The following is a 113,482-nucleotide window of genomic DNA, read 5'->3' on the forward strand; positions in this document are numbered from 1 at the left end:
GTGTCAGTGGAACTTTGGCAGCAGTGCGTGGAGCTTTTGCGCGATGAGCTGCCTGCCCAACAATTCAACACTTGGATCCGTCCACTACAGGTCGAAGCCGAAGGCGACGAGCTGCGTGTCTACGCACCGAATCGTTTTGTTCTCGACTGGGTCAATGAAAAGTACCTGGGCCGCGTCCTTGAACTGCTGGATGAGCATGGCAATGGCATGGCGCCGGCGCTTTCCTTATTAATAGGCAGCAAACGCAGTTCGGCACCGCGGGCGGCACCCAATGCTCCGTTGGCCGCTGCGGCGTCCCAGGCTCAGGCTGCTACCACACCGGTCAGCGCTCCAGCCCCTGCTCCGGCGGCGGCACCGACCAAGCGTTCGACACAAAAAGTCGCCGAGGTCAGTGAAGAGCCGTCCCGCGACAGCTTCGACCCAATGGCCGGCGCCAGTTCGCAACAGGCCCCGGTTCGTTCCGAACAACGCACGGTGCAGGTCGAAGGCGCGCTCAAGCACACCAGCTACCTGAACCGCACTTTCACCTTCGAGAACTTCGTCGAAGGCAAGTCCAACCAACTGGCCCGAGCTGCGGCCTGGCAGGTGGCGGACAACCCGAAGCACGGTTACAACCCGCTCTTCCTTTATGGTGGCGTCGGCTTGGGTAAAACCCACTTGATGCACGCTGTGGGTAACCACCTGTTAAAGAAGAATCCGAATGCCAAGGTCGTGTACCTGCATTCCGAGCGTTTCGTCGCGGACATGGTCAAGGCCTTGCAGCTGAATGCGATCAACGAGTTCAAGCGCTTCTACCGTTCGGTGGATGCGTTGCTGATCGATGACATTCAGTTCTTCGCCCGCAAGGAACGTTCCCAGGAAGAGTTTTTCCACACCTTCAACGCCCTGCTCGAAGGTGGCCAGCAGGTCATTCTCACCAGTGACCGCTATCCGAAAGAAATCGAAGGCCTTGAAGAACGCCTAAAATCCCGCTTTGGCTGGGGCCTGACGGTTGCCGTCGAGCCGCCGGAGTTGGAAACCCGCGTAGCGATCCTGATGAAAAAGGCCGACCAGGCCAAAGTCGATCTGCCACACGACGCGGCATTCTTCATCGCCCAGCGTATTCGCTCCAACGTCCGCGAGCTGGAAGGCGCGCTCAAACGCGTGATCGCCCACTCGCACTTCATGGGCCGCGACATCACCATCGAGCTGATCCGCGAATCCTTGAAAGACTTGTTGGCGCTGCAAGACAAACTGGTCTCTGTGGATAACATTCAGCGCACCGTCGCCGAGTATTACAAGATCAAAATCTCCGACCTGCTGTCCAAGCGTCGTTCACGCTCGGTAGCACGTCCGCGTCAGGTCGCCATGGCGTTGTCCAAGGAATTGACCAACCACAGCCTGCCGGAAATCGGCGATGTGTTTGGCGGCCGCGACCACACGACTGTTTTGCACGCCTGCCGCAAGATCAACGAGCTTAAGGAATCCGACGCGGACATCCGCGAGGACTATAAGAACCTGCTGCGTACACTGACCACTTGATGAACACCAGCGCAGCTTATTAAGGCAAGGGACTAGACCATGCATTTCACCATTCAACGCGAAGCCCTGTTGAAACCCCTGCAACTGGTCGCAGGCGTCGTCGAGCGCCGACAGACCTTGCCGGTACTCTCCAACGTGCTGCTGGTTGTCGAAGGCCAGCAACTGTCGCTGACCGGTACCGACCTGGAAGTCGAGCTGGTCGGTCGTGTGCAACTCGAAGAGCCTGCGGACCCGGGCTCCATCACTGTGCCTGCGCGCAAGCTGATGGACATCTGCAAGAGCTTGCCGAACGATGCGCTGATCGACATCAAGGTCGACGAGCAGAAACTCGTGGTGAAGGCTGGCCGTAGCCGCTTCACCCTGTCGACCCTGCCGGCCAACGACTTCCCGACGGTAGAAGAAGGCCCGGGTTCGCTGACCTGCAGCCTTGAGCAAAGCAAACTGCGTCGTCTGATCGAACGCACCAGCTTCGCCATGGCCCAGCAGGACGTGCGTTATTACCTCAACGGCATGCTGCTGGAAGTCTCGGCAGGTATCATTCGCGCCGTGGCGACCGACGGTCACCGCCTGGCCATGTGCTCGATGCAGGCCGATATCGGTCAGCCTGATCGTCATCAAGTGATCGTGCCACGCAAAGGTATTCTGGAACTGGCGCGTCTGCTGACCGAACCGGACGGCAACGTCAGCATTGTGCTGGGCCAGCACCACATCCGTGCCACCACCGGCGAGTTCACCTTCACCTCGAAACTGGTCGACGGTAAATTCCCTGACTACGAACGTGTTCTGCCTAAAGGCGGCGACAAGCTGGTGCTCGGCGATCGCCAGGCCCTGCGTGAAGCGTTCAGCCGTACCGCGATTCTGTCCAACGAGAAGTACCGTGGCATCCGTCTGCAACTGGCTAATGGTCAGCTGAAGATCCAGGCGAACAACCCGGAACAGGAAGAAGCGGAAGAAGAAGTGGGCGTTGAGTACAACGGCGGCTCCCTGGAAATCGGCTTCAACGTGAGCTATTTGCTCGACGTATTGGGCGTGATGACCACCGAGCAGGTTCGTCTGATCCTGTCTGACTCCAACAGCAGTGCGCTGGTGCAGGAGTCCGACAACGACGACTCGGCCTACGTTGTCATGCCGATGCGTCTGTAATCATGCTCAGCAGAAGCTAGATGTCCTTAAGTCGCGTCTCGGTCACCGCGGTGCGCAATCTGCACCCGGTGACCTTCTCCCCCTCCCCCCGAATCAATATTCTTTACGGCGCCAACGGCAGCGGCAAAACCAGTGTTCTGGAAGCCATTCATCTGCTGGGGCTTGCCCGTTCGTTTCGTAGTAGCCGTCTGTTGCCCGTTATTCAGTACGAGCAATTGGCGTGTACGGTGTTTGGCCAGGTCGAACTGGCCGAGGGCGGGCACAGTGCATTGGGGATATCTCGCGACCGCCAGGGTGAGTTCCAGATTCGCATTGACGGGCAGAACGCCCGTAGCGCGGCGCAACTGGCGGAGATCCTGCCGTTACAGCTGATCAACCCGGACAGCTTCCGCTTGCTGGAAGGCGCACCGAAGATTCGCCGGCAGTTTCTCGATTGGGGTGTGTTCCACGTGGAACCGCGATTCATGTCCACGTGGCAGCGCTTGCAGAAGGCCTTGCGCCAGAGAAACTCTTGGCTGCGGCATGGTACACTTGACGCCGTTTCGCAAGCGGTTTGGGACAGGGAACTGTGCCAGGCCAGCGCTGAAATAGATGAATACCGCCGCGCTTACATCAAAGCCTTGAAACCAGTCTTTGAACAGACCTTGAGCGAACTGGTTGAGCTTGAGGGCTTAACCCTCAGCTATTACCGAGGTTGGGACAAAGACCGGGAGTTGAGTGCAGTGCTCGCCGGGTCCCTTCAGCGGGATCAGCAAATGGGTCATACCCAGGCCGGACCACAACGTGCTGATTTGCGTCTCAGATTGGGCGCACATAACGCCGCGGACATCTTGTCCCGTGGTCAGCAGAAGTTGGTGGTCTGCGCATTGCGGATTGCCCAGGGGCACTTGGTTAGTCAGGCCCGACGCGGCCAGTGTATTTATCTGGTGGATGACCTGCCGTCCGAACTGGACGAGCACCACCGTCGCGCGCTTTGCCGCTTGCTGGAAGACTTACGCTGCCAGGTCTTTATCACCTGTGTAGATCACGAATTATTGAGGGAAGGCTGGCAGACGGAAACGCCAGTCGCTCTGTTCCACGTGGAACAGGGCCGTATCACCCAGACCCACGACCATCGGGAGTGAAGGCATTGAGCGAAGAAAATACGTACGACTCAACGAGCATTAAAGTGCTGAAAGGCCTGGATGCCGTACGCAAACGTCCCGGTATGTACATTGGTGACACCGACGATGGCAGCGGTCTGCACCACATGGTGTTCGAGGTGGTCGATAACTCGATCGACGAAGCTTTGGCCGGCCACTGCGACGACATCAGCATCATCATCCACCCGGATGAATCCATCACCGTTCGCGACAACGGTCGTGGTATTCCGGTAGACGTGCACAAAGAAGAAGGCGTCTCGGCGGCCGAGGTCATCATGACCGTGCTGCACGCCGGTGGTAAGTTCGACGACAACTCCTACAAGGTCTCCGGCGGTCTGCACGGTGTAGGTGTCTCGGTTGTGAACGCCCTGTCCGAAGAACTGATTCTGACCGTTCGCCGTAGCGGCAAGATCTGGGAACAGACTTACGTCCACGGTGTTCCGCAAGAGCCGATGAAAATCGTTGGCGACAGCGAATCCACCGGTACCCAGATTCACTTCAAGCCTTCGGCTGACACCTTCAAGAACATCCACTTCAGCTGGGACATCCTGGCCAAGCGGATTCGCGAACTGTCCTTCCTCAACTCTGGTGTCGGCATCGTCCTCAAGGACGAGCGCAGCGGCAAGGAAGAGTTGTTCAAGTACGAAGGTGGTCTGCGTGCGTTCGTTGAATACCTGAATACCAACAAGACTGCGGTCAACCAGGTGTTCCATTTCAACATCCAGCGTGAAGACGGCATCGGCGTGGAAATCGCCTTGCAGTGGAACGACAGCTTCAACGAGAACCTGTTGTGCTTCACCAACAACATTCCACAGCGCGACGGCGGCACTCACCTGGTGGGTTTCCGTTCGGCACTGACGCGTAACCTGAACACCTACATCGAAGCTGAAGGTCTGGCGAAGAAGCACAAAGTTGCCACCACCGGTGACGATGCTCGCGAAGGTCTGACGGCGATTATTTCGGTGAAGGTGCCGGATCCGAAGTTCAGCTCCCAGACCAAAGACAAGCTGGTGTCTTCCGAAGTGAAGACCGCGGTCGAACAGGAAATGGGCAAGTACTTCTCCGACTTCCTGCTGGAAAACCCAAACGAAGCCAAATTGGTCGTCGGCAAGATGATCGATGCCGCGCGTGCCCGTGAAGCAGCACGTAAGGCTCGTGAGATGACCCGCCGCAAAGGCGCGCTGGACATAGCCGGCCTGCCGGGCAAACTGGCTGACTGCCAGGAAAAAGACCCTGCACTCTCCGAACTGTACCTCGTGGAAGGTGACTCTGCTGGCGGCTCCGCCAAGCAGGGACGTAACCGCAAGACCCAGGCCATCCTGCCGCTGAAGGGCAAGATCCTGAACGTCGAGAAGGCGCGCTTCGACAAGATGATCTCTTCGCAAGAAGTGGGCACCTTGATCACCGCGCTAGGCTGCGGCATCGGTCGCGACGAGTACAACATCGAGAAACTGCGTTACCACAACATCATCATCATGACCGATGCTGACGTCGACGGTTCGCACATCCGCACCCTGCTGCTGACCTTCTTCTTCCGTCAGTTGCCGGAGCTGATCGAGCGTGGCTACATCTACATCGCTCAGCCACCGCTGTACAAGGTCAAGAAAGGCAAGCAAGAGCAATACATCAAAGACGACGACGCCATGGAAGAGTACATGACGCAGTCGGCCCTGGAAGATGCGAGCTTGCACTTGAACGAGGAAGCCCCGGGTATCTCCGGTGAGGCCCTCGAGCGTCTGGTGAATGACTTCCGTCTGGTGATGAAGACTCTCAAGCGCCTGTCGCGCCTGTACCCACAGGAACTGACCGAGCACTTCATCTACCTGCCGGCCGTCAGCATGGAGCAACTGTCCGATCACGCAGCGATGCAGAATTGGCTGGCTCAGTACGAAGTTCGCCTGCGTACCGTCGAGAAGTCCGGTCTGGTTTACAAAGCCAGCCTGCGTGAAGACCGTGAGCGTAACGTCTGGCTGCCAGAGGTCGAACTGATCTCCCACGGCCTGTCGAACTACGTCACCTTCAACCGCGACTTCTTCGGCAGCAACGATTACAAGACAGTCGTCTCCCTGGGCGCTCAACTGAGCACCTTGCTGGACGATGGTGCTTATATTCAACGCGGCGAGCGCAAGAAAGCCGTCACCGAGTTCAAGGAAGCCCTTGAATGGTTGATGGCCGAAAGCACCAAGCGTCATACCATCCAGCGATACAAAGGTCTGGGTGAGATGAACCCGGATCAGCTGTGGGAAACCACCATGGACCCAGGTTCGCGCCGCATGCTCAAAGTGACCATCGAAGACGCCATTGGCGCAGACCAGATCTTCAACACCCTGATGGGTGATGCGGTCGAACCTCGCCGTGACTTCATCGAAAGCAACGCTCTGGCGGTGTCCAACCTGGACTTCTGATCCGGCTGTAGGTTCACATTTTAGTTGATCATTTTCACAAATAGATGATCGACGGACTCAGATACAAAAAGGCCAATTCACTGAATTGGCCTTTTTTATTGTCGCGAAAATTCGATTTCTGCCCTGCTGCTTGTTGGCGCTGATTGAAAACTGACCCACCCTGCCGATTGACAATTGACCCAGGGCGGATTGCTGTTTTTTGTCCCAGCAATTGTGAATAAGCTTAGCAGCAGTGTCCCGGTTGAACGGTCATCAAGCCCCACCGCATAAAGGCATGCGGCAGGGTGTTTATGGTGCAGATCAAAACGGTTCATCGTCCTCGATACCATCTTCGTCCTTGCGCTTTCGTTCACGTGATTTGATCTTTGTTTGCGCGGCCAGCGTGCTGTGTTGCAGGCGGTAGGACTCGTTGCCCGTTTCGACGATGTGGCAATGGTGTGTCAACCGATCCAGCAACGCTGTGGTCATCTTGGCGTCGCCGAACACACTCGACCATTCCGAGAAGCTGAGGTTGGTCGTGATCACAATGCTGGTGTGCTCGTACAGCTTGGGCAGCAGGTGAAATAACAGCGCGCCGCCGCTCTGTCTGAAGGACAAATACCCCAGTTCATCGAGTATCACCAGGCCTGTCCGAAGCAGCCCTTGAGAGATTCGGCCACTTTTGCGGTCGTGCTTTTCACGCTCCAGCAGATTGACCAGATCCACTGTGGAAAAGAAGCGCACGAGTTTGTTATGGGTCGTGATTCCGGACACGGCCAGGGCGCTGGCCAAATGTGTTTTGCCGGTTCCGGGCCCGCCGATGAACACCACATTCTGCCACCGTCAGCCCGTTGTACTGCGGATGCACCAGCTCGCTCCAAAGTGCACGACAGCGTTGGCCGAGCCAGGCATTCAATTCTTCGAAGGTGTGAAACATGCAGTCTTGAGCGTCGAGCCAGATGCGTCGTCTGCTTTCTTGCACGTTCTTTTCAACGATACCTTTTTCCCAGCCCGAGGCGACATTGCAGAAGTCCGGATCGAACAGGTAGTGCGCGCGCATCACGGAAAGCCGGGCATTGACCGTGCGGCCTTTGCCCTTGTTAACCTTGTCGACAGCCGTTTTCATGTTGTCGTAGATGCCGCGACGTGGCACCCCACCTAACGCACCGAACGAGCGCGTATGGGCATCGAACAGCATCTCGTGGCCATGGCTGGGATACGCAACCAACCAGAACGCGCGACTGGCGCACAGCTTCATGTGGGAGACCTGAATGCGTCGGAACAGGCCGCCGATCAGCAGACCTTCTTCGCTCCAGTCAAATTGAGAAACCTCACCAAGTGCAAACGTCAGCAGTACAAAGGCACGTAACGATTTGCCGGGTCAGTTTTCGGTCAGCGGCAACATGATTCCTTGCGAGTCGAAAAAGTGGCGTTTTGCTACTGTGCGCAAGAAGTTGCGCAGTACCCCCGTAAATAATGACTCCTAAAACCTCCAGATGCCTTACAGAGCGCGGCCTGTAGCCAAGTGCGCAACTTCTTGCGCAGTACTGCGCAAGAAGTTGCGCACTTTTCAAAGGAATTCATCGAGTTCGGTGCTCTCAAACACTCAAGATCAATATAAACCACTGATTTACATGTGTTTTATTTTCTATGGCACGTTCCTTGATAACAGGCAGGCACCCACCGGGCGATTTCGCCTCCGGGGCACCCTAAATTTATCCGCAAGGAGAGCATCCCATGGCAACACCAGCGTACATGTCGGTTACCGGCGAAAAACAAGGCCTGATCACTGCCGGCGCCTTCACCGCCGACTCCGTGGGCAACACCTACCAGGAAGGCCACGAAGACCAGGTTATGGTTCAGGCGTTCAGCCACGACGTGATCATCCCGCGTGACCCGCAATCCGGTCAGCCAACCGGTCAGCGCGTTCACAAGCCAGTTGTGATCACCAAGGTCTACGACAAGGCTTCGCCTCTGCTGCAAGCTGCTCTGACCTCCGGCGAGCGCATGAGCGAAATCGTTATCCAGTGGTACCGTACTTCTGCTCAAGGTACTCAAGAGCACTACTACACCACCAAGCTGGAAGACGCGATCATCGTCGCCATCAACAACAAGATGCACAACTGCCAGGATCCAGGCAACTCGCACTTCACCCACCTGGAAGAAGTGCAGTTCACCTACCGCAAAATCACCTGGACCCACGAAGTATCCGGTACTTCGGGTTCCGATGACTGGCGTGCTCCAGTCGTTTAATCTCGGCTGACCGTTACAAACATCGGCCAGCTCTGCTGGCCGATGCGATTTATGCCTTGCAGAGTTGATGTGCGGACTCTCTTTCTCACCTGACCAAGGAACAGTTAAATGCGTCAAAGGGATTTGAAGTTCACGTTTTCCGTGTTGTCAGGGCAGATGGAGTTCGAGGTCGTAGAGTTCACGCTGGAGGAGGCCATCTGTGAGCCTTTTCGACTCACGATCGAGTTGGCCAGCCACAACCCGAACATTGATTTCGGCAAGGTGCTCGATCAGCCCTCATTACTCACGATCTGGCAAGGCGGCAAGGCTGTGCGTCATGTCCACGGGCTGGTGTCCAGTTTCACTCAATGTAAAACCGGCTTCCGCCGGACACGTTATCGCGCGGTGGTTGAACCGCAACTCGCCCGACTGGCCTTGAGTTCCAACTGGCGTATTTTTCAGCAGAAAAACGTGCCGGACATCATCAAGTCAGTGTTGAGCGAGCACGGCATACTCGACTATCAGCAACACATCAACAGCGAACATTTGCCGCGCGAATACTGTACGCAGGTCGGCGACACGGACCTCTACCTGTTCGATCGGCTGTCCAGTGAAGAAGGCTTGTTCTATTTCTTCAAATGCAACGAAAGCACTCACACGCTGATCCAGGGTGACAAACTCTATGTACAGGAGCGTATTCAAGGTGCTCCGGTGCTGTACACCACTGAACCAGCAGCGGATGCCACGCAGCCCGTGCTCTATGCGTTCAGTTACACCGAAAACGTCCGCACGGCCAAGCAGACGCAACGCGATTACACCTTCAAACGCCCTACTTTCGACCAGCAGCAGAACTTCGCCGGCGATGACTTGCAACATCAGACTCCGAACTATGAACGCTACGATTATCCGGGTCGCTACAAGGCCGCTGCTGCCGGTAAACCCTTCACCCAGAATCGCTTGCTGGGGCGCCGTGGCGACGCGCGAATTGCCGTTGTCGAAGGCGACGATCCGCGTCTGATCCCGGGTTTCTCTTTCCAGCTCACCGGCCATCCCCGGGAAGATTTCAATCGTTGGTGGCGATCGCTGAGGATTACTCATAAGGGCATCCAGCACGCCAGTCAGGAGGAAGAATCCGCCGGTGCCGATGTCGGCGTGAGCTATGACTTTGTCGCCGAGATCGTTTCCGAAGAAACCGAATGGCGTACCCCGCCGCAGCCCAAACCGATTGTTGACGGGCCGCAGATTGCGACGGTGACCGGGCCAGACGGGGAAGAGATTTACACGGATGAATTTGGCCGGGTAAAAGTCCAGTTCCCATGGGACAGAGAAGGAAAAAACAACGAATTCAGTTCCTGCTGGGTGCGCGTGGCGCAGAACTGGGCGGGCGCGAACTGGGGCCATATGGCGATTCCGCGGATTGGCCAGGAGGTCATCGTCGATTACCTCGACGGCGATTGCGATCAGCCGATCATCACAGGCCGCACGTACCGGGCGACGAACATGCCGCCTTACCAACTGCCCAATCACAAAATTCTCAGCACCATCAAAAGCAAGGAATACAAGGGCACTCGGGCCAACGAACTGCGCATTGATGACACCACCAAGCAGATCAGTGCCGCGTTGATGAGTGATCACGGCAGCACCGCATTGCATCTGGGTTACCTGACGCATCCACGGCCGAGCGGCGGTGAACCGCGTGGCGAAGGTTTTGAGTTGCGCACCGATGAACACGGCGCGTTGCGAGCAGCCAAAGGCCTGCTGCTGAGTACCGAGGAGCAAATGAACGCCAGCGGCGGTCACCTCAATCGCGCCTCTGTCGTACAGGTACTGGAAGCGGCGTTGAAGCTAGCCAAGGACTTGGGCGATTACGCCCAGGACAACCAGGGTGTAGGCCATGACAAGGCGCCGCAGAAGACGCTCAGCGATGCGGTTCGCGACCTGGGCAACGGCGCGAACGACGAATCGGGCAAGGGCAATGGTGGCAATCCGGCGATTGCCGTGAGCGGTGAAGCCGGTATTGCCGCGGCGTCGCCCAAGAGCATCACGGTGGCGGCGGGTGAGCACATCGACACCATTGCCCAGCAGAATCAGCAACAGACCTCGGGGCAAAAGTTTGTGCTCAATGCCGGGACCGACCTGGGGATGTTTGCCCACAGCGGCGAAATGCGCCAGATCACCCATCAGGGCCCGATGCTGTTGCAGGCGCAGAAGAACAACATTCGCCTGGAAGCGGATCAGAGTGTGGAAGTCAGCGCGAGCAACCAGCATGTGCTGGTGTCGGCCAAAGAGCACATCACTCTGATGTGTGGCGGGGCCTACATCACCATCAAGGGCGGCAATATCGAACTGGGCATGCCCGGCAACCTGATCGTCAAAGCGGCCAAACACAGCCTGCTCGGCGCCACTAGCCTGGAAGCGGAACTGCCCAAATTCAAAGTCGGCGCTACCCAGCGACGCTTTATGCTCAAGCAGATTGACGGGACGTCGGCGATGCCCAACATGCCGTACAAAATCACCCTGTCCAATGGCGAAGTGGTCGAAGGAGTGACCGATGCTCAGGGCGCCACGCAGTTGTTGCAGAAAGATGTGATGAGCATTGCCAACGTGGCCATGCTAAAGCCGCCCTCCCCCGCAGCCGCGGGTGCAGCGGCAGGCGGTGCGGGGGCTGCTGCCAGTGTTGCCAGTGCCGATGATGAGGCGGAGGAAATTGTGCAGTTCTTTGAATTCAAGGATGACAAAGGTGGACCCGCGCCGCACCACTTCAAGGTGATGTCCGCCGGGGAAGTCGTGGCCGAGGGTTCCGGTGAGCGCACGCCGGAATTCCCTTCCGACATGGAGCTGGAACTGGAATCGTGGCCGGTGAAGGAGAAACAAAATGCCTGAAGTCCTGACAGCGCAGGTGCGCAAGCTCGCGGCCATCGGATACGGTGAAGCCTCGACGGACAACAACCCGCAGGAAGTCCGCGCTATTTGCTTTACGGTGACCAACCGCATGCGCGCGTGGGAGCTTGCCGACGTCGACAGCCTGCTCAAGGAGACCGGGGACAGTTATATCGTTGCAGCGCAGGGGAAGAATGCCCGTTACAACCAACTCATGGCGGCTTCGGAAGCGGCCATCAATGCCGATCCGAACATGCGCTCGGCAGTGGAGAGTGCGCGGGATGCTCTCGCCCAGCGCGGCAATGACCCCTCCAATGGTGCTTACTGGTGGGATGGCATCGATATCAAGGATTCGACCAACCCCCGACACTCATCCGGGTTCCACTACGGTTCTCCTTCGCACAACATCTTCGGTGTTGCGCAAGTCTCGAAGCCGGAGAAAATCACCTATTGGACGCAGTTCAACAAAAAGACCAACACAATGGTAAATACCCGCGAGCGGGGTCGTTATACCCACATATACCGGTCCACCGCCGCCATCGGCAAAACGATCTTCTGGACCTCCAATCCGGAGTACATCAAGGCAACCGGCGCCAAGGAATATCGATGAGCAAACTCACCCGTTGTCTGAGCCTGTTACTCGGCGCGAGCCTGTCCTTTCTGGCGCAGGCAGCTCCGGTACAGTTCACCGATTACCGTGCGTTCTATCGGTCGCTGGGAGACAACTTGTTCGCCGGAGACGGCAGCGAGCTGGCCAGGCCCTGCTCGGAATCGCCAAGGCATTGCCTGTGGGTCAACGCCATGCGCCCGGCGTTTGAACGTTTTGAGGATGCGCAGTGGAGCGCGCCCGACGACCTGAAGCTCAACCCGCCCAAAGGCACACCCATCATTGTCTTTGACGGAGAGGCTCTGACGGTCGGCAAACAACGTTGGCCGCTGCGCGAGGCGGTCAACTTCGCCTCGCCGCAATGGCCCGTCGGTGATCCCATCGATCCGGAAAACGTGGCGACCGCCACGGCCTGGCGCCAAGGCGCCTCAACGTGCCTGGAATTGCATTACGTCAGCAGTGGCTATGGTAGTCGCTACCCCCTGGTGTTGCTGGTACACGACCAGCATCTATATGCGTTACCGCGACTTTTCTCCTCTTGCCTGGCCATTCGCAAGGCGCCCGGCAATCAGTTCAGCTATCCGGAAAACGCCTACCTGGGGGCGGAGCTGGAAAACAATCCGACCGGGCTGAAAGTGGATTACCGGGTACCCAATGCCAAAAAACCAGTGGCGCAGTACCTGTTGCACTTCCCGAATCAGGGAGACCCCTTCGTATTTGAGGCGCAGCGCCAATAGGCATCAGCGGACAAATCCGTCATGACCTTGCCGCGTGCAAGGGTCATCATCTGAGGGGAACAAAATGAAGGTCAGAGACTCACTACGTCTGCTCGTCACGACACCGGCCCACCTGCGTCGGGGAGCAGCCGCCAACCCGGCCAGGCGCTCGACCCCACGCGTCGAGACCAATGGGGTATTTTTCAAGGAGGAAATGGGCGATGACTGATGCTACCCAGCCGAAAAAAATCTGTTCCAGCCAATCGATCACCATGCCCAGCGGTGGCGACATCCACCTGATTCCGCCGCCACCGAAGCCCTGTGTGACGATCCTCGTGCACGGCGTCAACGACCTGGCGGGTTGCTACGCACGTATTGAGCAGGGTCTGTGCGAGGGGCTGAACGAACGCCTCGATATGCCACGTACCTTCCCCAACGGCGCGAACAACCCGGGATACCTGTTGCCGGCCAGCTACACCGCTCCCGCCGATGATGACAGCGAAGCCAAGAATCCTGATGCCGTGTACTTCCGCCGCAAGGCCGGAGCATCCAGCAACGGCTGCCAACCACGCAGCGTGGTGGTGCCGTTCTATTGGGGGTTTCGCGAGGAAGAGGCGTTCATTCAGAAAACCGAAGCGCACGGTCAGTGGCTGGACCGAGACGGCAACCGCCTGGACAAGGCCGGCACCAAGGAAGGCGGCCAGTTCGCCAACGCCACCACCAACCTGCCGGATATGTGGGGCAACGGTTTCAACGGCATGCTGCTCGGCTTCATCTCGCTGAACAAAATCGGCGGCACCATGACCCACCCGTTGTTTTCAGCCGCCGGTCGGCGCTACATGGTGCTGGCTGCCATGCGCCTGGCCATGTTGATCAAGATCATTCACAAACGTCATCCGAACGATACGATCAATGTGGTTGGCCACAGTCAGGGCACGCTGCTCACGCTGCTGGCCCATGCATTCCTCAAAGAAGACGGTGCCAAACCCGCCGATGGCGTGGTCATGCTCAACTCACCCTACAGCCTGTTTCAGCCCAATATGGATAAAGTCCAGAAATTGGGCGGTCAGCAAACGACCGGCGCGCGCATCGCCACGCTCAACGGGATCTTGCAATTCATCGCGGGCAGCCCTAATCCGGTGCCGGCCCTGTCGGGCGTCGCCCTGAAAAACAAGCAGGGTTACGGAGCGATTGGCGGGCCTGGCTGGACGGGCACGGCCGCGTGTCAAACCACGATCCGCGGAGAAAAGATCACCTTCAACGAGCGCGACAACCGCGGCTGCACCTTTCTCTACTTCACCCCTCAGGATCAGACGGTTGGCCTCAAGAACGTCCAGGGTATCGGCTGGCAGGGGATCGGCGAAGAGGTCGATGGCCAGCCTGCGCGCAAGATCCTTCCACAACGTTTCCACCAACGCGTATTTACCGTGCGCAAGCGCAACGGCGAGAAAGAACCCGTCGGCAAACACGTTCCTCCCTACGTCTACCTGTTGCGCCAGGACAGCGAGCAACCCTGGGAAGACACCGGCCTGGGCTTCATGGACCGAATACCCGTCGGCAGCCTGGACAAGGGCGCCAGCGTGGTCTTGACCGCGCCTCAATTGCCAGTGCCGGGCGACGTGAACTTTGCCAACGACGGCGTTATCACAGCCCCGGGAGAAGGCTCCAAAAGCGGGGTGTACCAGATGAAGGACAAACTGGACCCTGTCGATGCCTCGATCGGCGTGGCCAATGGCGGCTGGGAGCCGAAAAACCCACGCTACGCCCAGCAGGAGACCCTGGACGAAGCCCTGGCTTTCAAATATGGACAAGACATCCAAAGCGTCGAAAAGGCCCGCAACGAGGGCAAGGAAGCCTCGGAATGCGCCCATGTGTTTGTCGCTCGGGCTCAAGGTAACGGCAAGGTCCTCATCACTCGCGGGGAAACACCTTACGACGCGCGCATACGTCTGCAAGGCGAGAAATACTCGGAAGCTCTGTCTTTCCACTCATCCATTCCCAACAACCCTGAACACAGCCGACAAGTGCTGGCCTATGACGTGGCGATTGGTGCGGGTGAGAGCGTTGATGATGCGACCTTTTATGCGTATCTGTGTCGTGTTGCGGATTGGCGGCTGGATTGTGGGAGCACCCGCGCCAAAGGCAGGGCCCAGGCTGACGCGGAATTACAGAGTGACGGACCGGATGATGATGTGGAGGCGCTTTATCTTCAGGATGAAAACAAACCGATGATCGACGCCACGGCGATCTATCGAAAGAGTGGCAAGCTGCCTGACGCTGTGAAGGATCAAATGCCCGCATTGGTGGCCACGCAGACCCGGACTGAACTAAAGAATGGCGAGCCCATTCGTTTTGGTGGTGTCCCTTGATGCGCGAGCTATTTACGTACCTGTCTTTCACCAGCCTTCTGCTGACCAGTCATCTGGCTCAATCGGCTGAACATTTATTGACGGCTAGCCGTTGCTTTGCCAGCCCGGCTTCGCCCGTGGCTTCCTATACTTCGGCCAAGGAGGCCGCCGCCATGCCTGCTGATACTCGTTACCGCGCCCCTGCCACTTCGCCTCGCCTGGAAACACTCGATGTGCTCAGCATCGGAATGAGCCTTGACGTTTACCGCCAAGGCCAGGCCTGGCAAGCCCTGCAAGAACAAAATGCCAAACAATCCGAAGCCCTGCACGTCGGCAGCATCCTGCCCATGGACCCGAAGAAGTACCCGGTAACCGCCGATGACAAGGATGCCGCCTCTGAGAAGAGGGAGGCAGATGCCTTGGAGTTGGGCTTGCGCGATTTCCTGGAGAAATGGCCCATTCCGACCGTGACCGTGGTTCGTGGCTGGAAACCCGATACACCGAATCTGCGCTTTACGCCTGAAAGAACCCAGAAAAGCCTGTCGGTGATGGTCAATGACCTGCGCGGCCCCGCCGGGTTGCACTGGCATCGCATTCGTAATGTGCAGGACGGGATTGTCTGCAGTGATACCCCCGAAGATTTACTGGAGACGTTGTTCCAGACCTTCGAGCACAATCCCGATCTGCCGGCACTGCTGGTCTACGCCAATGAAGGCTTCAACATGGCCTTGGCGTTGAGCACGAAAGGTAATAAACCCATCGGTCTCGGCACCGGGCCACGACAACCCGGCGAACTCACCGACTCAATGGTCGCCTTGGTCGTCGGCCGTCCCGAGCGCGTCGAATGGCTGCGTTATTACGCCCAGTTCGCGAAGGTGAACGATAACAAGATCGACCCGGAATTCTCCGGTTGGGGCGCACGTAAACCAACGGTGGAGTTCCAACCGTCGGAGTTCATTCCTCAACCATGGACTCAACGCGCTTTCGAGCAATGGGACGCGCTGCCAGTGTTGGCCAAACTGCATCGACCAGTCACCGTGTCGCTGCTACGGCCAGACAACGGAGAACGCCTCAAGCGCGAAGCCTTGACCGTCAAACTGGCCGCAGGCTGGAAAAGCGCTACTGACGGGCTCCCTCAAAAACCGTCTCGAGTGTTCTTTGATGGTGGCTTGAACACCACACCTCTGGCTGAACTGCTGCCGGCGCTCACCGCCGCGCACAGTCCGCTAGACCTGCTCGATTCGCGCGAGAGCTACGATTTGACCCAGCGCTTGGGCGACACTGGCTCGGCGTCTCCGTTCGTCGGTCTCACCCTGGCAACGATGGCCAGTTACCTGAACGCGGACACCAGCGTGGTCATTCCGATGCGCCGCCCGGAGCAGGCAACGATCATTGCCGTGACCTCGCCAACGCCCGGCAAGAAGCCTTCAGGCAATGATCATTTCGGCGTCAACCTGATGCCTCAAACCGCCAGTACCGAGGAACCGCCAGCCGTGCCTTCAGCGCATTCGGCGCCAAAAATGCCGGTCATCGAGCAGGATCACACGCTGGAAGAATTCCTCGCTGACCAGAAACCGAAAACCAACTGGATGGACGATCTCTAAGAGGCCTGCTGACATGGACATCATTCGGCTCGGCGACTCCACCAGTCACGGTGGCACCGTTCTTGAAGCTTTCAACCAGACTGACCTGAACGGCAAACCCATGTCCGGTGTTGGCCATAAGGTGGTTTGCCCGCTGTGCAAAGGGGTTTTCCCTATTACGCAGGGCAGCGCCCTGCTGGATGTCGGCGGCATCGCGGTGGCGCTTCACGGGATGAAAACCGCATGCGGCGCCAGCCTGATTGCCAGCAATCCCAAGGGTGAAGCTGCAAGTTAAAAACGTGGGGCGTTCTTTGCTCCAGCGGTGCTGCCCGGGAAGCAGGCTGGATCAACGGTTCTTGTTCATCCCCGACCAGAGCAGCGAGGGCAGCGTCCGTGAGTCCAGCAACGCGTCATCCGCCGTCACCAGACGCGGGAGAACATGCCAGGGATGGTTGGCACTGCGGTGATGATGCAGGTGCAGATTGATGTGATAAGGCCAAATGAAAAACCGCCCTGCGCACCCGACTTTCCAGGCATATGTCCATTCCCGCCAACCGGGGGTGACGTCAGGTCCGCCACTGTGCTCGGCAATGCTGCGGATTTTCTGCAGAAGGGTGCCCAGCGTGGCCAGTGGCACAAACCAGAAAAACACCATCAGCAAGAGCGTCTGGACGGATGTTTTCCAAGCAATGAAAGATAAAAGGACCAGCCAGATCACACCGGCAGCCAATGCCGGCCGGGTCATCTTCGGTGATGCTCCGCCCGCCGCCTTATAGGCGCGCAAGTTGCGCAGCGTGTTGATCAAGAAAAGATCCCCGAGCAATTGCCGCAGCAACAACTTCCCGCTCAGCGGGCGGAAATCCCAAGGCTGCCGGTGATACAGAAAACGCCGCTCCGGGTCGTTCGCGGTTCCGGTCTGTTGATGATGTTCGAGGTGCAGGGGCCGATAGAATTCCACGGGAACCATTCCTGGCACCCCGATCGCCAGGTTGATCAGAAAGTCGTTGAGCGTGCGATGACGAGTCAAGTGATAGTGCGTCGCGTCGTGGTACAGAATGAACAGCGCATGTTGGCGCGCGGCAATCACCACGAAGGCCACGCCATACAGTCGCCAGTCCCCCACGTACAGCGCGATGCGCAACGTCACGACGATGCACAGCCATTCCAGCAGGATCGCTGCCATGGTGCGCAGATCCACCTTCAGCCGCTTCAACATGACGGTGATCAGGCCCGCTACCCCGCCAATCGCAGCGCCATACACCACGTCGAGCAACACGTGCTGACCAGTCGTCAACACGGTAATCCCCAGCACCACGCTCCACAGACTGAAGAGCCATGCCGCACGGACGCGCAGATAACCGAGGACAACGCTGATGGCCACCGGCAATGCGATATGCCCGCTGGGCGAGGCGGCCAACGGTGAGTCGATCCGGTAAAACCAGTTGAGCCACTGCGACGTGCTGTCCGCACGCTCGATTATAGTCGGCCAGAACAAGTGGCTCAGCAGGCAGGTTCCGGAAGCCACGGCCGCCGCAAAAAAGGCCGGCAACAGCCATTCGCGGCGCCGCCCCAGCAGCACCAGCGCCGGCATGATCAATACATAGCTCAGGTACAGCGGCAAGGTGTAAGGCAGTCGAGCAATGTGCGCATCAAACCCCGTCGGTTGAATCACCCGGACCGCGCCCATCGGGAAGTGTGTGACGAGAAAGTACAGTGCGCCCGTCACGACGGTGTAGATCACCAGCCAACTGAAGGGCCGCGTCACGATCGAGGTATCAAGGTGGTGACTGACAAACGTGGATGACATGAATAAGGCGCCTGATGGGTCAGAACAAACTCAATTTTCCATACCGCCATGAACGGCGATTTCTGCTCGGTTATTCAAGGTTTGCACCGTCAGAAAATGGCAGCGACGAAAGGAAGTCTACGTTGCATTGACCCTTTCAACTCGCCAAACTCCAAACGTCTTGCTTGCGATGCCGAGGATCTCCATGCGTTTGAGCGCTACGTCCGTTGAATGCCGCGATCTGCATCCACATGAAATCGATCGGATGTTCGAGATTTATTCCGCATCCTACTGCGATACCTCCCGTCCGCGATTCGATCAGGATTTCCAGGACAAGACGCACTGCATCGTATTGCGTTGCGCAGATGAGACCATCGTCGGTTTCACCACCCTCAAACGGTATGAGCGCACCTGGTCAGGCCAACCGATCAGGGTGATTTTTTCCGGCGACACCATCATTGACCGCGAACACTGGGGCAGCCAGCAACTGGCATTCGCGTGGATGCGCTTGGCCGGTGAGATCTGGCAGGAGCAGCCGGACGTGCCTCTGTACTGGTTTCTGATCTGCAAGGGTCACCGCACCTACCGTTATCTGGGCGCCATGGCGTTGAATTACGCCCCCCGCGCCGGCGTGGTGACGGATCCTGCGGTGCAGGCGTTGGCGGATTATCTTGCAGTGGAACGTTTCGGCGAGGCCTATGATCCGGCAACGGGCGTGCTGTCTTTCAACGTGCCTCAAGGTCGGTTGACGACGGAACTGGCACAAGTCCCTGCCCCTCACCTGCGCCTGGAAAACGTCGCCTATTTTCTGCAGATGAATCCTCATTACGCGTCGGGCGATGAGCTGGTCTGTCTGTGTGAATTGCACCCTGACAACCTGCGGCCGATGGCGCTGCGTCTGTTTGCCGCGGCGCAACCATGCTGATCCGCCGAGCCAGCGCTGCAGACAATCGGCAACTGCTCGACTTTCAGGCACTGCGGGCCATGCAGGGCGGCTTGCCAATGCGTTTTGATCGAGGACCTGACTATTTTGCGCTGCACCATTGTCATGCCTTGGACCATCGCACCTGGCTCGCCGAGAACGAGGTCGGTGATCTGAAGGGCATTGCCAGCCTGGTGGTGCGCGAGGGTTATCTTCAGGGTGACATTCAGCCCGTGGCCTATCTGGGGGATCTGCGGCTGGTGCCTGATAGGCGTCTGTCGGTGTCGTGGATGGCCGAGGTCAAAGTCCGGCTCGAAGCACTGGCCGATGAAACGGGTGTCCAGCACGCCTATTGCTGTGTCATCCGCGACAACCGTCTCGCCACGCAGTCGCTGCTGGGCGGACGGCGCGCCAATCTGCTCAAGCTTGCGCACTGGCGGGGCTACAGCAACGTAGCCGTGTATGCCCAGCGTGGGTGGCGAAGCACTCCGCGAACGCTGGACAACGTGCGTATCGTACAAGCGCAGCCGTGCCACGCTGATGCGCTGCGCGCATTTCTCGACCGCGAATCGGCAGGTCAGCCCTTCGGCAGCGTTTTCAGTGAAGCGCAGTTTGCACGGCGCCTGGACACCTGGCCGGACTTCGGCCTCTCGTCATTTCTGCTGGCACTGGACGCCCAAGACAATCTGCTGGGCTGTGTCGCGCCTTGGGATGCCGGGCGGATCAAACGGGTGGTGCTTGAAACAATGCCCTTGGCGCACCAGGCCCTTCGCCTCGCGTTCAATACCTGTGCGCCGCTGTTGGGGCGCCCTGCCATTGCCGCGCCCGGCGAGGCATTGCGCGACGTTTACTTGACCCACTTGCACGTACGACAGCGCGACCCGCAGGTCTTTGCAGCACTGCTGGATGCGGCGTGGATGCGCGTTCGCGGTCAGTACGCGTTGATGCAATTGTGTCTGTATGACCATGACCCGCTCTGGATGGCCATGACGCGCTATCGCGTCGTGTCCATTCCAATGGACCTGTACACGGCACCCTGTGTGGGGAGTGCCGCAGCGTTGACGGCGCAAGACGCCGAGTGCATCCCGGGCTTTGAAATCTATCTCGTCTGAGCGCGTCCGTGCACGACAGCCAATAGCGTCAGCCAGAAGCGTGTGGCGTCAAAGCCACCGCCGCCCAGCACCGGTTGACCATGATCGAGCCGGGGCAGACAGATCTGCGGCATACCCTCGATGCGTTGATGATCGAGGTAAAACTGCCCGTCATGAGCCCAACCGGGTCGCCGGGCATTGAGGCGGGCATGATGGGTATCGAGGCGCGAACTGGGGGCAGCGCTCCAACTGACGACGTGCACGCACTGCACGGCGGCGGGCAGGTGTTTGAGCAGGTGGGTAATGCGCGGGTCGCGCAGACTGCTGATATCCCGCGCGCCATCGGCCACCCAAGGGGTTTTCGCCAGCACGCGGCGAACGCGATCGAACGGGTAGTTGATGCTCGACTGCCCTGCGCTACCAGCCAACACGTCATCCATGACCGTCGACGGACCTGTCGGCGGTTGCACCAGCGCCACGCCATCACATGCCTCGCTCAATGCCTTGTTCTGTGCCAATGCCGCGAGCGCGTCGAGACCACCCTTGCTGTGCGCCAATACGACAAATCGTTGCCCTTGCCTGAGTTCGGCCATCAGCACCTTACTGATATGCCGCCCCTGCGTCATGACGCCCCGAGATGAACGCACAGGCATGCGCAGAACCGGATAGCCCAGGCGCCGCAACGTCCGCGCACAATCCTGAAAACAGCCGGGCAACCATTCGGAAAACAGTCCCGCAACCAGTACCACCAACGTGCCTGGGGGAAGGCTGGGCATGGGCTTGTGCCAGGACGCGATAAATTGTTCCGTCCAGTTCAGCCGTGCCTCGGGCGCTGCGAATTCGGTTGCCGGAAAATGCAGTGGCCAGTCGTCAAACCCCTTCGGCGTCCAGGCTTGTGTTGTCGCCGAAAGTCGCTTCATAGTGTGCGCCCAGCATTTTCGTCCAGCGTTTGCCGCGCCGCTTCCAGCGCTTCACGGGTGTCGAGGTGGTTGGGATGAAACCCCGGAATGAACCAGGCCAGCCATCTCGGAAACACACGGGTCAGCGGACCGGGACTTACGAATAACCAGCCGAGCAAACGCAGCCACTCGCGCCCGTTGCGGCGTTGCCCGTCATTACCGGAAAGTCGATAAATGAAGTACATGACATCGACTGCAAAGTAGCCGGTCATGATCAGCATGACCCCGCATCGCATCAGGTATCGCCAGAGCGGATTGCTAACCACCACGCCCAGCACATCGTAGGCGACGGCCTTGTGTTCGGTTTCTTCGATCGCATGCCAGCGCCATAGCATGGCCATCTTTCCATCGGCACCTTTGAGGACCGCGGGATTGCGCAGGAGTTGATCGGAGAGAATCGCGGTGAAATGCTCCAGGCTGGCCGTCATGGCCAGACGCATCGCCGGTGAAAATTTGTTGCCCACCTCCTGACGGCGCAAGAGCAGTTGTTCGAGGGCATCGATAGGTGCGCCTTGTGCCGCGAGTAGCTGGTTATACGAACGATGCTCGCGAATATGCGACGCTTCCTGATAAACGAACGCGTCAACGGCTTCGGCCAGCGCCGGGTCATTTTCGATCGCTTTTCGAAAGTGCACGACACTGTCGATGAAGAGTTTTTCGCCGAGTGGAAACATGATCGACAGGCCATCGAAAAAGCGCGTCACGTGCGGCCAGCCACGATACCAATAGCGAGGAATCTGCTCATCGAGTGCGAAACGCAGGTTGCGCCGGGGGATGTGGGCGCCACCGGATATTGCCGCCGAGCGTCTGGTTAAAAGGCGTTTTAGATACGACATAACGTTTTCTGCGGTTCCTCGTTGCCCCGACGCCTCAGCATTTGATCGTTGGCGAAGTGGTCAGGGCGGTATACTTTTTTGACTCGACCTTTCTCAAGGAGCCCATATGCGCAGTTCCAGTGACATTTCGCAAACGCGTCGTTTCGACGTGGGCAATCTGTGTGTTCTGGCGCTGCAGACGCTGTTTTGGGGCACGACCCTGACGTGGCTTTCCCACACAGAAGCAGGTTGGCTCAAATGGCTGGTGCTCGTTCCGTTCTGCCTGGTCATGCAAGGTGTCTTCTCGATGATGCACGAGTCCTTTCATGGCTTGGCGCACAGTCGCAAATCACTCAACTACTTCGTCATGTGGTGGGCTTCTACCCTTTTTGGCGCCTCGGCCACGCTGATCCATATCAACCATCTGGGGCATCATGTGCGCAATCGCACACGCGCAGAGCTAGCCGACTTCGCGGTCGCGGATGAGTCGCTGTGGCGCAAGCGTATCGAGTACTATTTTGCGGTGCTCGGCGGTATCTGGCTGGCGGCGTTTGTCGGCAGCCTTTTATTGCCGGTGCTGCCGGCCCGCATCACGGACAAGTGGTCGCAAACCGCAGAGGTCAACACTTATGCCGCGGCCTTCAAGGATTTCTCCAGCGCCGACTTCAAACGCATCCGCCTGGAAGTCATTGCCGGCGTCGCCGCGTGGTTATCGATCGGACTCTTGCTGGGATGGACGTGGCATGTTGTGCTCATCGCCTACCTCGCTTTTGCATTTTCCTGGTCGTCGCTGCAGTGGGTGTACCACATGCGCACGCCGCTGGATGTCGTCGAGGGCGCCTATAACATGCGGACCCCGCGTCTGGTGCGCTGGGCGTTTTTGAACTTCAACTACAACCTGACCCATCATCGCCACTCGGCCATGCATTGGCAGCAGATGCATGAAGCCTCCAACCTGAAAGAAACGCGGCCGCTCTGGTATGGCTGGCTGCAGGTTTTTCTGCCGCCCCAGCGGTTACCCGATGACTTGACGCAACTGGACAAGACTTACTTCTGATGAGCGCCCACATGGATGTCAAGCGCGCGCTATGGCAGACCTTTCTGGAACGCGCCAAGCCCACGCTCGATCAATGGCACGCGCAACTTGAGCAACCGCAATCGACGCAAGAGCGGGCATTGCAGCGACTGCTCGAAGCCAATCGTGATTGCGCATTCGGCCGCGCCCACCACTTTGCTCGGCTGCGTGACTCGACGCAGTTTCGCGACAACGTCCCGATCCACACTTACATGCAACTGCAGCCCTGGATCGAGCGCGCGCAAAATGAATCCGAAGCGATTCTGACCTCCTCCCCGCCGCTGTTCTTCGAGCGTACGAGCGGAAACAGCGCGCTGCATAAAGCGATTCCCTATACGCGCGCCTTCCTCGCAGAAATGCACAGCGCGCTGACCGTGTGGCTCGCCGACATGCATCGTCAGGTGCCCGGAATCAGCCACGGATCAAGCTACTGGTCGATGTCGCCGCCCTTGCAAATGCCAGTGGCGGGACCCAATGGCATTTGCATCGGGTCGGCCAGTGATCTGGAGTATTTGCACGGCAGTCATCTGGCCGGTCTGGCAGGGACTTTGTTGATTCCCGAGTTCAGCGGTGCGTTGTCGCAATGGCGCCGACAGACCCTCCTCGCTTTGCTGGCCGATGCCGATCTGAGCTTTATCAGTGTGTGGAGCCCGACCTTCCTGACCAGCCTGTTGCAGCCACTGTTCGACGGCGAAACGCCCGAACATGCGCAGACGTTTGCATGGCTGGAGGCCGCGCTTCCCGCGTCGCGCCAGTCAGCATTGCGCCGAGCGAGATCCCAAGGAGTATGCACCGAATTATGGCCACGACTGGCCGCCGTCAGTTGCTGGATGGAGGGCCCCAGCCGCCACTACTTCACGCAACTGGCCGTGCGTTTTCCGCAAACGCAGTGGCTCCCGAAAAGTCTTTTTGCCACCGAAGGCGTCGTGAGCATTCCATTCGGCGACGGGCCTGGATGCCCGTTGGCGATCGGCAGCCATTATCTGGAATTTCTCTGCGAAGACGGCGCCCTGCGCCATGCTCATTCGTTACGCCTGGGGGAAACGGCGCAGGTCCTGCTGACCACCGGTGGCGGCTTGTACCGCTATGCATTGGGCGATCGGGTCCGCGTCGTCGGCATGTCGGGGGCCACGCCACGGGTCGAGTTCGTGGGACGTGCCACGGGAACCAGTGATCTGGTCGGAGAAAAACTCGATGAGCAAATCGTGCAGAACCTGTTCGACCGATGCCTGGCCACAAAAGGCGCCGCCTGCCTGATCCCCAATGCCTACGCGTCGCCACCGCATTACACGGCGCTGGTTGCGACATCCCGCCACCTTGATGCCAGTGCCTTGGTGCTGACGATCGAGGCGGCACTGTCCGACGCCTTTCATTACTGCCAGGCACGCCGACTCGGGCAACTGGGACCTGTGCAGGTGCGCCTGCTCGACGGCGGTGCTGATCAGCTCGCGCATGTATTGCAGCAGGCGGCGGAGTTGAGCGGCATCCGTGCGGGCGACTTCAAGCCGCGTTCACTTATCAATCGGCTGGAGACAGCCGAAGCCCTTCTCGCTCTTACGGAAAGCTCATGTCGGCACCTTTGAACAATCTTCTTGAGACGCCGGACGATGGCACCCTCGAACAATGGTATGTGGCGTGTGCACAGAAAGAACTGCGCAAAAACAAACCTTACCGGGCGAAGATTCTGGGCCTGAACCTGGTGCTTTTTCGCCAGCGTGACGGCCGGGCAGCGGCGTTGCTCGACCAGTGCGTGCACCGCGGAACGCGCTTATCGGCGGGCAAGATTGCCGACGATTGCCTGGTGTGCCCTTACCACGGCTGGCGCTACGACGCTCAGGGGCAAGTGATGCATATCCCCAGCGTCGGCGATCTGCCGTGTTCCTCGACTTCGCCCGCGTATCGATACCGCCAGCGTCACTTTGCGGTGCAAGAACAGGACGGACTGGTCTGGGTCTACACCGGCACGGGCAACCCGCAGAAAAAACCTGTGTTCAAGCTACCGGTCTACGGCGAAAAACCCTGGCAGTCCTATTTCATGATCAACACGTTCGAGGCCGATGTCGGCAGCCTCGTGCAGAACTTCATGGACGTACCGCACACTGTGTTTGTGCACGAAGGCATCTTCAGATCCAGCACTGGGCGAACAATGGAGGCCACGCTCGCGTGTAAAGCGCAGAGCATTGAAGTGACCTATCACGATGACGGCGACAAGATCGGTTTCCTGAACTGGCTCAGTAATCCCGACGGCGAGCCATTGGTGCACACGGATCGTTTTTTCGCGCCCAACGTCACGCGCTGCGACTACCGCTGGGGCGACTGTTCGGCGTTCTTCATCATCAGCCAGATCACACCCATGGATTCACGACAGTCGCGCGTCTATACCTACATCGCCTACCGCTTCCGGTTACCCCGCTGGGTACTACGCCTGTTGCGTCCGTTCATTCATCTGTACACCCGTATCGTTATTCGTCAGGACGTGAAGATCATTCAGGCGCACCGGCAAGGTCTCGATAATGTAGCGAATTTCAAGCCGTCCAACGTGCAAGCCGATGCCGTGCATATCGGGGTCGATCAGCTACTGGCCGCCGTGAGACGGGGAGAAGCGTTACCTCCGGCACAACGCCGTGAATCCCGGATACGATTTGCGCTCTGAGGGAACCTGATCTATTGGCGCTGATGAGGAGTTGACCCAGTTGCCGAGAAATCGTTGACCTAGGTAGCCTTCAAGGCTATGGCCCTCTGTGCTGGGTATTTACTTATTTAAGTTGGGGCAGTCTTGCCCCAGCAGGTGGGGAAATTCCACATCAGCGCCTACAGGTGGCGAAGTTCGCTGACCACTTGCCGCTGTACCGGCAGGAGAAAATCTTTGGCCGCGCCGGGCTGGCGAGCATGCGCGTGACTTCCTCGGCTCCTGGAACGGCAAGTTGGTGTGCGACGACTTTGCTGGCTACAAAGCCGGGTTCGAGCAAGGCATGACCGAAATCGGCTGCATGGCTCACGCCCGCCGCAAGTTTTTCGATCTGCACGTGGCGAATACGCCAGGAAAAGGCAGCGCCGATAATCAAAACGCTACATGACTGGATGTTGGCCCAGCGCGATCTGGTGCCCAATGGATCTGCAACGGCAAAAGCCTTGGATTGTTGGCGCCGATGCCGAGTTGACCCAGTTGCCGAGATTTCACTGACCCAGTCTGACTCCTCGTGAATCATTGTCTGTGCTCGATTGTTGCAGTTTTGGAGAGGGGGCAGTCTTGCGTCGGCAATTGGGTCAATCCGGGGTCAGCATCAACACGACAATCCTGTCGGACCGAGAGAGCATCTATCTTGTGAGTCCAGTAGGCTTTTCTCATCTTTTCTGTGATTTTCGCGCTTCACACTCACAGAAAAAATGATTTTCTCCCAGCGTTTGCTGGGCCTCCAGAATCATCTATTTTGTGAACCTACACCGGCAGAACCGCTAAAACAAAAAAGGCCAACGCTCAGCGTTGGCCTTTTTTATTGATCGTCGAAACGTCGTCATTCGCTAGCAGTCACTACGTTCTCCAGCCGATACCCATACCCGTAAATCGTCAGCAGTTGCCAACCGCGATCAGCCGTCAGGCCCAGCTTGTTGCGCAGGCGATAAATATGAGTATCTAACGGGCGAGAGGACACTATTTCTTCATGGGTCCAAAAGCGTTCATACAAATACTCACGGGACAATGGTCGGCCCAGATTGGCGAACAGGCAGCGGGCAAGACGGTATTCCCGTTCGGTCAGGCTGATAGGGGTGGAGGCGCGGGTGACGGTTAATTCGGCATCGTCGAATTCTAGGTCATTGAATGTCAGTATTTCGGTGGCTGCCGTGCGTTGCAGTCCATGCCGACGAAGCACCGCGCTGACCCGAGCCATCAGCTCGTTGGGGCGAAACGGTTTGCTCACGTAATCGTCGGCCCCGGCGTTCAAGGCCTGGACGATATCGCTTTCGGTATCGCGACTGGTGAGCATGATCGCGGCCGGTGGTGCGTCCATGTGTTCACGGGTCCAGCGCAACAACGACAGGCCGCTGATATCGGGCAGTTGCCAGTCGAGGATCAGCAGGTCGAAGGTTTCCCGCCGAAGTTGCCGTAGCAAGTCCTCTCCCCGCTCGAAGCTGTGCAACGTCCACGCCTGCTCTCCCGTTGCGGGGATCTGTCGCAGTGTCTGTTCTACCCGGCGGAGTTCAGCGGGTTCGTCATCCAGTATTGCGACACGCATGCCGAGTGTTTCCTTCATCTCGTAAGTGCAAAGTTTAAGAAAATTCCCACGGGAGTTTAGGCTGATTGATTGAATCTGAACAATTGTGGTGAATTGCTGCGAATTTCCCAAGGACGGCTACGCTGATTTCGCTTCGCCGCGCTGACATTTACTCAGCACAACAACGTTGGTTTTAGCCCTCGGCCAATTCTGAACAAATATTGAGAATTACCTCGCAAGGCTCCCTAGCCGGTAGATTCGATCTCGCTGAGCGGCACAGGGGCATTGGGATGTGCCCCGACGCAGGGAGCGTCAACGCCAACCTGGCAGGACCGTCGATCGCCGGTTTTCGACGGTCTGCAGTTCAGGGGGAAATACACGGAGTGCCTGCTCGGCGCCGACACAGGGATGTGTCATCTCATGTCCGTTGCGCCTATGGCTATCTGCCAGAGCGTCCGGTCAGGTATCGTGCGTCAAGCGCGCGCGTTTACCCGGCATGATTTCCAAAAGAGCATAAAAAGCCAATCCATGAATCCCATGACCTTATTGCTCCCACGCCGTTCTGGTGTCTGTTTTTTACTGGTTGCCGGCCTGATGGGATTGCTCACCCAGATTGCATCGGCGCCTGCCGCTTCGGCAAAACCTCTGCCTTGTATCGATGAAAACCAGCAATGCCGTGGTCAACCGCTGCCCGCGACTGTCGAGCATCTGACCGGCGAAGCCTGGAAGCTGGACGTCAAAGGCAAGCAGACGCCACTGCAGGAAGGTATGTCGATCGACGAGCAGGAAGGCGTCAAGACCTCACCCTCGGCGTTTGTCAGCCTGTCCCTGGGTGATGGCTCGCGAGTGGTGCTACCTTCCAGCTCCCACATCACGCTGCACCTCAACGCCAAACGCCCTGAGGGCGCTGAAGCTGACGAGGTCCAGGTCATGGCCCGTCAGGGGGTGCGTATTCAGAAACAAGGCACGTTGACGTCAATCGACTTGTTACCCGCCCCGCGTTTGTTGGGGCAGTCCGGCCAAACGGATAATGTGCCTGTCTGGCAGTTGATCATGAAGCCCATTGAAGGGGCCACGGGTTATCGGGCGCAAGTTGCCACCGATGCAGCCTTTCTGGACATCAAGCAAGAGCAGTTTTCCAGCACGCCAGAGGTAAAGTTCAGCGGGTTGAAAGCGTTTTTCTACCATGTTCGCCTGTCGGCGTATGACGCTCAGGGGTTAGAGGGAGAGGCCGGGGTGTATGACATTTTCTATTACCCCAGGACCACGCATGTCCAATAGCACCCCGGACGGCGAGCGATGAAGGGTCGGCCAAGGAAGGACGATCGCGAGCCGACCCAGGCTCAGCGGCTGTTTCGGCGAATGGTCCGCGAGTGGCTGTGGGTCAGTCTGATCCTGCTGCCTCTGACGGCGATGCTATCCATGACTCAGGGCCTGATCTTGAGCAATTTGCTGTACGACAATCTGCGCCGGCTGAGCCCGCTGCCGGTCGACCCGCGAATACTCATCGTCACGATCGACGACTACAGCTTGCAGCAGCTTGGCCAATGGCCGTGGTCGCGGGCCATGCATGCGCAGTTGCTTGATCGGCTCAGCGCCGCGCACGTCAAAGGTGTTCTGTTCGATGTGATCTTCAGCGAGCCCGATAGCCATCCCGGCAACGATCAGCTTCTGGCCCAGGCGGCCTGCCGGGCCGGAAATGTCTTCGTGCCGCTGTTGCGCGAAGGTGTCGCGCGTTATGGGCAGCCTTCGGGGGAAATTGAACCGGTGGCTTCGCTGAGCCATTGCGTCAAAGGCGTCGGCCACATCAATGCCGAAGCGGATACCGACGGGATCGTGCGCAGCGTGTATTTAAGCGAAGGACCGGCGCAAAAAGCACGCCCGCAACTGGCCTGGCTGCTGTACGAAGAGACGCTTGCCGACAAGGGAAATATCCCGATGCCCGATACCCCTGCCCCGCCATCGGTGCAAGGCTGGCAGCGAGCCCACGAAATAAGGATTCCTTTCATCCATTCCGACGCGGGCTTTCCCAGCGTGCCCTACGTCAGCGTATTGCGCGGCGAAGTCCCGCCTGAGTTGCTGCGTGATCGCTTGATCCTGATCGGGTCGACCGCGCCTGGCCTGGGGGACCGTTATGTGACGCCGCAATCGGTCAGGATTGGCACCACACCGGGCATCGAGATTCAGGCGAACATCCTCAACGGGCTGTTGCAACAGCGCAACATCGTGGTTCTCGATCAGCGCCAGGCGGCGTTGCTATCAGTGGTGATTGTCGGTGAGTTGCTGGGCCTGCTGCTGGTGCGTCCGCGTCGTGCCCTGTGGCTGACCCTGGGGGCAATGGCGGCCGCTCTGCTGGGTTCGAGCTTGTTGTTGCGCCTTGGCTGGTGGTGGTCGCCGGCTGCGAGCCTGCTGGGTATGTTGCTGGGTTACCTGATCTGGAATTGGCGAAGGTTGAACGCGGTGCTCGCCTATTTCGGCTGGGAACTGGCGCGCCTGGATAGCGAGCCGAAAGTCTTTCCCGAACGTCGCCGCACCCAGGCTCCGGCCGGCGATGTGCTGCAAGGGCAAATCGTCGCGTTGGAGCAGGCCATGAGCCGAACCCGCGATACCCGACGTTTCATTTCCGATGGCCTTGAATACCTGCCGGTGGCGACGCTGATCAGCGATCCGAACGGGCGCATTCTACTGGCCAACCGTAAGGCTCGAGAGGTGTTTTGCCGTGGCCTGGTGGGTGAGGACATGCTCAAGCAACTGAGCGACCTGGGTTACCCGGTGCCGTCCGCCGGAACGCCTCCTGCGTTGTCGACCCTGGAGCCGCTGGAGTTTCGTGACACCCAGGCACGCAGCCTGCGTCTGGACCTGGAACCGCTGCTGCCGGCCGAAGGCGACTCTGTGATTGGCTGGTTACTGAGCCTTACTGACCTGAGCATCGAGCGAGATGCCGAGGAGCAGCGTGCCGTGTTGCTGCGCTTTTTATCCCATGACCTTAGGGCCCCCCACTCGGCGATTCTGGCCTTGCTCGACGTTCAGCGGCATCAGGTGTCCGGCGACACGCAAGTGTTCAGCCAGATCGAGTTACAGGTGCGCAAGGCGCTGAACCTCACCGAAGCTTTTGTGCAGTTGGCAAAGGCTGAGTCCGAGGCTTACCAGTTTCAGCCGAGCATGTTCGCGATGTTGCTGCTCGACACCTTCGACCAGGCGTCGAGCATCGCTCATCTGAAGAACATTCAATTGCAACATGACCTCGACGAAGACGCTGAAGCGCTGGTTCTGGCCGATCAGTCGCTACTGACACGGGCCCTGTTCAACCTCCTGGAAAACGCTATCAAGTACAGTCCGGCGGGTTCGCGGATTTCCGTGCGGGTGAGTTGTGCCGAGGGCTGGTTGATGTGCGAGATCGCCGATCAGGGCCGAGGGATTGCCGTCGAAGAACTTCCCGAGTTGTTCAGTCAGTATCGGCGTTTTACCTCGGCTCACGGCAGTGATGGCCTGGGGCTGGGTTTGTCCATGGTCAAGGCTGTGGTGGATCGTCACGGCGGGCGTATTTTCTGTCATAGCGTAGTGGGGCAAGGCACTACGTTCAGTGTCCAGTTACCGCTATTGAGCGAGTGAGCCAGATGCTTTCAACGGGCATAAAAAAACCGGCTATATCAGCCGGTTTTTTTTAGTCCGAAATAAACTTATGCACCTTTTTCGACGTTTTATTTACTTAAGAAATATGTATGTAAATCATAAGCTTAAAAACTAAAAAAGACGTTTTTCAACAAAACGGTACACAGGTTATCCACAGAATCTCAGACAGTCACTTGATCGGTGGCATTGGGTGCCGCCGGGGCTGCTGGCAGCGAGCCCATCTCGCGCTGCATCTGTTCGTTCCAGGCCTGCACCCGGTCATTCAGGTCGGCAATGGCTCGTGGCCCGCTGCCCTCGGCGTACATCGGCGCGCCGATGATCACGGTGATCACGCCTTGCTGTTTGGCCCAACCGGTTTTCGGCCAGAACTTGCCGGCATTGTGCGCAATCGGCAGCACGGGTAATGACGCATTGACCGCCAACGCGGTGCCACCACGGGAGAACTTGCCGATGGTGCCGTAGGGAACACGAGTCCCTTCCGGGAAGATCAGTACCCAGACATTGTCCTTGAGCAGCTCATCGCCCTTCTTCGCCACATGCTTGAGCGCCGCTTTTGGGTTGCCACGGTCGATGGCGATCGGCCGCAGCATGGCCATGGCCCAGCCGAAGAACGGAACGTAGAGCAGTTCGCGCTTGAGCACCTGGCTCAGAGGCGAGAAATAGGCCGAGAGAAAGAACGTCTCCCAAGTGCTCTGGTGGTTCGACTGAATCACGCAGGGCCTGTCAGGAACGTTCTCGGCACCTTTAACTTCGTAGCGAATACCCAGAAAGACTTTGCTCAGCCACAAGGCGCAGCGGCACCAATACACGTTGATAAAGCGATAGCGCGCCTTGAACGGCAGAAACGGTGCGATAAAAAAGCTCAGGCTGCACCAGAGCAAAGAGCTGGTGCCCAGCAGCAGGTAAAAGAGGAAAGATCTGATGGCCTGCAGTATCGACATGGCGACATTTACCGTTGCGGGCATTGCCCGCCTATTCAAGCGCACTCCCGATCAGTCCTTGGCCAGGATGTCAGAAGAGCCTTAGTTGTGGATAAGTTCTGCGGCAATCGCCGCCAGATCGTCAAAAATCAAGGTGCCCGCGGGTAGGGTCTTGCCCAGGGTCTTTTCGCCTTTCCCGGTCTTTACCAAAACTGGCTGAGAGTCGACGGCTCTGGCGGCTTCCAGGTCACCGAGAGTATCGCCGACGAACCATAGATTCGTCAGCGAAACGTTGTAATGCGCGGCGATGGTTTTCAACATCCCGGGTTTTGGCTTGCGGCAATCGCAGCCATCGTCTGGCCCGTGCGGGCAATAGACGATCAGCCCGACTTCGCCGCCCTGCTCCGCTACTAACTCGCGCAAGCGAGCGTGCATGGCATTCAGGGTGGCGATGTCGTAATAGCCGCGAGCGATGCCCGACTGGTTGGTAGCGACCGCTACCGTCCAGCCAGCCTTGCTCAACTGCGCGATGGCTTCGATCGAACCGGGGAGCGGAATCCACTCCTCCACCGACTTGATGTACGCGTCGGAGTCGTAATTGATCACTCCGTCCCGATCGAGAATCAGCAGTTTCAACAGCAGCCCCTTAGCCCAGCAGCGAAATGTCAGCGACGCCCAGGAACAACCCACGCAGACGCGCCAGCAGCGCATAGCGGTTGGCTCGCACCTTGGCGTCTTCAGCGTTGACCATCACGGCTTCGAAGAACGCATCCACCGGCTCGCGCAAGGCGGCCAGACGTGCCAGCGATTCGCTGTACTGACGGGCCGCCGCCATTGGCTGCACAGCCTGGTCAGCCTGCTGGATCGCCGAATACAGCGAGAACTCGTTGGCGTTGTCGAAGTACTTGGCTTCAACGACCGACGGAACGCTGCCTTCGATCTTGCTCAGCAAGTTCGAAACGCGTTTGTTCACGGCGGCCAGGGCTGCAGCTTCCGGCAGTTTGCGGAAGGCTTCCACAGCTTGTACGCGCTGATCGAAGTCCAGTGCCGAACCCGGCTTCAGGGCACGGACCGACAGGTAAGTCCCGACGTCAACGCCTTCGTCTTCGTAACGGGCACGCAGACGATCGAAGATGAACTCCAGCACCGACTCATTCAGGCCGGCGGCCTTGATCTTGGTACCGAACGCATTCACGGCAAACGCCACGGCGTCGTTCAGATCGAGGTCGAGCTTCTTGTCGATCAGGATCCGCAGTACACCCAACGCAGCACGGCGCAGGGCATACGGGTCTTTGCTACCGGTCGGCAGCATGCCGATACCGAAAATGCCCACCAGCGTGTCGAGCTTGTCGGCAATAGCAACTGCCGCACCGGTCAGGGTGGTCGGCAGTTCAGCGCCGGCACCGCGCGGCATGTACTGCTCGTTCAGCGCCAAGGCGACTTCTTCAGGCTCGCCGTCGTTGAGGGCGTAGTAGTAACCGGCGACACCTTGCATCTCCGGGAACTCACCAACCATCTCGGTCGCCAGGTCGCACTTGGACAGAAGGCCTGCACGGGAAGCCCAGGCAGCGTTGCCGCCAATGCGTTGAGCGATGAACGCAGCGAGTTTGGAAACGCGTTCGGCCTTGTCGTAGACGCTGCCGAGTTTTTCCTGGAACACCACGTTCTGCAGACGCAGGTTGAAGTCTTCGAGTTTTTGCTTCTGGTCTTGCTTGAAGAAGAACTCGGCGTCGGTCAGGCGTGGGCGAACCACTTTCTCGTTACCGGCGATGATCTGCTGCGGATCCTTGCTTTCGATGTTGGCCACGGTGATGAAACGAGGCAGCAACTTGCCGTCGGCATCCAGCAGGCAGAAGTACTTCTGGTTGTCCTGCATGGTGGTGATCAGGGCTTCTTGCGGCACGTCGAGGAAACGCTCTTCGAACGAGCACACCAGCGGCACCGGCCATTCAACCAGCGCGGTCACTTCGTCGAGCAAGGCTGGAGGAACGATCGCCGTACCTTCCTGCATTGTCGCCAGTTCTTCGGTGCGCTTGCTGATCAGTTCGCGGCGCTCGTTGGCGTCGGCCAGTACATAGGCAGAACGCAGATCGCTCAGGTAGTTGGCCGGCGAGGTGATGCGCACGCTTTCCGGGTGGTGGAAGCGGTGACCACGGGAATCGCGGCCGGCCTTTTGGGCGAGGATCGTGCAGTCGATGACATGGTCACCGAGCAGCATCACCAGCCATTGGGTCGGGCGAACGAATTCTTCCTTGCGAGCACCCCAGCGCATACGCTTGGGGATCGGCAGGTCGTTCAGGGAATCTTCGACGATGGTCGGCAGCAGGCTCGCGGTCGGCTTGCCGGCGATGCTTTGGCTGTAGCGCAGCTTCGGGCCGCTCTGATCGATTTCGCTCAGCTCGACGCCGCACTTCTTGGCGAAGCCCAGGGCCGCTTGAGTCGGGTTGCCTTCGGCATCGAACGCTGCCTGACGCGGTGGGCCGTCGAGGTTGATGCTGCGATCCGGCTGCTGGGTCGCCAGCGCGGTGATCAGCACGGCCAGACGACGTGGCGCGGCGTAGACGGTTTTGGTTTCGTAGTTCAGGCCAGCGGCTTGCAGGCCTTTGTCGATACCGGCCATAAACGCTTCGGCCAGGGTGTTCAGGGCTTTGGGTGGCAGTTCTTCGGTGCCCAGTTCAACCAGGAAATCTTGAGCACTCATTGTGCAGCCTCCAGCTTGGCCAGTACTTCATCACGCAGGTCCGGGGTCGCCATCGGGAAGCCCAGCTTGGCGCGAGCCAGCAAGTAGGCTTGCGCAACGGAACGCGCCAGGGTGCGTACACGCAGAATGTATTGCTGACGCGCAGTCACCGAGATCGCCCGGCGCGCATCCAGCAGGTTGAAGGTGTGGGACGCCTTCAACACCATTTCATAGCTCGGCAACGGCAGCGGCTGGTCGAGTTCGATCAGGCGCTTGGCTTCGCTTTCGTAGAAGTCGAACAACTCGAACAGCTTCTCGACGTTGGCGTGTTCGAAGTTGTAGGTCGACTGCTCCACTTCGTTCTGGTGGAACACGTCGCCGTAGGTCACCTTGCCGAACGGACCGTCAGCCCAGACCAGGTCGTAGACCGAGTCCACGCCTTGCAGGTACATGGCCAGACGCTCCAGACCGTAAGTGATCTCGCCGGTCACCGGGTAGCACTCGATGCCGCCCGCTTGCTGGAAGTAAGTGAATTGCGTCACTTCCATGCCATTGAGCCAGACTTCCCAGCCCAGACCCCAGGCGCCCAGCGTTGGCGACTCCCAGTTGTCTTCGACGAAACGGATGTCGTGGACCAACGGGTCCAGACCGACGTGCTTGAGGGAGCCCAGGTACAGTTCCTGGAAGTTGTCCGGGTTCGGCTTCAAGACTACCTGGAACTGATAATAGTGCTGCAGACGGTTCGGGTTTTCGCCGTAGCGGCCGTCAGTCGGGCGACGACTGGGCTGCACATAAGCGGCGTTCCAGGTTTCCGGGCCGATGGCGCGCAGGAACGTGGCAGTGTGGAAAGTGCCGGCGCCTACTTCCATATCGTAGGGCTGAAGTACCACACAACCTTGCTCGGCCCAGTATTGCTGGAGGGCGAGGATCAAGTCTTGGAAGGTACGCACGGCTGGCGTAGGCTGGCTCACGAAATTCACCTGTTTCTTGGGCTGCGATTTAAAGAGCGGGAGTATACCCGATTCATTGCTGCGCACGCCCCCTGGAGCCTTATGCCACGCTGCTTTTGGTGTACCGAAGATCCGCTGTACATGGCTTATCACGATCAGGAGTGGGGCACGCCGCTACGCGATGCGCAGGGATTGTTCGAGTTGCTTTTGCTCGAAGGGTTCCAGGCCGGGCTTTCCTGGATCACCGTGTTGCGCAAACGAGAGCGTTATCGCGAGGTGCTGTTCGGCTTCGACGTACAGCGTGTGGCACAGATGAGCGATGCGGAAATCGATGAATTGATGCTCGATCCGGGGATCATCCGCAATCGCCTCAAACTCGATGCGGCCCGGCGTAATGCCCAGGCCTGGCTGGCGCTGGAGGACCCGGTGGCGTTTTTCTGGTCGTTTGTCGGCGGCACGCCGGTGATCAATCATTTCAAGGATCGCAGTGAAGTACCGGCGGTGACACCGGTCGCCGTCGAGATGAGCAAAGGCCTGAAAAAAGCCGGCTTCACGTTCGTCGGCCCGACCATTTGTTACGCGTTGATGCAGGCCTCGGGCATGGTCATGGACCACACCCGGGATTGCGATCGCTACGCCACCTTGGCGAACGACGGTTAGAATAGCCGCCTCGCGCACAGCACAAGATCAGGAGTGACCTGTGGATAAGTTGAAAGGCGCCTTGCTGGTAGGCGCTCTGCGGCTGTTTGCCCTGCTGCCGTGGCGGGCAGTGCAGGCAGTGGGTTCGGCAATTGGCTGGATCATGTGGAAAACCCCCAACCGTTCCCGCGACGTGGTACGGATCAACCTCGCCAAGTGCTTTCCGCAGATGGACCCGGCCGAACGCGAGCGTCTGGTGGGCCAGAGCCTGAAAGACATCGGCAAGTCCCTCACCGAAAGCGCCTGTGCATGGATCTGGCCCGCTCAGCGTTCCATTGATCTGGTGCGTGAAGTCGAAGGTCTCGATGTGCTCAAGGACGCCCTCGCCTCCGGCAAAGGCGTGGTCGGCATCACCAGCCACCTGGGCAACTGGGAAGTGTTGAACCACTTCTATTGCAACCAGTGCAAACCGATCATTTTCTACCGTCCGCCCAAGCTCAAGGCGGTGGATGAGTTACTGCGCAAACAGCGGGTGCAATTGGGCAATCGGGTGGCCGCTTCCACCAAGGAAGGCATCCTCAGTGTCATCAAGGAAGTGCGCAAAGGTGGTGCAGTGGGCATTCCGGCCGACCCGGAACCGGCCGAATCCGCCGGGATCTTCGTGCCGTTCTTCGCCACCCAGGCCCTGACCAGCAAATTCGTACCGAACATGCTGGCCGGCGGCAAAGCGGTCGGCGTGTTCCTGCATGCCCTGCGGCTGCCGGACGGTTCGGGTTACAAAGTGATCCTCGAAGCCGCGCCCGAGGCCATGTACAGCACCGATACCGAGACATCCTGCGCGGCCATGAGCCAGGTGGTGGAGCGTTACGTGCGGGCCTATCCGAGCCAGTACATGTGGAGTATGAAGCGTTTCAAGAAACGTCCGCCCGGTGAGGCTCGCTGGTACTGATGCTGGCACGATCTGTGGATAACCGTAGGAGCTGCCGATGGCTGCGATCTTTTGATCTTGCTTTCAGTTATCCACAACACGTTCATTCAAGGACGCACCAGATGTCCGAACAGCGCCAATCGTTTCGCATCAAGATCAGTCACGAAAGCATCGGTGAGTGCCTGGGCCAGACCCGCAACCTGTCGACCACAGGCGTCTACGTCAAGCATCCGGCCTTGGCTGTATTGCCCAAAGGCACGGTGGTTTATGGTCAGGTGCAGGATTTACCCATAGGCGCGCCACAAGTGCGCATGGAAGTGGTGCTGGTGGATGCCGAAGGCATTGGCCTGCGTTACCTCTGATCAGTGCGCCTGACGCTCGAGCTTTTTCAGAAACACCGTCATTTCCTTCTCCGCCTGCTTGTCGCCATGGGCACGGGCGGCTTCCAGGCCCTGTTCCCAGGCCTGACGCGCCGCCGCGTAATCCGCCAGCGCCAGATGGGCCTTGCCCAGCAGTTTCCAGGCCGCCGAATACTTCGGATCGAACTCGATGCAGCGCTGGAAATGTTCTGCAGCCTTGGCGTTTTCCCCAAGATCCAGATAACCCTTGCCCAGGCCGAAGCGCAGCAATGAGTTATCCACACCCTTGGCGAGCATTTTTTCCAGGGATTCGATCACGGTGGATTCCTTATTGAGGTTATTCAGGGATGCCTGTTTGTTATTGAGATTGCTTTCGCGGGCAAGCCCGCTCCCACAGGAGTCTCGGTCGTACACAAAATATGTGTTCGCTGCAAAACACTGTGGGAGCGGGCTTGCCCGCGAAGAGGCCCGTCCAGCCACTGCAAATGCCGGATCAGAAAAAGCTCAACCCCACATGGAACAGCTTTTCCACATCCCGAATATGCTTCTTATCCACAAGGAACAGAATCACATGATCGCCTGCTTCGATCACCGTGTCGTCGTGGGCGATGATCACCTCTTCGTCGCGGATGATCGCGCCGATGGTGGTGCCCGGCGGCAGGCCGATGTTTTCGATGGCCTTGCCGATCACCTTGCTTGACTTCGCATCGCCGTGGGCAATCGCCTCGATGGCTTCCGCTGCGCCCCTGCGCAATGAGTGAACGCTGACGATATCGCCGCGGCGCACGTGGGCCAGCAAGGTGCCGATGGTCGCCAGTTGCGGACTGATGGCGATGTCGATGTCGCCACCCTGAATCAGGTCGACATAGGCCGGGTTATTGATGATCGTCATCACTTTCTTCGCGCCCAGGCGCTTGGCCAGCAGCGACGACATGATGTTGGCTTCGTCATCGTTGGTCAGGGCAAGGAAAATATCGGCGTCGGCGATGTTTTCTTCCAGCAGCAGGTCCCGGTCCGAGGCACTGCCCTGTAACACCACAGTGCTGTCGAGGTTATCGGAGAGGTAACGGCAGCGGGCCGGGTTCATCTCGATGATCTTCACCTGATAACGGCTTTCGATGGCCTCGGCCAAGCGTTCGCCGATCTGCCCGCCACCGGCAATGACGATGCGTTTGTAGCTTTCATCGAGGCGGCGCATTTCGCTCATCACTGCGCGAATGTTCGCTTTGGCGGCGATGAAAAACACTTCGTCGTCGGCTTCGATCACCGTATCGCCCTGGGGCAGGATCGGCCGGTCACGACGGAAAATCGCCGCGACACGGGTTTCGACATTCGGCATGTGTTCGCGCAACTGCCGCAGTTGCTGACCTACCAATGGCCCGCCGTAGTAGGCCTTGACCGCCACCAGTTGCGCCTTGCCTTCGGCGAAGTCGATCACCTGCAACGCACCCGGATGCTGGATCAGGCGTTTGATGTAGTTGGTGACGACTTGCTCCGGACTGATCAGCACGTCGACCGGAATCGCTTCGTTATCGAACAGTTCGGCGCGGGTCAGGTACGCGGCTTCGCGGACCCGGGCGATCTTGGTCGGTGTATGGAACAGGGTATGGGCGACCTGACAGGCGACCATGTTGGTTTCGTCACTGTTGGTCACGGCCACCAACATGTCGGCGTCGTCGGCACCGGCCTGACGCAGTACGGTCGGCAGCGACCCACGGCCCTGTACGGTACGGATGTCCAGCCGATCGCCGAGGTCGCGCAGGCGTTCGCCGTCGGTGTCGACCACGGTGATGTCGTTGGCCTCGCTGGCCAAGTGTTCCGCCAGCGAACCGCCGACCTGCCCTGCGCCGAGGATGATGATTTTCATCCGGTCACTCCCTTAAATCCGGTTAACCGCGCGCGGCGGCAATCTTGATCAACTTGGCGTAGTAGAACCCGTCGTGGCCGCCTTCCTGGGCCAGCAATTGGCGGCCATGGGGCTGTTTGATGCCTGCCGCTGTGGCGAGGTCCAGTTCACGGGCGCCCGGCGTGCGGGCGAGGAACGCTTCGATGACTTCGGTGTTTTCGGTCGGCAGCGTGGAGCAGGTGGCGTAAAGCAGAATGCCGCCCACTTCCAGAGTTATCCACATGGCGTCGAGCAGCTCACCCTGAAGCACCGCCAGTGCGGCAATGTCGTCGGGTTGGCGGGTCAGTTTGATGTCTGGGTGACGGCGGATCACCCCGGTGGCCGAGCATGGCGCGTCCAGCAGAATGCGCTGGAATGGTTTGCCATCCCACCACGTCGCGGTGTCGCGACCGTCGGCGGCGATCAGTTCGGCGCTCAGGCCCAGGCGCGCGAGGTTTTCCCGCACCCGCACCAGACGCTTGGCTTCCAGATCCACGGCCACCACGCCGGCCAGTTTGGGCTCGGCCTCAAGGATGTGGCAGGTTTTGCCGCCCGGTGCGCAGCAGGCGTCCAGCACCCGTTGGCCCGGCGCCAGGTCCAGCAGATCGGCGGCCAGTTGCGCGGCTTCGTCCTGCACGCTGATCCAGCCTTCAGCGAACCCCGGCAAGCTGCGCACGTCGGCGGCGGTGTCGAGGATGATGCCGTCGCGACTGTAAACGCACGGCGCGGCAGCGATACCCGCTTCAGTCAACAAGCCGAGGTAAGCATCGCGAGTGTGATGGCGACGGTTGACCCGCAGAATCATCGGCGGGTGCGCGTTGTTCGCCGCGCAAATGGCTTCCCACTGCTGCGGCCAGAAAGCCTTCAGGGATTTTTGTAGCCAGCGCGGGTGGGCGGTGCGCACCACCGGGTCGTGTTCCAGCTCTGCCAGCAGCGCCTCGCTTTCCCGTTGGGCGCGGCGCAGCACGGCGTTGAGCAAGGCTTTGGCCCACGGTTTTTTCAGTTTGTCGGCGCAACCGACGGTTTCGCCGATGGCGGCGTGAGCCGGGACGCGGGTATAGAGCAGTTGATAAAGCCCCACCAGCAACAGCGCCTCGACATCGGCATCCGCTGCCTTGAATGGCTTTTGCAGCAATTTGGCCGCCAGCGCCGACAAGCGCGGCTGCCAGCGAGCCGTGCCGAACGCCAGGTCCTGGGTGAAACCGCGATCGCGGTCTTCAACCTTGTCCATTTGTGTCGGCAGAGAACTGTTGAGTGAGGCTTTTCCGTTAAGAACAGCAGCAAGTGCCTTGGCGGCAGCCAGACGTGGATTCATTGAGCGTCTGCCGTTTGACCGAGGACGGTGCCGACGGCGAATTTCTCACGACGGCTGTTGAACAAGTCGCTGAAGTTCAGCGCCTTGCCGCCAGGCAATTGCAGACGGGTCAGGCACAGCGCCTGTTCACTGCAGGCGACGATCAAGCCGTCCTTGCTGGCGCCGAGGATTTCACCCGGGGCGCCCTTCCCTTCAGCCTGGCTTGCGGCCAGCACTTTCAGCGCTTCGCCGTTCAGCGTGCTGTGGCAGATCGGCCATGGATTGAAGGCGCGAACCAGACGCTCCAGCTCAACCGCCGGACGGTTCCAGTCGATGCGCGCTTCGTCCTTGTTCAATTTGTGAGCATAAGTGGCGAGGCTGTCGTCCTGCGCTTCGCCTTCCAGAGTGCCCGCAGCCAGGCCGGCAATCGCCTGAATCACGGCCGGCGGGCCCATTTCTGCGAGGCGATCATGGAGGCTGCCGCCGGTGTCTTCGGCGCTGATCGGCGTGGTCACCTTGAGCAGCATCGGCCCGGTGTCCAGGCCGGCTTCCATGCGCATCACGGTCACGCCGCTTTCGTTGTCGCCCGCTTCAACGGCGCGCTGGATCGGCGCCGCACCGCGCCAGCGTGGCAGCAAGGAGGCGTGGCTGTTGATGCAACCCAGGCGCGGAATATCCAGCACCACTTGCGGCAGGATCAGGCCGTAGGCGACCACCACCATCAAATCTGGCTTCAGCGCGGCCAGCTCCGCTTGAGCGTCTTCGTTGCGCAGAGTTGGCGGCTGCAACACCGGGATGTTGTTTTCCAACGCCAACTGCTTGACCGGGCTCGGCATCAGCTTCTGCCCACGGCCTGCCGGACGGTCCGGTTGGGTGTAGACCGCAACGATCTCATAAGGGCTGTCGAGCAGGGCCTTGAGGTGTTCGGCGGCGAATTCAGGGGTGCCGGCAAAGACAATGCGCAGTGGCTCAGTCATGGAAGCTCTCAATTGCAAAGCATCTTGAAAAGAAAAAGGCTTGCCGCGGCAAGCCTTTGAAAGAAGGGCATCAAGCGTTCTGGCGATGGAGCTTTTCCAGTTTCTTCTTGATCCGGTCGCGTTTGAGCGTGGACAGGTAATCGACGAACAATTTGCCGTTGAGGTGGTCGCATTCATGCTGGATGCACACGGCGAGCAGGTCTTCGGCGATCAATTCATACGGTTGACCGTCGCGGTCCAGGGCCTTGATCTTGACCTTTTGCGGGCGATCGACGTTTTCGTAGAAGCCCGGCACCGAAAGGCAGCCTTCCTGGTACTGGCCCATCTCGTCGGTCAGGGTTTCGAACTCGGGGTTGATGAACACCCGTGGTTCGCTGCGGTCTTCGGAGAGGTCCATCACGACGATACGTTTGTGCACGTTGACCTGGGTCGCGGCGAGGCCGATGCCTGGCGCTTCATACATTGTTTCAAACATGTCATCGACCAACTGACGCACTTCGTCGTCCACTACGGCCACTGGTTTGGCGATAGTGCGCAGGCGCGAATCGGGGAATTCGAGGATGTCTAAAATGGCCATAAGCTCAATTGCTGCACGTGTGAGGTAAAGTCGGGTCGATGGCCTGGCGAGTCCGAGGATGCAGGCTACCGTTGTGAACGTAGCTTCCGGCTTTTCAATAATGAGCTGGAAGCGAGCCACGAGGGCTCTGACGTTTCACGCGAACGTACATAATAAAGGGATTCACCGCATGAGGAAATCACTACTCGCCTTGCTCCTTCTGGCCTCGGCCGGTTTTGCGCATGGGCAAGTGCAACTCAGGGAAGGTTTCCCACAGCAATACACCGTGGTGGCAGGGGACACACTCTGGGACATTTCCGGCAAATACCTGCGTGAGCCGTGGCAGTGGCCGCAGCTTTGGCAGGCCAATCCACAGATCGAAAACCCCAATCTCATCTACCCCGGCGATACGCTGTCGCTGGTCTACGTCAACGGTCAGCCACGCCTGACCCTCAATCGCGGCGCTTCCCGGGGCACCATCAAGCTTTCGCCACGCATTCGCAGTTCGCCGATGGCCGACGCCATCCCGAGTATTCCGCTGAAATCGATCAACAGCTTTCTGCTGAGCAATCGCATCGTCGACAAGGCCGAGGATTTCGACAAGGCGCCGTACATCGTTGCCGGCGATGCCGAACGGGTGCTCAGCGGCACCGGTGATCGAATATTCGCGCGCGGCCATTTCGACCCGGCACAACCGGTGTACGGCATCTTCCGCCAGGGCAAGGTCTACACCGACCCGCAGAGCAAGGAGTTTCTGGGGATCAACGCCGACGACATCGGCGGTGGCGAGATCATTGCCACTGAAGGCGATGTCGCTACCCTGGCCTTGCAACGTACCACCCAGGAAGTGCGACTTGGCGACCGGCTGTTCAGCGGCGAAGAACGCTCGATCAATTCGACCTTCATGCCCAGTGCGCCAACAACCGAAATCGACGGCTTGATCATCGATGTGCCACGCGGGGTTACCCAGATTGGTGCGTTGGACGTCGTCACCCTGAACAAAGGACAACGCGACGGCCTGGCCGAAGGCAATGTGCTGGCGGTAATGAAAACCGGTGAAACCGTGCGTGACCGGATTACCGGTCAACCATTGAAAATCCCCGATGAGCGGGCGGGTCTGCTGATGGTTTTCCGCACCTACGACAAGCTCAGCTACGGACTGGTCCTTAACGCATCGCGTTCTTTGGCGGTGATGGACAAGGTGCGAAATCCTTAAGCCTGCTCCACAAGTTACCAACAGAGTTATCCACAGCTTATTCCCGATTCGATGGGACTTTATAACGATCAAGGATGATCCATGTCGCTGTCTGCCTGTATGCCGGTTTCCCCTGCGGAACTGGAAGCCCGTTTACGCCTGCACCGTTTGCCGGAACTGGGTCCGGCACGTTTCAAGAAGTTGCTTGAGGCCTTTGGTTCTGCCTCCAAAGCCATCAGCGCACCGGCCAGCGCGTGGCGTGCACTGGGCCTGCCCCTCGCCTGCGCAGAAGCTCGGCGCTCCAGTGAAATCCGTGATGGCGCCAGTCACGCATTGGCCTGGTTAGCGCGTCCGGGCCAGCATTTACTGATGTGGGACCAACCAGACTACCCTGCGCTGCTGGCGCAAATCAGTGATGCGCCGCCGCTGATATTCGTTGCAGGCGATCCTGGCATTCTGGAAAAACCGCAATTGGCGATGGTTGGCAGTCGTCGCGCTTCGCGACCGGGCATGGACACTGCTGCCGCGTTTTCCCGCAGTCTGGCCGGTGCCGGTTTTGTCATTAACAGCGGTCTGGCCTTGGGCATCGATGCCGCCGCGCATCAGGCGGCTCTGGACGTTGGCGGACAAACGGTCGGTGTGCTTGGCACGGGGCTTGAAAATTTTTATCCACAGCGCAATCGTCGACTGGCGGACGCCATGATCGCTTCCGGAAGCGCGGTACTTTCAGAGTTCCCGCTGGACGCTGGCCCTTCCCCCAGCAATTTTCCCCGGCGCAATCGAATCATCAGTGGTTTGTCCCTTGGGGTACTGGTGGTCGAGGCGAGCGTTGCCAGCGGTTCGTTGATCACTGCGAGGCTGGCGGCGGAACAGGGGCGTGAGGTGTATGCGATTCCTGGGTCGATCCACCACCCCGGCGCAAAGGGTTGTCATCAGTTGATCCGCGATGGTGCGGTGCTGGTGGAGACCATCGAGCATATCCTCGAAGCCTTGCGCGGCTGGCAACGGCTGCCGTTATCCACAGAAGCGCCGACGGTGACCCATCCGCTGCTCCTGTTGCTCCACGCGGCGCCCCATACCAGCGAAGCCTTGGCGATCACCAGTGGCTGGGCGTTGTCGAAAGTGCTGGCCGCGCTGACTGAACTGGAAATGGATGGCCGTGCGGTCTGCGAAAGCGGTCGATGGTTTGCGCGGGTAAACTAGGTTTTACATGGAAGATCGGTAAACTGCGCAGAGCCTTATTCCGGAGAGTCTTTCATGGTTAACAGTTGGCGTGTGCAACAAGCCGCACGAGAAATTCGCGCCGGGGCGGTCATTGCCTACCCAACCGAAGCTGTCTGGGGCTTGGGTTGCGACCCGTGGGATGAAGAGGCGGTGGATCGTTTGCTGCTGATCAAGGGACGGTCTGTGGATAAAGGCCTGATTCTGGTGGCCGACAACATTCGTCAGTTCGATTTTCTCTTCGAAGACTTCCCGGAATTGTGGATGGACCGCATGGCCAGCACCTGGCCGGGTCCCAACACTTGGCTGGTGCCCCATCAGAATCTGTTGCCCCAGTGGATTACCGGTGTGCATGAAACGGTAGCGTTGCGGGTTAGCGATCACCCATTGGTGCGGGATTTGTGTGCGCTGGTCGGGCCGCTGGTGTCGACCTCGGCTAACCCTCAGGGGCGGCCGGCGGCGCGGACGCGGATACGCGTGGAGCAGTATTTCCGTGGGCAGGTTGATTGGGTGTTGGGTGGCAATCTGGGTGGGCGCAAGAATCCGAGCGTGATTCGCGATCTGGCGACCGGCCACGTGGTGCGCCCGGATTAGACCGCGTCATCGTTCATCGCGGGCAAGCCTCGCTCCCACAGATCTGAGTCGTATACGAATAATGTGAACGACCGAAATCCTGTGGGAGCGGGCTTGCCCGCGATGGCGTCCTCAAGGCAACAAAACGGTCGAGCCCGTGGTGCGCCGCGCTGACAATTCGGTCTGCGCTTTCGCCGCTTCAGCCAATGGATAGCGCTGACTGATGTCCACCTTCAGCTTGCCGCTGATGATCATCTCGAACAGCTCATCGGCCATGCGTTGCAGGTTTTGCGCGTTGTTGGCGTAGGTCGCCAGGGTCGGCCGGGTCACGTACAGCGAGCCCTTCGCCGCGAGAATCCCCAGATTCACGCCATCGACTGCGCCTGAAGCATTGCCAAAACTCACCACCAGCCCCCGAGGCGCGACGCTGTCGAGCGACGTCAGCCAGGTATCTTTGCCTACACCGTCGTACACCACCGGGACTTTTTTACCGTCAGTCAATTCCAGCACCCGTTGTGCGACGTTTTCATGGCTGTAATCGATGGTCGCCCAGGCACCATTGGCTTTCGCCAGGGCGGCTTTCTCCGCTGAGCTGACCGTGCCGATCACCTTCACACCCAAGGCCTTGGCCCATTGGCAGGCCAGGGAACCGACGCCTCCGGCTGCTGCGTGGAACAGGATGGTTTCGCCACCCTTGAGTTCATACGTTTGACGCAGCAGATACTGCACGGTCAGGCCCTTGAGCATCACGCCGGCGGCCTGTTCGAAGCTGATGGCGTCCGGCAAGTGCACCAGGTTGTCTTGCGGCAATACATGAACATCGCTGTAGGCGCCCAACGGGCCGCTGCCGTAGGCCACGCGATCACCAACCTTGAAGCGGGTGACTTCGCTACCGACCGCTTCGACTACGCCCGCACCCTCTGCGCCCAGGCCCGATGGCAGGGCTGGCGGCGCATACAGGCCACTGCGGTAATAGGTGTCGATGAAGTTCAAGCCGATGGCCTTGTTGGTCACGCGTACCTGTTGCGGGCCGGGCTCGGCGGGTTGGTAGTCCACGTATTCGAGCACTTCGGGGCCGCCATGGGCGCGAAACTGGATACGCTTTGCCATTTGCACTCTCCTTAGGTCTTGGCTTCTAGAGTTGTAGCGTCAAGCGCCCTATCGAACTCCCAAGCTTGACCTTCGTCAACTGCGGCACGCTCGCCTGCGATGTTATGCTACGGGCCCATTTGCGCCGGCCCCCCGCTCCGATGGAGCGCCGCGTAGCTTTGCCCGATTCAAGGTGATGACATGACGACCCGCACCGAGGCCGTAAAAGCCTACCTGCTCGACCTGCAAGACCGCATTTGCGCTGCCCTGGAAGCTGAAGACGGCGGCGCGGACTTCGTCGAAGACGCCTGGACCCGCCCTGCCGGTGGTGGCGGTCGCACCCGGGTGATCGAAAACGGCGCGGTCATCGAAAAGGGCGGCGTCAACTTTTCCCACGTCTTTGGTAGCGGTCTCCCACCCTCCGCCAGTGCTCATCGGCCAGAACTGGCCGGCCGAGGCTTCGAAGCCTTGGGCGTGTCTTTGGTGATTCACCCGCACAACCCGCATGTACCGACGTCCCACGCCAATGTGCGTTTTTTCATCGCCGAAAAAGAAGGTGAAGAGCCGGTCTGGTGGTTCGGTGGCGGCTTTGACCTGACCCCTTATTACGGCAATGAAGAAGACTGCGTGCACTGGCACCGCGTCGCCGAACAGGCCTGCGCGCCGTTCGGCCCGGACGTCTACCCACGCTACAAGGCCTGGTGCGACAGCTATTTCCACATCAAGCATCGCCACGAGCCACGGGGCATCGGTGGCCTGTTTTTCGATGACTTGAACGAGTGGGATTTCGACACCAGCTTCGCCTTCATGCGTGCCATTGGCGATGCGTTCATCGACGCGTACCTACCGATCGTGCAACGTCGCAAAAACGATGCGTTCACCGCCAAACAGCGTGAATTCCAGGAATTTCGCCGTGGCCGTTACGTTGAGTTCAACCTGGTCTACGACCGTGGCACGCTGTTCGGCCTGCAATCGGGCGGGCGTACAGAATCGATCCTGATGTCTCTGCCACCGCAAGTACGCTGGGCCTACGACTGGAAAGCCGAGCCGGGCAGTGAAGAAGCGCGCCTGACCGAGTACTTCCTGCAAGACCGCGATTGGTTGGCCAAGGCCTGAACGAGGAGTTCTGATGGATCGTTACGTCGTATTCGGTAATCCGATTGGCCACAGCAAGTCGCCGCTGATCCACCGTTTGTTCGCCGAGCAGACGGGGCAAAAACTGGACTACAGCACTTTGCTGGCGCCCCTCGATGATTTTTCCGGCTGTGCCCAGGCATTTTTCCGCGAAGGGCGCGGGGCGAATGTGACGGTGCCGTTCAAGGAAGATGCCTATCGTTTGGCGAACAGCTTGACCAAGCGGGCGCAGCGAGCCGGCGCGGTGAATACCCTGAGCAAACTGGCCGATGGCAGTTTGCTGGGTGACAACACCGATGGCGCCGGTCTGGTGCGGGACCTGACGGTCAACGCCGGATTCAGCCTTGCGGGAAAACGCATCCTGCTGCTCGGGGCCGGCGGTGCGGTGCGCGGTGCGCTGGAGCCATTGCTGGCAGAGCAACCGGCGTCAGTGATCATCGCCAACCGCACGGTGGAAAAAGCCGAATTGCTGGCGGAGTTGTTCGCCGACCTGGGGCCGGTGTCGGCCAGTGGTTTCGATTGGTTGCGCGAACCGGTGGACCTGATCATCAACGCTACGTCCGCCAGTTTGTCAGGCGATGTACCGCCGATTGCCGGCAGCTTGATCGAGCCAGGCAAGACGGTGTGCTACGACATGATGTACGGCAAGGAATCGACCTCGTTCTGCCGCTGGGCCAGTGAGCACGGCGCGGCGGTGGCGATGGATGGCTTGGGCATGTTGGCCGAGCAGGCGGCGGAAGCGTTCTATCTGTGGCGCGGTGTGCGCCCGGACACAGCGCCAGTGCTGGCCGAACTCCGCCGCCAGCTCGCGCTCTAGCTTTTGTGGCGAGGGAGCTTGCTCCCGCTCGGGTGCGAAGCGCCCGCAGATTTTAGGGCTGCTTCGCAACCCAGCGGGAGCAAGCTCCCTCGCCACAGGTTATGCCGTTGCCTCAACGCCGGTGTTTCAATCTTCGAACCGAATCGGGCATTTCTCCGCGCCTTCGAGCTTTCTCAATTCCTCCACCACCTGCGGCCGTGCCCGCCGCAGGGTCAGGCTGCGATCCTGGCGCAGCAGCCGTCGCGCTTCCTGGTGCAGCATTTCCACGCCCGAATAGTCGATGAAGTTGATCTGCTGCGCCTCGATCACTACGCGCGCGCCGTGCATCCGTTGCAGGCGCACTTGCAGGTAATGGCTGGCGCCGAAAAAGATTGAACCGCCGACTCGCAGAATGTCTTCGTCGCCCTCACGCCAATGCTGAACCCGTGGTTGCGAGGTGCGTTTGAGGTAGAAGAACAGCGAGGCCAGCACGCCGGCGTAGATCGCCGTTTGCAACTCCAGCAACAGCGTCGCGACACAGGTCAGCGCCATGACCAGAAACTCGGCACGGCTGACCCGCAACAAGGCGCGAATGCCGCGATGGTCGACCAATCCCCAGGCGATCAACAAAATACTGCCGGCCATGGCCGGGATCGGAATGTGGGCGATCAATACCGCACCGAAGATAGCGAACAACGCCACCCATACTGCTGAAAAAACGCCCGCCAACGGTGAGCAGGCACCGGCGTCATAGCTCAGGGCCGAGCGGGTGAAGGAACCGGCTGACAGCGACCCGGAAAAAAACGCACCGACTATGTTCGAGAAACCCTGGGCGCGGACTTCTTGATTGGCGTCGAGCAACTGCTGCGAGCGCGCCGACAAGGAGCGGGCAATCGACAGGCTCGTCACCAGCCCGAGCATGCCGACCGCCACCGCGCTAGGCAGCAGGCGCAACACCAGGTCCAGATCCAGCGGCAACGGGCTGAAGGGTGGCAGTCGCCCGACAAAGGCGCTGACCAACTGCACATGACCGAACATCGCTGGCCACAGCCATACCAGCAACCCGCTCAAGGCCAGAGCGATCAACAGCGTCGGCCAGCGCGGCACCAGCAGTTTTAGCACGATGCCTATCACCACCGTGGCCAGGCCCAGTACCAGCGAGGGTTTGTCCACCTCACTGAGATGACTGAACAGCAGCACCAGGCTGTTCAGCGCCGTGGCCTGGTTGGGCACATCCAGCCCCAGCAAGTTCGGCAGTTGCCCAATTGCAATTACCACCGCTGCGCCAAGGGTGAAGCCCAGCACCACCGAGTGAGAGACGAAATTCACCAGGGCGCCGAAACGCAGCAAACCCAGCAGCCACTGGAAAATGCCCGCAAGGAGTGTCAGAAGCAGGATCAATGTGACGTAGTCCTGCGATGCGGGGACGGCCAGAGGACTGACGCTGGCGTACAGGACGATGGAAATGGCCGCCGTGGGACCGCAGATCAAATGCCACGATGAACCCCAGAGGCAGGCGATCAGTACCGGGATGATGGCGGCGTACAACCCGTATTCCGGTGGGAGACCGGCGATCAGGGCGTAGGCAATGGATTGTGGCAACGCGAGAATCGCACCGCTCAGGCCGACGATCAGGTCACGACCGACGCTGGCACGGGTTTGCCGGGGCAACCAGGTCAGGAAGGGAAAGAGTGAATGGCGGCTGGGGAAGGCCATGGGTCCTCTCGGCAAGGGGTAAATCGTCAGGGTAAAGCATTGACCTACAGCGGGCAGATCATTGTGGCGAGGGAGCTTGCTCCCGCTCGGTTGCGCAGCAGCCGCAAATCCAGACAACTCGGTGAAACAGATAAACCGTGTTTGCCGAAATGGGAGCGCTACGCACTCCAGCGGGAGCAAGCTCCCTCGCCACAGAGAACCTTACAACTTGGCTTTCACGGCCGGCAACGCATCCTTCCCGTCCACCGTCTTCACCCCGTCCAGCCACTTATCCAGCACCACCGGATTGGCCTTGATCCATGCCTTGGCCGCCTCGGCATTGCTGACCTTCTTGTTCACCACCTCGGCCATGATGCTGTTCTCCATTTCCTGGGTAAAACTCAGGTTGGTGAGCAACTTGCCGACGTTCGGGCAGGCCTGTGCATAACCTTTGCGGGTCAGTGTATAAACGCTGCCTGTGTCACCAAAGTATTTCTCGCCGCCCTTCAGATAATGCATTTTCAGCTGCACGTTCATCGGATGCGGTGTCCAGCCGAGGAAGGTCACGAACTTCTGTTTCTTCACCGCGCGGGACACTTCGGCCAGCATCGCCTGTTCGCTGGATTCGACCAGCTTCCACTGACCCATGTCGAAGTCGTTCTTCTTGATGATCTCTTGCAGCGAAATGTTCGCCGGGGCGCCGGAGCCGATGCCATAGATCTTCTTGTCGACTTCTTTTGGGTGTAGCTCGGCGTACTTGTTCAAGTCGTTAAAGTTATGCACACCCGCGTCCCAAACGTAATCCGGGACCGCCAGCGTGAACTCGGTGCCGTCGAGGTTTTTCGCCAGTTGAGTCACGTCGCCGTTGGCCACGAACTTGTCGTAGAAGCCTTGCTGCGCCGGCATCCAGTTACCCAGGAATACGTCCACCTGGCCATCCTTCAAACCCCCAAAGGTGATCGGCACCGCCAGCGTGTCGACCTTGGCTTTGTAGCCCATGCCGTCCAGCAGAAACCCGGTGATGGCATTGGTTGCAGCGATGTCGCTCCAGCCAGGGTCGGCCATTTTCACCGTCTCGCAGCTTTGCTCGGCATAGGCCGAGGCACTGCCCAGAGCCAGAAGCCCGACCGTCAGTACTGTGGATAACCTTTGCATGGACTTCCCCTTAACATTATTGGTTTTGGCAGGGTTGTGGATAACGTGCTTTACGTTCCAGATCGTCGAGGTCGATGTGGTTGCGCATGTACTGCTGGCTGGCGTCCACCAGTGGCTGGTGATCCCAGCTCTTCAGCTTGCCGATGGTCAGGGCGTCGGCGACGAAACGCCGGCGTCGCTGACTGGCGAGCACCTGTTGGTGGATTGCCGGGATATTCCATTTGGCCCGCGCTTCGGCGAGAAAATCCTCGAAAAGCTGCCGATATTGCGGCGAATGGCTGAGTTCTTCTTTTTCACGCGGGTCGTTATGTACGTCGAAGAGTAGGCAAGGGTCGTCTTCGCTGTAGATGAATTTGTAGGCGCCACGGCGAATCATCATCAATGGGCTGATGGTGCCTTCGGCCATGTACTCACCGAAAACTTCATCGTGACCGCCCTGCCCTTGCAGGTGCGAAACCAGCGAGCGACCGTCCAGCGGCAGCCCCGGCTCCAATGAGCCGCCGGCCAATTCCACAAAGGTCGGCAGCAGGTCCGCGGTGGACACCGCCGCGCTGACCCGCCCGGCCCTGAATTGCCCCGGTGCACTGATCAGCAGCGGCACCCGGGCAGCCATTTCGTACCAGTGCATTTTGTACCAGAGGCCGCGCTCGCCGAGCATGTCGCCGTGGTCACCGGAGAATACGATGATGGTGTCGCCGATCAGCCCGGTTTCCTCGAGTGTTTGCAGAAGTTTGCCGACGTTGCTGTCGATATAGCTGCACGCACCGAAATAGGCCCGGCGCGCATCGCGAATCTTATCCACAGGCAGCGGCTTGTCCCACAGGTCATAGACTTTGAGCAAGCGCTGGGAGTGAGGGTCGAGTTCATCCTGTGCGGGTGTTTCGGGTAGAGGGATGTCGGCGTCGTCGTACATCTCCCAGAATGTTTTGGGAATCGTGTACGGATCGTGTGGGTGAGTCATCGACACGGTCAGGCAGAACGGCTGATCGCCATCCTCGCGGATGTGATCGAACAGGTACTGCTGGGCCTTGAACACCACCTCTTCGTCGAAATCCAGTTGATTGGTGCGCACGCAGGGCCCGGCTTGCAGGACCGACGACATGTTGTGGTACCAGGTCGGCCGCACGTCCGGCTCGTCCCAGTTCACGGCCCAACCGTAGTCGGCCGGGTAGATGTCGCTGGTCAGGCGTTCTTCATAGCCGTGCAACTGGTCCGGGCCGCAGAAATGCATCTTGCCTGACAGCGCGGTGCGATAACCGAGGCGCCGCAGGTAATGGGCATAGGTCGGAACATCTGCGGGGAAATCGGCCGCGTTGTCGTAGGCGCCGATCTTGCTCGGCAACTGACCACTGACCAGAGTAAAACGCGACGGCGCGCAAAGCGGGCTATTGCAATAAGCGGCGTCGAACACCACGCCTTCGGCGGCGAGGCGGCTGAGATTCGGCAGTTTGATGGGCGAAGGGCCGTAGAACGGCAACATTGGCGCGGCCATTTGATCGGCCATGATGAAAAGAATATTTTTGCGCTTCATGTGATCGCGGCATTCCATAGTGGATATTTATGCGAAAGTGCTGTGATCGAGCATGGAGTCCATAAACCTTGTGGTAAAGCCCATGCCAGGCAATGACTAGGATAAGCACAGCTTATGTATGACGCCCTCGGTGATTTGTCCCTGGACCTGCTTCGCGCCTTCGAAGCCGCGGCCCGGCAACGCAGCTTCACCGCCGCCGCGGTGGAGCTTGGCACCACGCAACCGGCCGTCAGTCAGCAGATCAAACGATTGGAAGAACAGCTCGCTACACGGTTGTTCGATCGCATCTATCGCGGTATCGAACTGACCGAGGCCGGGACCATTCTTTTCGAGCAGGTTCAGCTCGGTTTGCAGAATATCGATGCAGGATTGAACGCGATCAGTGCACAGCAACAACACGAAGTGTTGCAGGTGGCCACCGACTTCGCCTTCGCTGCGTACTGGCTGATGCCGCGTCTGCACCGCTTCCATACCGCCAACCCTCAAGTGGACGTCAGCCTGGTCACCAGCGAACGCAGCCACAACATGTTGCGCACCGATATCGATGTGGCGGTGCTGTTCGGCGATGGCCGGTTCAAGCAGGGCGAGAGCCACTGGCTGTTCAGCGAAGAGGTGTTTCCGGTATGCAGCCCGCTGCTATTGAAGGACCGTCCCCTGCCCTTGCCGGCTCGGGCATTGCTGGAGTTTCCGCTGCTGCACCTGCGAGGCGAGCACAGCAGCAACTGGTTTGACTGGAGCGGCGTGTTTCGCGAGTTGGGAATCACCTCGGCCCCAGCGCCGGGGCAACTGCGCTTCGACAACTACACCCTGCTGATTCAGGCGGCGATTGGCGGCCAAGGCGTTGCGATCGGATGGCGGCACCTTGTGGATAACTTGTTGGCGCAAGGTCTGTTGTGTCGCCCGATTGCCGACACGGTGATTTCCCGGCTGGGCTATTACGTGGTTCTGCCCCAGCGCAAACGGCGTGGGGCGTTGATTCAGCTGTTTGTAGATTGGTTGATGGCGGAACAGGCCAGCAGCGCGCAATCGCTCAATGGCCTTCCTTTGCCTTCGATTGCGGTGTGAACGCATAAAAGATCGCAGCCTTCGGCAGCGCCCACAGGCGCGTAGGAGCTGCCGCAGGTTGCGATCTTTTTACGATTGCGAAGTCGCAACAAAACTCACATGCTGACCGACATGCAAGTTAAGCCATAACTCATCGGCAATCCCGACGGCAACGCGGTTCAATTGTTCCAGCGGTTCGGCCAGGCCGGTGCTGACGTGACTGAAATGCTCAAGGGTCAGCCCGGGTGCACCGCGTGGTGCGTTCACCAGGGTCCAGTGCAATGGGCTGCTTTGCAGGGCCTCACGGATTTCTTCGGCGGCGTGGCGTTGCAATGGGTCTTCTATCTCCGGATCGTCCAGCACCTGGAAATCACCCACCAGAAACAGCCGGGTAATGCCCGCGGCCTGCATGCCGTCGATCAGTGCATCCACCGCCAGCACCTGCTCGACCGGGCCGGGCACAATGGTTTTTTCGATATGTTCACTGTTCATCGGCAACCCTGGCGCATCGAGCAGGCAGATCACCGCCGAACAGCCGGCCACGCTCTGCTTGACCCGCTTGGCATCGAACAGGTCGCCGGACTTGGTGCGCAATCCCGGGCGTGGCGCGAGTGCCGTCAGGTCATCGAGAATCGCGATCACTTCATGCTGGCGCCGCAGCATCTCAGCCATCAGCGCACTGCCCAGGCTACTCATGGCACCATAAAGCACTACCTTCACTACCGGGGTTTCGGCATTTTTCATGGCTGTGCTCCGAACTTCCTGCCTATATAACGTGTGACCTGCGGAGAGCGGTGTGGGTTCGACCAGGTTAAAAGGGGTTTCAGATGCAACAGATCAAGGGCTACCACGCCCATGTCTATTTCGACGCCAGCACCCTCCCGCAGGCACGGGCCTTGTGTGAGCAGGCAGCGCAATTGTTTCCACTGAAGATGGGTCGCGTGCACGAGCGCCCGGTCGGTCCCCATCCGGACTGGAGTTGCCAATTGTCTTTTGAACCGCAATACATTGGTGCGGTGTTGCCGTGGCTGGCACTTAACCGCAAGGGGTTGGTGGTATTCCTGCATCCGAACACAGGCGACGATCTGCTCGACCACACCGAGCATGCGATCTGGATGGGCGCGATCCGGCCGCTGAATCTGTCTGTGTTCTGATCAGAGTTGTTCCTCGGCCTCGCCGGGCAAATGTTCGTCCAGATGCAGCCAGGGCAAACGACTGTCGGTCCAGATATGCCGCTCGGCCGGCGCCTGCTCGGGATGGTCGAGGGTGGCGATGGTCACGTCGGTGCTCTCGGGACTGAGCTTTGTCGTCAGCGCCAGTTGCGCCCCGCAGTTGGGGCAGAAATACCGCGTGCAAGTGGATGATGAGTCATATCGGGATGGCGTACCTGCCACCCAGGCAAATACTGAGGCGGGGACGGTGATCCAGGTGGTCACGATCCCGCCGCTGACCCGCCGGCAAATCGAGCAATGGCAGTGAGCGATATCCTGCAACGGTCCGCTGAATTGATAGCTAATTTGTCCGCAGTGGCAACCGCCGGTGTGAAGTTCGCCCATGTTTTTTCCTCCTGACCCCGTGTTTACGGGCTCTAAACTCGGCCGACGAGCGGTTGCACATTCGGTCAATGCTTTCATCCGCGAAAGCTGGCTGAAAGCTTCCCCTATTAGGATCGCCCCACTGCCGGCAACAGACCGGTTGGCCAATGCGAGTGTTTTATCGCCCGCCTGGCCCATTTAACAACAACAATGGTGATTCTGATGTCCACTCCTATCCGCCTTTTCGCTGCAACTCCGCCCGTACGTCTCGTGCTTCCCGTTCTGCGCTGACCATCCGGTTCGCCCATTTACTAGCCGCGCTACGCCTGGAGTATTCCTATGCTGACTTTCCTTGGCTTTGCCATGGTCATCACGTTCATGTTCCTGATCATGACCAAGCGCCTGTCCGCGCTGATCGCTCTGATCATCATCCCGATCATCTTCGCCCTGTTCGGCGGTTTCTCGCCGAAGATCGGCCCGATGATGCTCGAAGGCATCACCAAGCTCGCGCCGACCGGTGTGATGCTGATGTTCGCCATTCTCTACTTCGCCCTGATGATCGACTCCGGCCTGTTCGACCCGGCCGTGCGCAAGATCCTCAAACTGGTCAAGGGCGACCCGCTGAAGGTTTCGGTCGGTACCGCCGTACTGGCGCTGATCGTGTCCATGGACGGTGATGGTGCCACCACTTACATGATCTGCGTGGCCGCCATGCTGCCGCTCTACAGCCGTATCGGCATGAGCCCGCGGATCATGGCCGGCCTGATCATCCTCGCCGGTGGCGTGATGAACATGACCCCTTGGGGCGGCCCGACCGCTCGTGCGGCCAGTGCGCTGCATGTGGACCCGTCCGCGATCTTCGTGCCGATGATTCCGGCGATGCTGGCTGGCGTGGTGGCGATTCTGGCGATTGCCTACGTCTACGGTAAACGCGAGCGTGCGCGTCTGGGTGAACTGCATCTGGTCGGTGATGAAATCGACCACAGCGAAATCAGCGTTTCGCAGTTCCCGGACGCCCGTCGTCCAAAGCTGATCTGGTTCAACGGCGCGCTGACCCTGGCGTTGATGGGCACCTTGATCGCCGGCCTGTTGCCGCTGCCGGTACTGTTCATGGTGGCGTTCAGTATCGCGATGATCGTCAACTACCCATGCCTGCAACAGCAGAAAGATCGCGTTGCGGCCCACGCCGGTAGCGTGCTGGCGGTGGTCGGTTTGATCTTTGCCGCAGGCATCTTCACCGGTATCCTGACGGGCACTGGCATGGTCGACGCCATGTCGAAAAGCTTGCTGGCGGTCATCCCGGATTTCCTCGGCCCATACCTGGCCGTGATCACCGCGCTGGTGAGCATGCCGTTCACGTTCTTCATGTCGAACGATGCATTTTATTACGGCGTGTTACCGGTACTTGCCGAAGCTGCCAGTCATTACGGTATAACCGCGGTGGAAATGGCACGTGCCTCGATCGTCGGTCAGCCCGTCCACTTGCTGAGCCCGCTGGTACCATCGACCTACCTGTTGGTGGCCCTGGCCGGTATCGAATTCGGTGACCATCAGCGGTTCACCTTGAAGTGGGCAGTGCTGGTTTGCCTGTGCATACTGGTCGCTGCTTTGCTGATGGGGATTTTCCCGCTGTTCAGCACTCTATAAGCCCAAGACTCACCATGAAGGGTCCAGGCTTTGTTGTTTGAAGCCTGGACCCTTCGTGGTTTAAACACTCGCTCAAAGGAATACACATGGAATGGCTGACCAACCCTGAAATCTGGGTTGCCTTCTTCACCCTGACTGCCCTGGAGATCGTTCTGGGCATCGACAACATCATCATGATCTCGATCCTGGTCAGCCGCATGCCCAAGCACATGCAGGCGCGCACCCGGATCTTCGGCCTGGCGCTGGCCATGATCACGCGGATCCTGTTGCTGCTGTCGATCACCTGGGTCATGCGCCTCACCGCAGACCTGTTCGAAGTGTTCGGCCAGGGTATTTCCGGGCGTGACCTGATCCTGTTCTTCGGTGGCCTGTTCCTGCTGTGGAAAAGCTCGCAAGAGATGTACCACGCGCTGGAAGGTGAAGACGAAACCAGCGACGAGCCGAGCGGCAAGGGCGGCAACTTCCTCTACACCATTATTCAGATCGCGATCATCGACATTGTGTTCTCGCTGGACTCGGTCATCACCGCCGTTGGCATGGTGTCCCACGTACCGGTCATGGTCGCGGCGATTGTCGTTGCAGTGCTAGTGATGATGTGGGCTTCTGGCACCATCAGCGAGTTCATCGACAAGCACCCGTCGCTGAAGATGCTGGCGCTGTCGTTCCTGTTGCTGGTGGGTACCGTACTGATTGCCGAATCGCTCGACGTGCACTTGCCAAAAGGCTACGTCTACTTCGCGATGGCGTTCTCGTTGGCGGTGGAAGCGATCAACATCAAGTTGCGCACCGCCATGGCGAGAAAGCGCAAACAGCAGGATCCGGTGAAACTGCGCAAGGATGTTCCGGGTCAGTAACCCGAACACCCTGCGATGACAAAGGGGCCTTCGGGCCCCTTTGTCATCTCTGCAGCAAACTGTTTTCATGACAGTTTTGTTTCAATCCCTTCTTTAGCTATGCGATGCTGGCGTCCAGACCGTTAGCCAACTACAGCTTAAGTACAGAACGTAGAAAAACGCGCGGCACCGTCAACTTGCCCCACTGGGGCGCTACCACCACAGGGGGCCCTTATGCTCACCCTGCTCAATTTATTATCGGCCGTGGCCCTGTTGATCTGGGGCACGCACATCGTCCGAACCGGCATCCTGCGGGTTTATGGTTCCAACCTGCGCCATGTGATTGCCCAGAACATGTCCAGGCGCTGGCTGGCGTTTGTCGCCGGGATCATGGTGACCGCCATGGTCCAGAGCAGCAACGCCACCGCCATGCTCGTCACCTCGTTTGTCGGTCAGGGCCTGATGGCGTTGACCCCGGCCCTGGCGACCATGCTCGGCGCCGACGTCGGTACCGCACTGATGGCGCGGGTATTGACCCTCGATCTGTCGTGGCTCTCGCCGCTGCTGATCTTCCTCGGGGTGATTTTCTTCCTGTCGCGCAAGCAGACCCGGGTCGGGCAGATGGGCCGGGTCAGTATCGGTCTGGGGCTGATCATTCTGGCGCTGCAACTGATCGTCGAGGCTGCCACGCCGATCACTCATGCTCAGGGCGTGAAGGTTATTTTTGCCTCACTGACCGGCGACATCCTGCTCGATGCGTTGGTCGGCGCGCTGTTCGCGATGATTTCCTACTCCAGCCTGGCCGCCGTCCTGCTGACCGCGACCCTCGCCGGTGCCAGCGTGATCAGTTTGCCAGTGGCCATTGGCCTGGTGATCGGCGCCAACATCGGCAGCGGCATTCTTGCTTTTCTCAGCACCAGCATGCAGAACGCGGCCGGCCGTCAGGTGGCGCTGGGCAGCCTGTTGTACAAACTGATCGGCCTGTTGCTGATCATTCCAGTGCTCGATCCGCTGGTGCACTGGATCGACAGCTTCGACTTCAGCGCTCAGGAAATGGTCATCGGCTTCCACCTGCTCTACAACACCGTGCGCTGCCTGATCCTGTTGCCCAGTGTCGGGCTGATGGCCAGGCTTTGTGCGTGGTTGCTGCCGGAGCGGCCGGACGTCAACGGCACGGCCAAACCACGGCATCTTGACCCGACGGCGTTGGTGACCCCCAGCATGGCGCTGGCCAATGCTGCCCGGGAAACCCTGCGCATCGGCGATCTGATCGACAACATGCTCGAAGCGATGCTCGCCGTGCTGCGCGGCAAACAGACTGCCGTCACCCAGGAAATACGGCGCCTGACCGATGATGTCGAAGCGCTCTACAGTGCTATCAAACTCTATCTGGCGCAAATGCCCCGGGAAGACCTCAGCGAACAGGACAGCCGGCGCTGGGCGGAAATCATCGAGCTGGCGATCAACCTGAAACTTGCCAGCGACCTGATCGAACGCATGCTGCGCAAGGTTCAGCAACAGAAAACCTCGCAACGCCGGTCTTTTTCCGAGGTCGGTCTGGAGGAGTTGGCGGGGCTGCACAGCCAGCTGATTGCCAACCTGCGTCTGGGGTTGTCGGTGTTCCTCAGTGCCGACCCGGAAAGTGCCCGCCAGTTGCTGCGTGAGAAACGTCGCTTTCGTGCACAGGAACGCCGCCTGGCCCATGCTCACGTCAGCCGTTTGCAACGTAAGGTCGTGCAAAGTATCGAGACCAGTTCGCTGCACCTGGAGCTGATCGCCGACATGAGACGCTTGAATTCGCTGTTTTGCAGCAGTGCCTATGTGGTGTTGGGCACTTCGGATACTGGCGCTCTGGCGGTCGACGATATGGCTGACATCACTCATTCACCCTGAACGTCCACAGTTACTTGAAGTCTGTTGTACTTACGCTGGTCGTACGGAAACTCGTTATGCGTTGTCTGCTGTTCGCTTGTCTGTTGCTCGGCGCCCTGCCTTCATTTGCCCTGGATCGCTTTCAGGTCGAGGGCTATACGCTGCCCAACGGCCTGCAATTGGTCCTCAAACCGGGCACCGAGCGCGGGCACGTGGCGATTCGGCTGGTGGTCGGTGTCGGGCTGGATGATTTCAGCTGCGCCGACAAGGAGCTGCCGCACCTGCTCGAACACTTGCTGTTCAGCGGCATCGACGCCACCGGCGAAGGTGGTCTGGAAGAGCGCATGCAGGCCCTGGGTGGTGAGTGGAACGCTTACACCAGCAACGCCGACACCACGTTCGTCATCGAAGTACCGGCGAAAAACCAGCGTCAGGCCCTCGATCTGTTGTTGGCGCTGCTGACCCAGACCCGTATCGACGACAACGCTATCAACGTCGCCAAGCAGGTGGTCGAGCGCGAAGACGGTGGCCATTATTCGCACCTGCAACGCTGGCTGGATCGCCAGGACCTGGGCCACACCGCCAGCAATCAGTTGGCGGTGGAGCTGGGCCTCAAATGCCCCGAGCGTGCCGAAGTCGATCACCTGACCCGCGAGCAATTGGAGAAGGTGCGCAAGGACTGGTACGCGCCCAACAACATGACCCTGATCGTGGTCGGCGACCTCGACCGCTTGCTGCCGGCCTATCTGGAACGGGCCTATGGTGCGCTCGAAGCGGTTGAGCCTAGCGCTCACCTGCCGCTGCCAGACATTCAGGCCAGCGCGGCCCACGAGCGCAATTTGAGTAACGGTTTCGTCGGCGGCGGTGCCAAGTTGCATTGGCTGGTGCCGGAACCGGTGCTGGAAGACCAGCATGACGAAACCTTCGACCTGCTCAAGGACTATCTGGATTGGGCGCTCTATCGCCAATTGCGCCTGGCCCATGGGTTGTCTTATGGGCCCTCGGCCGAGCGCGAGGTATTTGGCGGGGTGGGCTTCATGAGCCTGAACGCCGACCTTGATCGCGACGACGTGCTGGCAGCGGAACAGGTGCTGGATGAGCTTAAAGCCGATCTGCTCAAGAACGGCCTCGACGCCGCCACCTTCGCCCGTCTCAAGCAAGCCGCCATCGCTCGCCAGGCCTGGGCTGTGCAAGGCAACAGCGCCCTGGCGGACTATTACTGGAGCGCCCTTGGCGACTACGAGGACGGCCATTTCGTCAACCCGGCCAAGGCACTGCAAGACGTGACACTGGCCGAGGCGAACAAGGCGATGCGTGAGTTGCTGCTGCAGCCGGGGTTTTTGCGGATCGAGAAGCCGCTGATGAGTTATGACCAGGTGATGTGGGCGATTGTCGGGGGATTTGGGTTGATGGTGCTCGGAATATTGGGGTGGCGTGTTCACCGCAGAAAGCAATAATTTCCCTGTGGCGAGGGAGCTTGCTCCCGTTGGGCTGCGAAGCGGCCCTGAAAACGGCACCCCGGTTTATCAGACACACCGCATATAACCGATACTGCGACTGCTGCGCAGCCGAGCGGGAGCAAGCTCCCTCGCCACAGGGTTTTCGGTTCGGTCAACGTGACCGGAACACCTCGCCACACAGCCCCTCGGACGGTACCCTGTCGGGGATTTTCCCCACGACTATTGTGAATCGCCGAATGCCGAACCTGACCCTGTACGTACAGCGCATCCTCGAATTGATGAAGCGCTATCCCGGGGTCATTGCGCTTGGCGGTTTCATTTCCGGGGTCGGCAGTTTCATGCTGGTGGATCGCCAACAAGGTCTGGCGTCCTGGATCACCACCATCATGCTGGTCAGCTGGGTCTGGCTGATGCTGGAAAACAGCCTCACCAAGCTGTTCGCCAGGGTCTTCAAGCGCGAAATACCCCAGCCCCTGCTGCGTTACGCGACGCAGATGATCCATCAGGAAAGCCTGTTCTTCGTCCTGCCGTTCTTTTTAATCACCACCACCTGGAACAGCGGCCAGTTATTCTTCACTGGACTACTGAGCATGGCGGCGCTGATTTCGATCATCGACCCGCTCTACTACAAATGGCTGGCACCGCGCCGCTGGGCATTTTTGGCGCTGCACACCCTGACCCTGTTCGCGGCCCTGCTGACCGCCCTGCCCGTCATCCTGCACCTGACCACCGCCCAGAGCTTCAAGCTGGCGCTGGGCATTGCCATGGTGCTGTCATTCCCAAGCCTGGCCTCGATCTTCCCGATTCGCACCGTGCGCAATGCGTTGGCGATCCTCAGCATCACCGTCGGCATCGGCGCCGCCGGTTGGGTGCTGCGCTCCTGGGTGCCACCGGCGACCCTGTGGATGACCGATGTGGCGATCAGCACCCAAATGCAGGACCGCACCCCCGGCAAGAGTCTGGAAGAAGTCAGCGCCGAGCAGATTCGCGGAGGTGGGCTGTACGCGTACACCGCGATCAACGCTCCGCGGGGGCTGGCCGAGCGGATTTATCACGTCTGGATGTTCAACGGTAAAGAAGTCGACCGTATCCCGCTGGACATCAACGGGGGGCGCAAGGAAGGCTACCGCGCCTGGACCCACAAGCAGAACTTCCCCGGCAACCCCGCAGGAAAATGGCAGGTTCGGGTGCTCACCGAAGACGGCCAGTTGATCGGCGTGTTGCGCTTCAAGGTCATGGACAGCACACCCGTCAAAGAAAAGTAACGCGGTTCGTGCTATTAGTCAGGTCTGCGTAATAGCCGAACAAGCACGGGAGCTTATGACTAGCAGCACAATGCCCGGCAGTGCCCGACTGGACACCTCGCACAGCCCTGCCCTGTTGCGGGTCACGGGTGACTGGACGCTTGCCCATTACGCCGATCTCAAACGCCTGAGCGAAAAGCTCCACGGCCAATACGACGACAGCACCCCTGTCGATCTCAATGGTCTCGGCGCGCTTGATACGGCGGGTGCGTCATTGCTGGTGGAGCTGCTGGGTTCTGAGCGCTTGGGTAAATCTGCCGAACACCCCGATTGCACCCTTTCCTCCGCTGATCGCGCCTTATTGCAGACGGTGTACTGCTCGCTGACTGATTTTTGCGTGCCGATCAAAGAGCCGGAAATCAGCGTCGGCATTCAACTGCTGACCCGCATCGGCCGGGCGGTCGACGCGGTCTGGCAGGACACCCTGCAGCTGCTGGGTTTCGTCGGCCTGATCCTGGAAACCATCGCGCGCGAGCTGTTTCGCCCCAAGCGCTGGCGCCTTACGCCGATGGTCGCCCACATCGAACAGACCGGTCTCGACGCTGCCCCCATCGTCGCTCTGCTGACCTTTCTGGTGGGCGCCGTGGTAGCGTTTCTCGGGGCGACAGTGCTGGCGAGTTTCGGCGCGAGTATCTTCACCGTCGATCTCGTCGCGTTTTCTTTTCTACGGGAGTTCGGTGTGTTGCTGACCGCGATCCTGATGGCCGGCCGCACTGCCAGTGCGTTCACCGCGCAGATCGGCTCGATGAAGGCCAACGAAGAAATCGACGCGATCCGCACCCTCGGCCTCGATCCGATGGAGCTGCTGGTGGTGCCGCGGGTATTGGCATTGCTGGTGGCGCTGCCGATGCTGACCTTTCTGGCGATGTTGTCGGGGATTGTCGGCGGTGGCGTGGTGTGTGCGCTGTCGCTGGATATCTCGCCGGCGATGTTCCTGTCGCTGCTGCAATCGGACATTGGCGTGCAGCACTTCCTGGTGGGGATCGTCAAAGCGCCGATTTTTGCGTTCCTGATCGCCGCCATCGGCTGCCTCGAAGGCTTCAAGGTCAGCGGCAGCGCCGAGTCTGTTGGCGCGCACACCACTTCCAGCGTGGTGCAATCAATCTTCGTGGTGATCGTGCTTGACGCCGTGGCTGCGCTGTTTTTCATGGAGATGGGCTGGTGAGTCGTCTACCCCGAGCGCCTTCCGAGGCGGTGATCGAAGTCCGTGGGCTGTGCAATCGTTTCGGCCGCCAGAGCGTGCACGAGAACCTCGACCTGGATTTGTACAAAGGCGAAATCCTCGCGGTGGTCGGAGGTTCCGGCAGTGGCAAATCGGTGCTGTTGCGCAGCATCGTCGGCTTGCGCCAACCCAGCGAGGGGCTGGTGAAGGTCTTCGGCAAGAACTTGCCGAGCCTGTCGGAGCACGAGCGCTCGCTGGTCGAACGGCGGTTCGGTGTGCTGTTCCAGAAAGGCGCCCTGTTCTCTTCACTCACCGTGACCGAGAACGTCGCCCTGCCCCTGATCGAACACGCCGGCCTGAGCCGTGCCGACGCCGAGCACCTGGCGGCAGTGAAAATGGCGTTGGCCGGGCTGCCGTTGTCGGCGGCTGACAAGTACCCCGCGTCGCTGTCCGGTGGCATGATCAAGCGCGCCGCCCTGGCTCGGGCGCTGGCGCTGGACCCGGACATCCTGTTTCTCGACGAGCCCACCGCCGGTCTCGATCCGATTGGCGCGGCGGCGTTCGATCAGTTAATTCTGACCCTGCGCGATGCGTTGGGTTTGAGCGTGTTTCTGGTGACCCACGACCTCGACACGCTCTACACCATCACCGATCGGGTGGCGGTGCTGGCGCAGAAGAAAGTGCTGGTGGCGGATGCCATCGACAAGGTTGCGCAAACCGACGACGCGTGGATTCACGAATACTTCCATGGCCCTCGCGGCCGCGCGGCGCTGACGGCCGCTAACCAGCTCAACGAGGTCTGACATGGAAACCCGAGCCCATCACGTATTGATCGGCCTGTTCACCGTCATAGTGGTGGCAGGCGCCCTGCTCTTCGGTCTGTGGCTGGCCAAGTCCAGCGTTGATACCGAATTCAAGGATTACGAAATCGTCTTCAACGAGGCGGTCAGCGGTTTGTCCAAGGGCAGCGCGGTGCAGTACAGCGGGATCAAGGTCGGCGACGTGGTGATGCTGCGCCTGGACCCGAACGATCCGCGCCGGGTGTTGGCGCGGATTCGCCTGGGCGGAGACACGCCGATCAAAGAAGACACCCAGGCCAAGCTGACGCTGACCGGGATCACCGGGACCTCGATCATCCAGCTCAGCGGTGGCACGCCGCAAAGTCCGACCCTCAGGGGCAAGGACGGCAATTTGCCGACAATCGTTGCGTCGCCCTCGCCCATTGCCCGGTTGATGAATGACAGTAACGATCTGATGGAGGGCGTGAACGTGTTGATGCACAACGCCAATCAGTTGTTTTCCTCGGAGAACGTCGCGCGCATCAGCAGCACCCTGGAGCACCTGGAGCAAACCACCGGCACCATCGCCGACCAGCGCGGGGACATTCGTCAGGCGATGCAGCAACTGGCTTCGGTTGGCAAGCAGGCCAGCGCCACCCTGGAACAGACCACCGCGTTGATGCGCAACGCCAACGGCCTGCTCAACGATCAGGGCAAGCAGATGTTCGGCAGTGCCGAGCAAGCCATGAAGTCCCTGGAACAAAGCAGCGCGACCATCAACACGTTGCTCTCCGCCAATCAGGATTCCCTCAACAACGGCATGCAGGGCCTCAATGGCCTGGCACCGGCGGTGCGTGAGCTGCGCGATACCTTGAGTTCGTTGCGAACCATTTCCCAGCGGCTTGAGGCCAACCCCAGCGGTTACCTGCTGGGCAGTGACAAGAACAAGGAGTTCACGCCATGAAGCTGGCTCATCTCGCCCTCCTCGCCGGTTTTGCGTTGGTCGCTTCCTGTTCGATTTTCCCCAAGGCCGAGCCGTCCGATGTCTACCGACTGCCGTCGGCACAGCGCGACGCATCGGCCCAACACGGCACGCCGCAGCGCTGGTCGTTGCGGCTGGCCAAGCCTCAGACCAGCGAAGCCTTGAACAACCCGAAAATCGCCGTAATCCCTCAGGGTGATCTGATCAGCAGCTACAAGGCTTCACGCTGGAGCGACCCGGCACCGGTGCTGTTGCGCAATCGTCTGCTCGATGGTTTCCAGCGTGACGGTCGCGTGCCGTTGCTCAGCACCGATGACAGCAATTTCCAGGCAGACCTGGAACTGGGCGGCAACCTGCAAGCGTTCCAGACCGAGTACCAAGGCACGGCGGCGAGCGTGGTCGTGCGCCTGGATGCGTTGTTGGTGCGTGGGTATGACCAGCGAATCCTCGCCAGTCGGCGCTTTGAAGTGCGTCAGCCGTTGAGCGATGTGAAGGTGCCGGCGGTTGTCGCCGGGTTTGGCCTGGCCAGCGACCAGTTGACGGCGCAGGTGGTGGCCTGGACGGTGGAACAAGGTCAGAAGGTTGCGCCACCGCTGAGGCCTTGAAGACACCGCCGAACCCCTGTGGGAGCGGGCTTGCCCGCGATGAGGCCGGAACATTCAACATTTCTGTTAACGGTTAGACCGCCATCGCGGGCAAGCCCGCTCCCACAGGTTTTTTGGTTAGCCGAAGAACCAGTAGCAAACCCCGATCGCGCCAAGCACCCCGGCCAACTCCGCCAACAGCGCACAGCCCACCGCATGCCGTGCGCGCTGAATGCCCACCGCGCCGAAGTACACCGCCAACACATAGAAGGTCGTTTCGGTACTGCCCTGGACCGTCGCCGCCACCAGTGCCGGGAAGCTGTCGACCCCGGAGGTCTTCATGGTTTCGATCAGCATTGCCCGTGCGGCGCTGCCGGAGAAGGGTTTGACCATGGCCGTCGGCAGCGCATCGACGAAGCGCGTGTCCCAACCGGCCCACTCCACCAGATGACGAATCCCGTCCAGACCGAAATCCAGCGCCCCGGATGCTCGTAGCACACCCACGGCACAGAGCATCGCCACCAGATACGGCAGCAGATTCTTGGCCACGTCGAAGCCTTCTTTGGCGCCTTCGACGAATGCCTCGTAGACCTTCACCTTGCGTAACGCGCCGATAATCAGAAACAGCATGATCAGCCCGAACAGCGTCACGTTGCCGAGGATCGATGACAAGCCCGCCAGAGCGGTCGCTGAGAGCGTCGCCAGCAACGCCATGAAGCCACCGAGGGCCAGGGCGCCGGGAATCAGGTAAGCGAGCACCACCGGGTCCCACAGGCGCAGACGCTGCATGAACGCCACCGACAACAGGCCGACCAGGGTCGAGCAGCTGGTCGCCAGCAGGATCGGCAGGAACACCAGGGTCGGATCGGGCGCGCCTTGCTGGGCGCGGTACATGAAGATCGTCACCGGCAGCAGGGTCAGGGAGGAGGCGTTGAGTACCAGAAAGAGGATCTGCGCGTTGCTGGCGATGGTGTCGCTGGGGTTGAGCTCTTGCAGCGCCTTCATGGCTTTGAGGCCGATCGGCGTGGCGGCGTTGTCCAGCCCCAGGCCATTGGCGGCGAAGTTGAGTGTGATCAGACCGATGGCCGGATGCCCGGGCGGTACTTCCGGCATCAGGCGCAGGAACAGCGGGCCCAGCGCCTTGGCCAGCCACTCGACGATCCCGGCTTTTTCCGCGATCCGCAAAAAGCCCAGCCAGAGGGTGAGGGTGCCGAACAGCAGGACCATGACCTCGACCGACAATTTGGCCATGGCGAAAATGCTTTCCACCATCGCCGCGAAGATCCCGGCATTGCCGCCGATCAGCCACTGCGCCAGCGCCGATACGGCTGCCACGATGAAGAAGCCAAGCCACAGGCCATTAAGCATCAGTCAAATCCCCCGGAAGATGCGGCGAATGATAGCGGGGCAGGCAGAAACGACAAACCCCGGATTTCTCCGGGGTTTGTTTAGTACTGCTAGCAAAAGACCAATGTGGGAGCGTCAGTTGCTGGAAATCTCGCCAACCGGCAGCTTTTCCTTGCTGCGCCAGTGCGGCAGGGAGTTCCAGTAGCGCTGGCCCTTGGCGTCGTCGTACATGCCTTCCCAGCGAGCGATGACCAATACGGCCAAGGCATTGCCGATCACGTTCAGCGCAGTACGGGCCATGTCCATGATGCGGTCGACACCGGCGATGAACGCCAGGCCTTCCAGCGGAATGCCAACGCTGCCCAAAGTAGCCAGCAGCACCACGAAGGACACGCCCGGTACGCCGGCGATACCTTTGGAGGTGACCATCAGCGTCAGCACCAGCAGCAACTGTTGGCTGATCGACAGGTCGATGCCGTAGAGCTGGGCAATGAAGATTGCCGCGATGCTCTGGTACAGGGTCGAACCGTCGAGGTTGAACGAGTAGCCGGTCGGCACCACGAAACTGCAAATGGCTTTCGGCGCGCCGTAGGCTTCCATCTTCTCGATCACGCGCGGCAGCACGGTTTCGGAACTGGCGGTGGAGTAGGCCAGTACCAGCTCATCCTTGAAGATGCGCATCAGCTTGATCACCGAGAAGCCGAACAGGCGGGCGATCAGGCCCAACACCACAAAGGCGAAGAAGGCGACGGCGAAGTAAACCAGGACGACCAGTTTGGCCAGCGGCAGCAGAGAGGCGAAGCCGAAGTTGGCCACGGTCACCGCGATCAATGCGAACACGCCGATCGGGGCGTAGTTCATGATCATGTGGGTGACCTTGAACATGCTTTCCGACACGCCCTGGAACATCTTCACCAGCGGATCGCGCAGGTCCGATTGCAGGCTCGACAGACCGAGACCGAACAATACGGAGAAGAAGATGATCGGCAGCATCTCGCCGCGGACCATGGCGGCAAAGATGTTCGACGGGATCAGGTTAAGGATGGTCTGGATGAACGCGTGTTCATGCTGAACCTCGGCGGCGGTGGCCTGGTACTTGGAGATATCCACCGTACCCAGGGTGCTCATGTCGATGCCGCTGCCCGGATGAACCACGTTGGCCAGCACCAGACCGACCAGAATGGCGATGGTGGTGACGATCTCGAAGTAAATGATGGTCTTCAGACCGATGCGACCGAGTTTCTTCGCGTCGCCCACGCCAGCAATGCCGACGACGAGCGAGGAAATCACGATCGGGATCACGATCATCTTGATCAGACGGATAAAGATATCGCCCGCCGGTTGCAGGACGTTGCTGATCCACCAGGCTTTTTCGGCACTGAAATGGTTGAGCAGTGCACCAATTGCTATCCCCAGAACCAGACCGATGAGGATCTGCCAGGCGAGGCTAAGCTTTGCCTTCTTCATGTCTTTACCCTTACTTGCGTTTGACTCAGGCTGATGCATGAACTGAAACGCTCAATGGCGAACAAGTCTTGCAACGGCCCCCGTATAAGGTCCCCGCGAGCGAGCATTTACAGCTCTCAGGCAGCGAAAAAGGCGCAACTATTCCGATGCCGGGAAGCGCCGTCTAATGCCGTAAGCGCCTACCCTATGCCGAATCGGCATGAGATCTTTTAACTCAAACCCGCGTCCCAACCGGTTCGAATACGACATTTGGGCGGGCATAAGTGCCGTGAACCGGCAATTTCAGCGCAGGTTGATGTTTTTTGAACAGGCGGAAAACTGGGAAAAAGCCTACGTTTGGCTGCGAATTTTCTTCGCGTGAAAGTTTGGGCTTTCTCGATATACGGTCACGAAGAAACACCGCGAAACGGTTTTGCGGGGAATATGCAGTAAAGCGAGATGAGCTGACTGCTCTAGATCAACGTTTTGCACGTTGAAGCTCTCCGCAAGTCCGTCGAGCCACTCTGGCCCCGGCGAACTTGCGTCGCAGCTTTACCTGACCCGGCCCTTGCGCAGGCACTCCCTGTATCCGTAGGTCACTCCGACCCTGAAGCAGTCAGAACGTCCCGACCCCTTGGTCATGCGTCTACCGTCCTCGGGTAGCGCAGTGAAAAGAAGCGCCAAGGCCTCTTTCGTATTTCGTCTGTTGCGTTTCGCAGAACGGCCCCGACCCGGTACTTGTCGCGAGTGTCTTCGAAACGCTGATACTCAGCCTCGACCGCGACGGCCAAAGAAGAAAGAAGCGATAAACATCACCAGGAATACGACAAAGAGAATCTTGGCGATACCCGTGGCGGTGCCCGCGATACCACCGAAGCCCAGTACTGCGGCGATGATGGCAATGATCAGGAATGTGATTGCCCAGCTCAACATGGCGATTCTCCTTACACTTCTGTTTAAAGGTGTTGCTTGTGGTGCCTTTCCCGGCGCATCAGGCGCGCCAAGTTCATTTGCTTAAAACACCCAACGTTCCTGCGGGGACGTTTCATCCACAGGCCGGGCCTGGTCGACGCTCATCATTCGCATCGAGGCGCTGTCTGCCTGGTCGCTGCTGACGGCGCTGAAGTGGGTTTGGGATGCGTGTGGAATCGACAGCTGCGGCGCATCTGGCTGCTGGCTCTGCTCCCAACGCAAGAACTGCTGACCGACAATTAAGGTGATCAACAGCGCCAGCAGGGCAAACAAGCCTTGCTGGACATGCAGTGGCGAGATACGCAATTGGGCGGCACGTTGGTGATTCATCCTGAAGTCCTCCCACACGGGTGGTGATCTGGTGACGGGCACTGGTCCTTGCCCTGACTACTCAGACAATTGCAGCCTGCATGCCAGCTTTTTATCAGAATAAATATCATTAAAATCAATGGGTTAAACGATTTGTGGAAATCGTTTTGGACGCATCCTGCACGATGGCTCTTCTGAGGTCGTGCGTAATGCACGATGAGATCACCGAAACTTTCAATGTTTTTGGAATTGAGGGAAGGGCGCAGATGTCAGAAAGGGACGCAGGCAATCGCCGAAAGAATGATCAATTAATAAAAAACCAAATAAATTTGTTGGTTAGCCAGGTACTGAGCAGATAGCTGCTCTGTTGTGGCTGGAATCGACCAGAATCAATCATGCAACTTGCCCGATTTTTCCGGGCCTAACCAAGATCATCAACCAAAGGAGCGTAGGAACATGGAATCAGCCACTGAGCATCAAGGCCGTATTCTGCTGGTGGATGATGAGTCCGCCATCCTTCGAACCTTTCGCTATTGCCTCGAAGACGAAGGCTACAGCGTGGCCACCGCGACCAGCGCTGCCCAGGCCGAAGCCTTGTTGCAGCGTCAGGTTTTCGATTTGTGCTTCCTCGATTTGCGCCTTGGCGAAGATAACGGGCTCGATGTGCTGGCCCAGATGCGTATCCAGGCGCCCTGGATGCGGGTGGTGATCGTCACTGCCCACTCGGCCGTGGACACTGCCGTGGACTCGATTCAGGCCGGTGCCGCCGACTATCTGGTCAAACCTTGCAGTCCCGACCAGTTGCGTCTGGCCACCGCCAAGCAACTGGAAGTGCGGCAGCTCTCGGCGCGCCTGGAAGCCCTCGAAGGTGAGGTGCGTAAACCCAAGGAGGGTCTGGATTCCCACAGCCCGGCCATGAAGGTGGTGCTTGAAACCGCACGCCAGGTCGCCAGTACGGACGCCAACATCCTTATTCTTGGCGAGTCGGGCACCGGTAAAGGTGAACTGTCACAGGCCATTCACGGCTGGAGCAAACGCCAGAAGAAATCCTGCGTCACCATCAACTGCCCGTCTCTTACGGCAGAGTTAATGGACAGTGAACTCTTCGGCCACAGCCGTGGGGCGTTCACCGGAGCCAGCGAAAGCACTCTGGGTCGTGTCAATCAGGCCGACGGAGGAACGTTGTTTCTCGACGAAATCGGCGATTTTCCTCTGACTTTGCAACCAAAGTTGCTGCGTTTCATTCAGGACAAGGAATACGAGCGCGTGGGCGATCCGGTGACCCGTCGTGCCGACGTGCGAATCCTTGCCGCCACCAACCTCAATCTTGAAGACATGGTCCGCGACGGCCGTTTTCGTGAAGACTTGCTCTATCGACTGAACGTCATCACCTTGCACCTGCCGCCGCTTCGCGAACGCAGGGAAGACATTCTGACCCTGGCTGAGCGTTTCCTGGCGCGCTTCGTCAAGGAGTACTCGCGTCCGGCCCGGTGTTTCAGCGACGAGGCCCGTGAAGCGCTGCTCAGCTACCGATGGCCGGGTAATATCCGTGAGCTGCGCAACGTGGTGGAGCGCGCGAGCATAATTTGTCCGCAGGAACGAGTCGAACTCAGCCACCTGGGCATGGCCGAGACCCCGGTCAACACTGCGCCGCGAATTGGCGCTGCGTTAAGCCTGGATGAGTTGGAGAAAGCCCACATCGGCGCGGTCCTGGCCACGGCCGACACGCTGGATCAGGCGGCCAAGACTTTGGGTATCGATGCCTCGACCCTGTACCGCAAACGCAAGCAGTACAACCTGTGAGCCGTACCTGATGAGACTGGCGATGACGTTGCGCACTCGGCTGTTTCTGAGTATTTCCGCTCTGATTACGGTGGCGCTGCTCGGGCTCCTGCTCGGGCTGGTCAGTGTGATGCAGATGGCCGGGACTCAGGAGGCGCTGATCCGTGACAATTTCGTCAGACTGGACCTGGGGTTGAAACTGCGTCAGACCCTGGGCGACCAACTGATCATGATGCTTGGCGAGACCCCTGATCCTGCGGCGTTCGAGGCATCCAGGCAGCGTTCCCTCGAATTGCTTGACGAAGGCATTGCCCATGAGCCGCCCAGCGAGGGAGCCCAGTCCGGCTTCAAAAAGGCCAAGGCTGATTATCAGAGCTTATTGCAGGCCGTCGATCTTTCCCGCGCTCCGGTACAGGTACTCAGTGGCAGCGGGGATCTCACGGAAAAATTCAACGTGCTGCGCAACGGTTTGATCTCCGAACAGAAGCGCGCACTCGACAACATCAATGAGACCGAACGCCAGGCCCGGGAACGGGCGTTGCTGATTGCCGGCCTGATTGGGCTGGTCGGGGTGGCGGTGCTGTTCATCGGGTTCATTACCGCCCATGGGATCGCCCAGCGTTTCGGGGCCCCGATCGAGGCCCTGGCGGCGGCGGCTGACAACATTGGCCAAGGCAATTTCGAAGTGACCCTGCCGATTTCCTCGGCGGTGGAAATGAGCCAGCTGACCCGACGTTTCGGGATCATGGCCGAGGCCCTGCGAGAGCATCAGGCGACAAATATCGACGAGCTGCTCGCCGGCCAGCAACGCTTGCAGGCGGTGCTCGACAGCATCGACGACGGGTTGTTGATGATCGATCGCCAAGGGCATCTCGAGCACCTCAATCCGGTGGCTCAGCGCCAGTTAGGCTGGGACACCGATCGTCTCGGCCAAGGGCTGGGCACGGCGCTTGAGCGTCCCGAACTGGATGAGCAACTGCAACTGGTGCTGCGCGGCGGCACTCTGGAGCGAGCGCCGGACGACTTGAGCATCGAGGTCGATGGTGAGTCACGATTGCTGACGTATAGCCTGACGCCGGTCAGCCATACCCAGGGTCATATTCTCGGCGCGGTGATGGTGCTGCATGACGTCACGGAACAGCGTGCCTTCGAACGGGTGCGCAGCGAGTTCGTTTTGCGTGCTTCTCATGAATTGCGCACGCCCGTCACCGGGATGCACATGGCATTCGGCCTGTTCCGCGAGCGGACGCATTTTGCCGAAGACTCCCGCGAAGCCGACCTGCTGGATACTGTGAATGAAGAAATGCAGCGCTTGATGCAGTTGATCAACGACCTGCTGAATTTCTCTCGCTATCAGAACGGCCTGCAAAAACTCACGCTGGCGCCATGCTCCATTGAGGATTTGCTGGATCAGGCCCAGGCACGTTTTTCCGGCCCGGCGCGGGAAAAAGGCATTGAGCTGCTGGTGGAAGTGCAAGGGCCGTTGCCGCGACTGCAAGCCGATCAGGCGCAACTGGAGCGGGTGCTCGACAACCTGATCGACAACGCCTTGCGCCATACCTCCCGCGACGGGCTGATACGTTTGCAGGCCCGGCGCCATGGTGAGCGGGTGATTATCAGTGTCGAGGACAACGGCGAAGGCATTGCCTACGGCCAACAGGGACGGATCTTCGAGCCCTTTGTTCAGGTCGGCCGCAAGAAGGGCGGCGCCGGGCTCGGGCTGGCACTGTGCAAGGAAATCGTGCAGCTGCACGGTGGGCGGATGGGTGTTTATTCGCGGCCGGGGCAGGGTTCGCAGTTCTACATGGCGCTGGCGGTATAAGTCTGAGCCATTTCAGGCTTCGTCATCCAGACGTCGCGCGGTCAGTCGGCGGCCACGGGTAATCAGTTCGATGAACTGCACAGCGCTCAAGGCATGTGCGAACAGCCAGCCCTGACCGAACTTCACTCCTTCGCTGCTCAGAAACACCGCTTGGGCTTCATGTTCGATGCCTTCTGCAATCACCTTGAGTTGCAGGGCCTGGGCCATGCGAATGATGTGCGGCGCCACGCCGCTACTGGCGGCGTCATGGCCCAGCGCGTCGATAAACGCCTTGTCGATTTTCAGGCAGTCCACCGGCAGGGTTTGCAGGTAGGCGAGGCTGCAATAGCCGGTACCAAAGTCATCGATCAGCACCTGATGCCCGACATCGCGCAAGGCTTGCAGGTTTTCTCTGGCCACCACGACATCCACCAGTCCGCGCTCGGTCACCTCGAAGGCAATCTGCCTGGCGGCTACCCGGTGCAAGGTCAGCAAGCGCGCGATGACCTCGCCGATACGCGGCACCATGACGTCGCAGGCCGCCAGGTTGACCGAGATGTACAGCTGCGGATTGGCGCGCAACAGTTGCCCGAGCTGTTCCAGCAGGCGCTGCAATACGAAGTCGGTCATCTGGCGGATCTGGCCGGTGTTCTCTGCCATCGGAATGAACAGATCGGGGCTGGTCAGCGTACCGTCCGGTCTTCGCCAGCGCAGCAAGGCTTCGGCACCGACGCAGTTGCGGCTGTCGAGGTCGAAGATCGGTTGATACAGCACCTGCAACTCGCCTCGCCGTATGGCGCCGTGCAGTTCGGCATCCAGTGACTGACGCTGGCGCACCAGCAGAAACACCAGAATGCCTACAGAAGCACTCAGCGCGAGGCTGGCCGGCAGCAGCCACCACCATACCGCCGGTACATGCATCCCGGTGCGCGGAGTGATCAGTACCAGTTGGTACTCAGGGGTGTTGGTTGGCATTCGATAAATCAGGCGGGTAGGGGTGATTTGCAGTGCATCATGGCTTTTGGGGGGCCAGGGCTCTGTCGGGGGCCAGACCTGCGCGACACCGAGTACCGGAATGGCGCGGGTGTCGTGGTCGAGTACCACCAGCAGGCTGCTCCCCGGAGACAGATCAACCATGTCGGTCAAATGCCCGCGGGACGTCGCAACCCGGAAATTGCCACGCCCAAGCATCAGCGCGGCGCGGTTCTCATCGGGTTCGGTGGTGGTGTTTAGCCAATAACTGTAGGTGGGGCCCTTGATGTCCGGCGGTCGGATCAGCGACAGCCCTTCCTGGCGGGGGCGGTTGGAGCAGATTCGCGAAGCGTCCATATAAGCAGCTTCATAAACGAAGCGGTAATTGAAGCTGACTTGCTGCAAGGTAGCGATCATTTCGTCATCGCAGCCTCGCAGCGGTTGGGCTTCCAGGTCATCGAGACTTTCGCGCAGCTGCCCAAATAGCTGCTCCAGGCGGGCCAGGAAGCGCTCCCCCTGGGCATTCATTTCCTGGCTTTCGTTCTGCTCGACCTGATTCATCGCCACGAAAAGACTGCCGGTCATCAATAGCGTTGCGCTCAAGGCAGTAGCCAGCATCGCCAGAAACCAAGGGCGATAAAACCAGCTATGCAGTCTCTCTCGAGCAGCAGGCATCATGGAATATCCGAAGAATTACCAATGAGTTATAGCTGCTGATTGAGAAAAAGCCCTGACCGTCGGGCGGGCGTCATTATTTTGTCTGGTTCAACACCTGCAGCAGCGCCGCGGTTTGCGCGTCCGGCGTGCCGTCGAAACGGGACGGGCGGAAATGCAGTTGAAAGGCCGCCAGCACATTGCGTGTTGCGTCATCCAGTTCGCCGGTTTGCGGCGTGGCGTAGCCCAGGCGGGCAAGCTGTTCCTGAAACCAGCTGATGCTTGGCAGCTGTACGGCGAACTGCGCTTGCTGACGCGCTACGGCCTGCTCATTCGGCCAGATTCCCAGGCCTTCGGCAGCCAGGCGCTGCCAGGGAAACAGCGGGCCGGGATCGAGCTTGCGCATGGGGGCGATGTCGCTATGGCCGATGATATGGCGGGGGCTGATGCCATGGCGTTTGCTGATGTCCTTGAGCAGGAAGATCATCGACTGAACCTGGGCTTCGCTGTAGGGATACCAGAGGCGCCCGGTCGGGCTGTCCTGGAAGCCTGGATTGACGATTTCGATGCCAATGGAACTGGAGTTCAGCCAAGTCCGGCCTTGCCATTCGCTTTCACCCGCGTGCCAGGCCCGAAGATTTTCATCCATCAGCTTATAAATGGTGGCGTGCTCGTCGTCGCCGATCAGGTAATGGCTGCTGACCTCGCCATGAGTCAGCAATTGCAGCGAGTTCTCCAGAGATGCGGAGGTGTAATGCATCACCACGAACTGAATACGGCTGTCGTGATTGGCTGAAGGGTGGCTGGTGTCAATCCGGGGGCCGCTGGCACAACCGGCTAATAGAAGCAGCGACGCGATAAGAGCAAGACATTTCATGGCGGGAGGCAATACACGCAAGACAATAATGCAACAGTGTAACGTATTGCCTTGCGGCGCCGACGGCAAAAGCGCTCTTTTAAACAAAATGGAACAATTGGCCGTCAGCCAAGTTCTATCCGATTGCGGCCAGTATTTTTCGCACGATATAGCGCCTGATCGGCTCTTTTAAGTACAAGATCGCTATGTTCGCCCGGTTTGAATGCGGTCAGCCCCATGGAGATGGTAATGGTGACTCGCTCACCCTTGAAGTGGAACGGGCAGGCTTCAATCGATGCGCGCAAGGTTTCCAGCAATTTCGCGCCGACCATCGGCGCCGTGGCAGGCATCAACAGCACAAACTCCTCACCGCCGAACCTGGCAATGAAGTCCGTTCCGCGCAGACGCTTGCGTAGCACGCTGGCGATGATTTTTAGTACCTTGTCGCCCGCCAGATGGCCGTAGTTGTCGTTGATGCGTTTGAAATGGTCGAGGTCGAGCATCGCCAGCAACAGGGTGTTGCCGTGTTGTTGCCATTGACCGATTTCGTGGTCCAGTCGTTCGCTCCAGGCCGCCCGATTCGGCAGGCCGGTCAATGGATCGATCAAAGCCTTCTGGCGCTGCTCTTCGAGATGCTCGCGGTAGCCCAGCGCTTCCTGCTCCATGTGGGCAACCCTTTCGGCCAGGCTTTGCAGGCGGGCTGCGACTTCCTGCTCGCGCTCGTCGCGCTGCTTCTGGTGCTGGTCCATGGTGCCGAGCAGGCCTTCGAGATGGTTTTCCAGCACCAGTTTTAGATCATCAAGGTCCGCCGCTTCCTGCATGCTGCTCTGCAAGCCGTCGACTTGCTCGCGAATCTGCGTGTCCATCTCCCGCGCGGCAGAGCGGTTGTCGGCGTGGCCTTCGCTCGCGGCTTGCAGGTTGCTCTGGAAAGACTCGAGGCGTTCGTTGAGTCGCTGCAAATACGCTTCGAATTCGTGCTGGCCGCTGTCGGTGATTGCCAGCATCAATGTTGCCAGGTCGTCGAGGATGGGTAGCAGTTCGTACCAATTCAAACCGTTTTGAAGACGATTACGCATCGCCTCGGCTTGCGGTCGATGGCGCTCGGGCAGCGTCAGGTCGTCGAGGAGGCCCAGCAGCGTGTCTTCGATATGCTTGGCGACAGAGCTGTAGGACGGTTCCGGTGAGTCCGGCAGGGCATACAGAATGTCGTGTTCTGACGGTTCTGGATCGACGGCCTCAGGCGTCAGCTCATCTGGGTTGATTGCCGGCGGAGCTTGAGTGGCCGACACGGCGATAGATGGAGCCGGCTCTTGCGGCTGTTCGATGTTCGGCTGGGTTTGTGGCTCTGGAGCCTGGCTGTTCGTAGCCTCAGGCTCGAGGATGGGCGGCACAAACGCCACGACTTCAGCAGCAGGTGCCGCTGTTGGCGCCTGAATTTCCAGTGGCTCAGGGGATGCAGCAGTGGGCGAGGGGGCTTCTACGGCTGGCAACACCACTTGCGGCTTATCGGTGGCTGGCGCGAGATTGACCGTCGCTTGTGGGGGCTCGGCCAGTGGTGCTGCAACCGTTTCGAGCGTTTGTCGGGCAGGCAGTTGCAATTCGGGGGCGGCGATCTGTGGCGCGGTCTCATCCGCTTCCCGGCTACCGAACAGGCGCTGCAGCAAACCCGGGCGGCCAGGCTCTGTGGGGTTCTCCAGCAGGCTCAAGGCTTTGCCTTGCAGGCCACTCAGTTCGCTGAGCAATAAGGGTATTTCTCGGGCCTGACCTACGCGTCCGTCCAGTTGCTTGGCGAAACGCTTCAGTGGCCGGCTCACTTCCCGGGGCAACGGCAATGCTTGCAGCTGAGAGACCAGTGCCGTCAGTGCAGCGCTGACTTGATCGACCCGGGTTTCCCGGCGCTGCTCGGAGTCGAGCACGGCTTTTTCCAGGCGCGGCAGCAAGGCGGCCAGGCCGGCGTCCATGTCGTCGGTTCGTACGACTTCGCGCATTTCCTTCATGCATTGGTCAACGGCGCGATCGGTACCTTCCGCGGCCAGGGTGCTGCGCACCAGCCCGCGACGCAGCAGGTCGAGCCGGGCGTCCCATCGACGTTCGAGCTTTTCCTGTTGTTCGATGCTTTTGAGGTATTTCTCTTTCCAGCGCTGTGCTTCGTCGCTCATTCAGGCAGGACTCAACGCGGGGAGTGCATCGGCCGTGAGCGAGCCCGGCAGACGTATCTCTACCGCGACCGGCAGGTGATCGGAAATGGGTTGTGCCAGCACCTCGACCTTTTCAAGGGTCAGGGTGGGGCTCAGCAGAATATGGTCCAGGCAACGCTGTGGGCGCCAGCTGGGGAAGGTCGCTTCCAGTTGCGGCGCGAGCAGGCCTAAATCACGCAACGGGGAATGTTGCAGCAAGTCACTGGCATGGGTGTTCATATCGCCCATCAGCACCTGATGTTTATAACCGCCGATCAACTCGCGGATGTAAGCCAGTTGCATGCTACGGGCGCGAGCGCCCAGCGCCAGGTGCATCATCACCACCACAAGCGCCTCCGGACCTTCGCCGAAGCGCACCAGAATGGCCCCGCGACCCTTGGGCCCCGGCAGCGGATGATCTTCAATCGCCCACGGGCGCAGGCGGCTGAGTACGCCATTGCTGTGCTGGCCGAGATGACCGAGATTGCGATTGAGTTGCTGATACCAGTAGGGGAAGGCGCCGAGCTGCGCCAGATGTTCGACCTGATTGACGTAGCCTGATCGCAGGCTGCCGCCATCGACTTCCTGCAAGGCAACCAGGTCGAAGTCGCCCAGCAGATTACCGATTTTTTGCAGGTTGTCGGCACGCCCGGTATGCGGCAACAGATGCTGCCAGCCGCGGGTCAGATAGTGCCGATAACGCTCGGTACTGATGCCGACCTGGATATTGAAACTGAGCAAACGCAGACGGCTGTCCACGGGCAACCCCGTCGATTCCAGGTGATGCTCGTTGACCCGCGGGTCATGCAGGCCAACGATGCGTTCAGTTCCCCAGCGGCGCATGGCAGGTGCCGCGCTTAGTTGACGACGGCCTTGGTTGCCGCTCGCTCTTTGGCGACCAGTTGGTCGGCCAGTTTCAGCGCTTGTTCGGCACCGCCGGCAGAGCCGATGTCAAAGCGATACTTGCCGTTGACGATCATGGTAGGCACGCCGGTGATTTCATATTTCTTTGCAAGCTCTTTGGCTTTGTTGATCTGGCCCTTGATGGCGAAGGAGTCGAAGGTGGCCAGGAATTTTTCCTTGTCTACACCTTGGGTCGCCAGGAATTCCGCCATGTCTTCTTTGTCAGTCAGCTTCTTGTGTTCTTTCTGAATTGCGTTGAACACGGCAGCGTGAACCTTGCTCTCGACACCCATGGCTTCAAGGGTCAGGAACATCTGGCCGTGTGCATCCCAAGGGCCGCCAAACATGGCCGGGATACGCACGAAATTCACGTCGGAAGGCAGCTTTTCAACCCATGGGTTAATGACGGGTTCGAAGGCATAGCAGTGCGGACAGCCGTACCAGAACAGCTCCACGACTTCGATCTTGCCAGGCTCGGCCACCGGGACCGGATTGCTCAGTTCGACATAGGGCGCTTCAGGTTTTTCGGTGGCTTGGGCGGTCATGCCGAACAGGCTGACAGCGACGAGTGCGGCGCTGATGATCAGATTACGCATGCTTTACTCCTGGACAATTTGGGCGCCTCGCGCGACCTGTTTTCAAACAGATTCCGGCGGGCTTGAGTTCTGTAGTGTAACGGCAGCGGCCACAAAAAAGGGCAGCCAAAGCTACCCTTTTTATGTTTGCATCGACGGATTAATCGAGTGTTAACGTTGCAAGAGATGTACATCTCTCACAACGCACGATCACAGGCCTTAGTGCAAGCCTTGAATATAGCTGGAGACTGCAGCGATATCTTCGTCGCTCAGCTTTTTAGCAATGCTTTGCATCGGTTTGGTATCGCCGTCGTTGGTCCGGCCACCTTCTTCTTTTCTGAAGTCGGCCAGTTGCTTGCCGACGTACTGAGCATGCTGGCCGCCCAGGTGCGGGAAGCCCGCTGCTGCGTTGCCTGCGCCGTTCGGCGAGTGGCAACCGGTACAGGCTGGCAGCCCTTTGGCCAAATCGCCACCACGGAACAGTGCTTCACCGCGAGCCACGACTTTAGGGTCGGCGGCGCCGACGCTGCCTTTCTGGCTGGCGAAGTAGGCGGCGATATCGGCCAGGTCCTGATCGCTCAGGTTGGTCAGCAGGCCGGTCATTTCCAGCACCGTACGTTTGCCGGACTTGATGTCGTGCAGCTGCTTGTTCAGATAACGCTCGCCCTGACCTGCCAGTTTCGGAAAGTTAGGCGCCATGCTATTGCCATCCGGGCCATGACAGGCGCCACATACTGCGGCTTTCGCCTGGCCAGCAGCCGCATCACCTGCAGCATGGGCAATGCCGGAGATCCCCACGGTCAACAGCAGACTCACGATCAATTTGTTCATCAGCTAATCCAACTACGGCTAAGGGTTAAAGAGTTATGGACCGGGTTTACTCGCTCATCCACTGGATGATGGCTTGGTAATCCTCGGTACTGCAGTCCATGCACAAACCACGCGGCGGCATCGCCTTGAAACCCTGGGTCACGTGTTGCACCAGCGTCTCCATACCTTTCGCCAGCCTCGGCGTCCAGGCTTGCTGATCGCCCTTGCGGGGGGCCATGGGTAGTTGGCCGGAATGACAGGCACCACAAACACGGTTGTACACAGCTTCCGGATCCTGTGTAGCCTGAGCGCTGTAAAGCGGCATCAAGACACCGGCAGCTAGCAGCCATTTCGTCATAAAACGACCTTTTCAGGGTTGAGAGCGTGCTGCGTTCTAGTGCGCATTCAAGGTCAATCGCTCTCGTGAACTTCATCCTACGCTGGGACAAAGCGCACACAAAATCTGCGGCATTATATACTGGCGTCACTGAAACGGAAACGACACTGCTTGCCGCGTCCATTCCCGGCGCCGCCCACATCGGAAATCCCATGCAACTCAAGAATCCCATCCTCGGCCTGTGCCAACAGTCCACCTTTATGCTCAGCGCCGCCAAAGTCGACCAATGCCCCGACGACGAAGGCTTTGAAGTGGCCTTCGCCGGGCGTTCCAACGCCGGCAAGTCCAGCGCGTTGAACACCCTGACGCACGCCAGCCTCGCGCGGACCTCAAAAACGCCAGGTCGCACGCAGCTGTTGAACTTCTTCAAGCTAGACGATGAACGCCGTCTGGTCGACCTGCCGGGTTACGGTTATGCGAAAGTGCCGATCCCGTTGAAGATGCACTGGCAGCGTCACCTGGAAGCCTATCTGGGCGGTCGCGAGAGTTTGAAAGGTTTGATTCTGATGATGGACATCCGTCATCCAATGACCGATTTCGACTTGCTGATGCTCGATTGGGCCGTCGCCAGCGGCATGCCGATGCATATTCTGCTGACCAAGGCAGACAAGCTGACCTACGGCGCGGCGAAAAACACGCTGCTCAAGGTTCAGTCGGAAATTCGCAAGGGTTGGGGCGATACGGTCACTATCCAGCTGTTTTCGGCTCCCAAACGCATGGGCCTGGAAGACGCCTACACCGTGCTGGCGGGCTGGATGGAATTGGCGGACAAAGGTGCCGAGGTTGCCGAGTAAAGCTCTCGAGACAAATCGGCAGGCAAAAAAAACCCCGGACTTCATATGGGGAGGGAGAAGTTCCGGGGTTCAAGTTCCAGACCGCTAGGGCGGGGTCCAGATATCTGCCAACACTTAACACAACATAGGAGCATCGAAGGGCTTCACCAGCCATTCAGTATCTCTGAGTGGCGGTTCACGGATTTAGTTCAGACTATTTTCAAAAACCATTGGAAATAATCGTCGTCATTTTCCGCTCTATAGCCCTTCGTCATGTGCTGCGGCACCCAGGCCGCAGCACACATGTCTTTTCAGGCGGCTCAGTGCGCCTCATCCCAGTTGTTGCCTACGCCTACCTCGACCAGAAGCGGTACGTCCAGTTGTGCGGCGTTGCTCATGTGCACGCGAATCTCCTCCCGTACCTGGTCGATCAGGTCCTCACGCACCTCGAGCACCAATTCATCGTGTACCTGCAGGATGACTTTGGCGTCCAGGCCAGACGATGTCAGCCAGTTGTCCACCGCCACCATGGCTTTCTTGATGATGTCCGCCGCGGTGCCTTGCATCGGGGCGTTGATTGCCGTGCGCTCGGCAGCTTTGCGCAGGGCCTGGTTCTTGGCGTTGATTTCCGGCAAGTACAGACGACGACCGAAGATGGTTTCGACGAAACCTTGTTCGGCGGCCTGGGCGCGCGTGCGCTCCATGTATTCGAGTACCCCGGGATAACGGGCGAAGTAACGGTCGATGTACGCTTGGGACTGTTTGCGGTCAACGCCGATCTGTTTGGCCAGGCCAAACGCGCTCATTCCATAGATCAGGCCGAAGTTGATGGCCTTGGCGCTACGACGCTGATCAGTGGTGACATCGGCCAACTCAACCCCGAAGACTTCGGCCGCCGTGGCTTTGTGTACGTCCAGGTCATTGCGGAAGGCGTGCAGCAAGCCTTCGTCCTTGGCCAGGTGAGCCATGATCCGCAGTTCGATCTGCGAGTAGTCCGCTGCCAGCAGCTTGTAGCCTTTGGGGGCGACGAACGCCTGACGAATCCGACGACCTTCGGCGGTGCGTATCGGAATGTTCTGCAGGTTCGGATCGCTGGATGACAAACGCCCGGTTGCCGCCACGGCTTGATGATACGAGGTATGAATCCGCCCGGTGCGCGGGTTGATCTGCTCTGGCAGCCGGTCCGTGTAGGTGCTTTTCAGCTTGCTCATCGAGCGGTACTGCATCAGTACTTTGGGCAGCGGGAAATCCTGCTCGGCCAGTTCCGCCAGCACGGCTTCGGCGGTGGAGGCCTGGCCTTTGGCGGTTTTGTTGAGGATTGGCAAGCCGAGTTTTTCGTACAGGATCACGCCCAGTTGCTTCGGCGACCCGAGGTTGAATTCTTCGCCGGCGATGGCAAACGCCTCACGCTCCAGAGCGACCATTTTCTCGCCCAGCTCCACGCTCTGGATGCCCAGCAGGTTGGCATCGACCAGCGCGCCCTGGCGTTCGATCCGTGCCAGTACCGGCACCAGCGGCATTTCGATTTCGCTCAGGACTTTGCTCAGGCTCGGAATGGCGTTGAGCTTTTCTTGCAATGTTTGGTGCAGGCGCAGAGTGATGTCGGCGTCTTCGGCGGCGTAAGGCCCGGCCAGCTCCAGGGATATCTGATCAAAGGTCAGCTGTTTGGCGCCCTTGCCGGCAATGTCCTGAAAACTGGTGGTGGTGTGACTCAGGTACTTGAGCGCCAGGCTGTCCATGTCGTGGCGGGTCGCGGTGGAATCCAGTACATAGGATTCGAGCATGGTGTCGAAGGCAATGCCCTGGACGGTAATGCCGCAAGCCTGATCGCCACCGATGGCGCAGTTGGCCAGGATGTTCATGTCGAACTTGGCGTGCTGGCCGACTTTGAGCTTGCCTGGGTCTTCCAGAATCGGTTTCAGTGCCCGCAACACGGTGTCGCGATCAAGCTGATCCGGCACGCCCATGTAGGAGTGGGTCAACGGGATGTAGGCCGCTTCGTTGGCTTGTACCGCGAAGGACAGGCCTACCAACTGCGCTTGCTGAGCGTCTATACCGGTAGTTTCGGTGTCGAAGGCAATCAGCTTGGCGTCGTTGAGTTTCTTCAGCCACAGGTCGAAATCCGCCTGGGTGAGGACCGTGGTGTATTTGGGTTCAGTCCCGGCGATGGTTTCTTCGGCGACTGGCGCGGTGACTTCCTGGCCGGAGCGCTTGGCGTCGCGCTGGTTCTCTTCGAACCAGCTCTTGAATTCCAGCAGTGTGTAGAGCTCGGCGAGCTTGTCGTGATCCGGCTTGCCCATTTGCAGGTCATCGAGGCCGATGTCCAGCGGCACGTCGATCTTGATCGTCGCCAGTTGATAGGAGAGAAACGCCATCTCCTTGTGCTCTTCAAGCTTGGCCGGCAGGGTTTTGGCGCCGCGAATCGGCAGGGTCGGGACGATGTCGAGCTGCGCATAGAGCTCGGTCAGGCCGCCGTTCACGCCGACCAGCAGGCCGGAAGCGGTCTTGGGACCGATACCCGGAACGCCTGGAATGTTGTCGGACGAATCGCCCATCAGCGCCAGGTAATCGATGATCTGCTCGGGAGCGACGCCGAATTTCTCCTTCACGCCTTCCACGTCCAGCGCGCTACCGGTCATCGTATTGACCAAGGTAATGTGCCCGTCGACCAGTTGCGCCATGTCCTTGTCGCCGGTGGAGATCACCACCGGGCGGTCGGCGGCCGCGCTACTGCGGGCCAGGGTGCCAATCACGTCGTCCGCTTCAACGTTGTCCACGCACAGCAGCGGGAAGCCCAGGGCCTTGACGCTGGCGTGCAGCGGCTCGATCTGGACCCGCATGTCGTCGGGCATGCTTGGGCGATTGGCCTTGTATTCGGCGAACATCGCGTCGCGGAACGTCCCGCCCTTGGCGTCGAATACTACGGCGAACGGGCTGTCCGGGTACTGCTTGCGCAGACTCTTGAGCATGTTCAATACGCCTTTGACCGCACCGGTGGGCAGGCCTTTGGATGTGGTCAGCGGTGGCAACGCGTGAAAAGCGCGGTACAGGTAAGAAGAACCGTCCACCAGGACGAGGGGGGCTTGGCTCATGAGCAGGATCAACCTTTTCGGCGGGTCCGGCGCTAGAATAGCGGGACCGTTGACGACAAAGGGACAAGGTTATCATGCGCACACTAAATCGCTTGTTGCTGGCTGGCTTGTTTGCAATCACTCCATTGGCTGTCATGGCGGCGGACGACGCGCCCTCGGCGGACCCGGATGTAACGATCCGCACGGAAGGCGATAAAACCATTCAGGAATATCGGCAAAATGGCTTTTTGTATGCCATCAAGGTCACCCCAAAGGTCGGTAAACCGTATTTCCTGGTGCGCGCTGATGGCTCGGACGGTAACTTCATTCGCTCGGATCAGCCGGATATGCTGATTCCGTCGTGGAAAATATTCGAGTGGTAAGCCGTTCTTAACTTTAATCGGCGCTGGCTCAACCGCGGCGCCCGTACTGGCAGTTTTAACCATGTCTGTGTTCACCCCCCTGGCTCGGCCCGAGCTGGAAACCTTTCTCGCCCCTTATGGGCTCGGCCGCCTGCTTGATTTCCAGGGGATCGCCGCCGGTAGCGAAAACACCAATTTCTTTATCAGCCTGGAGCAGGGCGAATTTGTCCTGACCCTGGTCGAGCGCGGTCCGGTGCAGGAAATGCCGTTTTTCATCGAATTGCTCGATGTACTGCACGACGCTGACCTGCCGGTACCTTATGCCCTGCGTACCACCGACGGCGTCGCTTTGCGCGAGCTGGCCGGTAAACCTGCGCTGTTGCAGCCGCGTCTGGCGGGCAAGCACATCAAGGACGCCAACGCGCAGCATTGCGCTCAGGTCGGCGAGCTGCTGGCTCATCTGCACCTGGCGACCCAGGCCAACATGATCAAACGCAAAACCGATCGCGGCCTGGACTGGATGATGGAAGAGGGCACACAGCTACTCTCGCACCTGAATGCCGAGCAAAGCGATTTGCTGCAACGGGCGCTGGATGAAATTACCCAGCAGAAGACGAAAATTCTGGCGCTGCCGCGAGCCAACATCCACGCGGACCTGTTCCGCGATAACGCGATGTTCGAAGGCACACACCTGACCGGGTTGATCGACTTCTACAACGCCTGTTCGGGGCCGATGCTCTATGACGTGGCAATTGCCTTGAACGATTGGTGCTCGGACGAACAAGGGCAGCTTGATGGCGCTCGGGCGCGGGCATTGCTGGGCGCGTATGCCGCGCTGCGACCGTTTACCGCTGCCGAAGCCGAGCTATGGCCGACCATGCTGCGCGTGGCGTGCGTACGGTTCTGGTTGTCGCGCTTGATCGCTGCGGAGTCTTTCGCCGGGCAGGACGTGTTGATTCACGATCCGATGGAATTTCAGTTGCGGCTGACGCAACGGCAGAAGGTCAGCACGCCGTTGCCGTTCGCGCTTTAAAAGCTTCGCGGGCAAGCCTCGCTCCTACAGGATTTGTGTCGTTCACCAATATTATGAACGGCACTCATCCTGTAGGAGCGAGGCTTGCCCGCGAGTGGGGGCGCCGAAAATCAGCGCTTACAACGACTCCAGACACCCCGCCAAATCATTCCCCAGCTTTTCCAATACCTGCTCATACCCCTGAGCGGTCGCTGGCGTGTACCCGCCCAGCGCATCCAGTTCCGCCAGCTTCACTGGCAGCCCGGCCACCAGGGTTTCTGCCAGGCGTGGGCGCAATGGAGGTTCGCTGAACACGCAGGTCTTGCCGATTTCCTGCAACCGCGTGCGCATCGCCGCCACGTGTTGGGCGCCGGGTTGCACTTCGGCAGCGACGCTGAACACGCCGGTGTGCTTGAGGCCGTAAGCGTCTTCGAAGTAATCGAAGGCTTCGTGGAACACGAAATAAGGCTTGCCCGCGATACCCGCCAGACGGGCCTTCAGGCGCCGGTCCAGAGCATCCAGACGCTCATCGAATGCCTTGAGGTTGCTCTGATAGCGCGCCGCGTTGGCCGGATCGACAGCACTCAGATCGGCGGCCATTTTGCTGGCGATTACTCGGGCGTTTATCGGTGACAACCACAAGTGCGCATCCAGGCTGCCAGGACGGTGATCGTGGTCATGCTCGTCGGCATCTTCGGCGTGGGAATGGTTGTCTTCGGCGAAATGTCGCAGTTTCAGGCCAGGCAAATCCTGCACTGCGACGCTGGGCAGCGTACGACCTTTCAGCACGCGAGGCAGGAAACCTTCCATGTCCGGGCCGATCCAGTACACCAGATCCACCGATTGCACTTTCCGTACGTCGGACGGGCGCAAGGCATAGTTATGCGGCGAGGCGCCGGGCGGGAGCAAGACTTCCGGAACCGCAACACCGTCCTGCACCGCCGCGGCGATCAGTTGCAGGGGCTTGATGCTGGTGAGGACTTTGACTTCGGCTTGAGCTGAACCAGTCAGCAGAAAACTTGCGACAAATGCGACAAAGATAGAAAAAAGTCGAGACACGATGACCACTCGAAGAGGCGAGAACGGGTAACATAATAACGTCTCTCACAACACTCGTCGCCGCTCATGCCTAAAACACCGATTGCCAGCCGTCCCCACGACCACTCTCATTGCGTCCATAGCGCATTGTCTGAGGCCGATGCCTTGTGCGCACGTCAGGGGCTGCGCCTGACCGCTTTGCGCCGGCGGGTGCTGGAACTGGTGTGGCAAAGCCACAAACCGCTGGGTGCCTATGACATTCTGGCGGTGCTCAGCGAGCAGGACGGCCGCCGCGCCGCGCCGCCGACCGTATACCGCGCGCTGGATTTCCTGCTGGAAAACGGTCTGGTGCACCGCATCTCCTCGCTGAACGCCTTCGTTGGCTGCAATCACCCGGAACACGCCCACCAGGGCCAGTTCCTGATCTGCCGCGAATGCCATGCCGCCATCGAACTCGAACAGAAATCCATCAGCGACGCGATCATCGGTAGCGCCAAGGATGTCGGATTTGTCGTCGAGGCCCAGACCGTTGAAGTCATCGGTCTCTGCTCGGGTTGCCAGGGGGCTTGATGAGCAATGCGCTGATTCGCCTCGAAAAGGTGGCCGTCACCTTTGCCGGGCAAAACGTGCTGGATAACATCGAGCTGAGCGTCGAGCCGGGGCAGATCGTCACTCTGATCGGCCCCAACGGTGCCGGCAAAACCACATTGGTGCGCGCGGTACTCGGTCTGTTGAAACCGGACAGCGGCAGCGTCTGGCGCAAGCCGAAGTTGCGCGTCGGTTACATGCCGCAAAAACTCCATGTCGATCCGACCCTACCGCTTTCGGTGCTGCGTTTCTTGCGTCTGGTCCCTGGTGTGGACCGCGCTCGGGCCTTGGCGGCCCTCAAGGAAGTCGGCGCCGAACAGGTCATCGACAGCCCGGTGCAAAGTGTTTCCGGTGGTGAGATGCAACGGGTGCTGCTGGCGCGGGCGTTACTGCGTGAGCCGGAGTTGCTGGTGCTTGATGAGCCGGTGCAAGGCGTCGACGTGGCCGGTCAAGCCGAGCTTTACAGTCTGATCACACGACTGCGCGACCGTCATGGTTGCGGCGTATTGATGGTTTCTCACGATCTGCATCTGGTGATGAGCACCACCGACCAGGTGGTGTGCCTGAATCGCCACGTCTGCTGCTCCGGGCATCCCGAGCAGGTCAGTGGCGATCCGGCGTTTGTCGAGTTGTTCGGAAAGAACGCCCAAAGCCTGGCGATTTATCACCACCATCACGACCACGCCCACGACCTGCATGGCTCGGTGGTCAGCGCGACCCCCTCGACCCCTACCCACGTTCATGGAGATAGCTGCAAGCATGGCTGATTTTCTGCTCTTCGCCCTGCTTGCAGGTCTGGCCCTGGCGCTGGTCGCGGGCCCGTTGGGTTCGTTCGTGGTCTGGCGGCGCATGGCCTATTTCGGCGACACCCTGTCGCACGCCGCACTGCTCGGCGTGGCGCTGGGTTTTCTGCTGGATGTCAGCCCGACCGTGGCCGTCACTGTAGGCTGCCTGTTGCTGGCGGTGTTGCTGGTGACGTTGCAACAACGGCAGCCACTGGCGTCTGACACGCTGTTGGGAATTCTCGCACCGAGCACACTCTCTCTGGGCCTGGTGGTACTAAGCTTCATGCATGAAGTGCGGATCGACCTGATGGCCTATCTGTTCGGCGACCTGCTGGCGATCAGCCCGACCGATCTGGCCTGGATCCTCGGCGGTAGCGCGGCGGTGCTGGTATTGCTGGTCACGCTGTGGCGACCCTTGCTGGCGATCACGGTGCACGAAGAACTGGCCAAGGTGGAAGGTTTGCCGGTGGCGGCGTTGCGCCTGGTCCTGATGTTGCTGATTGCTGTGGTGATCGCGGTGGCGATGAAAATTGTCGGCGTTCTGTTGATTACCTCGTTACTGATTATTCCGGCGGCTGCGGCACAGCGTCACGCCCGCTCGCCGGAGCAGATGGCGCTGGGCGCGAGCCTGCTGGGTATGCTCGCGGTGTGTGGCGGGCTGGCATTGTCCTGGTTCAAGGACACCCCGGCCGGCCCGTCGATTGTGGTGACGGCCGCCGCGCTGTTTCTGCTGAGTTTTGTCCTGCCCCGTCGAGGGGTGTAGACTTGCTCGTTTTTTGCGCAAATAGAGAGTCGCAGGAATGAAGCCGTTCGCCTCCCGTTATCTGCTCCTTGTCGCATTTTCGCTGCTACTGGGCGCTTGTCAAAGCACGCCACCGGCGGCCACCGAGGCCCCCGATGCGCGGGCCACGGCTATCGCACAGCTGGAACAAAGCCTGGCCAGCAGCGAGCTGGCCACCGCCGAGGATCAATTGGCGGCCTTGCAGGCCGAGTCGCCCAACGATCAATCCCTTGAGCAATACCAGCGGCAATTGGCCGAAGCCTATTTGCTGCGCAGCCAGATCGTGTTGCAAAAAGGTGATGTGAATGCGGCGGCCACTGCCCTCAGCCGTGCCCGGGTGTTGATGCCCAAGGCGCCAGCACTGACCGGTGGCGTCAACAGCGCTATCGTTCATGCGCGCAAGGCTGAACTGGATAAAGCCGAAGCGGCCCTCAAGGCTGCCGAAGCCAAGCCGCAGGCCAAGGTCATCGACCCGACGGCTGAAAGCACGACGGTGGCGTTGAACCTCACCGATATGAGCAAGCTTCGTCGTCAACTGGATGCCATCGCCGCCGATGTGGTGAATTATCAGTGCGATGTGAGCATTCAGGCTCCTCGCACCCAGGATTACCCATGGCTGGCCACGTTGCTGACCAAGCGGGTGAAGAAGCTGGATTCGGGGTTTGATCTGAAACTGGAGAAGCAGATTCTGCGCAACATCCCGGCGCAGATGGTTTTGAGCCCTCGCAAGCCATAAAGAAAAGATCGCAGCCAGCGGCAGCTCCTACGGACCGTGTAGGCGCTGCCGCAGGCTGCGATCTTTTGCTTTTCTAAATGCATCAGGCCGGAATTGCCTTGGTCCCAGGTTCCTTACCTTTGATCGCCTTATTGCCAAAACGCTGGTTGAAAGCGAAATAAATGCTAAGAACCTCTATACGGACAGGCTAAAATGCGCGCCCGGCTAACCGCTGATCCTTTTCTAACGCGCCCCACAAGGTTCGCTACGTGATCGAGTTTCAAAACGTCCACAAAACTTACCGCGTCGCCGGTAAGGATATTCCCGCCCTGCATCCGACCAGTCTGACGATTGAGAACGGTCAGGTCTTTGGCCTGATCGGCCATTCCGGTGCGGGAAAAAGTACCTTGCTGCGTCTGATCAATCGCCTGGAAAACTCCAGTGGCGGCAAGATCATCGTCGATGGCGAAGAAGTCACCGCGCTGGATGCCAATAGTCTGCGGCGCTTCCGTCAGCAGGTCGGGATGATTTTCCAGCACTTCAACCTGCTGGCGTCCAAGACCGTGGCTGACAATGTCGCGTTGCCGCTGACCCTCGCCGGTGAGCTGTCGCGCAGCGAGATTGACCAGCGTGTTGCGCAGTTGCTGGCGCGGGTTGGCCTGGCCGACCATGCGAAAAAATACCCGGCGCAACTGTCTGGCGGTCAGAAACAGCGTGTCGGCATCGCCCGCGCCCTGGCGACCAAGCCGAAAATCCTGCTGTGCGATGAAGCCACCAGTGCCCTGGACCCACAGACCACGGCGTCGGTTCTGCAATTGCTGGCCGAGATCAATCGCGAGTTGAAGCTGACCATCGTGCTGATCACCCACGAGATGGACGTGATTCGTCGGGTCTGCGATCAAGTGGCGGTGATGGATGCCGGCGAGATCGTCGAGCAAGGCTCGGTGGCCGAGGTGTTCCTGCATCCCAAGCACCCGACCACCAAGCGCTTCGTGCAGGAAGACGAGCAAATCGACGAAAGCGAACAGCGCGACGACTTCGCTCACGTACCGGGGCGCATCGTGCGCCTGACCTTCCAGGGCGATGCGACCTACGCGCCGTTGCTGGGTACCGTCGCCCGGGAGACGGGCGTGGACTACAGCATCCTGGCCGGTCGTATCGATCGCATCAAAGAAGTCCCGTACGGGCAATTGACCCTGGCCGTCACCGGTGGCGACATGGAAGCGGCGTTTGCTCACTTCACCGCAGCTGATGTCCACATGGAGGTGCTGCGCTGATGGAAGTCCTGATGAGTTTCTTTTCCAATATCGACTGGTATGAAATCTGGCTGGCCACCGGCGACACCCTGCTGATGCTCAGCGGTTCGCTGTTGTTCACCGTGCTATTGGGCCTGCCGCTGGGCGTGCTGCTGTTCCTGTGCAGCCCGCGTCAGTTGCTGGAAGCCAAAGGCGTTTACGCGATGCTGTCGCTGGTGGTGAACATCTTGCGTTCGCTGCCGTTTATCATTCTGCTGATCGTGATGATTCCGTTCACCGTGTTGATCACGGGCACCTCCCTGGGTGTCGCCGGTGCGATTCCACCGTTGGTGGTGGGTGCCACGCCGTTCTTTGCACGACTGGTGGAAACCGCCCTGCGGGAAGTGGACCGCGGCATCATCGAGGCGACCCAGGCCATGGGCGCGACGACGCGTCAGATCATCATCAACGCCTTGCTGCCGGAAGCTCGTCCGGGCATCTTTGCGGCGATTACGGTGACAGCGATTACACTGGTGTCCTACACGGCGATGGCCGGCGTGGTCGGCGCTGGTGGTCTGGGCGACCTGGCGATCCGTTTTGGTTACCAGCGTTTCCAGACTGACGTGATGGTGGTCACCGTGGTGTTGCTGCTGGTGCTGGTTCAAGTGCTGCAAACCGTCGGCGACAAGCTGGTGGTTCATTTCTCCCGCAAATAACGTCACTAAGACATGAGCCGGCCATTCGCTGGCAGGCGCCGAAGACTGGCGCCTCACAAGGAGTTAGCTGAATGAAAAAACTACTCGTCGCGTTCGCTGCCGTTGCAGCCTTTTCCGCACACGCTGCCGACACACTGACCGTCGCGGCCACTCCGGTGCCGCACGCGGAAATCCTCGAATTCGTTAAGCCGGCCCTGGCCAAAGAAGGCGTGGACCTGAAGGTCAAAGTCTTCACCGACTACATCCAGCCGAACGTGCAGGTGGCCGAGAAGCGTCTGGACGCCAACTTCTTCCAGCACCAACCGTACCTGGATGAGTTCAACAAGGCCAAGGGCACCAACCTTGTCAGCGTTGCCGGTGTGCACCTGGAGCCGCTGGGCGCTTACTCCAGCAAGTACAAAGCGCTGACCGAGCTGCCAGGCGGCGCCAACGTGGTGATCCCGAACGACGCCACCAACGGCGGTCGTGCGCTGTTGCTGCTGGCGAAGGCTGGCCTGATCAAGTTGAAGGATTCGAACAACATCCTGTCGACCGTCAAGGACATTACCGAGAACACCAAGGACCTGAAATTCCGTGAACTGGAAGCCGCGACCATCCCGCGTGTGCTGACTCAGGTCGACCTGGCGCTGATCAACACCAACTACGCGCTGGAAGCCAAGCTCGATCCGTCCAAGGACGCGCTGGTCATCGAAGGCAGCGACTCGCCGTATGTGAACATTCTCGTTGCCCGTCCAGACGACAAGGACAGCGCGGCGATGCAGAAACTGGTTGCTGCGCTGCACAGCCCGGAAGTGAAAGCCTTCATTCTTGAAAAGTACAAAGGCGCGGTATTGCCGGCGTTCTGATCAGCTGACGTAAACGAAAAAGGGGCGCAATCACTGCGCCCCTTTTTTGTGCCTGTGTCCCGTCCTGAATTGTCCCGTCCTGAATAAGGTTTACACCTCTAATCTATTTTCAGGACTAGCATTGAAACACCGTACCTGTGGGAGCGGGCTTGCCCGCGATGGCGTTGAACCAGTCGACATCAATGTTGAATGATGCTCCGTCATCGCGGGCAAGCCCGCTCCCACAGGGTTTTGTGGTGCTTATTGGCGGCTGAGCATCACCGGCAACTGCGCCACCAGTTTCTGATTGTTCAACGGTGCGCGAATAAACCCACGCTGCGCCCCGTCCGGCCCGATCACCGCCAGGTTGCCGCTGTGGTCGACGGTGTAGTTAGGCTTGCTGGTGTCCGCCGGAATGAACGGAATACTCACCGCATTCGCCAGTTTCTGAATGTCTTCCACCGATGACGCGGTCAGCCCGATGAACTGCGGATCGAAGTAGCCCAGGTACTGCTTGAGTTGCTTGGGCGTGTCGCGGTTCGGGTCGACGCTGACCAGGATGACCTGCAACTTGTCCACCGCATCCGCCGGCAGTTCGCTCTTGATCTGTCGCAGCTGGGCGAGGGTGGTCGGGCAGATGTCCGGGCAAAAGGTGTAGCCGAAGAACAGCAAACTCCACTTGCCTTTCAGCTCGTTGACCGCCACTGGCTTGCCGTCCTGATCGGTCATCTTCACGTCCGGCAGATTACGGCTTTGGGGCAACAGGATGATCCCCGCATCGATCAGCGCCGTCGGGTCGCCCTGGTTTTTCCCGGTCAGCACTTTATTGACGGTCAGGCCCAGGATCAGCGCGATCAGGGCAACGAGGATGAAGACGGTTTTCTGGGTTCGAGTCATAGGATCAACAGTAAGTAGTGGTCTACGAGCAGCGCGATAAACAGCAGGAACAAGTAGTAGATAGAGTACTTGAACGTGTTGATCGCCGCATGCGGCCGAGTGCCACGGTACAGCACCACGGCCCATTGCAGAAACCTCGCGCCCAGTACGAGGGCACACATCAGGTAAAGCGCGCCGCTCATGTGGATCACGTAGGGCATCAGGCTGACGGCCAGCAACGCACAGGTATAAAGCAGGATGTGGACTTTGGTGTAGTGCTCGCCATGGGTCACCGGCAGCATCGGAATGTCAGCCTTGGCGTATTCCTCCTTGCGGTGAATCGCCAGCGCCCAGAAGTGCGGCGGGGTCCAGGCGAAGATGATCAGCACCAGCAGCAACGGTTCTGCGCCGACATGACCGGTGGCGGCGGTCCAGCCAAGCAGCGGCGGGGCCGCACCGGCGAGACCGCCGATGACGATGTTCTGCGGCGTCGCACGTTTCAGAAAACCGGTGTAAACCACGGCGTAACCGAGCAAGGACGCCAGCGTCAGCCACGCCGTCAACGGGTTGGTGAAGGCCAGCAGCAAGGCCTGGCCAAGTACCGCCAGCACCAGGGCGAAGGTCAGCGCCGCGCTCGGAGATACCCGACCTTCGGCCAAGGGCCGTTTGTGGGTCCGGGCCATGACCGCGTCGATGCGCCGGTCCACCACATGGTTGACCGCCGCTGCACCGCCGGCACACAAGGCGATCCCCAGGTTGCCGAACACCAGCACCGTCCATGGCACCCCGGCGCGGGTGGCGAGGAACATGCCGACCAGCGAGGTGATGAGCATCAGCACCACCACTTTCGGCTTGGTCAGCTCCAGGTAATCCCGCCAGATGGCCTGGCTGTGACGTTCGCCGATCAGGGTCGCCATGGCATCTCTCCTTTTATTGTGATGGGCCCGGCCGAGTGTTTACGCGGGCTGAGATGCCAACGTACAGGGGGCTGATGCTTGACCCGAACCAGACTGGTTCGCGCGTGATAATTGACCAGCACCATCGTTAGCAACAGCGCAGCACCGCCGGCGTTGTGGGCGACGGCCACCGGCAGCGGCAGGTGGAACACCACGTTGCTGATGCCCAGGGTGATTTGTGCTGCCAGGGCGATCAGCACCATGGTGGCCAGGCGCGTCATGCCGACGACCTTCAGTTGCCATGCCAGGCCAAACAGAACGAGGGTGACCAGTAACGCGCCGATGCGGTGAGTCAGGTGAATCGCGGTGCGGGCATCGCTGTCCAGTTGCCCGCCCAGATAATTCGGGCCGATGTGTTGGGTCAGATGAAAGCCGTTGGCGAAATCAGCCGGTGGCAACCATTGCCCGTGGCACGTCGGAAAGTCGATGCAGGCCACCGCCGCGTAATTGGAGCTGACCCAGCCGCCGAGGGCGATCTGCCCGATCACCAGCAGCAAGCCGGCGGTCGCCCAGTACTGCAAACGTCGAGGCACAGTCAGTGCCGGCAGCACGCCGGACAGGCGCAAGGTCAGCAGAAACAACAGGCTCAAGGTCGCAAAACCACCGAGCAAATGCCCGGTGACCACTTGCGGCCACAGCTTGAGCGTCACCGTCCACATGCCGAAGGCCGCTTGGGCAATCACCAATGCCAGCAGGAAAAGCGGCAATTTCACCGGCTGCCCCGGATGATGACGATGGACCCAGGCGCGGCCCGCCAGCACTGCGATCAGCAGCCCCAGGGTGCCGGCGAAGTAGCGGTGGACCATCTCGTTCCAGCCCTTGTGGGCTTCCACCGGGGTGTCGGGAAAATGCAGTTCGGCATGGGCCAGTTGGGCTTCGCTCTTCGGCACGCTGATAAAACCGTAGCAGCCGGGCCAGTCCGGGCAGCCGAGGCCGGCGTGGGTCAAGCGCGTGTAGGCGCCGAGCAACACCACAATCAGTGCCAGCAAGGTGGCAAACAGCGCGAGGCGAAATCCAGGTTTGGCCATGACGATGCCCTTATCCGATGTTCGACAGTTTCAACAGGTGGCGCAGGTCGTTGAGCAGGTCCTTGCCCTTCACGGTCGGGTCGTAGCGCAGTACCAGATTGCCGTGAGGGTCGATGATCCACAGGTGCGGTGTGTCATTGCTCTGCGCGCCTTTGGTGTAGGTCGGCAGGTCCAGTGAATAGCGTTGCAACTGCGGGTACTCGCGATGAAGTTTAGTCTCGTAATCGCTATTCAGCGGCTGCGCGGCGGCCAGCGCATGGCTGGCGCGGGGGGCATCGCGCCCGAGGCCGATCTGGATCTGCCGCGCCAGATAAACCAGCTGTTGGCAGTCCACCGAGCAGTCCTTGGGCGCCGTCACCAGCAATTGCCAGCGGTCTTCTTGCGCCTGTACGCCGATGTCGGCGCGGGTCTGGCCGTTGCCGATCAGTTCGCCGTGATAACTGCGGCCCTCTGGCACCCAGAACTGCAATTTGTACATGCCGGTGGCGAGGATCATCGGACCGATCACCCCCAATACGATCAGCAACAACTGCAAGCGCCCGCGCCGCCGATTGACCGGCGTTTTCGCCTCAGACATTCCGAGTGGATTCATGGCCGCTCCCATTATTGTTCTCCTTTGCGTTGTGCCAGCCGAGATAGAGGTAAAGGCCGAGCAGGGCTATCGACAGGGCGAACCACTGCACGGCATAAGCCAAGTGTTTTTCCGGCCCCATGGCCACCACCGGCCAATCGGCCCGGTAGGTCGCGGGACCGCTTTGCGCGCGTAATTCGTAGGCGAAGCCGTCACGCTCAAGTGCCGTCCACAGCCTGGCCGGCTCAACGGCGGTGATCAGCTGTGGCCAGGTCGTGGCGTTTGGGTCGGCGTGCAATTGGAACGTTGCGCCAGGGGAGACGTAGACCCAGGCGTCGAGGCTCAATGCCTGAGTCGGTGTGGTGAATGACGGCGGTGTGCGCCGGTCCGGCCATGGCAGCCAGCCGCGATTGACCAGCAGCCAGAGCCCGGTTGCCTGATCCTGGAACGGTTGCAGCAGCTCGACCCCGACCTTGCCGTCGCGCTGACGGTTGTCCAGCAGCAGGCTGTGTTCGGCATCGAACTGGCCGTGCAGGCGAACCCGGCGGAAGGCCGGATCTTCGGTGTGTTGCAGTTCGGTGCTGGCCATCGGTTCGGCCGCCCGGCGCTCGGCGTAGCTTTGCAGCAGCGCGCTTTTCTCCGCGCCCCGGCTCAACTGCCAGAACCCGAGTGACACCAGCAAAGGCAGCAGCATCGCGACCACCAGGGTCGGCACGAGGCCCGGCCGGAAGCGTTTCATGGCGTTGCCATAAAGTCGGTAGTCGCGATAGCTATACTCAAATGCATCGCCCGTCCCCCGGAGTGTCACCATGCTCAAAGCAGCCATCGTCCTGATGCTGATTGCCACGGTTGTCAGCCTGTTCAGCGGCCTGTTTTTTCTGGTCAAGGACGACAGCCACTCCAATCGCCTGGTCATCGCCTTGAGTGTTCGTGTTGCGCTGGCCGCCACCACTGTCGGTTTGATCGCCTGGGGTTTTTTCAGTGGCCAGTTGGTGTCTCACGTGCCTTGGTAGTCATGAAAGCCAACGCTCAGAGCACGTAGACGAAAACGAACAGACCGATCCACACCACGTCCACGAAGTGCCAGTACCAACTCGCCGCCTCGAAGCCGAATTGATGATCGGCATCGAAGTGCCCGCGCATGATCCGCATCAGCATCACGAACAGAATGATGGTACCCATGGTCACGTGGGCGCCGTGGAAGCCGGTGAGCATGAAGAAGGTCGCGCCGTAGATGCCGGAACCCAAGGTCAGGCCCAGCTCGTGGTAGGCGTGCAGGTATTCTTCGGCCTGGAAACCGAGAAACGCGCAACCGAGCAACACGGTCAGCGCCAGCCAGATTTTCAGTGCGCCGCGATGGCCCTTCTTCAAGGCGTGGTGAGCGATGGTCACGGTGACGCTGGAACTCACCAGCAGCACGGTATTGAGCAGCGGCAGGCCCCAGGGGCTGATGACTTCCTTGGGAGGTGGAAAGAGTTTCGGGTCTGGGTTGTTCAGCAGCGGCCAGGTGAATTCAAACGCCGGCCACAGCATGTGAGCGAGGCCTTTGGAGCCTTCACCGCCCAGTGCCGGGCCGGCGATGTTGCGCACATAAAACAGCGCACCGAAAAAGGCGATGAAGAACATCACCTCCGAGAAAATGAACCAGCTCATGCCCCAGCGGAACGAGCGGTCCATCTGTGCACTGTACAACCCTTGGCGACTTTCCTTGATCACCGTACCGAACCAGCCGAACAGCATGTAGGCCAGCAGCAATCCGCCGACGAAAAAGATCAGCGGGCCGTGGGATTCCGGCCGCGCAGCCTTCAGGTCGTTGAACCAGGTGCCCAGGCCGAACACCGTGACGAACATGCCGACCGTGGCAATGATCGGCCATTTGCTCTGGGCTGGAACGTAATAATGTTCATGAGTTGCCATTTATTGTTCTCCTTATCGGGCACGCTTTAACGCCTAGCCGCCGGTGCTTGCTGCAACAGCCACGGGCGGATGACGTGCGGTGATATCGAACAGCGTGTAGGACAGCGTCAGGTGCTTCACATCCTTGGGCATGTCGCGGTCAATGATGAACCGTACCGGCATCTCGATTCGTTGGCCGGGCTGCAGCACCTGCTGGGTGAAGCAGAAACATTCGGTCTTGTGGAAGTACGCCGCGGCTGCGCTGGGCGCGATGCTCGGAACCGCCTGGGCGCTCATCGGTCGATCGGTCGGGTTATGAGCGATAAAAATCATCTCGTTCACCGCCCCCGGGTGAGCGGTCAGCTCATCCGTCTTGGGATAGAAATCCCAGGTCATGTCAGCGGCGTTGGTCGACAGAAACTGCACGCGAACCTGTCGCGAGGCGTCGACCGTTTGTTCGCCTTCATACTGCCCGGCGGTTTTGCCATTGATGCCGAACACCTTGCACATCACGTCGTAGATCGGCACCAGGGCAAAGCCGAAGACAAACATCGCCGCCACCACCAGCAACAGGCGGGTGACCAGTTTTTTCATCGAAATCGAATCAGCCATGATTTCCAACCTCCACCCACGATCCTGTGGGAGCGGGCTTGCCCGCGATATCGGTGCATCTGGCACCCTGCGTCGGTCGAGCGCGACCCCGGCTCATCGCAGGCAAGCCAGCTCCCACAAGACCGAGGCGTTTCATTTCACTTCCGGCGGCGTGGTGAAGGTGTGATACGGCGCCGGTGACGGGATGCTCCATTCCAGGCCTTCGGCGCCATCCCACGGTTTGGCCGGTGCCGGCTCGCCGCCACGAATGGTCTTGATCACGATGAACAGGAAGAAGATCTGCGTGGCCCCGAACATGAACGCACCGATCGACGACACCATGTTGAAGTCGGCGAATTGCAGGTTGTAGTCCGGAATCCGCCGCGGCATGCCCGCCAGGCCCACGAAGTGCATCGGGAAGAACGCCAGGTTCATGCCGATGAACGAGAGCCAGAAGTGCAATTTGCCGAGGGTTTCGTCGTACATGTGGCCGGTCCATTTCGGCAGCCAGTAGTAGGCCGAGGCGAAGATCCCGAAGATCGCCCCCGGCACCAGCACGTAATGGAAGTGCGCGACCACGAAGTAGGTGTCCTGGTACTGGAAGTCCGCCGGGGCGATGGCCAGCATCAACCCGGAGAACCCGCCAATGGAGAACAGGATGACGAACGCCACGGCGAACAGCATCGGCGTTTCGAAGGTCAGCGAGCCTTGCCACATGGTGCTGGCCCAGTTGAACACCTTGACCCCGGTGGGCACCGCGATCAGCAGCGTGGCGTACATGAAGAACAACTCGCCCACCAGCGGAATGCCGACCACGAACATGTGGTGCGCCCAGACGATGAACGACAGGAACGCAATACTCGCCGTGGCGTAGACCATCGAGGTGTAGCCAAACAGCGGCTTGCGCGAAAAGGCCGGAATGATCGAGCTGACGGCACCGAAGGCCGGCAGGATCATGATGTACACCTCGGGGTGACCGAAGAACCAGAACACATGCTGGAACAGCACCGGGTCTCCGCCACCGGCGGCGCTGAAGAAACTGGTGCCGAAGTGGATGTCCATCAGCATCATGGTCACGCAGCCGGCCAGCACCGGCATCACCGCGATTAGCAGGAACGCGGTGATCAGCCAGGTCCAGACGAACAGCGGCATTTTCATCAACGTCATGCCGGGGGCGCGCAGGTTGAGGATGGTCGCGATCACGTTGATCGCCCCCATGATCGAACTGATCCCCATCAAGTGGATGGCGAAGATGAAGAACGTCACGCTTTCCGGCGCGTAGGTCGTCGACAGGGGGGCATAGAAGGTCCAGCCGAAGTTCGGACCGCCGCCGGGGCTGAACAGGGTCGACACTAGCAGTAGAAACGCTGCCGGCAACAGCCAGAAGCTGAAGTTGTTCATGCGCGGCAGGGCCATGTCCGGCGCGCCGATCATCAACGGGATCATCCAGTTGGCGAGGCCGACGAAGGCCGGCATTACGGCACCGAAGACCATCACCAGACCGTGCATGGTGGTCATCTGGTTGAAGAACTCCGGCTGGACGATTTGCAGTCCCGGCTGGAACAGTTCGGCACGGATTACCATGGCGAACGAGCCGCCCAGCAGGAACATGGTGAACGCAAACCACAGGTACAGCGTGCCGATGTCCTTGTGGTTGGTGGTCAGCACCCAGCGCATCAGGCCTTTGGCGGGGCCGTGGGCGTGGGCGGTGCCGGTATGAACATGGTCATCGACTACAACTGTCATGGCCTGTCTCCTGCAAACGGATGGGCTGGGCGGGGCGGAGCGTCATGCCCCGAGCGATTCCTTACGTACGCAATAGACCGGGTCATTTGCTTTCCGCCTGTTTCAGCTCCAGCACTTCTTTAGGGGTGACCATGTCGCCTTTGTTGTTGCCCCAGGCGTTACGTTCGTAGGTCACGACCGCTGCGATATCAACTTCCGAGAGCTGCTTGCCGAACGCCGCCATGGAGGTGCCGGGCTTGCCGTGGAAGACGATGTTCAGGTGATCCTTGATCGGCCCGGTGGCGATTTTCGAGCCCTTGAGTGCCGGGAACATCGGCGGCAGGCCCTGGCCTTCAGCCTGGTGACAGGCCACGCAGGTGGTGTGATAGACCTTGTCGCCGCGCTCCTTGAGTTCGTCGAGGGTCCATTCCTTGCTGGTCAGCTCTTTGAGCTGCGCGGCTTCCGCCTTGCGCTCGCCCAGCCAGGTTTCGTAATCGGCCTTGGTCTTGACCTCGACCACGATCGGCATGAAGCCGTGGTCCTTGCCGCACAGCTCGGCGCATTGACCACGGTAGATGCCGGGTTTGTCGATACGGGTCCAGGATTCATTGACGAAGCCCGGAATCGCATCGCGCTTGACCGCGAAGGCCGGCACCCACCAGGAGTGGATGACGTCGGCGGAGGTCACCAGAAAGCGCACCTTGGCACCGATCGGCAGCACCAGCGGCTTGTCGACCTCCAGCAGGTAATGTTCGCCCTTGGCTTCTTTGTTGTGGATCTGATCGGCGGGGGTGTTCAGGTTGCTGAAAAACTCGACGTCCTGACCCAGGTATTTGTAGTGCCACTTCCACTGATAACCGGTGACCTGGATATCGAGGTCCGACTCAGTGTTGTCGTACATCTTGATCAGCGTGATCGTTGCGGGAACCGCCATCGCCACCAGAATAAGCAGGGGCACGATGGTCCAGAGGATTTCAACGGTAGTGCTTTCATGAAATTTGGCGGCCACCTGCCCGGTCGAGCGGCGGTGGACCATCATCGACCAGAACATGGCGCCGAAGACGATGATGCCGATCACCACACAGATCCAGAAAATGGTCATGTGCAGATCGAATACTGCGTGACTGATCTCAGTCGCTCCAGGCGCCATATTGACAGTCCAGGCCGCTTGCGCCTGACTGAAAATCGACCACAACAGGAGGCCCATCCAGACATGTGGATGTCGCATCATTGCGGGTTCCCCTTATCGTTCTTGTTATCCCGTAGGCGTAACGCCTGCGGCAAGGGAGCGGCTTTTTCAGACCACGAACTTGAATCGCCGAGCCTTGCTGCATATGCAGTCGGGCGTCATCAGCTAACTCCATTCAGAACCGAGTATAGACAGCGACTGCCACCTCGCAACGCGATGGCGTAAATCAACTGAAACAGCCTGGGCTTGCGTTCCAGGTCACGAATGGAGAAGGATGTAGACGGGTGGTGGCAAATCGATATAACGCAGATGTCTCAAGGATGAAATAATTATGACAAATGCGTCTTAGCCTTTTTCGCAACCCAGCTAAGTTATGTCTTCCCTATTTCATTGCCTTTGTTTCCTGGAGTTTTCATGAACACCGCCGCATTGCGCGAGCAGATCCAAAAAGCCCAACAACATGAGGCCGAGACCGGCCTGCTGACTCGTCAGCTGGAAACCCAACTGCCGCACCTTCACTCCGCCATCCAATTGCCGGATGTCGACGCCAACGGCGTGATGACGCGTTTTGTGGCCGCGTATATAGAACAAGTGCCGGACCTGCTGGACGCAGCCAATGAAGTTGCCAGGGAAGCGGGCATCGAATCGCAGATCAAGCCGGTACTGAAGATCGCCGAGCAGTTTTTCCTTCAGCCGCCAGCGATCATGACCGGTCACGTCGGCCTGGACAGCCTGCTGGACGAAGCTTATCTGGCGCATCGGTTGGTCGAAGAGGTCAACGATCTGTACATCAAGCATTTTGGCCAGCCATTGATCCCCTTGGACATGACTGTCGCCAACCTGATTGCCCACCAACTGATCGGCGAAGAATTTGCCAATCAACTGGATGAGGCGGTGCATCACGCCGTGGACGAGATGCTTAACAATGAAAGTTTCGCGCTGGAGTCGGTGGAGGCCTACCGCGAGAAACTCAACAGCCCGGACACCGGCGCCGCGTGGAAGCGCTGGCCGTGCCTGTCGCGCCAATTGGGCGTGGAGCTGGAGCTGGATCAGCCAGCGGCTTGATTTAACGGTAGAAATCGAACAACTGTGGGAGCGGGCTTGCTCGCGAATGCGGTCAATCATTCAACATTAATGTCGACTGACCCGCCGCTTTCGCGAGCAAGCCCGCTCTCACACTGTTTTTAAGCGGCTGAACCTACTCCGGTGGTCGTACGCAACCGTCCTTCAAGCCTGCGCTTCAACCCCCGCGCCTCAATCAGCAGCTTCGAACCCTTGGCCGCATTGGCCCGACCCCACTCCTCCAGCAACTCAAGGCACGAGTGATCGATGTAGCTCAGGTTATTGAGCGGCACATGCACCGTTGTGCCCGCCGGAATGGTCCCCAGCACTTGGGTCAATGCCGGCACCTTGAGGAAGGTCGCCGCCCCTACCAGTCGCAGCTCCATCTCGCCGTCCGCCGGCAGATCGATCAGGCTGATTTTCAGGCGCGAAGCCTTCCAGGCCAGTTTGGCCAGCGTCAGGCCGAAGCCGATCAGCACGCCGGTCAGCAGGTCGGTGAAGATGATTGCCAGTGCGGTCGCCGCATACGTAAACATCGGCATCCGGCCATAACGACCCAGGCCGCGAAAGGCCTTGAGGTCCACCAGTTTGAAACCGGTATAAACCAGGACGCCTGCCAGGCTCGCCACCGGGATGCTTTGCAGCACGCTGGAAAGCAGCAGCACGAAAGCCAGCAACCACAGACCATGGAACACCGTCGACAGTCGGGTGGTGGCGCCGGCCTGCACGTTGGCCGAACTGCGTACGATCACTCCGGTCATCGGTAACGCACCGAGCAACCCGCAGAGCATGTTGCCCACACCTTGCGCCGACAATTCACGGTCGAAGTCCGAGCGCTGGCCGCTGTGCATGCGATCCACGGCGGCGGCCGAGAGCAGGGTTTCGGCGCTGGCGATAAAGGCCACGGCGAAGGCGGCGATCAGCAGAGTCGGGTCTGCCAGATTGAGCAGGTCCGCCGGGCGCAGCCAATCGATGGCTTCTGCCAGGTTGGCCGGGACCTCTACACGTTTGACCTGCAATGCGAGCACGAGGCTGGCGACCGTTGCCAGACCGACCCCAAGCAATGCTCCAGGAACGAAACGCAGGGAGTGCGGACGGAATTTTTCCCACAGCCACATCACGGCAATGGTCGACAGCCCGAGCAAGCCCGCTTGCCAGCCAAACGAAGGCAAAGCCTGAATCACCGCAGCGGGGAAGGCTGCCAGGTTATCCAGCCCCGACGGCTTGGGCACGGCGTCGAGCATCACATGCACCTGTGACAGCACGATCAGTACTCCGATCCCGGCGAGCATGCCATACACCACAGCCGGCGCCGTGACCCGAAACCAGCAACCCAGTTTCAAACGCCCGGCCACCAATTGCAGAAAACCGGCCAGCAGCAGGATCGGCCCAAGCATGGCAATACCATGCTGGCGAACCAGTTCGAACACCAATACCGCCAGACCCGCCGCCGGGCCGCTGACTTGCAGCGGCGACCCGGCAAGCCAACCGACCACCAGGCCACCGATGATACCGGTGATCAGGCCTTTGGACGGTGGCAGTCCCGAGGCGATGGCGATGCCCATGCACAAGGGCAGGGCGACCAGAAACACAACCACCGAAGCCAGTAGCTCCCGTGGCAAAACAGCTTTTAGTTGAGCAGCACGCATGGTGACTCTCCCGAAGTTTTCTTCAGGCATGGCAAAGCAGGCTGCAATATCAGCAGCCTCGGCTAAACCACACGGAGGATTTAGAAGCGCGCTTTAGGCGTCGCCACCGGAATCGGATGACTGCCATCGAGCGGCAGGAAACACCCCTGATCGGCGTCGTAAGCTTTGATTTCGCTGGTTTCGATGTTGTAGACCCAACCATGGATAAACAGCTGACCATTGGCCATGCGCGAGGCCACCGACGGGTGCGTGCGCAAATGCTGCAACTGAGCGATCACATTCTCCTCGGTGAGGATGTGCATGCTCTCGTTTTCATCAGTGCAATGGCAGTTGTCCTGGACCATGGTTTTCGCCACTTCCGCATGGCGCAGCCAGGCTTTGACCGTGGGCATTTTCTCCAGGCTCTGCGGGTTGAGCACCGCGCGCATGGCGCCACAGTCAGAATGCCCGCAGATGATGATGTGCTGCACGCCGAGGGCCAGCACTGCATATTCGATGGCGGTGGAAACACCGCCGTTCATTTGCCCGTAAGGCGGCACGACGTTGCCGACGTTACGGGTCACGAACAAGTCGCCGGGGGCGCTCTGGGTGATCAGTTCGGGAACGATGCGTGAATCGGCGCACGCGATGAACATCGCCCGAGGCCGTTGGGCCGTGGCGAGTTTTTTGAAGAGTTCTTCCTGCTGCGGAAAGATCTCGTGATGAAAATGTAAAAAGCCGTCAACGATATGCTGCAGCGCTGCGTCGGCGGTTTCCGCCTCGGGTTGGGCTGAAGCCGACACAGCCAACGGCTGTTTATCCTTGTCACTCATGATTCATCCTCTTTGGCGGAGTCAGGGAGTTTTCCCGTTTTGTCCGATGTGAAGCCAGTGGCTGTATAAAAAACATCCAGGTCGAAAAGCCAGACCCGTCAGTCACTCGATGAACAAGGTAGCCGTTGAAACTTAACTCAAACTGAATAAAACGCTCTAGAACGGGTGTTCCAGGTCACAAAAAACGTGACCAGCCTAAACGCGGTGTATCGTTTTCTCTACTCACCATAGGGCCAACTGTCGTTAAATCAACGGCATCTGGCGACCCGGCGGACAAAAGGCTGTGCAATCCAGGTTGAAGCCTTCCCGACGATTGAGCCCCAGGCGCTTGATGGTTTTGGCGAAGCGTTGTGCCAACAGATCGGCAAACGGCCCTTCACCGCGCATTCTGGCGCCAAACCGGCTGTCGTAGAGCTCGCCACCACGGCTTTGGCGGATCAGGCTCATCACATGAGCTGCGCGCTGGGGATAGTGGGCGGCCAGCCACTCTTCGAACAGTGGCGCCACTTCCAGAGGCAAGCGCAACATCATGTAAGCGGCACTCTGGGCACCCGCCGCATGAGCTTCGGTCAGCAGGCTTTCGAGTTCGCTGTCGTTGATCATCGGAATCATCGGTGAACACAAAACGCCCACGGTAATCCCGGCTTCGCGCATCACCCGGATCGCCCGCAGTCGCGCCTTGGGCGTTGCTGCACGGGGTTCGAGGATGCGTTTGAGTTCATCGTCCAGGGTGGTGAGGCTGATCATCACCGCCACCAGCCTTTGCTCGGCGAGTTCGGCCAGCAGGTCCAGATCGCGCAGAATCAGCGAACCCTTGGTGATGATGGTCACTGGGTGACGGTAGCGCAGCAGCACTTCGAGGGTCTTGCGGGTGATTCTGTGTTCACGCTCGATCGGTTGATAAGGGTCGGTGTTGGAGCCCAGGTTGATCGGTGCGCATTGATAGCCGCGTTTGGACAGTTGTTCTTCCAGCACATCGGCGGCGTTGGTCTTGGCGATCAGCTTGGTTTCGAAATCCAGCCCCGGCGACAGGTCCCAATAGGCGTGGCTTGGCCGCGCATAGCAATAGATGCAGCCATGCTCGCAGCCGCGGTAAGGATTGATCGAACGGTCGAAGGGCAAGTCCGGCGAATTGTTGCGGGTAATGATGGATTTTGCCGTCTCGATGCGCACCTCGGTGCCTTGGGTGATCGGTGCTTCCTGATACCAGCCGTCATCCTCGGCCACCGAACGGTTCGGCGCGAAGCGGTTGTGCGGGTTGGTGGCGGTGCCGCGACCGCGCGGGGGAAGAGGGGTAGACATGAAAACGCCTCGGTACTGTTTTTATATACAGTATAGGGGCGTCACTCATATGACTAGTGCCACTGGGCGCTTGGTCGAACCCGGACGATATTCGTTACTTCCCCTATCGCGGATCGGCATATTCACGATTCTTTGACAGGTGGCTCACGGGACTTTGACCGCTCAAGGCTCAATCTGAGTGTCATCCAGCTGTCTCTTCCCATACGGTCGCCCGAGCATGTCCCAATTCCGCCTTTTCCCTGCGATTTGTCTGTCGTTGGTTGCGTTTTTTACTCTTTCACTGGCTTGGGCCGACGATACGCCACTGCCTCGGCCAGCGGATTGGGCTCAATCGGTGGAGGTTCAGTACAACCTCTATCAGATGTCCCCGACCCTCTATCGCAGTGCATTGCCAGACAGCGGGGCGGTGCCGCTGCTGGAAAAACTCAAGGTCGCCACCGTCATCAACTTCCTGCCTGAACCGGACTCAAGCTGGTTGTCCACGCCCGGAATCACCCAGATTCAGCTGCCCTACCGCACCAATCACGTGGACGACAGTGATGTGCTCAAGGCGCTTCGCACGATTCAGACCGCCGAAGCCAAAGGCCCTGTACTTATGCATTGCAAACACGGCTCGGACCGCACGGGCCTGATGGCGGCGATGTACCGGGTGGTGGTGCAGGGCTGGAGCAAGGAAGACGCGCTGAGTGAAATGACCCAGGGTGGTTTTGGCGATAGCACCCACTTCAAGGACGGCATTCGCTACATGATGCAGGCCGATGTAGACAAACTTCGTACGGCGCTGGCCAATGGTGATTGCAGCACCAGTCCGTTTGCCAGTTGCTCGATGAAGAACTGGTTCAAATCGGCTCATGTCGAGTAAGTAACACCTTCCACTGCATTGCGCAGTGGAAGGTGAGTCCCAGCACTCAGTGCTGTTCGTCAGGCTTTTTCTTCAGTTTCGGGTTCGGGAAAAACTGCACAGCCTGAACCTTGGCGTCCGGCACCTTGAGTGCCGAGGTGTTGACCCGGGTGCCCAATTCCTTGGGCACCGACAGGCCTTGTTCATTCAGCGTGTCGGAATAACCGCAGGCCACACACTCGCGATGTGGAACGGTATCTTCGTTCCACATCATCAACTTGTCCGGCTCGCTGCAGGCCGGGCAGACTGCCCCGGCGATAAAGCGTTTTTTGGTAATCACAGGTCCCTCTCTCATGCTGCCGCGTCCTCACTCAGGCCGCTGTGGCGCAAGAGTGCGTCAATCGATGGCGCACGGCCACGGAAGTCGACGAACAGCACCATCGGTTCCTGAGATCCACCGCGCGCCAGGATCGCTTCGCGGAAGGCGCGACCGGTCTCGGCATTGAGCACGCCGTCTTCTTCGAACTTGGAGAAGGCATCGGCCGACAATACTTCAGCCCATTTATAGCTGTAGTAACCCGCCGCGTAACCACCGGCGAAGATGTGGGCGAAGCTGTTGGGGAAACGGTTGTAGGCCGGTGGACGCATGACCGAAACCTCGTCGCGCACGCCTTCGAGCACTTGCAGCACGTTACGACCGTCGCCATGGGTGGCGTGCAGTTCGAAGTCGAACAGCGAGAACTCCAACTGACGGACCATCATCAGGCCGGACTGGAAGTTCTTCGCCGCGAGCATTTTTTCCAGCAGGTCTTGAGGCAGCGGCTCGCCGGTTTCGTAGTGACCGGAAATCAGCGCCAGGCCTTCCGGCTCCCAGCACCAGTTTTCCATGAACTGGCTTGGCAGCTCGACCGCGTCCCAGGCCACACCGTTGATGCCGGACACGCCGGCGTGCTCGACGCGGGTCAGCAGGTGATGCAGGCCATGACCGAATTCGTGGAACAGGGTGGTGACTTCGTCGTGGGTCAGCAGGGCTGGTTTACCGCTATCGGCCGGGGTGAAGTTGCACACCAGGTTCGCCACCGGGCTTTGCAGCGCGCCATTGATCGTGCGGCGATGATCGCGGGCGCCGTCCATCCAGGCACCGCCGCGCTTGTTGGCGCGGGCATACAGGTCGAAGAAGAAGCGGCCGACGTGCTGGCCGTTTTCCTTGATTTCGAAAAGGCGAACGTCCGGGTGCCAAGTGTCGAAGCCTTTCAGCTCGGCGATCTCGATGCCATACAGGCGCTGGACGATGCTGAACAGTCCACCCAAGACCTTGTCGATCGGGAAGTACGCGCGAAGGGTTTCCTGGGCGACGCTGTAGCGCTGCTCGCGGAGTTTTTCACCGTAGAAACCGCTGTCCCAGCTTTGCAGATCCGGGCAACCTTGTTCGGCGGCGTAGGCCTTGAGCTGTTGCAGATCCAGGGCGGCGAAAGGCTTGCTGCGTTTTGCCAGGTCGCGCAGGAAACTCAGCACCTGATCGTTGGACTCGGCCATTTTGGTGGCCAGGCTCAACTCCGAAAAGCTGGCGAAGCCCAACAGTTTTGCCAGCTCCTGACGCAGGTCGAGGATTTCTTCCATGACCGGGCCGTTATCGTTCTGACCGGCATTCGGGCCTTGGTCCGACGCACGGGTGCAGTAGGCGGCGTAGACTTCTTCGCGCAGGGTGCGGTCCTGGGCGTAGGTCATTACCGCGTAGTAACTCGGGAATTCCAGGGTGATCAGCCAGCCGTTCAGGTCTTTGGCTTGCGCGGCGGCGGCCATTTGCGCTTTGGCCGACTCGGTCAGGCCGGCGAGGGCGGCTTCGTCGGTGATGTGTTTGGTCCAGGCCTGAGTGGCGTCGAGCAACTGGTTGGAGAAGTGACTGGCTAGCTCAGACAGTTTGCTCTGCACATCGGCATAACGCTTTTGCTCAGGTGCAGGCAGGTCGATACCCGACAGACGGAAGTCACGCAGGGCGTGCTCCAGGATCGTTTTTTGCGCCACGTCGAAACCGGCAGCCTCTGGGCTGTTGGCCAGCGCTTCATAGGCCTGAAACAGTTCACGGTTCTGACCCAGCTCGGTGGCGTAGGCACTCAGGGCCGGCAGGCAGGACTCGTAAGCCTCGCGCAACTCAGCACTGTTGCACACGGCATTGAGGTGGCTGACCGGGCTCCAGGCGGCGCCCAGACGGTCATTGAGTTCGTCCATCGCCAGCACCAGGCCGGCCCAGGTCGGTTGTTTGCCCTGGGTTTTGAGGATATCGACGATGGCGGCGCGGTTGTCAGCCAGGATCTTTTCAATGGCCGGTTGCACGTGTTCGGCACGGATCGCCGAGAACGGCGGCAGGTCGTAGGACTGCAGAAGAGGGTTGTTCACGCTCACGGTTGGCACCTTGGCTGGAAAACATGCGGGAAGAAACATGGCCCCATCTTAATTACAATCGACGCTCACCGCAGCTATCAGCAAAAGAGAGAGAGCCTATCGTGACCCTTCGCAAGTATCAGAACCACACGCCGCTGCTGGGCAAAGGCGCCTTTGTCGACGGCTCGGCGGTGGTGATCGGCGACGTTGAAATCGGCGAAGACAGCTCCGTCTGGCCGCTGACAGTGATCCGTGGCGACATGCATCGCATCCGAATCGGTGCGCGCACCAGCGTGCAGGATGGCTGCGTGCTGCACATCACTCACGCCGGTCCGTTCAATCCCGATGGCTTCCCATTGCTGATCGGCGACGATGTGACCATCGCACATAAAGTCATGCTGCATGGTTGTGCCGTGGGCAACCGGATTCTGATCGGCATGGGCAGCATCGTCATGGACGGCGCGGTGGTCGAGGACGATGTGATCATCGGTGCCGGCAGCCTGGTACCCCCGGGCAAGCGCCTGGAAAGCGGTTTTCTCTATGTCGGTAGCCCGGTGAAACAGATCCGACCGCTGACAGACAAGGAAAAAGCCTTTTTCACCTACAGCGCGGCGAACTACGTAAAGCTCAAGGACCTGCATCTGGCCGAAGGCTACGATCAGCTCTAAACCTCTTGATAACGGAAAGTGTCTCGCTATTGCTCAGGAATTTTCATGCATTACCAAACCGTACTGTTCGACCTCGATGGCACGCTGACCGACCCGCGTGAAGGCATCACCCGCTCCATCCAGTTCGCCCTGAGCAAACTGGGCATCGATGAGCCGGACCTGAGCAAGCTTGAGCACTTCATCGGCCCGCCGTTGTTGCAGGCGTTCATGCAGTTTTACGACTTCGACGAGCCCAAGGCCTGGGAAGCGGTGAACTTTTATCGTGAACGCTTCAAAGTCACCGGCCTGTATGAAAACCGCGTATTCGACGGGGTTATGCCGCTGCTCGAAACCCTCGGTAGGCAAGGGCGACAGCTGTACATCGCGACCTCCAAGCCATGGGTTTTCGCCCGGGAAATCGCCCGGCACTTCGACTTTGCCAAGCATTTCAAGGTGATTTACGGCAGCGAACTGGATGGCACGCGAACCAACAAGGTCGAGTTGATTGCGCACTTGATGAGCGAAGAGGGTCTGGGCCCGGCCAATACCCTGATGATCGGCGACCGTAAACACGATCTGATCGGCGCTCGCAGCAATGGACTGGACGCAGCGGCGGTGGGTTATGGGTTTGGCAGCCGGGAAGAGTTGAGCGCTGAAGCACCGGCGTATCACTTTGAAACGCTGGAGGAGATGCATCAGGCGTTTTTGCAGCGCTGATCAGTGCGCCTTCGCGGGCAAGCCCGCTCCCACAGGGTTATATGTCTGTCCAAAGGACATCGGCATACACCGACCTAATGTGGGGGCTTGCCCGCGAAGAGGCCCGTTCAGTCACCAAAAATTCATGATCCGGCCAACACCTTCAACGCCGCCTTACGCTCCTCAACCGGTAACGCGCCCAGCTTCTCCACCGCTGCATAAAACCGCACCCAATCCCCATCGACCTGCCCGAACAACGCGGCAAATGCCGGCACCCACTGGTCGTACAAACCAAACGGGAGCAGTCGAGCATTGTTCATCGGGGTGTTGATCCAGGCATCGTAGCGTTTGTTCCCAGCCCATTGGCTGTCGCGTAGTGTCCGGTATTCACGGCGCAATTGTTCGAACTCTGCCGCTTTTTGCTCGCGCATTTGTTCGGCAGGCAGCGGCAGGGCGTAAAGCCGTTCCAACCTGGTGCGGGTGTCCAGCACCAACTGGATGAACTGATCGCGTTGCTGCTCCAAAGCTCCATTATCCGGCGGCATGCCTCGGAATGCGCGCCATTGCCGAGTGCCTTCCTGCTCGACGAAGGTGGCGAAGGACTCGTTGAACTCGGTGTCGTCTTTCACATAAAAACGTTGATGGGCGAGTTCGTGGAAAATCAGCGTGGCCAACCGTTCGTCGCCCAAACCCATCATCGAGCTCATGATCGGGTCGTTGAACCAACCGAGCGTCGAATAGGCCTCGACGCCGCCAATCGACACGTCCATACCTTGCAATCGTTGCAACGCGGCCTCACCGCGGGCAGCGCTCTGGCTGTAATACCCGCGATAGGCGACGCAGCCAGCGATGGGGAAACAATGGTTCTGCGGCTTCAGCGAAAACTCCGGCGTGGCAAAGACGTTCCAGACTACAAACGGTCGGTCGATGTCGGCGTACAAGCGGTAGCTCTGGTTGTCCGGCAGGTGCAGGCGTTGGCTGGCGAATGTCCGGGCCTTTTGTGATTGGGTCAGATGCGCGCGCAATTGCTGATCGCGGCCGGGATCGGCAATCACACTGGAAACCGGCTCACGTGCCCGCAGCAAGTGCAGCTGACCACTGGCCAATTGGCCGTAATAGCTGATGCTGGTGCAGCCGTTCAATAACAAAAGAAACATCCCCGGAAACAAAATGCGTAAAACGCGATCAAGTAACCCAAGGCTTGGACGCGGCCTGATCAAAATGAATCATCCTTGGAAAGTCTGCCCGCAAGACTATCCCGCCTATTGGAGCTCCGCTATGCGCAAGTTGATGCTGACGGGAGGCCTGCTGATGCTGGCCGGTTGTGCCGGACTGCCCACCCCTGATCCTTCGCAGGCGTGGATCGATCTGGATTCACGGCAGGAAGACACCGCGCTGCAAGCGGTAGAAGTCGATGACAAGGCTTCCATCGACAAGCGTTACTTCGAGGTGCAGCCCGGTAGCCATGAGCTGACAGTTCGCTACTTGTTTGCTGTCCAGCCGACCAACATTGGCCCCAACGCCGAGCCGCTGTGGCGCGACTGCCAGTTGAATGTGAAATTCAAGGAATTCAACGCCGGTCAGCGATATCAGCTGCAAGCGGGGAATATCGGTTTTCGGCCGTGGGCAAAGCTCTACGATCAGCAGCGAAAAGTGATTGGGCAGGGCACACCGGCAGGCTGCCAACGTACCTGATCGGCGCTATGCTGAACGATCAGTCCTTGGGATATTCATCATGCGCAGGTTGTTGCTATTGCTTGCTACTGGCGCCTTTGTCGGTTGCGCGGGTCCGTTGCCGGCGGTCGATCCGCAGATGGCTTGGGTCGACTTCGCTACACCGAGCCCTGGCGGTAAATTGCTGATGGCCGATCGGCTGGATAACCAGCGTCTGAGCGACGGGCGTTACTTCCAGGTCACCCCGGGTAGGCATGAGCTGATAGTACGTTTCGATTTTGAAGTGATGGGTGGTGGCTCGGGCTTGATGAATGCTCCGTTGGAGCGGCTGTGCTACTTGACCATCAACTACGACCATTTCGAGGCCGGACAGCGTTATCTGCTGGAAGCGCGTTCTATAGCGTTCACCCCCAGCGCCCGGCTGTACAACGCCAAGCGGGAGATTGTCGCCGAGGATCGACTGGCTAATTGCGTCATGTGAGACGAATCAACGGTCATTTTTTTGGTAGATGATTTTCTTGGTGCCGCCTTCGCATGAGCCTACGACCATGTTCTGATCGTGCACTTCGTCGTTAGTGACGATTTCCAGGGTATAGGACGAGACGTTATTGGCCTGGATCTTGGCTTCGATTTCGGCCTTGAGTTCCTCACAGGATTTTGGTGCCGCGAGAGCCGATGTGGCCAGCGCACAACAGATAACCGCCAAGGCAAAACGTTTCATGGTTGAAGCTCCCTTGAGGCAGCGCGCACAGTGATGCGCTTAAGCTGCTGTCATTTATTCGACCACAGTTTCGCCAACCAGGTTTTGTTTCAGCGCAAAAAAGATCGCAGGCTGCGCCAGCTCCTACAGGCCA

The 113,482-nt window shown here is 59.4% G+C and carries 105 protein-coding genes and 3 pseudogenes; 58 read left to right on the top strand and 50 right to left on the bottom strand.

The window, feature by feature from the left end:
* From dnaA to gyrB, 4 genes are read left to right on the top strand one after another with little or no spacing between them, the layout of a single operon-like run.
* Window positions 1-1,521: a chromosomal replication initiator protein DnaA gene (dnaA, locus tag LOY38_RS00005; RefSeq protein ID WP_258698328.1), complete on the top strand. Its 1,521-nt coding sequence runs from the start codon at window positions 1-3 to the stop codon at window positions 1,519-1,521.
* A gap of 39 nt (window positions 1,522-1,560) precedes the next feature.
* Entirely contained in the window at window positions 1,561-2,664 is a 1,104-nt protein-coding gene (gene dnaN / locus LOY38_RS00010; RefSeq protein WP_007903001.1) for a DNA polymerase III subunit beta, read from the top strand.
* A gap of 20 nt (window positions 2,665-2,684) precedes the next feature.
* Window positions 2,685-3,788 (top strand): DNA replication/repair protein RecF, encoded by a 1,104-nt coding sequence (recF, locus tag LOY38_RS00015; protein WP_008007898.1) that lies wholly within the window; start codon window positions 2,685-2,687, stop codon window positions 3,786-3,788.
* A gap of 5 nt (window positions 3,789-3,793) precedes the next feature.
* Window positions 3,794-6,211, top strand: a complete 2,418-nt coding sequence (gyrB, locus tag LOY38_RS00020) for a DNA topoisomerase (ATP-hydrolyzing) subunit B (protein ID WP_258698329.1) — start codon at window positions 3,794-3,796, stop codon at window positions 6,209-6,211.
* Between the two features lie 300 nt (window positions 6,212-6,511).
* Here gyrB and LOY38_RS00025 read toward each other — a convergent pair.
* Together LOY38_RS00025 and istA are read right to left on the bottom strand one after the other, a co-directional pair.
* Window positions 6,512-7,027 (bottom strand): annotated as a pseudogene (locus LOY38_RS00025) (ATP-binding protein); the annotation flags it as partial.
* Window positions 7,005-7,568, bottom strand: a pseudogene (gene istA, locus LOY38_RS00030) (IS21 family transposase); the annotation flags it as partial. The pseudogenes LOY38_RS00025 and istA, both read right to left, overlap by 23 nt.
* Before the next feature lie 359 nt (window positions 7,569-7,927).
* Here istA and LOY38_RS00035 point away from each other — a divergent pair.
* The 8 genes from LOY38_RS00035 (at window position 7,928) to LOY38_RS00070 (ending at window position 16,851) form a co-directional block, all read left to right on the top strand.
* Window positions 7,928-8,443: an Hcp family type VI secretion system effector gene (locus LOY38_RS00035; RefSeq protein WP_047601845.1), complete on the top strand. Its 516-nt coding sequence runs from the start codon at window positions 7,928-7,930 to the stop codon at window positions 8,441-8,443.
* 108 nt (window positions 8,444-8,551) lie between these two features.
* Entirely contained in the window at window positions 8,552-11,305 is a 2,754-nt protein-coding gene (locus tag LOY38_RS00040) for a type VI secretion system Vgr family protein (RefSeq protein ID WP_258698330.1), read from the top strand.
* Window positions 11,298-11,912, top strand: coding sequence for a hypothetical protein (locus tag LOY38_RS00045; protein ID WP_258698331.1), 615 nt, complete (start codon window positions 11,298-11,300; stop codon window positions 11,910-11,912). The genes LOY38_RS00040 and LOY38_RS00045 overlap by 8 nt, the downstream gene beginning before the upstream one ends.
* The gene (locus LOY38_RS00050) at window positions 11,909-12,646 is read left to right on the top strand and encodes a hypothetical protein (protein WP_258698332.1); all 738 of its coding nucleotides are present in this window, start codon (window positions 11,909-11,911) and stop codon (window positions 12,644-12,646) included. The genes LOY38_RS00045 and LOY38_RS00050 overlap by 4 nt, the downstream gene beginning before the upstream one ends.
* Window positions 12,647-12,710: 64 nt before the next feature.
* Window positions 12,711-12,854: a hypothetical protein gene (locus LOY38_RS00055; RefSeq protein ID WP_258698333.1), complete on the top strand. Its 144-nt coding sequence runs from the start codon at window positions 12,711-12,713 to the stop codon at window positions 12,852-12,854.
* On the top strand, window positions 12,847-14,994 hold the full coding sequence (locus LOY38_RS00060) for a DUF3274 domain-containing protein (RefSeq protein ID WP_258698334.1): 2,148 nt from the start codon (window positions 12,847-12,849) through the stop codon (window positions 14,992-14,994). Before LOY38_RS00055 ends, LOY38_RS00060 begins: the two co-directional genes overlap by 8 nt.
* Entirely contained in the window at window positions 14,994-16,577 is a 1,584-nt protein-coding gene (locus LOY38_RS00065) for a DUF2875 family protein (protein ID WP_309475865.1), read from the top strand. The genes LOY38_RS00060 and LOY38_RS00065 overlap by 1 nt, the downstream gene beginning before the upstream one ends.
* Window positions 16,578-16,590: 13 nt before the next feature.
* Window positions 16,591-16,851 carry a PAAR domain-containing protein gene (locus LOY38_RS00070; RefSeq protein ID WP_054048120.1) on the top strand — a complete coding sequence of 87 codons (261 nt, stop codon included), beginning with the start codon at window positions 16,591-16,593 and terminating at the stop codon, window positions 16,849-16,851.
* A 51-nt stretch (window positions 16,852-16,902) separates the two neighbouring features.
* On the opposite strand, the gene LOY38_RS00075 is transcribed toward LOY38_RS00070, so the two are convergent.
* Window positions 16,903-18,363 carry a fatty acid desaturase gene (locus LOY38_RS00075; protein WP_258698336.1) on the bottom strand — a complete coding sequence of 487 codons (1,461 nt, stop codon included), beginning with the start codon at window positions 18,361-18,363 and terminating at the stop codon, window positions 16,903-16,905.
* 184 nt (window positions 18,364-18,547) lie between these two features.
* On the opposite strand from LOY38_RS00075, the gene LOY38_RS00080 reads away from it, so the two are divergent.
* Complete coding sequence (locus LOY38_RS00080) at window positions 18,548-19,267, top strand: hypothetical protein (RefSeq protein WP_408980551.1); 720 nt, start codon at window positions 18,548-18,550, stop codon at window positions 19,265-19,267.
* Window positions 19,261-20,376, top strand: a complete 1,116-nt coding sequence (locus LOY38_RS00085; protein ID WP_258698337.1) for a hypothetical protein — start codon at window positions 19,261-19,263, stop codon at window positions 20,374-20,376. Before LOY38_RS00080 ends, LOY38_RS00085 begins: the two co-directional genes overlap by 7 nt.
* On the opposite strand, the gene LOY38_RS00090 is transcribed toward LOY38_RS00085, so the two are convergent.
* Window positions 20,364-21,275 carry a hypothetical protein gene (locus LOY38_RS00090; protein WP_258698338.1) on the bottom strand — a complete coding sequence of 304 codons (912 nt, stop codon included), beginning with the start codon at window positions 21,273-21,275 and terminating at the stop codon, window positions 20,364-20,366. The genes LOY38_RS00085 and LOY38_RS00090 overlap by 13 nt on opposite strands.
* A complete protein-coding gene (locus tag LOY38_RS00095; RefSeq protein WP_258698339.1) occupies window positions 21,272-22,150 on the bottom strand; it encodes a metal-dependent hydrolase in 879 nt (292 codons plus the stop codon). The genes LOY38_RS00090 and LOY38_RS00095 overlap by 4 nt, the downstream gene beginning before the upstream one ends.
* Window positions 22,151-22,256: 106 nt before the next feature.
* Between LOY38_RS00095 and LOY38_RS00100 the strand changes: the two genes are divergently transcribed.
* The 4 genes and pseudogenes from LOY38_RS00100 to LOY38_RS00115 all read left to right on the top strand — a co-directional run.
* Entirely contained in the window at window positions 22,257-23,186 is a 930-nt protein-coding gene (locus tag LOY38_RS00100) for a fatty acid desaturase (protein ID WP_258698340.1), read from the top strand.
* A complete protein-coding gene (locus LOY38_RS00105) occupies window positions 23,186-24,787 on the top strand; it encodes a GH3 auxin-responsive promoter family protein (protein ID WP_258698341.1) in 1,602 nt (533 codons plus the stop codon). The genes LOY38_RS00100 and LOY38_RS00105 overlap by 1 nt, the downstream gene beginning before the upstream one ends.
* The gene (locus LOY38_RS00110; protein WP_258698342.1) at window positions 24,772-25,857 is read left to right on the top strand and encodes an aromatic ring-hydroxylating dioxygenase subunit alpha; all 1,086 of its coding nucleotides are present in this window, start codon (window positions 24,772-24,774) and stop codon (window positions 25,855-25,857) included. The genes LOY38_RS00105 and LOY38_RS00110 overlap by 16 nt, the downstream gene beginning before the upstream one ends.
* A 217-nt stretch (window positions 25,858-26,074) precedes the next feature.
* Window positions 26,075-26,342 (top strand): annotated as a pseudogene (locus tag LOY38_RS00115) (transposase); the annotation flags it as partial.
* A 377-nt stretch (window positions 26,343-26,719) separates the two neighbouring features.
* Here the strand turns inward: LOY38_RS00115 and LOY38_RS00120 are convergent.
* Window positions 26,720-27,439 carry a response regulator transcription factor gene (locus LOY38_RS00120; protein WP_258698343.1) on the bottom strand — a complete coding sequence of 240 codons (720 nt, stop codon included), beginning with the start codon at window positions 27,437-27,439 and terminating at the stop codon, window positions 26,720-26,722.
* A 516-nt stretch (window positions 27,440-27,955) separates the two neighbouring features.
* On the opposite strand from LOY38_RS00120, the gene LOY38_RS00125 reads away from it, so the two are divergent.
* Window positions 27,956-28,699 carry a hypothetical protein gene (locus tag LOY38_RS00125; protein WP_408980552.1) on the top strand — a complete coding sequence of 248 codons (744 nt, stop codon included), beginning with the start codon at window positions 27,956-27,958 and terminating at the stop codon, window positions 28,697-28,699.
* Between the two features lie 18 nt (window positions 28,700-28,717).
* Window positions 28,718-31,030, top strand: a complete 2,313-nt coding sequence (locus LOY38_RS00130; RefSeq protein ID WP_258698345.1) for a CHASE2 domain-containing protein — start codon at window positions 28,718-28,720, stop codon at window positions 31,028-31,030.
* A gap of 182 nt (window positions 31,031-31,212) precedes the next feature.
* Here the strand turns inward: LOY38_RS00130 and LOY38_RS00135 are convergent, their stop codons facing one another.
* The 4 genes from LOY38_RS00135 to glyQ all read right to left on the bottom strand — a co-directional run bounded on the left by LOY38_RS00135 (window position 31,213) and on the right by glyQ (window position 35,622).
* Window positions 31,213-31,992, bottom strand: a complete 780-nt coding sequence (locus LOY38_RS00135; RefSeq protein WP_258698346.1) for a 1-acyl-sn-glycerol-3-phosphate acyltransferase — start codon at window positions 31,990-31,992, stop codon at window positions 31,213-31,215.
* 81 nt (window positions 31,993-32,073) lie between these two features.
* Window positions 32,074-32,613, bottom strand: a complete 540-nt coding sequence (gmhB, locus tag LOY38_RS00140) for a D-glycero-beta-D-manno-heptose 1,7-bisphosphate 7-phosphatase (RefSeq protein WP_258700825.1) — start codon at window positions 32,611-32,613, stop codon at window positions 32,074-32,076.
* Between the two features lie 4 nt (window positions 32,614-32,617).
* Window positions 32,618-34,672 (bottom strand): glycine--tRNA ligase subunit beta, encoded by a 2,055-nt coding sequence (gene glyS, locus LOY38_RS00145; RefSeq protein ID WP_258698347.1) that lies wholly within the window; start codon window positions 34,670-34,672, stop codon window positions 32,618-32,620.
* Entirely contained in the window at window positions 34,669-35,622 is a 954-nt protein-coding gene (glyQ, locus tag LOY38_RS00150; protein ID WP_003213601.1) for a glycine--tRNA ligase subunit alpha, read from the bottom strand. Before glyQ ends, glyS begins: the two co-directional genes overlap by 4 nt.
* A gap of 81 nt (window positions 35,623-35,703) precedes the next feature.
* On the opposite strand from glyQ, the gene tag reads away from it, so the two are divergent.
* The 3 genes from tag to LOY38_RS00165 all read left to right on the top strand — a co-directional run bounded on the left by tag (window position 35,704) and on the right by LOY38_RS00165 (window position 37,530).
* A complete protein-coding gene (gene tag / locus LOY38_RS00155) occupies window positions 35,704-36,261 on the top strand; it encodes a DNA-3-methyladenine glycosylase I (RefSeq protein ID WP_258698348.1) in 558 nt (185 codons plus the stop codon).
* 40 nt (window positions 36,262-36,301) lie between these two features.
* Entirely contained in the window at window positions 36,302-37,189 is an 888-nt protein-coding gene (locus LOY38_RS00160) for a lysophospholipid acyltransferase (RefSeq protein WP_258698349.1), read from the top strand.
* A gap of 101 nt (window positions 37,190-37,290) precedes the next feature.
* Window positions 37,291-37,530, top strand: a complete 240-nt coding sequence (locus tag LOY38_RS00165; protein WP_258698350.1) for a PilZ domain-containing protein — start codon at window positions 37,291-37,293, stop codon at window positions 37,528-37,530.
* Here LOY38_RS00165 and LOY38_RS00170 read toward each other — a convergent pair whose 3' ends face one another.
* The 5 genes from LOY38_RS00170 to def form a co-directional block, all read right to left on the bottom strand.
* Window positions 37,531-37,824, bottom strand: coding sequence for a tetratricopeptide repeat protein (locus LOY38_RS00170; protein WP_258700826.1), 294 nt, complete (start codon window positions 37,822-37,824; stop codon window positions 37,531-37,533).
* A gap of 196 nt (window positions 37,825-38,020) precedes the next feature.
* Entirely contained in the window at window positions 38,021-39,394 is a 1,374-nt protein-coding gene (trkA, locus tag LOY38_RS00175) for a Trk system potassium transporter TrkA (protein WP_258698351.1), read from the bottom strand.
* 22 nt (window positions 39,395-39,416) lie between these two features.
* Window positions 39,417-40,727 carry a 16S rRNA (cytosine(967)-C(5))-methyltransferase RsmB gene (gene rsmB / locus LOY38_RS00180; protein ID WP_258698352.1) on the bottom strand — a complete coding sequence of 437 codons (1,311 nt, stop codon included), beginning with the start codon at window positions 40,725-40,727 and terminating at the stop codon, window positions 39,417-39,419.
* Entirely contained in the window at window positions 40,724-41,683 is a 960-nt protein-coding gene (gene fmt, locus LOY38_RS00185) for a methionyl-tRNA formyltransferase (RefSeq protein WP_258698353.1), read from the bottom strand. The genes rsmB and fmt overlap by 4 nt, the downstream gene beginning before the upstream one ends.
* A gap of 70 nt (window positions 41,684-41,753) precedes the next feature.
* Entirely contained in the window at window positions 41,754-42,260 is a 507-nt protein-coding gene (gene def / locus LOY38_RS00190; protein WP_258698354.1) for a peptide deformylase, read from the bottom strand.
* 169 nt (window positions 42,261-42,429) lie between these two features.
* Here def and LOY38_RS00195 point away from each other — a divergent pair, with 169 nt between their 5' ends.
* The 3 genes from LOY38_RS00195 (at window position 42,430) to LOY38_RS00205 (ending at window position 45,249) form a co-directional block, all read left to right on the top strand.
* Window positions 42,430-43,455: a LysM peptidoglycan-binding domain-containing protein gene (locus tag LOY38_RS00195; RefSeq protein ID WP_258698355.1), complete on the top strand. Its 1,026-nt coding sequence runs from the start codon at window positions 42,430-42,432 to the stop codon at window positions 43,453-43,455.
* 81 nt (window positions 43,456-43,536) lie between these two features.
* Window positions 43,537-44,637: a DNA-processing protein DprA gene (gene dprA, locus LOY38_RS00200; RefSeq protein ID WP_258698356.1), complete on the top strand. Its 1,101-nt coding sequence runs from the start codon at window positions 43,537-43,539 to the stop codon at window positions 44,635-44,637.
* 54 nt (window positions 44,638-44,691) lie between these two features.
* A complete protein-coding gene (locus tag LOY38_RS00205) occupies window positions 44,692-45,249 on the top strand; it encodes an L-threonylcarbamoyladenylate synthase (RefSeq protein ID WP_223489481.1) in 558 nt (185 codons plus the stop codon).
* Between the two features lie 111 nt (window positions 45,250-45,360).
* Here the strand turns inward: LOY38_RS00205 and LOY38_RS00210 are convergent, their stop codons facing one another.
* Complete coding sequence (locus LOY38_RS00210) at window positions 45,361-46,338, bottom strand: NADPH:quinone reductase (protein WP_258698357.1); 978 nt, start codon at window positions 46,336-46,338, stop codon at window positions 45,361-45,363.
* Window positions 46,339-46,518: 180 nt separating this feature from the next.
* On the opposite strand from LOY38_RS00210, the gene hemF reads away from it, so the two are divergent.
* Entirely contained in the window at window positions 46,519-47,433 is a 915-nt protein-coding gene (gene hemF / locus LOY38_RS00215; RefSeq protein ID WP_258698358.1) for an oxygen-dependent coproporphyrinogen oxidase, read from the top strand.
* 13 nt (window positions 47,434-47,446) lie between these two features.
* Window positions 47,447-48,268 carry a shikimate dehydrogenase gene (gene aroE / locus LOY38_RS00220; protein WP_258698359.1) on the top strand — a complete coding sequence of 274 codons (822 nt, stop codon included), beginning with the start codon at window positions 47,447-47,449 and terminating at the stop codon, window positions 48,266-48,268.
* A 126-nt stretch (window positions 48,269-48,394) separates the two neighbouring features.
* On the opposite strand, the gene LOY38_RS00225 is transcribed toward aroE, so the two are convergent.
* The 3 genes from LOY38_RS00225 to betC form a co-directional block, all read right to left on the bottom strand.
* Window positions 48,395-49,963, bottom strand: coding sequence for a SulP family inorganic anion transporter (locus tag LOY38_RS00225; protein ID WP_201061061.1), 1,569 nt, complete (start codon window positions 49,961-49,963; stop codon window positions 48,395-48,397).
* Window positions 49,964-50,164: 201 nt separating this feature from the next.
* A complete protein-coding gene (choX, locus tag LOY38_RS00230) occupies window positions 50,165-51,097 on the bottom strand; it encodes a choline ABC transporter substrate-binding protein (protein ID WP_258698360.1) in 933 nt (310 codons plus the stop codon).
* 16 nt (window positions 51,098-51,113) lie between these two features.
* Window positions 51,114-52,628 carry a choline-sulfatase gene (betC, locus tag LOY38_RS00235; RefSeq protein WP_258698361.1) on the bottom strand — a complete coding sequence of 505 codons (1,515 nt, stop codon included), beginning with the start codon at window positions 52,626-52,628 and terminating at the stop codon, window positions 51,114-51,116.
* Between the two features lie 114 nt (window positions 52,629-52,742).
* On the opposite strand from betC, the gene LOY38_RS00240 reads away from it, so the two are divergent.
* Window positions 52,743-53,693, top strand: a complete 951-nt coding sequence (locus LOY38_RS00240; protein ID WP_258698362.1) for a choline sulfate utilization transcriptional regulator — start codon at window positions 52,743-52,745, stop codon at window positions 53,691-53,693.
* A gap of 69 nt (window positions 53,694-53,762) precedes the next feature.
* Here LOY38_RS00240 and LOY38_RS00245 read toward each other — a convergent pair whose 3' ends face one another.
* Window positions 53,763-54,416: an NAD(P)-dependent oxidoreductase gene (locus LOY38_RS00245; protein WP_258698363.1), complete on the bottom strand. Its 654-nt coding sequence runs from the start codon at window positions 54,414-54,416 to the stop codon at window positions 53,763-53,765.
* 83 nt (window positions 54,417-54,499) lie between these two features.
* Here LOY38_RS00245 and LOY38_RS00250 point away from each other — a divergent pair, with 83 nt between their 5' ends.
* Entirely contained in the window at window positions 54,500-54,826 is a 327-nt protein-coding gene (locus LOY38_RS00250) for a DOPA 4,5-dioxygenase family protein (protein ID WP_258698364.1), read from the top strand.
* Here the strand turns inward: LOY38_RS00250 and LOY38_RS00255 are convergent, their stop codons facing one another.
* Entirely contained in the window at window positions 54,827-55,228 is a 402-nt protein-coding gene (locus LOY38_RS00255; protein WP_258698365.1) for a GFA family protein, read from the bottom strand.
* 318 nt (window positions 55,229-55,546) lie between these two features.
* On the opposite strand from LOY38_RS00255, the gene LOY38_RS00260 reads away from it, so the two are divergent.
* The 9 genes from LOY38_RS00260 to LOY38_RS00300 all read left to right on the top strand — a co-directional run bounded on the left by LOY38_RS00260 (window position 55,547) and on the right by LOY38_RS00300 (window position 65,851).
* Window positions 55,547-56,854, top strand: coding sequence for a CitMHS family transporter (locus LOY38_RS00260; RefSeq protein WP_018927294.1), 1,308 nt, complete (start codon window positions 55,547-55,549; stop codon window positions 56,852-56,854).
* Between the two features lie 86 nt (window positions 56,855-56,940).
* The gene (locus tag LOY38_RS00265; RefSeq protein ID WP_258698366.1) at window positions 56,941-57,708 is read left to right on the top strand and encodes a TerC family protein; all 768 of its coding nucleotides are present in this window, start codon (window positions 56,941-56,943) and stop codon (window positions 57,706-57,708) included.
* Between the two features lie 213 nt (window positions 57,709-57,921).
* The gene (locus LOY38_RS00270; RefSeq protein ID WP_258698367.1) at window positions 57,922-59,580 is read left to right on the top strand and encodes a Na/Pi cotransporter family protein; all 1,659 of its coding nucleotides are present in this window, start codon (window positions 57,922-57,924) and stop codon (window positions 59,578-59,580) included.
* A 56-nt stretch (window positions 59,581-59,636) separates the two neighbouring features.
* Window positions 59,637-61,016: a pitrilysin family protein gene (locus tag LOY38_RS00275; RefSeq protein WP_258698368.1), complete on the top strand. Its 1,380-nt coding sequence runs from the start codon at window positions 59,637-59,639 to the stop codon at window positions 61,014-61,016.
* 239 nt (window positions 61,017-61,255) lie between these two features.
* Window positions 61,256-62,284, top strand: coding sequence for a DUF2914 domain-containing protein (locus LOY38_RS00280; RefSeq protein WP_258698369.1), 1,029 nt, complete (start codon window positions 61,256-61,258; stop codon window positions 62,282-62,284).
* A 55-nt stretch (window positions 62,285-62,339) separates the two neighbouring features.
* Window positions 62,340-63,488, top strand: a complete 1,149-nt coding sequence (locus tag LOY38_RS00285; RefSeq protein ID WP_258698370.1) for an ABC transporter permease — start codon at window positions 62,340-62,342, stop codon at window positions 63,486-63,488.
* On the top strand, window positions 63,485-64,288 hold the full coding sequence (locus LOY38_RS00290; RefSeq protein ID WP_258698371.1) for an ABC transporter ATP-binding protein: 804 nt from the start codon (window positions 63,485-63,487) through the stop codon (window positions 64,286-64,288). Before LOY38_RS00285 ends, LOY38_RS00290 begins: the two co-directional genes overlap by 4 nt.
* Before the next feature lies 1 nt (window position 64,289).
* Complete coding sequence (locus LOY38_RS00295) at window positions 64,290-65,228, top strand: MlaD family protein (protein ID WP_258698372.1); 939 nt, start codon at window positions 64,290-64,292, stop codon at window positions 65,226-65,228.
* Entirely contained in the window at window positions 65,225-65,851 is a 627-nt protein-coding gene (locus tag LOY38_RS00300) for an ABC-type transport auxiliary lipoprotein family protein (protein WP_258698373.1), read from the top strand. The genes LOY38_RS00295 and LOY38_RS00300 overlap by 4 nt, the downstream gene beginning before the upstream one ends.
* A 117-nt stretch (window positions 65,852-65,968) precedes the next feature.
* Here LOY38_RS00300 and LOY38_RS00305 read toward each other — a convergent pair whose 3' ends face one another.
* From LOY38_RS00305 to LOY38_RS00320, 4 genes are all read right to left on the bottom strand, one after another.
* Window positions 65,969-67,198 (bottom strand): nucleoside recognition domain-containing protein, encoded by a 1,230-nt coding sequence (locus tag LOY38_RS00305; protein ID WP_258698374.1) that lies wholly within the window; start codon window positions 67,196-67,198, stop codon window positions 65,969-65,971.
* Between the two features lie 114 nt (window positions 67,199-67,312).
* Window positions 67,313-68,644 carry a glutamate/aspartate:proton symporter GltP gene (gene gltP / locus LOY38_RS00310; protein ID WP_258698375.1) on the bottom strand — a complete coding sequence of 444 codons (1,332 nt, stop codon included), beginning with the start codon at window positions 68,642-68,644 and terminating at the stop codon, window positions 67,313-67,315.
* Window positions 68,645-69,391: 747 nt separating this feature from the next.
* On the bottom strand, window positions 69,392-69,556 hold the full coding sequence (locus LOY38_RS00315; protein ID WP_003177151.1) for a DUF1328 domain-containing protein: 165 nt from the start codon (window positions 69,554-69,556) through the stop codon (window positions 69,392-69,394).
* A gap of 81 nt (window positions 69,557-69,637) precedes the next feature.
* On the bottom strand, window positions 69,638-69,925 hold the full coding sequence (locus tag LOY38_RS00320; protein WP_258698376.1) for a hypothetical protein: 288 nt from the start codon (window positions 69,923-69,925) through the stop codon (window positions 69,638-69,640).
* Between the two features lie 435 nt (window positions 69,926-70,360).
* Here LOY38_RS00320 and algB point away from each other — a divergent pair, with 435 nt between their 5' ends.
* Together algB and LOY38_RS00330 are read left to right on the top strand one after the other, a co-directional pair.
* Window positions 70,361-71,707, top strand: coding sequence for a sigma-54-dependent response regulator transcription factor AlgB (gene algB, locus LOY38_RS00325; RefSeq protein WP_258698377.1), 1,347 nt, complete (start codon window positions 70,361-70,363; stop codon window positions 71,705-71,707).
* 10 nt (window positions 71,708-71,717) lie between these two features.
* Window positions 71,718-73,508: a KinB sensor domain-containing domain gene (locus tag LOY38_RS00330; RefSeq protein ID WP_258698378.1), complete on the top strand. Its 1,791-nt coding sequence runs from the start codon at window positions 71,718-71,720 to the stop codon at window positions 73,506-73,508.
* 12 nt (window positions 73,509-73,520) lie between these two features.
* Here the strand turns inward: LOY38_RS00330 and LOY38_RS00335 are convergent, their stop codons facing one another.
* The 7 genes from LOY38_RS00335 to LOY38_RS00365 form a co-directional block, all read right to left on the bottom strand.
* On the bottom strand, window positions 73,521-75,137 hold the full coding sequence (locus tag LOY38_RS00335) for an EAL domain-containing protein (RefSeq protein ID WP_258698379.1): 1,617 nt from the start codon (window positions 75,135-75,137) through the stop codon (window positions 73,521-73,523).
* Between the two features lie 73 nt (window positions 75,138-75,210).
* Window positions 75,211-75,990: an N-acetylmuramoyl-L-alanine amidase gene (locus LOY38_RS00340; RefSeq protein WP_258698380.1), complete on the bottom strand. Its 780-nt coding sequence runs from the start codon at window positions 75,988-75,990 to the stop codon at window positions 75,211-75,213.
* Between the two features lie 104 nt (window positions 75,991-76,094).
* Window positions 76,095-78,128: a diguanylate cyclase gene (locus tag LOY38_RS00345; protein ID WP_258698381.1), complete on the bottom strand. Its 2,034-nt coding sequence runs from the start codon at window positions 78,126-78,128 to the stop codon at window positions 76,095-76,097.
* On the bottom strand, window positions 78,129-78,989 hold the full coding sequence (locus LOY38_RS00350; protein WP_258698382.1) for an endonuclease/exonuclease/phosphatase family protein: 861 nt from the start codon (window positions 78,987-78,989) through the stop codon (window positions 78,129-78,131).
* 14 nt (window positions 78,990-79,003) lie between these two features.
* Window positions 79,004-79,645 carry a thiol:disulfide interchange protein DsbA/DsbL gene (locus LOY38_RS00355; RefSeq protein WP_258698383.1) on the bottom strand — a complete coding sequence of 214 codons (642 nt, stop codon included), beginning with the start codon at window positions 79,643-79,645 and terminating at the stop codon, window positions 79,004-79,006.
* 198 nt (window positions 79,646-79,843) lie between these two features.
* Entirely contained in the window at window positions 79,844-80,455 is a 612-nt protein-coding gene (locus LOY38_RS00360) for a cytochrome c (RefSeq protein WP_258698384.1), read from the bottom strand.
* A gap of 46 nt (window positions 80,456-80,501) precedes the next feature.
* Window positions 80,502-80,792, bottom strand: coding sequence for a cytochrome c5 family protein (locus tag LOY38_RS00365; RefSeq protein ID WP_258698385.1), 291 nt, complete (start codon window positions 80,790-80,792; stop codon window positions 80,502-80,504).
* A gap of 191 nt (window positions 80,793-80,983) precedes the next feature.
* Here LOY38_RS00365 and yihA point away from each other — a divergent pair, with 191 nt between their 5' ends.
* Entirely contained in the window at window positions 80,984-81,625 is a 642-nt protein-coding gene (gene yihA, locus LOY38_RS00370; RefSeq protein WP_258698386.1) for a ribosome biogenesis GTP-binding protein YihA/YsxC, read from the top strand.
* A gap of 299 nt (window positions 81,626-81,924) precedes the next feature.
* Here yihA and polA read toward each other — a convergent pair whose 3' ends face one another.
* The gene (polA, locus tag LOY38_RS00375) at window positions 81,925-84,696 is read right to left on the bottom strand and encodes a DNA polymerase I (protein WP_258698387.1); all 2,772 of its coding nucleotides are present in this window, start codon (window positions 84,694-84,696) and stop codon (window positions 81,925-81,927) included.
* Between the two features lie 74 nt (window positions 84,697-84,770).
* Here polA and LOY38_RS00380 point away from each other — a divergent pair, with 74 nt between their 5' ends.
* Together LOY38_RS00380 and LOY38_RS00385 are read left to right on the top strand one after the other, a co-directional pair.
* A complete protein-coding gene (locus LOY38_RS00380) occupies window positions 84,771-85,058 on the top strand; it encodes a DUF2782 domain-containing protein (RefSeq protein ID WP_008076254.1) in 288 nt (95 codons plus the stop codon).
* 61 nt (window positions 85,059-85,119) lie between these two features.
* Entirely contained in the window at window positions 85,120-86,070 is a 951-nt protein-coding gene (locus tag LOY38_RS00385; RefSeq protein ID WP_258698388.1) for a homoserine kinase, read from the top strand.
* A gap of 117 nt (window positions 86,071-86,187) precedes the next feature.
* Here the strand turns inward: LOY38_RS00385 and znuA are convergent, their stop codons facing one another.
* Window positions 86,188-87,108 (bottom strand): zinc ABC transporter substrate-binding protein ZnuA, encoded by a 921-nt coding sequence (gene znuA / locus LOY38_RS00390; RefSeq protein ID WP_258698389.1) that lies wholly within the window; start codon window positions 87,106-87,108, stop codon window positions 86,188-86,190.
* A gap of 66 nt (window positions 87,109-87,174) precedes the next feature.
* Here znuA and zur point away from each other — a divergent pair, with 66 nt between their 5' ends.
* The 7 genes from zur to LOY38_RS00425 all read left to right on the top strand — a co-directional run bounded on the left by zur (window position 87,175) and on the right by LOY38_RS00425 (window position 92,752).
* Window positions 87,175-87,657, top strand: coding sequence for a zinc uptake transcriptional repressor Zur (gene zur, locus LOY38_RS00395; protein ID WP_258698390.1), 483 nt, complete (start codon window positions 87,175-87,177; stop codon window positions 87,655-87,657).
* A complete protein-coding gene (gene znuC, locus LOY38_RS00400; RefSeq protein WP_258698391.1) occupies window positions 87,657-88,442 on the top strand; it encodes a zinc ABC transporter ATP-binding protein ZnuC in 786 nt (261 codons plus the stop codon). Before zur ends, znuC begins: the two co-directional genes overlap by 1 nt.
* Complete coding sequence (gene znuB, locus LOY38_RS00405; RefSeq protein WP_258698392.1) at window positions 88,435-89,223, top strand: zinc ABC transporter permease subunit ZnuB; 789 nt, start codon at window positions 88,435-88,437, stop codon at window positions 89,221-89,223. The genes znuC and znuB overlap by 8 nt, the downstream gene beginning before the upstream one ends.
* A gap of 37 nt (window positions 89,224-89,260) precedes the next feature.
* Window positions 89,261-89,977: a PA5502 family lipoprotein gene (locus tag LOY38_RS00410; RefSeq protein WP_258698393.1), complete on the top strand. Its 717-nt coding sequence runs from the start codon at window positions 89,261-89,263 to the stop codon at window positions 89,975-89,977.
* Between the two features lie 248 nt (window positions 89,978-90,225).
* A complete protein-coding gene (locus tag LOY38_RS00415; protein ID WP_258698394.1) occupies window positions 90,226-91,233 on the top strand; it encodes a methionine ABC transporter ATP-binding protein in 1,008 nt (335 codons plus the stop codon).
* A complete protein-coding gene (locus LOY38_RS00420; RefSeq protein ID WP_258698395.1) occupies window positions 91,233-91,907 on the top strand; it encodes a methionine ABC transporter permease in 675 nt (224 codons plus the stop codon). Before LOY38_RS00415 ends, LOY38_RS00420 begins: the two co-directional genes overlap by 1 nt.
* 71 nt (window positions 91,908-91,978) lie before the next feature.
* Window positions 91,979-92,752 carry a MetQ/NlpA family ABC transporter substrate-binding protein gene (locus LOY38_RS00425; protein ID WP_008076235.1) on the top strand — a complete coding sequence of 258 codons (774 nt, stop codon included), beginning with the start codon at window positions 91,979-91,981 and terminating at the stop codon, window positions 92,750-92,752.
* Window positions 92,753-92,992: 240 nt separating this feature from the next.
* On the opposite strand, the gene LOY38_RS00430 is transcribed toward LOY38_RS00425, so the two are convergent.
* Genes LOY38_RS00430 through LOY38_RS00450 form a run of 5 tightly spaced genes read right to left on the bottom strand, consistent with a single transcriptional unit; the run spans window position 92,993 to window position 96,901 of the window.
* The gene (locus LOY38_RS00430; protein WP_258698396.1) at window positions 92,993-93,628 is read right to left on the bottom strand and encodes an SCO family protein; all 636 of its coding nucleotides are present in this window, start codon (window positions 93,626-93,628) and stop codon (window positions 92,993-92,995) included.
* Window positions 93,625-94,524, bottom strand: coding sequence for a heme o synthase (gene cyoE / locus LOY38_RS00435; protein ID WP_258698397.1), 900 nt, complete (start codon window positions 94,522-94,524; stop codon window positions 93,625-93,627). Before cyoE ends, LOY38_RS00430 begins: the two co-directional genes overlap by 4 nt.
* Window positions 94,512-95,591 carry a heme A synthase gene (locus LOY38_RS00440; protein WP_258698398.1) on the bottom strand — a complete coding sequence of 360 codons (1,080 nt, stop codon included), beginning with the start codon at window positions 95,589-95,591 and terminating at the stop codon, window positions 94,512-94,514. The genes cyoE and LOY38_RS00440 overlap by 13 nt, the downstream gene beginning before the upstream one ends.
* A gap of 10 nt (window positions 95,592-95,601) precedes the next feature.
* The gene (locus LOY38_RS00445; protein ID WP_258698399.1) at window positions 95,602-96,195 is read right to left on the bottom strand and encodes a hypothetical protein; all 594 of its coding nucleotides are present in this window, start codon (window positions 96,193-96,195) and stop codon (window positions 95,602-95,604) included.
* Entirely contained in the window at window positions 96,161-96,901 is a 741-nt protein-coding gene (locus tag LOY38_RS00450) for an SURF1 family protein (protein ID WP_258698400.1), read from the bottom strand. Before LOY38_RS00450 ends, LOY38_RS00445 begins: the two co-directional genes overlap by 35 nt.
* Before the next feature lie 70 nt (window positions 96,902-96,971).
* Here LOY38_RS00450 and LOY38_RS00455 point away from each other — a divergent pair, with 70 nt between their 5' ends.
* Window positions 96,972-97,175 carry a twin transmembrane helix small protein gene (locus LOY38_RS00455; protein WP_030129650.1) on the top strand — a complete coding sequence of 68 codons (204 nt, stop codon included), beginning with the start codon at window positions 96,972-96,974 and terminating at the stop codon, window positions 97,173-97,175.
* 16 nt (window positions 97,176-97,191) lie between these two features.
* Here LOY38_RS00455 and LOY38_RS00460 read toward each other — a convergent pair whose 3' ends face one another.
* The 4 genes from LOY38_RS00460 to coxB form a co-directional block, all read right to left on the bottom strand.
* Window positions 97,192-98,079 (bottom strand): cytochrome c oxidase subunit 3, encoded by an 888-nt coding sequence (locus LOY38_RS00460; protein ID WP_258698401.1) that lies wholly within the window; start codon window positions 98,077-98,079, stop codon window positions 97,192-97,194.
* A 33-nt stretch (window positions 98,080-98,112) separates the two neighbouring features.
* Complete coding sequence (locus LOY38_RS00465) at window positions 98,113-98,670, bottom strand: cytochrome c oxidase assembly protein (protein ID WP_258698402.1); 558 nt, start codon at window positions 98,668-98,670, stop codon at window positions 98,113-98,115.
* 132 nt (window positions 98,671-98,802) lie between these two features.
* Window positions 98,803-100,395: a cytochrome c oxidase subunit I gene (gene ctaD, locus LOY38_RS00470; protein WP_258698403.1), complete on the bottom strand. Its 1,593-nt coding sequence runs from the start codon at window positions 100,393-100,395 to the stop codon at window positions 98,803-98,805.
* Window positions 100,396-100,477: 82 nt separating this feature from the next.
* Entirely contained in the window at window positions 100,478-101,605 is a 1,128-nt protein-coding gene (gene coxB, locus LOY38_RS00475) for a cytochrome c oxidase subunit II (RefSeq protein WP_258698404.1), read from the bottom strand.
* A gap of 372 nt (window positions 101,606-101,977) precedes the next feature.
* Between coxB and LOY38_RS00480 the strand changes: the two genes are divergently transcribed.
* Complete coding sequence (locus tag LOY38_RS00480; protein ID WP_258698405.1) at window positions 101,978-102,628, top strand: hypothetical protein; 651 nt, start codon at window positions 101,978-101,980, stop codon at window positions 102,626-102,628.
* Window positions 102,629-102,747: 119 nt separating this feature from the next.
* On the opposite strand, the gene LOY38_RS00485 is transcribed toward LOY38_RS00480, so the two are convergent.
* The 3 genes from LOY38_RS00485 to LOY38_RS00495 form a co-directional block, all read right to left on the bottom strand.
* Complete coding sequence (locus LOY38_RS00485; protein ID WP_258698406.1) at window positions 102,748-104,274, bottom strand: SulP family inorganic anion transporter; 1,527 nt, start codon at window positions 104,272-104,274, stop codon at window positions 102,748-102,750.
* Window positions 104,275-104,354: 80 nt separating this feature from the next.
* Entirely contained in the window at window positions 104,355-105,086 is a 732-nt protein-coding gene (locus LOY38_RS00490; protein WP_038980324.1) for a carbonic anhydrase, read from the bottom strand.
* A gap of 243 nt (window positions 105,087-105,329) precedes the next feature.
* Window positions 105,330-106,388, bottom strand: coding sequence for a PA0069 family radical SAM protein (locus tag LOY38_RS00495; protein WP_258698407.1), 1,059 nt, complete (start codon window positions 106,386-106,388; stop codon window positions 105,330-105,332).
* 217 nt (window positions 106,389-106,605) lie between these two features.
* On the opposite strand from LOY38_RS00495, the gene LOY38_RS00500 reads away from it, so the two are divergent.
* Window positions 106,606-107,250 carry a dual specificity protein phosphatase family protein gene (locus LOY38_RS00500; RefSeq protein ID WP_258698408.1) on the top strand — a complete coding sequence of 215 codons (645 nt, stop codon included), beginning with the start codon at window positions 106,606-106,608 and terminating at the stop codon, window positions 107,248-107,250.
* Between the two features lie 46 nt (window positions 107,251-107,296).
* Here the strand turns inward: LOY38_RS00500 and LOY38_RS00505 are convergent, their stop codons facing one another.
* Together LOY38_RS00505 and prlC are read right to left on the bottom strand one after the other, a co-directional pair.
* Window positions 107,297-107,584 (bottom strand): YheV family putative zinc ribbon protein, encoded by a 288-nt coding sequence (locus tag LOY38_RS00505; protein ID WP_258698409.1) that lies wholly within the window; start codon window positions 107,582-107,584, stop codon window positions 107,297-107,299.
* A complete protein-coding gene (gene prlC, locus LOY38_RS00510; RefSeq protein WP_258698410.1) occupies window positions 107,581-109,632 on the bottom strand; it encodes an oligopeptidase A in 2,052 nt (683 codons plus the stop codon). The genes LOY38_RS00505 and prlC overlap by 4 nt, the downstream gene beginning before the upstream one ends.
* A 101-nt stretch (window positions 109,633-109,733) precedes the next feature.
* Here prlC and LOY38_RS00515 point away from each other — a divergent pair, with 101 nt between their 5' ends.
* Complete coding sequence (locus LOY38_RS00515; protein ID WP_007902790.1) at window positions 109,734-110,279, top strand: gamma carbonic anhydrase family protein; 546 nt, start codon at window positions 109,734-109,736, stop codon at window positions 110,277-110,279.
* Between the two features lie 45 nt (window positions 110,280-110,324).
* Entirely contained in the window at window positions 110,325-110,975 is a 651-nt protein-coding gene (locus LOY38_RS00520) for an HAD family hydrolase (RefSeq protein ID WP_258698411.1), read from the top strand.
* A gap of 122 nt (window positions 110,976-111,097) precedes the next feature.
* Here the strand turns inward: LOY38_RS00520 and LOY38_RS00525 are convergent, their stop codons facing one another.
* Window positions 111,098-112,174 (bottom strand): aminopeptidase, encoded by a 1,077-nt coding sequence (locus LOY38_RS00525; RefSeq protein WP_123720045.1) that lies wholly within the window; start codon window positions 112,172-112,174, stop codon window positions 111,098-111,100.
* Window positions 112,175-112,232: 58 nt separating this feature from the next.
* Here LOY38_RS00525 and LOY38_RS00530 point away from each other — a divergent pair, with 58 nt between their 5' ends.
* Together LOY38_RS00530 and LOY38_RS00535 are read left to right on the top strand one after the other, a co-directional pair.
* Window positions 112,233-112,649: a hypothetical protein gene (locus LOY38_RS00530; RefSeq protein ID WP_258698412.1), complete on the top strand. Its 417-nt coding sequence runs from the start codon at window positions 112,233-112,235 to the stop codon at window positions 112,647-112,649.
* 40 nt (window positions 112,650-112,689) lie between these two features.
* Window positions 112,690-113,109 (top strand): hypothetical protein, encoded by a 420-nt coding sequence (locus LOY38_RS00535; protein ID WP_258698413.1) that lies wholly within the window; start codon window positions 112,690-112,692, stop codon window positions 113,107-113,109.
* A 6-nt stretch (window positions 113,110-113,115) separates the two neighbouring features.
* Here the strand turns inward: LOY38_RS00535 and LOY38_RS00540 are convergent, their stop codons facing one another.
* Window positions 113,116-113,349 (bottom strand): DUF1161 domain-containing protein, encoded by a 234-nt coding sequence (locus tag LOY38_RS00540; protein WP_258698414.1) that lies wholly within the window; start codon window positions 113,347-113,349, stop codon window positions 113,116-113,118.
* Window positions 113,350-113,482 lie beyond the last annotated feature (133 nt).

The sequence above is a fragment of the Pseudomonas sp. B21-015 genome (genome assembly GCF_024749285.1).
Lineage (GTDB): Bacteria > Pseudomonadota > Gammaproteobacteria > Pseudomonadales > Pseudomonadaceae > Aquipseudomonas.

Excerpts from the sequence above, each read along its gene's own strand:
- dnaN (WP_007903001.1), top strand. The coding sequence starts at position 1,561 with ATGCATTTCACCATTCAACGCGAAGCCCTGTTGAAACCCCTGCAACTG.
- recF (WP_008007898.1), top strand. The coding sequence starts at position 2,685 with ATGTCCTTAAGTCGCGTCTCGGTCACCGCGGTGCGCAATCTGCACCCG.
- LOY38_RS00035 (WP_047601845.1), top strand. The coding sequence starts at position 7,928 with ATGGCAACACCAGCGTACATGTCGGTTACCGGCGAAAAACAAGGCCTG.
- LOY38_RS00040 (WP_258698330.1), top strand. The coding sequence starts at position 8,552 with ATGCGTCAAAGGGATTTGAAGTTCACGTTTTCCGTGTTGTCAGGGCAG.
- LOY38_RS00045 (WP_258698331.1), top strand. The coding sequence starts at position 11,298 with ATGCCTGAAGTCCTGACAGCGCAGGTGCGCAAGCTCGCGGCCATCGGA.
- LOY38_RS00050 (WP_258698332.1), top strand. The coding sequence starts at position 11,909 with ATGAGCAAACTCACCCGTTGTCTGAGCCTGTTACTCGGCGCGAGCCTG.
- LOY38_RS00055 (WP_258698333.1), top strand. The coding sequence starts at position 12,711 with ATGAAGGTCAGAGACTCACTACGTCTGCTCGTCACGACACCGGCCCAC.
- LOY38_RS00060 (WP_258698334.1), top strand. The coding sequence starts at position 12,847 with ATGACTGATGCTACCCAGCCGAAAAAAATCTGTTCCAGCCAATCGATC.
- LOY38_RS00065 (WP_309475865.1), top strand. The coding sequence starts at position 14,994 with ATGCGCGAGCTATTTACGTACCTGTCTTTCACCAGCCTTCTGCTGACC.
- LOY38_RS00070 (WP_054048120.1), top strand. The coding sequence starts at position 16,591 with ATGGACATCATTCGGCTCGGCGACTCCACCAGTCACGGTGGCACCGTT.
- LOY38_RS00075 (WP_258698336.1), bottom strand. The coding sequence starts at position 18,363 with ATGTCATCCACGTTTGTCAGTCACCACCTTGATACCTCGATCGTGACG.
- LOY38_RS00080 (WP_408980551.1), top strand. The coding sequence starts at position 18,548 with ATGCGTTTGAGCGCTACGTCCGTTGAATGCCGCGATCTGCATCCACAT.
- LOY38_RS00085 (WP_258698337.1), top strand. The coding sequence starts at position 19,261 with ATGCTGATCCGCCGAGCCAGCGCTGCAGACAATCGGCAACTGCTCGAC.
- LOY38_RS00090 (WP_258698338.1), bottom strand. The coding sequence starts at position 21,275 with ATGAAGCGACTTTCGGCGACAACACAAGCCTGGACGCCGAAGGGGTTT.
- LOY38_RS00095 (WP_258698339.1), bottom strand. The coding sequence starts at position 22,150 with ATGTCGTATCTAAAACGCCTTTTAACCAGACGCTCGGCGGCAATATCC.
- LOY38_RS00100 (WP_258698340.1), top strand. The coding sequence starts at position 22,257 with ATGCGCAGTTCCAGTGACATTTCGCAAACGCGTCGTTTCGACGTGGGC.
- LOY38_RS00105 (WP_258698341.1), top strand. The coding sequence starts at position 23,186 with ATGAGCGCCCACATGGATGTCAAGCGCGCGCTATGGCAGACCTTTCTG.
- LOY38_RS00110 (WP_258698342.1), top strand. The coding sequence starts at position 24,772 with ATGTCGGCACCTTTGAACAATCTTCTTGAGACGCCGGACGATGGCACC.
- LOY38_RS00120 (WP_258698343.1), bottom strand. The coding sequence starts at position 27,439 with ATGCGTGTCGCAATACTGGATGACGAACCCGCTGAACTCCGCCGGGTA.
- LOY38_RS00125 (WP_408980552.1), top strand. The coding sequence starts at position 27,956 with ATGACCTTATTGCTCCCACGCCGTTCTGGTGTCTGTTTTTTACTGGTT.
- LOY38_RS00130 (WP_258698345.1), top strand. The coding sequence starts at position 28,718 with ATGAAGGGTCGGCCAAGGAAGGACGATCGCGAGCCGACCCAGGCTCAG.
- LOY38_RS00135 (WP_258698346.1), bottom strand. The coding sequence starts at position 31,992 with ATGTCGATACTGCAGGCCATCAGATCTTTCCTCTTTTACCTGCTGCTG.
- glyS (WP_258698347.1), bottom strand. The coding sequence starts at position 34,672 with ATGAGTGCTCAAGATTTCCTGGTTGAACTGGGCACCGAAGAACTGCCA.
- tag (WP_258698348.1), top strand. The coding sequence starts at position 35,704 with ATGCCACGCTGCTTTTGGTGTACCGAAGATCCGCTGTACATGGCTTAT.
- LOY38_RS00165 (WP_258698350.1), top strand. The coding sequence starts at position 37,291 with ATGTCCGAACAGCGCCAATCGTTTCGCATCAAGATCAGTCACGAAAGC.
- LOY38_RS00170 (WP_258700826.1), bottom strand. The coding sequence starts at position 37,824 with ATGCTCGCCAAGGGTGTGGATAACTCATTGCTGCGCTTCGGCCTGGGC.
- trkA (WP_258698351.1), bottom strand. The coding sequence starts at position 39,394 with ATGAAAATCATCATCCTCGGCGCAGGGCAGGTCGGCGGTTCGCTGGCG.
- rsmB (WP_258698352.1), bottom strand. The coding sequence starts at position 40,727 with ATGAATCCACGTCTGGCTGCCGCCAAGGCACTTGCTGCTGTTCTTAAC.
- fmt (WP_258698353.1), bottom strand. The coding sequence starts at position 41,683 with ATGACTGAGCCACTGCGCATTGTCTTTGCCGGCACCCCTGAATTCGCC.
- def (WP_258698354.1), bottom strand. The coding sequence starts at position 42,260 with ATGGCCATTTTAGACATCCTCGAATTCCCCGATTCGCGCCTGCGCACT.
- LOY38_RS00195 (WP_258698355.1), top strand. The coding sequence starts at position 42,430 with ATGAGGAAATCACTACTCGCCTTGCTCCTTCTGGCCTCGGCCGGTTTT.
- dprA (WP_258698356.1), top strand. The coding sequence starts at position 43,537 with ATGTCGCTGTCTGCCTGTATGCCGGTTTCCCCTGCGGAACTGGAAGCC.
- LOY38_RS00205 (WP_223489481.1), top strand. The coding sequence starts at position 44,692 with ATGGTTAACAGTTGGCGTGTGCAACAAGCCGCACGAGAAATTCGCGCC.
- LOY38_RS00210 (WP_258698357.1), bottom strand. The coding sequence starts at position 46,338 with ATGGCAAAGCGTATCCAGTTTCGCGCCCATGGCGGCCCCGAAGTGCTC.
- hemF (WP_258698358.1), top strand. The coding sequence starts at position 46,519 with ATGACGACCCGCACCGAGGCCGTAAAAGCCTACCTGCTCGACCTGCAA.
- aroE (WP_258698359.1), top strand. The coding sequence starts at position 47,447 with ATGGATCGTTACGTCGTATTCGGTAATCCGATTGGCCACAGCAAGTCG.
- LOY38_RS00225 (WP_201061061.1), bottom strand. The coding sequence starts at position 49,963 with ATGGCCTTCCCCAGCCGCCATTCACTCTTTCCCTTCCTGACCTGGTTG.
- choX (WP_258698360.1), bottom strand. The coding sequence starts at position 51,097 with ATGCAAAGGTTATCCACAGTACTGACGGTCGGGCTTCTGGCTCTGGGC.
- betC (WP_258698361.1), bottom strand. The coding sequence starts at position 52,628 with ATGAAGCGCAAAAATATTCTTTTCATCATGGCCGATCAAATGGCCGCG.
- LOY38_RS00240 (WP_258698362.1), top strand. The coding sequence starts at position 52,743 with ATGTATGACGCCCTCGGTGATTTGTCCCTGGACCTGCTTCGCGCCTTC.
- LOY38_RS00245 (WP_258698363.1), bottom strand. The coding sequence starts at position 54,416 with ATGAAAAATGCCGAAACCCCGGTAGTGAAGGTAGTGCTTTATGGTGCC.
- LOY38_RS00250 (WP_258698364.1), top strand. The coding sequence starts at position 54,500 with ATGCAACAGATCAAGGGCTACCACGCCCATGTCTATTTCGACGCCAGC.
- LOY38_RS00255 (WP_258698365.1), bottom strand. The coding sequence starts at position 55,228 with ATGGGCGAACTTCACACCGGCGGTTGCCACTGCGGACAAATTAGCTAT.
- LOY38_RS00260 (WP_018927294.1), top strand. The coding sequence starts at position 55,547 with ATGCTGACTTTCCTTGGCTTTGCCATGGTCATCACGTTCATGTTCCTG.
- LOY38_RS00265 (WP_258698366.1), top strand. The coding sequence starts at position 56,941 with ATGGAATGGCTGACCAACCCTGAAATCTGGGTTGCCTTCTTCACCCTG.
- LOY38_RS00270 (WP_258698367.1), top strand. The coding sequence starts at position 57,922 with ATGCTCACCCTGCTCAATTTATTATCGGCCGTGGCCCTGTTGATCTGG.
- LOY38_RS00275 (WP_258698368.1), top strand. The coding sequence starts at position 59,637 with ATGCGTTGTCTGCTGTTCGCTTGTCTGTTGCTCGGCGCCCTGCCTTCA.
- LOY38_RS00280 (WP_258698369.1), top strand. The coding sequence starts at position 61,256 with ATGCCGAACCTGACCCTGTACGTACAGCGCATCCTCGAATTGATGAAG.
- LOY38_RS00285 (WP_258698370.1), top strand. The coding sequence starts at position 62,340 with ATGACTAGCAGCACAATGCCCGGCAGTGCCCGACTGGACACCTCGCAC.
- LOY38_RS00295 (WP_258698372.1), top strand. The coding sequence starts at position 64,290 with ATGGAAACCCGAGCCCATCACGTATTGATCGGCCTGTTCACCGTCATA.
- LOY38_RS00300 (WP_258698373.1), top strand. The coding sequence starts at position 65,225 with ATGAAGCTGGCTCATCTCGCCCTCCTCGCCGGTTTTGCGTTGGTCGCT.
- LOY38_RS00305 (WP_258698374.1), bottom strand. The coding sequence starts at position 67,198 with ATGCTTAATGGCCTGTGGCTTGGCTTCTTCATCGTGGCAGCCGTATCG.
- gltP (WP_258698375.1), bottom strand. The coding sequence starts at position 68,644 with ATGAAGAAGGCAAAGCTTAGCCTCGCCTGGCAGATCCTCATCGGTCTG.
- LOY38_RS00315 (WP_003177151.1), bottom strand. The coding sequence starts at position 69,556 with ATGTTGAGCTGGGCAATCACATTCCTGATCATTGCCATCATCGCCGCA.
- LOY38_RS00320 (WP_258698376.1), bottom strand. The coding sequence starts at position 69,925 with ATGAATCACCAACGTGCCGCCCAATTGCGTATCTCGCCACTGCATGTC.
- algB (WP_258698377.1), top strand. The coding sequence starts at position 70,361 with ATGGAATCAGCCACTGAGCATCAAGGCCGTATTCTGCTGGTGGATGAT.
- LOY38_RS00330 (WP_258698378.1), top strand. The coding sequence starts at position 71,718 with ATGAGACTGGCGATGACGTTGCGCACTCGGCTGTTTCTGAGTATTTCC.
- LOY38_RS00335 (WP_258698379.1), bottom strand. The coding sequence starts at position 75,137 with ATGATGCCTGCTGCTCGAGAGAGACTGCATAGCTGGTTTTATCGCCCT.
- LOY38_RS00340 (WP_258698380.1), bottom strand. The coding sequence starts at position 75,990 with ATGAAATGTCTTGCTCTTATCGCGTCGCTGCTTCTATTAGCCGGTTGT.
- LOY38_RS00345 (WP_258698381.1), bottom strand. The coding sequence starts at position 78,128 with ATGAGCGACGAAGCACAGCGCTGGAAAGAGAAATACCTCAAAAGCATC.
- LOY38_RS00350 (WP_258698382.1), bottom strand. The coding sequence starts at position 78,989 with ATGCGCCGCTGGGGAACTGAACGCATCGTTGGCCTGCATGACCCGCGG.
- LOY38_RS00355 (WP_258698383.1), bottom strand. The coding sequence starts at position 79,645 with ATGCGTAATCTGATCATCAGCGCCGCACTCGTCGCTGTCAGCCTGTTC.
- LOY38_RS00360 (WP_258698384.1), bottom strand. The coding sequence starts at position 80,455 with ATGAACAAATTGATCGTGAGTCTGCTGTTGACCGTGGGGATCTCCGGC.
- LOY38_RS00365 (WP_258698385.1), bottom strand. The coding sequence starts at position 80,792 with ATGACGAAATGGCTGCTAGCTGCCGGTGTCTTGATGCCGCTTTACAGC.
- yihA (WP_258698386.1), top strand. The coding sequence starts at position 80,984 with ATGCAACTCAAGAATCCCATCCTCGGCCTGTGCCAACAGTCCACCTTT.
- polA (WP_258698387.1), bottom strand. The coding sequence starts at position 84,696 with ATGAGCCAAGCCCCCCTCGTCCTGGTGGACGGTTCTTCTTACCTGTAC.
- LOY38_RS00380 (WP_008076254.1), top strand. The coding sequence starts at position 84,771 with ATGCGCACACTAAATCGCTTGTTGCTGGCTGGCTTGTTTGCAATCACT.
- LOY38_RS00385 (WP_258698388.1), top strand. The coding sequence starts at position 85,120 with ATGTCTGTGTTCACCCCCCTGGCTCGGCCCGAGCTGGAAACCTTTCTC.
- zur (WP_258698390.1), top strand. The coding sequence starts at position 87,175 with ATGCCTAAAACACCGATTGCCAGCCGTCCCCACGACCACTCTCATTGC.
- znuC (WP_258698391.1), top strand. The coding sequence starts at position 87,657 with ATGAGCAATGCGCTGATTCGCCTCGAAAAGGTGGCCGTCACCTTTGCC.
- znuB (WP_258698392.1), top strand. The coding sequence starts at position 88,435 with ATGGCTGATTTTCTGCTCTTCGCCCTGCTTGCAGGTCTGGCCCTGGCG.
- LOY38_RS00410 (WP_258698393.1), top strand. The coding sequence starts at position 89,261 with ATGAAGCCGTTCGCCTCCCGTTATCTGCTCCTTGTCGCATTTTCGCTG.
- LOY38_RS00420 (WP_258698395.1), top strand. The coding sequence starts at position 91,233 with ATGGAAGTCCTGATGAGTTTCTTTTCCAATATCGACTGGTATGAAATC.
- LOY38_RS00425 (WP_008076235.1), top strand. The coding sequence starts at position 91,979 with ATGAAAAAACTACTCGTCGCGTTCGCTGCCGTTGCAGCCTTTTCCGCA.
- LOY38_RS00430 (WP_258698396.1), bottom strand. The coding sequence starts at position 93,628 with ATGACTCGAACCCAGAAAACCGTCTTCATCCTCGTTGCCCTGATCGCG.
- cyoE (WP_258698397.1), bottom strand. The coding sequence starts at position 94,524 with ATGGCGACCCTGATCGGCGAACGTCACAGCCAGGCCATCTGGCGGGAT.
- LOY38_RS00440 (WP_258698398.1), bottom strand. The coding sequence starts at position 95,591 with ATGGCCAAACCTGGATTTCGCCTCGCGCTGTTTGCCACCTTGCTGGCA.
- LOY38_RS00445 (WP_258698399.1), bottom strand. The coding sequence starts at position 96,195 with ATGGGAGCGGCCATGAATCCACTCGGAATGTCTGAGGCGAAAACGCCG.
- LOY38_RS00450 (WP_258698400.1), bottom strand. The coding sequence starts at position 96,901 with ATGAAACGCTTCCGGCCGGGCCTCGTGCCGACCCTGGTGGTCGCGATG.
- LOY38_RS00455 (WP_030129650.1), top strand. The coding sequence starts at position 96,972 with ATGCTCAAAGCAGCCATCGTCCTGATGCTGATTGCCACGGTTGTCAGC.
- LOY38_RS00460 (WP_258698401.1), bottom strand. The coding sequence starts at position 98,079 with ATGGCAACTCATGAACATTATTACGTTCCAGCCCAGAGCAAATGGCCG.
- LOY38_RS00465 (WP_258698402.1), bottom strand. The coding sequence starts at position 98,670 with ATGGCTGATTCGATTTCGATGAAAAAACTGGTCACCCGCCTGTTGCTG.
- ctaD (WP_258698403.1), bottom strand. The coding sequence starts at position 100,395 with ATGACAGTTGTAGTCGATGACCATGTTCATACCGGCACCGCCCACGCC.
- coxB (WP_258698404.1), bottom strand. The coding sequence starts at position 101,605 with ATGATGCGACATCCACATGTCTGGATGGGCCTCCTGTTGTGGTCGATT.
- LOY38_RS00480 (WP_258698405.1), top strand. The coding sequence starts at position 101,978 with ATGAACACCGCCGCATTGCGCGAGCAGATCCAAAAAGCCCAACAACAT.
- LOY38_RS00485 (WP_258698406.1), bottom strand. The coding sequence starts at position 104,274 with ATGCGTGCTGCTCAACTAAAAGCTGTTTTGCCACGGGAGCTACTGGCT.
- LOY38_RS00490 (WP_038980324.1), bottom strand. The coding sequence starts at position 105,086 with ATGAGTGACAAGGATAAACAGCCGTTGGCTGTGTCGGCTTCAGCCCAA.
- LOY38_RS00495 (WP_258698407.1), bottom strand. The coding sequence starts at position 106,388 with ATGTCTACCCCTCTTCCCCCGCGCGGTCGCGGCACCGCCACCAACCCG.
- LOY38_RS00500 (WP_258698408.1), top strand. The coding sequence starts at position 106,606 with ATGTCCCAATTCCGCCTTTTCCCTGCGATTTGTCTGTCGTTGGTTGCG.
- LOY38_RS00505 (WP_258698409.1), bottom strand. The coding sequence starts at position 107,584 with ATGAGAGAGGGACCTGTGATTACCAAAAAACGCTTTATCGCCGGGGCA.
- LOY38_RS00520 (WP_258698411.1), top strand. The coding sequence starts at position 110,325 with ATGCATTACCAAACCGTACTGTTCGACCTCGATGGCACGCTGACCGAC.
- LOY38_RS00530 (WP_258698412.1), top strand. The coding sequence starts at position 112,233 with ATGCGCAAGTTGATGCTGACGGGAGGCCTGCTGATGCTGGCCGGTTGT.
- LOY38_RS00535 (WP_258698413.1), top strand. The coding sequence starts at position 112,690 with ATGCGCAGGTTGTTGCTATTGCTTGCTACTGGCGCCTTTGTCGGTTGC.
- LOY38_RS00540 (WP_258698414.1), bottom strand. The coding sequence starts at position 113,349 with ATGAAACGTTTTGCCTTGGCGGTTATCTGTTGTGCGCTGGCCACATCG.